This window comes from Blautia sp. AF32-4BH (assembly GCF_003460565.1).
Taxonomy (GTDB): domain Bacteria; phylum Bacillota; class Clostridia; order Lachnospirales; family Lachnospiraceae; genus Fusicatenibacter; species Fusicatenibacter saccharivorans.
Genome location: NZ_QTVL01000002.1, coordinates 300,463 through 415,805, shown reverse-complemented (window position 1 = coordinate 415,805; position 115,343 = coordinate 300,463). Strand labels below are relative to the sequence as shown.

Sequence of the window (115,343 nt, the reverse complement as noted above, 5' to 3'; positions counted from 1 at the left end):
TCCAGGGTAAAGCTGATCTGCCCTGGGTAAGTCGGGGCCTAAGGAGAGGCAGAAATGCGTATCCGATGGACAGCAGGTTGAGATTCCTGCACTATCTTAAAACAGAACTGTGGGGACATTTGTGGAGAGCACAGGCGCGGAACGGAAAGCCGCGTGCAAGCGAAGGAGGAGTCACATAGGAAAAACCGTGTGGCAATCCAAAGGCGTGATGCGGACCGAATTAAAGTAGGGAAGTGTGTGAGCCATGAATCAAGAAAAGCCGCTATTGTTTTTAAGATACCCGTACCGTAAACCGACACAGGTGGATGAGGAGAGAATCCTAAGGCCGGCGGAAGAAGCATTGTTAAGGAACTCGGCAAAATGACCCCGTAACTTCGGGAGAAGGGGTGCCAACGAGAGTTGGCCGCAGAGAATAGGCTCAAGCAACTGTTTAGCAAAAACACAGGTCTATGCAAAACCGTAAGGTGAGGTATATGGGCTGACGCCTGCCCGGTGCTGGAAGGTTAAGAGGAGAGGTTAGCGCAAGCGAAGCTTTGAATTTAAGCCCCAGTAAACGGCGGCCGTAACTATAACGGTCCTAAGGTAGCGAAATTCCTTGTCGGGTAAGTTCCGACCCGCACGAAAGGCGTAATGATTTGAGCGCTGTCTCGACAATGCATCCGGTGAAATTGAAGTACCAGTGAAGATGCTGGTTACCCGCGCCAGGACGGAAAGACCCCATGGAGCTTTACTCCAGTTTGGTACTGGGGTCCGGCAGTGCATGTACAGGATAGGTGGGAGGCTGTGAACCTGGAACGCCAGTTTCAGGGGAGCCATTGTTGGGATACCACCCTTGTGCTGCTGGGCTTCTAACCAGCGGCCTTTATCAGGCCGGGGGACAATGCCAGACGGGGAGTTTGACTGGGGCGGTCGCCTCCGAAAGGGTATCGGAGGCGCTCAAAGGTTCCCTCAGAATGGTCGGAAACCATTCGAAGAGTGCAAAGGCAGAAGGGAGCTTGACTGCGACACCGACGGGTGGAGCAGGTACGAAAGTAGGACTTAGTGATCCGGTGGTATTAAGTGGGAATGCCATCGCTCAACGGATAAAAGCTACCCTGGGGATAACAGGCTTATCACTCCCAAGAGTTCACATCGACGGAGTGGTTTGGCACCTCGATGTCGGCTCATCGCATCCTGGGGCTGTAGTAGGTCCCAAGGGTTGGGCTGTTCGCCCATTAAAGCGGTACGCGAGCTGGGTTCAGAACGTCGTGAGACAGTTCGGTCCCTATCCGGCGTGGGCGTAGGATATTTGAGAGGAGCTGTCCTTAGTACGAGAGGACCGGGATGGACTGACCTCTGGTGTACCGGTTGAACCGCCAGGTTCACGGCCGGGTAGCCAAGTCGGGAAGGGATAAACGCTGAAGGCATCTAAGCGTGAAGCCCCCCTCAAGATGAGATATCCCATTCGAAAGAAGTAAGACCCCTTGAAGACGACGAGGTAGATAGGGCAGAGGTGGAAGTGCCGTAAGGCATGGAGCTGACTGTTACTAATCGGTCGAGGGCTTGACCTGAAATGCAAAACAAAAGTTTTGCAGAAAATGGTTGTGTTCGGAAAGAAAGTATGGTATGATGTATAGATGTTAAGTGTATGCGGTTTTGAAGGTATATCTAGCGTAGGGGATTGGTCAAATGGTATGATAGGGGTCTCCAAAACCTTTGGTGGGAGTTCGATTCTCTCATCCCCTGTATTAGGAAAGAGTGAAGATACAAAATCTTCACTCTTTTTTCGTATTGTTTAAAAGAAAAGTCTAACAGAACAGGATTTACAGAATTTTAAGATATTTTTGTAAAGCAGGACTGTTTTTTATGGTGTAAATAAGGTACAATAGAGCCACAGAACATATTCAAAAATAATGAAAAATGAAACATGAGAAGGGAGTGGGTGTAACGTGAGCAGAGAAAAGAATGGAAGCCGCGGCACGGTAAAAGCTGTCATTTATCTTCTGATCGTAGTAATCCTTGCTGGAATGGTTGTTTATCTGACGCAGTCGTTGCGGCGGGACCGGGAGCCGGAGATTACGGGGACGTTTATTGACAGCAAGCTGGAGGCGGCGGGGGAGCTGACGTCGGCGAAGATGATTTATAACGGGCTGATTCATTACTCGGACGGGTCGATTCCGTTTCTGACGCAGAAGGCGTTTAATATGACATACCGTGCAGAGGTACGTGCGGGCGTGGATCTCTCGAAGGCGAATACGGAGGTGACGGATTCAGAAGTAACAGTTACACTTCCGGCAGTGGAGATTTTTGATATTTCCATCGACAATGATTCCATCCAGTATTACGATGAGAAGGCAGCGCTTCTGAACTGGGAGCGGAAGGAAGATGCGATGGATGCAATCGCGAGTGCGAAGGAGGATGTAGAGCAGCAGACGAAAGAAATGGATGACCTGGAAACGATGGCACAGGAACAGGCGAAAACACTGATTACCGGAATGCTGTCCGAGACGGTCGGGGACAAGACATTGGTTGTAAAATTTGAAGAATAGTACATAGACGGGATGTCGGCACTTCTTTTTGGGGGATAAAAAAAGGAGGGCCGGTATTTCTTCTGGCAGAAACACCGGCATTATGAAAAAGAAAAATCTATATAAATTGGAAAGAATATTAGGTTGGGACAACGGTTGAAAGATAGAGGAAGATGATTTGTTGTCCCTTTGTTTTGATACGTTTAGTATAGTTGTCATATGTGAGGAAAGTGTGAATGGAGTTTGAAGAAACTTTGAAAAGATTTGTGAATGGCGCGGGTGAACATCGGAACATCCCAACGCCCGGATATCGCCGAATTTGCATAGAATTAACTTGAAAGTGAACACTGCTTCATGGTACAATCGTTTGGCATGTGTGAAATATGAGTTACATTTGAGAGGACAAAAACTATGGACTATAAACTGCTGCTGGACACCGCGGTCATGGCGGGAGAAATCCTGCTGGAAAGCGGGGCGGAGACGTGGCGGGTGGAGGATACCATGCTGCGGATGCTGCGCATGTCCGGCCTGAAAACTGCGGATGTACTGGCGCTGACGACCGGCTTTGTGGTAACGCTCGACGACCCGGCGATGGATTCCATGACTGTTATGCGCAGCGTAGAGAGCCGTGCAACGGATCTGAACCGGATCCATGCGGTCAATCAGCTTTCCCGCGATTTCTGCGAAGGAAATATCGACCTGGATGCGCTGTTCCACCGGGTGCGGGATATCTATCGTGCCAAGTCGGAAATTAAAAAAAATCTGCTCGCGATGATGGCGACGACCGCAGGCTTTGCAATCATGTTCGGAGCCGGGTTCTACGAAGTGCTGGCATCTGCACTTGCAGGTTTTATATCAGGAATCGGTGTTTACGGAGGAAAAAAAGCCGGGATGCAGTCGTTTCTTGTGAACTGTATCGGGTCATTTTTGCTGGCGGTCACATCTATTCTCTGTGTTCATTACCTGCCGGGGACCATGGATCTGAACGTCATTATCATTGCATCGATCATGCCCCTCGTACCGGGTGTGGCGATCACGAATGCGGTGTATGATACCCTGCACGGCGACTACATTTCCGGTGCGGCACGGATGCTTGAGGCGTTTGTAACCGCTGCGGCCATCGCAATCGGCGTGGGACTTGGCATGCTGCTGCTCCGTCCACTGGTGCGGTAGAGAAAACCGATACAGAAAAAAGATGAGGTTAAAGCAAAAATATGAGAATAGCAGGTGAAATCATCCTGAAATCCCTTGGAGCCTGGGTTGCAATCTGGGGATTTTCAAGACTGTTGAACGCACCAAAAAAGCTGGAATGCTACACGGCCGGTGTCGGTATGATCGGCTGGGCGGTCTATCTGATCGTGGAAGTATTCAACGACGGCATTCTGATGAAGAACTTTCTTGCCGCCGTTGCCGTCGCCCTGGTTTCCCAGGCAATGGCGCGTCATTTCAAAGCGCCGGTGATCCTTTTCGTGATCCCGGGCATTCTTCCGATGGTGCCGGGAGCCGGTATGTACCGCATCGTCTACTCGATCGTTATGGGGCCGGAAAACATGGTTGGAACGTATCTTTTAGAGACAGCGACCGCGGCAGGCGCAATTGCCCTTGGAATTTTCCTCGGAGAAGCGCTGCAGAAGGTATTTTTTTACGAATTCCATAGGTGATTTACGAAAAAAGTGAGAAATTTGCCAAAACCAAATTTTTTGCTTTTTTTTGTCGAATTTTATGATATACTTAACAGTGTATGTGCCCTTGGACAAAAGAAGAAATCTATAGGGGCATTTTTAACATCAGTAGACAAGAAGTCCCCCGCTTCTAAAGCGGTGGGATGAATTGTTAAAAGAAACATAACGGTAGTGGCGGGCGGAGAGAAATCGGTATCCTCCACTGACATGAGGTAAGTCACAGTCGAACTATTTTCGACATGTCAGACTCCGTGAAAATACCGACTGTGAGTTGAAACAAGGAAAAAAGAAGAGAAGTAAGTAAAGTGCAGACACAGAACTATGAGGAGCAAAAAATATGAAGTTTGAAGATGATGATTTAAAGGACGGTAAACTTTGGGCTGCCCTGCAAAAAGAGATTGACCGTGACCTGGCGGAAAAGGAGAGCGGTGAAACATTCCAGGAAGAACTGGCAGACATCGAAGACTCCATTGAATTTGAAAGCAAAGAAACAAAAAGCGAAGATCACATCCCGGATGAGACTGCAAATTTAAGTAATCTGCGAAGTGTCCTTGAGGCAACTGAGCGTGCAAAAGACGAAGAAGCGAAGCAGAAAATGAAGCAGACCAAAGTGGAGCCTGTGACGCAGGACATCGAGATTCCGGAATTTACAGAAGAGGAAGAAGAAATCGAAGAGACGCCGGCGGAGACAAAAACAGAATCGGAACCGGAAGAAGTGATGGTGGATGATGATCTGATCATCAACGATCCATTCGCAGATGAGGATGATCTGCTGGGAGAAGAGAAGACAGAGACCAAGGGTTCGGAGAAAGAAGTGCTTGGTGATCAGGTGGAAGCCGCAATGGAGCGCCTCGTCAGCGACACGGTAGGCCATATCCCAATGCCGGAAATAGACGATGAGGATGATGACTACGACGATTATGAGGATGACGACGAAGAGTACATTCCGCATGGCGCAAAACCGCAGAAGAAAAAGGGAAAAGGCGGTGCGGTTATCGCCGTTGCAGCCGTTGCTGTTATTGCTGTGGGAGGCTTTTTCTATGGAAGCAAAATGTTCCATTACCAGAATTATTTTTTCAACGGAACAACCATCAACGGAGTAGACTGCTCGGATATGACGGCCAAAGAGGCAGAAACGAAAATCAAAGAGCAGGCTGCAAACTATACCTTAAATGTAAAATTCAAAGACAATGATACGAAGAGTGTCAGCGGAAAAGACATCGACTACACCTACGCCGGAGACGGCAGCGTGGAGAGTGTGTTAAAGAAACAGAACAGTTTCCTCTGGTTCCTGGGAAATGGCGGAAAAGAGAAAGATTCCCAGGTCACCATGCAGTACAGTCAGGAAAAACTGGATGCGGTGATTGATGGATTTGACGAATTCCAGTCCGCAGACGGTGAGAATGCACCGGCCAGCGCCTACATCACCTTCCAGAACAATGAGTTTGAGATTGTGGATGCTGTTATGGGTGAGGGAATGGATCTTACCCTTGCAAAACAGTGCATCGAAAACGCGCTGATCAATGCGGATACCGAAGTGGATCTTGAAAAAGCAGGCGTTTACGACGGAACCTTGGTAACAGCAGATGACGAAACACTGAATGCACAGAAGGATCAGTTAAATGAACTGGTACGCGCAAGCATCACATACAGTATGCCGGATGGAACAACACAGGTTCTTGACGGAAATACCATGAAAGACTGGCTGGCAGTCGATGCGGATGGAAATTATTCCAAAGATGAAAACCAGTGGAATGAAAGAGTAAAAGAATATGTGGCAAATCTTGCGGCAGCGATTGATACCGATGGCAAGGATCACACCTTCCCGGCAACCGGTATCGAAGGCGGCGTGACCATCAGCCAGGAAGGCTACGGATGGAAAGTGGATCAGGAGCAGGAGATAGCAAAGATCGCAGAAGAAGTAGATGCTCACGCAGCAGATGCAAGAGAGCCGCAGTATGCGCAGAGAGAGTTTGCTGCTTCCACAGAGAACAACGGATTCGGCAAGACGTATGTTGAGGTTGATGCCAGCCGTCAGCATATCTGGCTCTACAAAGATGGAAATCTGGTTGTCGACGGTGACTGTGTAACCGGTCTGATGGAGCAGAGCAGCTACACGAAGCCGGGTATCTACACAACCGCAGCAAAAGAAAGCCAGAAAAAACTGCACGGAGAGCTTCAGGCAGACGGCAGCTATTCCTGGGAAAGAGATGTGGATTCCTGGATTCCGTTCAACGGAGAGATCGGTTTCTACGATGCTTTCTGGAGAAGCAGTTTCGGCGGAAACCTGTATCTGACTGCAGGATCGACGACAGGATCTGTTGCACTTCCGACTGCAGTGGCACAGGCATTATATGACAATGTCGATGACGGAACACCGGTTATCATTTATTATTCCGAAGCTTATGAGGTAAGTGAAGACACGCTTACTGTGACACAGGCACCGGAAGCAGATGACGAAAATGTCGATGATACGACGAATACCACGACAGTAACGCCGACGAGAACGCCATCCTACACGTACGATGATTACACGCCGTCAACTCCATCAACCCCATCAACTCCATCAACCCCATCAACTCCATCGACCCCGTCTACGCCGGAACCGACCACAGCACCGACCGAGATCCCGTCTACGCCGGAGCCGACCGTAGCACCGACCGAGACCCCGTCCACACCGGAACCGACCCAGGAGCCGAGCGCACCGGATCAGGGAGACCATACGGGTGACGATGATTACCCAGGTAAGGGCGAGAGCTGAGAAAAGAAGAAATAGAACATAAAAAATACGCATTCCGTTATCAAAACAGGAATGCGTATTTTTTTGAGAAAGAAACTGTTAAAAATTAATTTTCCGGTACGAACAGTGTGACAAGATCCATCGGGGAAGTGATGGTGTAGTCCGGGTTTTCGGTCTGACCAAAACCGTATGCGGCATGCACAAACGGGATTCCGGCCTCGCGTGTCGCCTTGTAGTCGCCGTCGGTATCGCCGACATAGACCGCGTGCTGCAGATGGTTCTGTTCGATGATTGTACGGATGTTGTCTGCCTTTGCCTTTCCGGTATCGCCAGGACAGAGATGGCCTTTGAAATAGTGACCGAGGCCTGTGGCTTCCAGAAAAACTTCGATATAGCCCGCCTGGCAGTTGCTTACGATATAAAGCGGGTAATGTCTGGAAAGAATAGAAAGTGCATCGACAAGTCCCGGATAAACAGGAGCCGGTGTCGCAAGAAGTGCCTCATGCTCTTTGGCACAGCATGCCTCGATCAGTTCTAACTGGCGCTCCTTTGGATATTCGTGGAAAATGACGGCGGCGATATCCGGGAGCAGGCGGCCGAACAGGCCTTTTAACACGGCTCCGGTGAGGTTTGGTGTCATATCAGTTTCTTTTTCCATAATCTGATTCCATGCGTCGGCAACAACGTCTGTGGAGTCCCACAGGGTGCCGTCCACATCAAAAATAATACTGTCGATCAAGAGTTTTTCCTCCATATCTTAAGGGTTTTGGTTATTCTTTTAAAGTATTTATTAATTTTAATCAAAAACACGTGAGAGCGCAATGTTTATTTTGCATTTTGGAGGAAAATGTGGCAAAATAAGAATGATATATTAACAGGAGATTACTATGCAGGACACAATCACAAAGCCATTATTGAAATGGTATGGCGAAAATAAAAGAGTGCTGCCGTGGAGAGAAAAAAAGAACCCGTATGAAATCTGGGTTTCCGAGATTATGCTCCAGCAGACGAGGGTGGAGGCGGTCAAGCCGTTTTATGAGCGGTTTATGCGTGAACTGCCCAATGTCGCAGCACTTGCGGTCTGTCCCGAGGAAAAGCTTTTGAAGCTCTGGGAAGGCCTTGGTTACTATAACCGTGTGCGGAATATGCAGAAGGCCGCACAGAAAATTATGGAAGTGTATGACGGTGTATTTCCGGCAGATTACGAAGCCTTAAAAGGACTTCCGGGAATTGGAAATTACACAGCGGGAGCCGTTGCATCGATCGCGTTTTGCATTCCGGTGCCGGCGGTGGACGGAAATGTGCTTCGTGTGATGGCACGCCTCCGGGAGGACGGTGAGGACATTTTAAAGCAGTCCGTGAAAAACCGCGTGGAAGCGGAATTGACCGAAATCATGCCGGCAGAAGATCCGGGAGCCTTCAATCAGGCGATGATGGATCTCGGTGCAATGGTCTGTCTGCCGAACGGCGCACCAAAATGTGAAGTCTGTCCGCTTTTTGACCAGTGTCTGGCGGGACAGCATCAGACCTGGACGGAATATCCGTTTAAAAAGAGTGCAAAGCCGCGCAGAATCGAAGACAGAACCGTTCTGTTATTTCTGGACGGTGCGCACACAGCAGTGCGGAAACGGCCGAAAAAAGGACTTCTGGCGGGACTTTACGAGTTCCCGAACTTCGATGGCGTGCTCTCCGAACAGGAAGCACTTGAAGAGGCAGAAAAATTCGGCGTGACGCCGCTTCATATTCAGGCATTGCCGCCGTACAAGCATATTTTTTCCCATGTCGAGTGGCATATCACAGGATACGCCATTAAAATTGCAGGAAACGATGTGGAGCAGGAAGGGGAAGAAAAAGCCGGATTGATTTTTGCGGATGCGAAAACCGCGGCTGAAAGATATGCCATTCCGTCTGCGTTTGCGGAATACGCAAAATATACAGATCTGGAACGTGCCTGAAACGGCAGAAGAGCAAAAAAGAGCAGGGAGAAAAAAGATGAAGATTTTATCAATTGCAGTACCATGCTATAATTCAGAAGCATATATGGAGAAATGTATCGATTCGCTGCTGGTCGGCGGAGAAGAAGTAGAAATTCTGATCGTGGACGATGGTTCCAAGGACGGAACCACAGAGATTGCAGACCGCTATCAGGAAAAATATCCGACGATTGTAAAAGCGATTCATCAGGAAAACAAGGGCCACGGCGGAGCAGTCAACACGGGTGTGGAAAATGCGACGGGTCTGTACTTTAAGGTTGTGGACAGTGATGACTGGGTAAACCCAGAGGCATACCAGAAGATTTTAAATGTTCTGGCAGAAGTCGTACGCGGACCGAAAACACTCGACCTTCTGATCAGTAACTATGTGTATGAAAAAGAGGGCGCCAAGAGAAAACGTGTGATGCGCTATGCGAAATCGCTGCCAGAAGGCCGCTTTTTCGGATGGGATGAGGCGAAAGCTCTCGGCAAAACACATTATCTGCTGATGCATTCGCTGATTTACCGGACTTCTCTTTTAAGAGAGTGCGGCATGAAGCTGCCGGAGCACACCTTCTATGTGGATAATCTGGTTGCGTTTATTCCGCTTCCGTACGTCAAAACGATGTATTATCTCGATGTCAATTTCTACCGCTACTTTATCGGGAGAGCCGACCAGTCGGTTAACGAGAAAGTCATGATCGGCAGAATTGACCAGCAGATCCGTGTCAACAAGCTGATGATCGATTACCTTGGTGAACAGAAAGGGCTGTCGAAGCACCTGCGGAAATATATGATCAGCTATCTGACCATTATTATGACGGTTTCTTCCGTGATGATGATGCGCTCTGGAACGGAAGAAAATCTCGAGAAAAAGAACGATCTTTGGAGATACCTGAAACAGGAGGATGCAGCCGATTACTTCCGCATCCGCCACGGCATTTTCGGAACTGTTATGAGCAGCAAATCAAAACCGGGACAGAAAATTGCAGTCTATGCCTACAAGGTAGCGCAGAAGCTGTATGGATTTAACTAGAAAGTAACGAAGCGGAGGAACGAACAATGCGAGTAGGAATGGGTTACGATGTGCATAAACTGGTGGAAAACCGGAAACTGATTCTGGGCGGTGTGGAAATCCCGTATGAATATGGCCTTCTGGGACATTCCGATGCAGATGTGCTGGTCCATGCCATTATGGATGCGCTTCTCGGCGCTGCAGCACTGCGGGACATCGGACGCCATTTTCCGGACAATGATCCGGCGTATGAGGGCGCAGACAGCATCGAACTGCTGAAAAAAGTGGGTGAGATGCTCGAGGAGCGGATGTATCTGATTGAAAATATCGATGCAACCGTTATTGCACAAAAGCCGAAGCTCCTGCCATACATCGACACGATGGTGAAAAATGTGGCGGAGGCGCTTCATCTCGAAGAGGATCAGGTCAATATCAAGGCAACGACCGAGGAAGGACTTGGCTTTACCGGAAAGAAAGAGGGAATTTCCGCACAGGCGATCTGCTGCATTTCCAAGGCACTCGACCTGATGCCGGACGACCGGATCGCAGGCGGATGCAGCGGCTGCCCAGGATGCGCAAAGAACGCAGAAGAATAAAAGAGAAATGCGATTGCACAAGGCCGGAAGATGTGGTAGACTGGAAGAAGAATAAGGGAGTAGTCGGCGGCATACGTGACGCTATAAGGCCAACAACCGAAGAAAAAGCATTTCTTCTGGCTTTGTATGAAATGACAAGACTTATCTGTATCAACAAATATGGTGCGGATAGGTCTTTTTCTATATAGAAAGAGACCAGTGTACCAGTGGGAACTTATCACAGGAACGCAAAAAGCGTTTTCAGAAGAAAGGACGGATGGAAATGAAAGAGTATCTGGAAAAAAGTTCGAAGATTCTTGATGAGTTACAGACAACGGAGCAGGGACTTTCCGAGGCGGAAGCTGCGCGGCGGCTTTCCGAACACGGACCTAACCGGCTGGCGGCGGGAAAAAAGAAGAGCAATCTGCAGCGGTTTTTCGAAGAGCTGAAAGACCCGATGATCCTGATCCTGCTCGCCGCAGCGCTGATTTCCGGCATCACATCGGCGTATGAAGGCGAATCGTACGCTGATGTGGTCATTATTCTCACCGTTGTCATCATTAATGCGGTGCTCGGTGTTCTGCAGGAGAGCAAGGCAGAGAAAGCGATTGAAGCTCTGCAGGAGATCGCGGCAGCCACGTCGAAGGTGATGCGCGGCGGGAAAATGGAAGTGAAAAAGAGCGAGGAGCTCGTACCCGGTGATATTGTAATTCTCGAAGCGGGCGATGCTGTTCCGGCGGATGGCCGTATTTTAGAGAGCGCCAGCATGAAAATCGAGGAAGCAGCGCTGACCGGAGAATCTGTCCCGGTCAATAAAACAGCGGATGTTCTGAACGCCGGCGCAGCCAGCGAGGTTCCGCTCGGGGACCGGAAAAACATGGTCTATATGGGAAGCACCGTTGTCTATGGCCGCGGCCGCGCTGTTATCACCGGAACGGGTATGAAAACCGAGATGGGAAAGATCGCCCATGTTCTGACGCAGTCGGCGGATGAGAGCACACCGCTGCAGAAGCGGCTGAACCAGCTCAGCAAAATCTTAAGCGTGATGGTGCTCGCCATCTGTGCCGTGATTTTCATTGTCGGTATTTTAAAAGAGGGCGTGACGCCGCAGAACATCTTAAATACCTTTATGGTAGCTGTCAGCCTTGCCGTAGCGGCAATTCCGGAAGGACTTGCAGCAGTTGTCACAATCGTGCTTTCCATCGGTGTGACCAAAATGTCAAAGCGGAATGCGGTGATCCGGAAACTGACGGCTGTCGAGACGCTCGGCTGTACGCAGGTGATCTGCTCGGATAAGACAGGAACGCTGACCCAGAATAAGATGACCGTGGTAAAACATGAGGGAAGCGATATAAAACGTCTCGTATCCGTCATGGCACTCTGCTCCGATGCGGAGCCGGACGAAAACGGCGAGGCAGTCGGAGAACCGACGGAATGTGCGTTGGTCAACGATGCGCAGAAAGAGGGATGCCCGAAGAAGAGTCTGTCCGTCCAGTATCCGCGTGTCGGGGAAGCGCCGTTTGATTCGATGCGGAAACGCATGACAACGATCCACCGCGCAAACGACGGAACGTATTTTTCCTGCACAAAAGGCGCACCGGATGAGATTCTGAAGCGGTGCACCTCCGTTTGGCGTGACGGCAGAAAACAGCCGATGACAGAAGCATTCCGGCAGGAAATCCTGTCGCAGAACAAGGCGATGGCAGACCAGGCACTCCGCGTGCTGGCGGCAGCAGGAAGAGCGTGGAACCAGATGCCGTCCTCCCAGGAGCCGGACTTTCTGGAGCAGGATCTCTGCTTTTTAGGACTTTGCGGTATGATTGATCCGGTGCGGCCGGAAGTAGTCGATGCGATCCGGGAATGCCGCGGGGCAGGCATCCGTCCGGTGATGATTACGGGTGACCACAAAGACACAGCGGTTGCTATTGCAAAAGAGCTGGGTATTCTGGAGGCGGGCTGGAAAGCGGTAACGGGAGCCGAGATTGACCAGTTAAGCGATGAGGAGCTTGACCGGAGAATCGAGGAATATGCTGTTTACGCACGCGTCCAGCCGGAGCATAAAGTGCGGATCGTCGATGCGTGGAAGCGGAAAGGCAGAATCACCGCGATGACAGGAGACGGAGTCAACGATGCGCCGTCGATCAAGCGTGCGGATATCGGCATCGGAATGGGCATCACGGGAACGGATGTGACGAAAAACGTGGCAGATATGGTGCTCGCGGACGACAACTTTGCGACGATCATCGCGGCGGTTGAGGAAGGAAGACGAATCTACGATAATATCCGTAAGGCAATTCAGTTCCTTCTGGCATCGAACCTTGCCGAGGTGCTGTCGATTTTCTGCGCGACGCTGATGGGCTTTACGATTTTAAATCCGGTGCATCTGCTCTGGATCAACCTGATTACGGACTGCTTCCCGGCGCTGGCGCTCGGTATGGAGGACGGTGAGGCAGACATCATGAAACGCCCGCCGAGAAATGCGGATGACGGTATTTTTGCGGACGGCCTCGGCTTTGATGTTGCGTTTCAGGGCATCGTGATTACGGTGCTGACGCTGGCGTCCTACTTCATCGGCCATTATCTGGAAGCCGGCCGCTGGGAAATCGTCAACAGCCCGGACGGCATGTCGATGGCGTTTCTGACACTCTCCATGGTGGAAATTTTCCATTCCTTCAATATGAGATCACGGAAAGGTTCTATTTTCCATATGAAGCATCAGAACAAGTATCTGTGGGGCGCGATGGCACTCTCATTTGTCCTCACATCCGCCGTCATTTACATCCCGGTACTGTCGAGTGCGTTCGGTTTTGAGCGGATCAGCGCGTTGGAATATGATGTGGCGATCGGCCTTGGACTGCTTGTCATTCCGGCGGTCGAAATCAGCAAGTGGATCCGGCGGAAATTTGCTTGACAAACGAGAAAAATTTGCATAAACTAGAACAAACGGAAACAGAAAAAGGCTTGGAACGGAAAAAGTAGAAAATCAGAATTGTTTCACAGAGAATGGCAGACAAATGGGGCTGGAAGCTGCCTGAAACGAGGGTTTTTGAAGTGCGTCCGGAAGCTGGCCGGGTGAAGCGGAAAAAGTGGGTAGTCCGGCACGGGTCCTGCACGTTATGCAGAAGAAAAGAAGAGGGCAGGTGTGCCCTTAAAGTAAAGTGGAACCACGGAGCTATTTCGTCTTTATCGGAGATGAAACAGCTCCGTTTTTGAATATTACTGTTATGCAGAATGATGGTAAGAAATAAAAATCCGGAAAAGTCCCAGCAGGAGGCAAGGAGAGGAAAGATGAGTTTTTTCGCGTATTTTAAAGAGGAATTTCAGGTGATTCAGGAGCGGGATCCGGCGATACATTCTCCCATGGAAGTCTTGCTGTATCCTTCATTTCGTGTTATGCTGAAGTACAGACGGGCGCACAAGCTATATCTGAAAGGCCATTACTTTCTGGCCAGGTGGATTTCACAGCGGGCAGCGAGAAAAACCGGTATCGAAATCCATCCGGGTGCGACGATCGGAAAGGGATTGTTTATTGATCATGGTTCTGGTGTGATTATCGGAGAAACAGCCATTATCGGAGACAACGTGACGCTGTATCAGGGCGTGACGCTTGGCGGTAATGGTAAGGAGACCGGGAAACGTCATCCGACGCTGAAGGACAATGTTATGGTCAGCGCCGGTGCGAAGATCATCGGATCGTTTACGATCGGGGAAAACTCCAAAATCGGAGCCGGATCGGTTGTGATCGAGGAGGTTCCGCCGAACTGTACCGTCGTCGGCGTGCCGGGGCACATTGTGAAGCAGAATGATGTGCGGATTCCGAGAAAAAGCATGGATCACATTCATCTGCCGGACCCGATTTTCGAGGATATCAAAGTACTGCAGCAGGAGAATACGGAGCTTACGAACCGTGTGCTCGAGCTGGAGGGCGAGCTGCGTCAGATGAGGAAAAAAGAAAGGACAGAACAGAAGTGACGGAAGTGGGCAAAGAGACAGAAAACGAGGAGCTTTTTCCAGAGGCGGTTTTCGGGGAGAAGGATTATCTTTCGGAGGTATTCGGACTGGAACAGCATGACATCCGCATGTATTCGCCGCTTACGCTGGCCTACATCGGGGATGCTGCGTATGAGATCGTCATCCGCACGATTCTGGTGCGGAAAGCAAATATGCAGGTCAACAAGCTGCACCGCCATGCGGCAGGGCTTGTAAAGGCGGAGAAACAGTCGGCGATGATTGAAATTCTGGAGCCGCTGTTTACCGAAGAGGAAAAACAGATTTATAAAAGAGGCAGAAATGCGAAATCTTATACCAAGGCAAAAAATGCGTCCACGATCGACTACCGCCGGGCAACCGGGTTTGAGGCTGTGATGGGGTATCTGTACCTGAAAGGGGATTACAAGCGGATGATCGACCTGATCCGGGCAGGACTTGGCGAAGTGTGAGAGCAGATAAGATTCAGAAAATAAAAAAGAAGCGGCAGGGCAGTGGGGCTTTTGAAAAAGCAAAAGTTCCCACTGCTTTTGGGACCGCGGAACAGGAATGATATGAGAGAAAACAACAGAAACGACAAGAGAAATTTTGAGAGAAGAGACGGAAAAAAACGTGACTTTAAGGGGAAACGAGATTACCGTGACAGAGACAGAAAACAGGAAGTACAGCAGGCGGATGAGGAGTTTACAGGCGGCATGGTAGAGGGAAGAAACGCTGTCATTGAGGCGTTCCGCTCCGGCAAGACCGTGGACAAGCTGTTCGTCCTTGCAAGCAGCCAGGACGGCCCGATCCGCACGATCATCCGTGAGGCGAAAAAACACGATACCATCATCAATTATGTAGAAAAAGAACGTCTTGACGAGCTGTCCACCACCGGAAAGCATCAGGGTGTCATTGCACAGGTGGCTTCCTACAGTTATGCAACCGTTGAGGACATCCTCGCGCGCGCAGAGGAGAAAGGAGAGCCGCCATTTATCCTTCTGCTGGACGGCATTGAGGATCCGCATAACCTCGGTGCGATCATCCGTACCGCAAACCTGGCAGGCGCACATGGTGTCATCGTGCCGAAGCACCGCGCAGTCGGCCTGACAGCAACCGTTGCCAAAACGTCGGCAGGTGCATTAAATTACACACCGGTGGCAAAGGTGACGAATCTGGTGCAGACCATGGAAATGCTGAAGGAAAAGGGCATCTGGTTTGTCTGCGCGGACATGAACGGACAGAGAATGTATGATCTCGACCTCAAAGGACCGATCGGCCTTGTAATCGGAAATGAGGGAGAGGGTGTCAGCCGTCTGGTGAGAGAAAACTGCGACTTCACAGCCACAATTCCGATGAAAGGCGATATCGACTCTCTGAACGCTTCCGTGGCAGCCGGCGTGCTCGCTTATGAGATTGTAAGACAGAGAAGCTGCTAGAAATTGCGGAAAATCACATTACGCTCCGGCGGAAGAAAGATGAAGGATACAAGAGATATGATGGTGAAAGATTACGATACCTGTACGGATGAGGAGCTGATTGCGCGTCTGCGGGCAGGAGAACGCGAGATTACCGATTATCTGATCGACAAATACAAATCGCTGGTGCGGACCAGGGCGAGGGCGCTGTACCTGGTGGGCGGAGATCACGAGGATCTGATCCAGGAGGGCATGCTCGGACTTTTTAAGGCAGTGCGTGACTACAAACCGGGGAAGGAGGCATCGTTTGCCACCTTCGCCGGCCTGTGCATCGACCGTCAGATGTATTCTGCAGTGGCATCGTCCCAGCGCCAGAAGCATCAGCCGCTGAACAGCTTCGTCTCGTTAAGCGAACCGGTTTCCGAGCAAGAGCTGCGCCTGGTGGACGAGGAGACACCGGAGGAGATTATGATCAGCCGGGAAAACGTAATCGGCATGCATGAGCGGATCAAAGAACGGCTCAGCAAATTTGAGTACCAGGTGCTGGAATTGTATCTGAAAGGGTACGATTATACGCAGATTGCAGAAAAACTTGGAAAGCAGCCGAAGGCAATCGACAATGCACTGCAGAGAATCCGCAGTAAAGTGCGGGAGGTCTGTTCGTGAGATGGGAAAACGACCGAAAAAATTACGGCGAATTGTCAAAAGTGCAGAAAAATCTGTGAACAAATAAAAATTTTCAAATTTGTAGAAAAAACTGTTGACAATTCACTATAGTTTTGATAGAATACCAAATGTAGCAAGGAGCTAACAAAAAAACAAAACAACTTGCGAGTGCTGATGTGGCTCAGTCGGTAGAGCGTCGCCTTGGTAAGGCGGAGGTCACGGGTTCGATTCCCGTCATCAGCTTACTAAGAAAGATCCCGGGAAACCGGGATCTTTTCGTTATATAAAAAACAGCAGGAGATGGGCAGGAAGAAAAAGACACTATTACAAAAGGTACAGTTATGATTGTGAGGGAAAAAGAAGATGCGTCATTCGCTTGGGGGAAAGAAAGCTCGAATATAAGGATTCCAAAGGACAGGACTGTTATTTCTATTATTCGAACATTGCCGGAACCGATCTGGATATGCCGTTCTATGTCTGCAATGCCGAGTGTGTCAGCGGCATGAAAAAGAGAGAATCCAAATCGGAGACATTCAGCGCAAATCCGTTTGAATACGAATTCTTATACGCACCGCTCGGGGACAAGGGCGCTTACGCGTACCAGCAGCCGTGGTATGGATTTTCGGTCAACAAAGACAGCGAAGAGAAAGAGATCGCGGTTGAGTTTCTGCGCTTTATGATGCAGGAAAAAGAGATCGACGAGATGGCCAGTATTAAAGGCCTGCCGTCGGTGGCAGAAAACGGAACCGATGAGCGGTATGCGGGGCTTCGGGATGCAAAAAATATTGAGGCAAGTTTTATCAACGACGGCAGCGTGCCGGATTCCATCCGCGCGGCATTGGAGCAGGTCTGCAATGACTTCGGAGCAGGCGTGTACGGCAATGCAAACGAGGCAGTGCAGGCGTTTGTGGAGCTGTGTGCAGAGAAATAAGATAGGAAAACGAGAAGAGCGACTCATTTGTGAAAACAATTGGGTCGCTTTTTGGTGCCAAAGATGGTAGAATAGGTACAACAGAAAAAATGAGGTGAAGAAAACAATGGAGTCAAAACGTAAGGTACTGCAAAAACTGTTCCTTTCCACGCTGTATCTGAGCGCATTTACGTTCGGCGGCGGTTATGTGATTGTGACGCTGATGAAGAAGAAATTTGTGGATGAGTACCACTGGATTGAGGAGAATGAGATGCTCGATCTGGTGGCGATTGCGCAGTCATCGCCGGGGCCGATTGCGGTGAATGGGGCGATTGTTGTCGGGTATAAACTGGCGGGGATGATTGGTGTGCTGGTTTCGATTATTGGAACGATTATTCCGCCGTTTCTGATTATCTCTGTGATTTCGGTCTGCTATCAGGCGTTCCGGGATAATTTTTTCGTGAGCCAGATGCTCGAAGGAATGCAGGCAGGCGTCGGAGCCGTGATTGCATCCGTGACGTATGAGATGGGAGCCGGGGTTGTGAAAGAAAAAGATCCGCTGTCGCTGGTGATTCTTGTCTGTGCGTTTGCAGCAGCCTGTTTTTTCAAGGTCAACGTGATTTATATTGTACTGGTCTGCGGTGCCATCGGTGCGGTGCGGACGATTCTGGCGAAACGGAGGGGTGCGAAATGATTTATTTTCAGCTATTTTTAAGCTTTTTCCAGATCGGCCTGCTCAGCTTCGGCGGAGGCTATGCGGCCATGCCGCTGATTCAGGGACAGGTGGTGCAGGGACACGGCTGGCTGTCGATGTCGGAGTTTACGGATCTGATTACCATCTCCCAGATGACGCCGGGGCCGATCGCAGTCAATTCGGCTACGTTCGTCGGAATTAAAATCGCTGGTGTTCCGGGCGCACTTGCGGCAACGTTTGGCTGTATTCTGCCGTCGTGTATTCTTGTCACATTGCTTGCGAAACTCTATTTAAAATACCGTGAAATGGCAATGCTCCAGGGCATCCTCCGCTCCCTCCGCCCGGCGGTTGTGGCGATGATCGGTTCCGCAGGGATTTCAATTCTGGTCACGGCGTTTTGGAGCAGTGAAGGAGATACCGTGATCCGGCTGGCGCAGACGAACTGGAGTCTTGTCGTGATCTTTATCATCAGCCTCATCCTGCTGCAGAAAGGCAAAAAGAACCCAATCTTTGTGATGGTACTGGCCGGGGTGATGAAGGTGGCAGTGGCGCTGGTGGAAAAATTTGCGGCATGCTGTGGGACGATTTTTTAAATTCAAAGGTGAATGCTTTTCAGGACGTATTAAACTCAAAAATATATATCGATAAAACAGGATTGCTGGAATACACCAACAGTGTGATTGACACAACATCGAAGTTTATCTGCAACAGCCGCCCCAGAAGATTTGGAAAATCGATCACAGCGGATATGATGACTGCGTACTACAGCAGAGGTCTGGATACAGAAGAAATGTTTGAAAAGCTTAATATTGGTCAGGCGGCAAATCAGAAAATACAGGATGAATATCAAACAGCAGATTCTTAATAGGGAAGGTAAACATAGTGTTATACATTATTTTTGATTTTATAATGGCAGTAATTATGTTTATGTCACTTCCTTTTATTATTGGAATAATGGTAGATATCCGCTATCAGGGAATTGGGTGCTTTGCGGCATGGGTAATATGGGGAGTTATGTTTATCTTATTGTTGAGGCTGTTTAATGCTCTGAAATTAAGATGTCAAAAAAAGCCAGAAAAAAGATAAAAAGGATCTTTCTTTCTAAACATGAATCGTGTATAATAAACATTACTGTTCGGGGCCTGCCTGGAGAAATCCAGAAAGGCTCCGATTTATGTCATTTATTTTATACAGCAAGAAAAGGGGGAAACCATGCAGAAACACAGAAAATTTATTGGGAACAAACGGTTTTACCTGATGGTGCTTGGCGTTGCGATGCCGATTATGATTCAGAACGGTATCACCAACTTTGTCAGCCTTCTCGACAACATCATGGTAGGACAGGTCGGCACCGAGCAGATGTCCGGTGTTGCGATCGTCAATCAGCTTCTTTTTATCTATAACCTCTGTATCTTTGGAGGCGTGTCTGGCGCAGGAATCTTCACTGCGCAGTATTTCGGACAGGGCAACGACGAGGGTGTGCGAAACACCTTCCGCTTCAAGCTCTGGATCGGCGTGATCCTGACGGCAGCGGCAATCACTATTTTCCTTGGTGCGCACGAGCCTCTGATTCGTCTCTACCTGACAGGCGATCAGGGAAGCCAGGACATGAATGCGACATTAGCCTATGGCATTTCTTATATGAAGGTCATGCTGGTAGGACTCCCGCCGTTCCTGTTTGTGCAGCTTTATGCCAGCACGCTGCGCGAATGCGGCGAGACAATGCTTCCGATGAAGGCCGGTATTACCGCTGTCTTCGTTAATCTGGTTTTTAACTACATTTTAATCTACGGAAAATTCGGTGCACCGCAGCTCGGCGTTGTCGGCGCGGCAGCCGCAACGGTGCTGTCCCGTTACGTGGAGATGGCGATTGTGCTGATCCGCACGCATGGAAACAAAGAAAAATATCGTTTTACGAAGCATCTGTACCGCACGATCCGTGTTCCGGCGGCTTTGACGAAACAGATCCTCATCAAAGGAACACCGCTGATGCTGAACGAAACGTTCTGGGCCGGCGGCGTTGCGATCCTGATGCAGTGTTACTCCGTGCGTGGACTGAATGTCGTAGCCGCGATGAATATCTCCAACACGATCTCGAACCTGTTCAACGTCGTTTTCATCGCACTCGGCGATTCCGTTGCCATCATCGTCGGACAGCTCCTCGGAGCCGGAAGGATGGAAGAGGCAAAGGATACCGATACGAAGCTGATCACGTTTTCTGTATTACTCTGTATTGTGATCGGCGCGCTGATGGCGCTCGTGGCTCCGCTCTTCCCACGCCTCTACAACACGACGGACGAAGTACGCCACATGGCGGCAATCTTCATCGTGGAAGTGGCCATGTTCATGCCGGTCAATGCATTCCTGCATGCAAGCTACTTTACCCTGCGCTCCGGTGGAAAAACGATCATCACGTTCCTGTTCGACAGCGTATTCATCTGGGTTGTCAGTGTGCCGGTGGCTTTCTGCCTGAGCCGTTTTACCGGACTTTCGATCTACGCAATCTACTTTATGGTTATGTCGGTTGACCTGATCAAGTGCGTGATTGGATTTGTCCTTGTCAAGAAAGGAGTCTGGCTGCAGAATATTGTGGCGGAGTAAAGAAAAAAATCTGTCTGTTTTCCAGTCTGAAAAGGATGGGAGGCGGGCAGATTTTTTGCTTTATAAAAAACTTTGTTGAATTTTACTGTAAAGCAAAAAAAGCCCTCCGGGCAGGATCGGACTGCGGCTGAGAGAAAGAAAAAGAGTATTTTTGATAAAATTTCGCAAATGAAGCAGCCGTTTTTGGCGGAAAAGTAGAAATTTTTTCATTAATCAAAACACCGGTTGAAATTTAGAGAACGCTTGTTATAATAGGGGTGCAGCGAACAGACATCCCGTGTGACGCGTGAATCTCTCTTCCTATTATTAATGAGACGCAGTCACACATGAAATGGAGGAAAAAAGCGATGGATTACGCAAAAGAATCATTAAAAATGCACTATGAATTACGCGGAAAGCTTGAGGTCACTTCCCGGGCGGCCGTAGATACAAAAGATGCCTTGAGTCTTGCCTATACACCGGGTGTGGCGGCGCCGTGCCTGGAAATTCAGAAAGATGTCAACAAGAGCTACGAGCTGACCAGAAGATGGAACACGGTAGCTGTTGTTACAGATGGAACCGCAGTTCTCGGACTTGGAGATATCGGCCCGGAGGCCGGCATGCCGGTCATGGAAGGAAAATGCGTGCTGTTTAAAGAATTCGGTGGTGTCGATGCAATCCCGCTCTGCGTGCGCAGCAAGGATGTGGATGATATTGTCAATACCGTGCGTCTTCTCGCAGGAAGCTTCGGCGGTGTCAACCTGGAGGACATCTCCGCACCGAGATGTTTTGAGATCGAGAAGAAATTAAAGGAATGCTGTGATATTCCGATTTTCCACGATGATCAGCATGGAACAGCCGTGATCACACTGGCCGGTGTCATCAATGCGCTGAAACTGGTTGGAAAGAAACTGGATGAAGTCAAAATTGTTACCTCAGGAGCCGGTGCAGCCGGAATCGCCATTATCCGCCTGCTGATTTCGATGGGTCTCAAAAACGTCATCATGACAGACCGCAAAGGTGCGATTTACGAGGGACGCGACGGCCTCAACCCGATCAAAGAGGAGATGGCGAAGATCACAAACTACAACCATGAGAAGGGCACGCTTGCAGAGGTAATCAAAGGAGCCGATATTTTTATTGGCGTTTCTGCGCCGGGTACGCTCACTCCCGATATGGTACGTACGATGGCAAAAGATCCGATCATCTTTGCCTGCGCAAATCCGACGCCGGAGATTTTCCCGGACGAGGCGAAAGCAGCAGGAGCAGCCGTTGTCAGCACAGGAAGAAGCGATTACCCGAACCAGGTCAACAACGTACTCTGCTTCCCGGGCATCTTCCGCGGAGCGCTCGATGTGAGAGCATCTGATATCAACGATGAAATGAAGGTCGCAGCAGCTTACGCAATCGCAGGCCTGGTAAGCGATGAAGAGCTGAACGCAGACTACATCCTCCCGGCAGCCTTTGATCCGCGTGTCAAAGATGCGGTGGCAGCAGCCGTTGCAGAGGCAGCAAGAAAGAGCGGCGTAGCGAGAATTTAAACAGAGTTTGATACAAAAGAAAACGACAGAAAAAGGCTTCCCGGACAGCAAGGAAATCCGGGAAGCCTTTTTGCGTATCGTTAAGAAATTATGAAAGAAAGCAGCAGTTACATTCAGCCAGCCAGATCGTCTTCTGCCGGCAGTTCCGGTCCGGTCAGAGCGTACGGATCGAGAATGTCGTCGAGCTGTTTCTGTGTCAGCAGTTCGTCTTTCAGAACCAGAGAAGTAACACTCTCGCCCGTCTTCAGCGATTTCTTTGCAATCGAGGCCGCTTTCTGGTATCCGATATACGGGCAGAGCGCCGTTGTGATGCCGACACTCTTCGAAACGAGATCCTCGCACCGTTTCTCATTTGCGGTAATGCCGAGAATACAGTTCTTCACAAGCGTATTCACAGCGCCTGTCATCGAGGTGATGGAAGAGAACAGGGAGTAGAAGACAACCGGCTCAAACGCGTTCAACTCCATCTGGCCAGCCTCAGCCGCCATCGTGATTGTGGTGTCGTTTCCGATGACATGGAAGGCAACCTGTGTCACAACCTCCGGGATCACCGGGTTGATCTTGCCCGGCATAATCGAGGATCCGTTCTGCATCGGCGGCAGGTTGATCTCGCCGAATCCGGTTCGCGGTCCGCTGGACAGCAGGCGCAGGTCGTTGCACATCTTGGAGAGGTTGACGGCGCAGGTCTTTAACGTGTTGGAGATCGTCACAAATCCGTCGAGGTTCTCCGTCGCGTCAAACAGATCGTCCGCCTGCATCAGCGGATAGCCTGTCACAGCAGCGAGGGTCGGCACGATGTGGTGGAGATAGTAATCGGAAGCATTGATCGTCGTACCGATGGCTGTTCCGCCGAGGTTCAGGGTGAACAGCTCTTTTCTGGCGCGTTCGATCCGGCGGATATCACGCTCGATCATCGTTGCGTAAGCGTGGAAGCTCTGGCCGAGACGCATCGGAACAGCGTCCTCAAGCTGGGTTCTTCCCATCTTTAAAATGTGGTCAAATTCCTGGGACTTATCGAGCAGTGCTGCGTGGAGTGACTCGAGCGCATGCAGAAGATCCGGGAGCAGATCGAGCACGGTCAGTTTTCCTGCACTTGGGATAACGTCGTTTGTGGACTGTGCCATGTTGACGTGGTCATTCGGGTGGACAATGGTATAATCACCCTTGGCGCCGCCCAGGATTTCGATGGCGCGGTTTGCGATGACTTCGTTTGCGTTCATATTAGCACTCGTTCCGGCGCCGCCCTGGATGCCGTCAACGATGAACTGGTCTTTTAATTTGCCGGCAATGATTTCATCACAGGCATAGATAATGGCAGCCGCTTTTTCCTCCGGCAGTCTCTGTGCTTCGCGGTTGGAGATGGCAGCTGCCTTTTTAATTTTCGCCAGATTCTGGATCATGACCGGGTGGATCGGCGTTCCCGTGATGGGGAAATTCCGTTTTGCCCGCAGGGACTGTACCCCGTAGTAGGCGTCGGAGGGGACTTCAAGGGAACCAATGGAATCTGCTTCAATTCTTGTTTTCATAATAATCTCCTTCTTTCTGCACGCATTGAGTTGTGTATATTGTCTGAAACAATTCTTGCTTTGCCTTTCGATACCGGAAGAATAACACCAGGGCAGAAATTTGTAAATACCGCCGCCGAAGAACTGTGGAATTTTATTTATTTTTGCATTTGATTTTAAATACCAAGGGAAAGAGGCACTTTTACTTATTTTTCGAAAGCAGTTTCCGCGAGGACACGTTTTCGTAGACAAAAAACGGCGAACGTGATATGCTGAACAGTATAAAAGTGAAAAAACAGGAGAGCAGCGTATGAAACATGAAAAAAGCAAGAACGATGCGATGCGCCATGAGCTCGATCACATCGATGCAAAAATCCTGAATCTTCTTCGGGAAAACGCCAGGATGCCGCTGAAAGAAATCGCGGAACACGTATTTTTATCCTCCCCGGCAGTTTCCGCCAGAATTGAGCGGCTGGAGAAGGAAGGCTACATTACAGGATATCAGGTCAAATTAAATCCGGCGCTTTTGGGATATCCGATCAAAGCGTTCATCAACCTCGAGGTTGAGCCGGTTCAGAAAAAAGAATTTTATCCCTATATTGAAAAGGTCCACAATGTCGTGGAATGTAATTGCGTTACCGGTGATTACTCCATGCTCATTGAGGGCCTTTTTGTTAGTACCATTGAGCTCGACCAGTTTATCGGCGAGCTGCAGCATTTTGGACGGACGCGGACGCAGATCGTGTTCTCGACCTCCGTGGAGCACCGCCAGGTGACCGCACACGAGGCAGAAGAATAGGCACCGGTCCGCTCCGGCGGCTTTGTGTACCGAAAAAAATGCTTTGCAGGAGAATGCTTTTGTGTTATAGTGATAGAATACACAGAGCATTTTGCGCCCTTTTCGGGGCAGTGCTCCAAACGAAAAGATTCGAGGGAGGCCTGACCTTATTATGGAAGAAAAAGAAGTTGTTTCCAAAAATTTTATCGAGCTTGCGATTGACAAAGATCTGGCAGAGGGCGTTTACGACCATGTCTGCACACGATTCCCGCCGGAGCCAAACGGCTATCTTCATATCGGACATGCAAAATCCATCCTGTTAAACTACGGTTTATCACAGGAGTACAACGGAGAGTTCCACATGCGTTTCGATGATACAAACCCGACGAAAGAGAAAACCGAGTTTGTTGATTCCATCAAAGCCGATATCCAGTGGCTTGGTGCAGACTGGAAAGATCATCTGTACTACGCATCCGATTATTTCCCACAGATGTATGAGGCAGCCGTAAAACTGATCAAAAAAGGAAAAGCATTCGTCTGCGATCTGTCCGCAGAGGAGATCCGTGAGTACCGCGGAACCTTAACCGAGCCTGGAAAAGAGAGCCCGTACCGCAATCGTTCCGTAGAGGAAAACCTGGACCTGTTCGAGCGCATGAAAAACGGCGAATTCGAGGACGGAAGCAAAGTACTCCGTGCGAAAATCGATATGGCATCACCGAACATCAACATGAGAGACCCGGTTATCTACCGTGTAGCCCATATGCATCACCACAGAACCGGCGATACCTGGTGCATCTACCCGATGTACGACTTCGCGCATCCGATCGAGGACGCCATCGAAGGCATTACCCATTCTATCTGTACGCTGGAGTTTGAGGACCACCGTCCGCTGTACGACTGGGTTGTACGCGAGCTGGAATATCCGATGCCGCCGCGCCAGATTGAGTTTGCAAAGCTGTATCTGACCAACGTGGTTACCGGAAAACGTTACATCAAAAAGCTGGTAGAGGACGGCGTGGTAGACGGCTGGGATGACCCGCGTCTCGTATCCATCGCAGCACTCCGCCGCAGAGGCTTTACACCGGAGTCCATCAAGAAATTCGTAGATCTGTGCGGTGTATCAAAAGCAAACAGCTCCGTTGACTATGCGATGCTGGAGTACTGCATCCGCGAGGATCTGAAGCTGAAAAAAGCCCGTACCATGGCAGTCTTAAATCCGGTGAAACTTGTCATCGACAACTATCCGGAAGACCAGATTGAGATGCTGGAAGTACAGAATAACCTCGAGAATCCGGAGCTTGGCAGCCGTCAGGTACCGTTCGGAAGAGAACTGTACATCGAGCGCGAAGACTTCATGGAGGAGCCGGTCCGCAAATACTTCCGTATGTTCCCGGGCAATGAAGTCCGCCTGATGAACGCATACTTCGTCACCTGCACCGGATGCGAGAAAGACGAGAACGGAAATATCACCGTAATCCATGGAACGTACGATCCGGAGTCCAAGGGAGGAAATTCCCCGGACGGAAGAAAAGTAAAAGGAACAATCCACTGGGTAGCAGCAAAGACCGCTGTCAAAGCAGAGTGCCGTCTGTACGAAAACCTGATCGACGAGGAGAAGGGCGTTTACAACGAGGATGGTTCCATGAACTTGAATCCGAATTCCCTGACTGTATTAAAAGAGTGCTATCTGGAGCCGTCTTTAAAAGATGCGAAAGCATATGACAGCTTCCAGTTTGTCAGAAACGGATTCTTCTGTGTAGACGCAAAAGATTCCAAAGAGGATGCGCTGGTGTTCAACCGTATCGTATCTCTGAAGAGCTCTTTCAAGCTGCCGGCAGCGAAATAAATAAGAATTTTGAAATGGAACAGAGCAGCCGCCTGGATGAAACCGACATCCCAAGCGGCTGTTCTTTTTGTCAGGGAGATGGGAAGATGAATGAATTGACGATTTCGCTGGATCCGCATCGGAAGACACCGCTCTATGAGCAGATCTACGGTTTTATCCGCGAGGAAATCCGCGGCGGACGGATCCGTGCAGGGGAGCGGCTGCCGTCGGCGCGGGCGCTTTCGGGCTATCTGTCGGTGAGCCGGAGTACCGTGGATCTGGCGTATGAGCAGCTGGTATCCGAAGGGTATCTGGAGAGTGTGCCGTGCAAAGGCTACTTTGTCTGTGAGATTGAGGGGCTGTACCGCCTCGATGAAAAGAAAGAGGAGACAAAAGAGGATGATGCCGCGGAACAGATGCCGTTCCGCTACGATTTTGCCGTGACCGGTACGGCGCCGGGCGGATTTCCGCAGAACAGCTGGAAGAAGATCTCGAAAGAAGTCCTGCTGGACGCAGATGACAGCCTGTTCCAGCTCGGGGATGCGAAGGGCGAGCACGGTCTTCGGGAGGCAATCCGCGACTATCTGCACCACGCACGCGGCGTGAACTGCCGCACGGAGCAGATCATCGTCGGAGCGGGAAATGATTATCTGCTGATGCTGCTTTCGGTGATCTTAGGGCGTGGCCATAAAGTGGCGATGGAAAATCCGACCTACATCAGTGCCTACCGCTGTTTTGCGAAGCTTGGCTATGCGATGTGTACGATTTCGATGGACGAAGCGGGCATGCGGCCGGCGGAGCTGGAAAAAAGCGGGGCGGATCTGGCGTACATCATGCCGTCGCACCAGTTCCCGATGGGCATGGTCATGCCGATGAAGCGGCGGATGCAGCTCCTTGCGTGGGCATCGAGGGAAAATGGGCGGTATCTGATTGAGGATGATTACGACAGTGAATTCCGCTACAAGGGCCGCCCGATCCCGGCACTGCAGGGCAATGACACAGAGGGAAAAGTGATCTATCTTGGAACGTTTTCGCGGGCGATTGCGCCGTCCATCCGCATCAGCTACATGGTGCTGCCGGAGACGCTGCTGCCTGCCTACGAGGAGAACGGAAGATGCTTTTCCGCGACAGTTTCGAAGACGGACCAGAAGATTCTGGAAGAGTTTATGCGGAGCGGCGCGTTCGAGCGCCATCTGAACCGGATGCGTGCACAGTATAAAGGGAAACACGACCTGCTGATCCGGCTTCTGAAGGAGTTTGGGCGGGAGTACACGGTGTCCGGCGAGAATGCGGGCGTCCATGTGCTGGTCCACCTGCCGAGAGGACTCTCCGAAGCGGAGGCGGTGCAGCGGGCAAAAGAGGATGGTGTGCGCGTGTACGGGCTGGAACGGTACTGCATCGGCGCTGCCGCAGATCCCGCACAGGGCGGCACAGTGCTGCTTGGGTACGCCGGGCTTTCTGAGGAGGAGATTGCAGAGGCAGCTGCGATTCTGAAAAAGTGCTGGAATGCGTGAAAAAAGATATGAAAAAAACGGATTGCTTCGCCAGTAACAAAAACTGACGGAACAATCCGTTTTTACTGTTTGATAGAGAGTTACAATGCGGACAGGATCAGCAGCCCAGCTCTTCGGTCAGCTCGCAGATCTCATCGATGATCGATCCAATCGTCTCGATCGTATCGAGAAGCGGTGCATCCGTCGAGATATCAACGCCGGCCATTTTTGCCAGCTCTTCCGGTGTCTTCGTGCTTCCGGCGGTCAGTACCTTTTTCCAGTCATCGACAGCGGTCTGGCCTTCGGTTTCGATGCGCTTGCAGACCTGTGTGGCAACGGTCAGTCCGGCGCTGTAGGTGTAGGAGTAAAGTCCCATATAGTAATGCGGCTGGCGCATCCAGGTGAGCGCTGCGTCATCGGAAATTTCCACATCATCGCCCCAGAACTTCTGCAGGGTCTCTTTCATAATGCTGCTTAACGTCTCAGCCTGTACGCTGTCGCCGGCATCGATGAGCTTGTAAACCTCGCGCTGGTAAGCAGCCTCCATCAGATGGGTGACGAAGTTATGATAATATGTGTTGCTGATCATACAGCTTAAAACCCAGCGGCGGAACCGTTTGTCCGGGGTCGTTTTCAGCAGATAATGAGCCATAAGAAGCTCGTTCATGGTAGACGGCGCCTCGACAAAATAAGAGGAAACCTCGGTATCGAGAATCGCCTGTGCGCCGTTGCAGAGACGGAAATGGCCGGCGTGGCCGAGTTCATGCGCCAGCGTGAAAACATCTGCCATGCGGTTATTCCAGCTTAAGAGAATAAAGGAACCTTTTCCGTACGGGCTGGCACAGAAGCCGCCGGTGGATTTTCCCTGGTTCTGTGCAAAGTCAACCCAGCGTTTTTTGTAGGCCTCCTGAATCATGGAAACGTAATCATCACCGAGAATGGCAAGACCTTTTTCGATGTACTGTTTTGATTCCTCGATCGTGACAGACGGATCGTACTCCGGGTCGACGGCGATTTTCAGATCGGCGAAGGTCATGCGGTCAAGGTTGTGAACCTTTTTCAGCAGGCGGGCATATTTGCGCATATGCGGAGCCAAGCGGGTGGTGATGAGATCGATCTGGCGGTTGTACAGCTCACGGCTGACCTGCTGCGGGAACAGCAGAGAATCGATGACGGAATTGAAGCCGCGCAGCGTGGCCATGGTCTTTTCTGTCTGCAGCTGGGCATTGTAAGCAGCTGCCGTTACATTTTCGTACTGTCTGATTTTTGCAGAAAAGGCGGAGAATGCACTGCGGCGGATATCGGTGTCTTTTTCGTATTCGTAATTATCTTCAAACAGGGAGTAGCCGAGCGGATATTCTTTTCCGTTTACGGTGAAAGAATCAAATTTCATATCGGCAAGCTTTGCCATGTTGTAGATCTGGTACGGAGCCGAGAAGGTCTGGGACAGAGCGGAAATGGCACGTTCGGTTTCCGGGCTCAGGCGGTGTGCCTTGTTGCGGAGAATCTCGGCGAGATAGCAGCGGTTCGTATCTGACTGCTGCATGGCCTCGTTCAAAACATCCTCGGACTGTTCGGAAAGCTCGCTCTCGATAAAGGTGAGACGGCTGAAAATCTCAGAGATCAGGCTGTTGATGCGGTCGTTGCGCGTCTGGTTTGCGCTGTTGTAATAGTCGACAGAGACGGCGAGATCGCAGTAGTTGGCGGTCAGTGTGATCAGACGGTAGACCTCCTGGTAATCGTCGAGGCAGTGGTTGATCGTGGCTGCATCGGTGAGGTTTCCTTTGTAGGATGCTTCCATAGAAAGACTTAATTCTTTCATTTTCTGCGCATCAGCCAGCATGGCCTCCTCGGTTGGATAAATTAAAGACAGGTCCCAGGTAAGTTCTACAGGAACGTCATCGCGTTTTGCAAGTTCCATAACAATCTCCTTTCCATAAAAAAGGGGAGGTTTCCCTCCCCAGGAATTACTTCCTTATGTTTCTATATTCTGTTTTTGGGTTTTATTCTGTGGTTACTTCGCTTTCTTCCTGTGGAGAAACTTCACGATCCGCACAGCTTTCTTTTTCAGCGTCTTCTTCTTCGGACTCTGCGGTTTCGCTTTCAGCTTCTGTATCAGCTGTTTCGGAACCTTTATTGCAAGCTGCAGATTCCGGATCCGGTGCAGCATCCTCCGCACCTTTCGTTTTCGGAAGGGTCGTATAAGTACGTTCAGCAGGAGCAGGCTCTTCCTCTTCAAATTCGTCTTTAAAATCGTCAAAATCTGTTTCAAGATCTGCTTTTCCTTTCCGGATAAAATAGACTGCCGCACCGCAGGCTGCGCCGACAGCGGCAGAAGCCAGAGTAAGCAGAATACGTTTTGATTTCCGTGACATCTCGATTCAAGTCTCCTTTCAAATGCCGTCCTTTGAAACTATTGTAATACAGTTTCAACAAAAAAGAAAGTAAAATCTTACAGAATTCGGAAAAAGTGCCAAAGAAAACAAGAAAGAGAAGGTTTTCTGACACAGAAACAGAATCAGGCAAGGATAAACTTACGAAGAATCTCCGCCACGCCGCTGTGATTGCAGTCGTTTTCCGTGATATAATCGGCACTCGCCTTTACGGCATCGGTCGCATTTTTCATGGCGGCACCGACGGCAGCGGCCTCGATCATCGAAATATCATTTTCCTGATCTCCGGCAGCCACGGTGTTGGCAAGCGGAATCTGAAGAAGCTCGCAGAGTTTTTTCACGGCATGGCCCTTGGAAACGTGTTCCGGGACATGCTCGAGATAATGCGGGCTGGAGTAGAACATCGAAATTTTTCCTTTTGCCCACGGCTCCATGGCAGCGCGGTAAGCGTCCATTTTTGCACGGTCGTGGAGATCAATCACGATCATCTTGCACGGCTCCTTGGCGAGGTGTTCCGGCAGAAGCGGATCCTCCACAACGGGAATGTGGATTGCCTGCGTGTAAATACGCGTTTCCTCGCCCGCATGGCGGCAGAGAAGAGAGGTGTCGGAGTAGGTGTGGCAGTAGAGGCCTGCCTCCTGCGTTTTTTCGAAAATCACGCGTGCATATTCGAGCGGAATCGTGCGGCGGTGCAGCGTTTTTTGCGCAGCACAGTCGTAAATCAGTCCGCCGTTGAAAGCGATGGCATAGCAGCCTTCGCGGTCAAGTCCGAGCTCTTTTAAGATCGGCAGAAAGCCGGAGAGCGGGCGGCCGGTGTTGAACACAATTTTGTGGCCGGCGGCAAGTGCCTCTGAAATGGCATCCATGTTTTCTTTTGTCACCTGCTTTTCGGAATTCAGCAGGGTATCGTCCATATCGGTAAAAAATATTTTCACAGTCTGATTCATATTCTCTTTTTTTCCTTTCCAAGAATCTGAAAAACAGCTTCATTTTATCACAAAGTGCAGGAAAAGAAAATATGGTTGCGCAGGGAGAAAATACAGGATATAATGATTGCGGACAAGAAGAGAGAGAAGAAAGAAAATCGAAGAACAAAAGAGACAATGAAGGGAAGTCAGAATATGATAAAAGCTTGTATCTTTGACCTGGATGGCACCATCGCAGACACTGTAGAGTCGATTGCGCACGCAGTCAACCGCGTTCTGGAACATTTTGGACTTGTGCCGCGCCCGGTAGAAGCCTTCAACTTTTACGCTGGAGACGGTTTCGATCTGGCAGTGGAGCGCGCTTTAAAAGACGCCGGAGATGCAGAGCTCAACTATCTGCAGGAGGGCATCCGCCTTGGCCGCGCGTGGTTCAACGAGGACCCGCTGTATCACGTAAAACCGTATCCTAATATGCGGGAAACCCTGACCGCGCTGCGGGAAGAAGTTCCGATTGCCGTATGTTCCAACAAGCCGCACGAGGCGGCCATCCACGTCGTGGAGAGCGTGTACGGACCGGGCTTTTTCAACCGGATTCAGGGGCAGACCGCAGAAATCCCGAGAAAGCCGTCTCCGATCGGTGCGCTCGCGATTGCAGACGCACTCGGCGCCAGACCGGAAGAGTGCCTGTACTTTGGCGATACCAATACGGATATGCAGACCGGAAACGCCGCAGGCATGTTTACCGTTGGTGTGACGTGGGGATTCCGCCCGCGCCAGGAGCTGATCGACAACCATGCGATGGAGCTGCTCGACCGGCCGGAGGAAATCTTAACGCTTTTTCACAGAAAGAATCAGGAAAAATAAAACGAACAGAGGAGAAAACCAGAATGGGAGAATATACTGAAGAATGCATCAACACATTTTTAATGAATCAGGGCCAGTTATTCGACGAGCCGGTGGCTGAAAATTACGATGAGGCAGAGGCCTTTCTGGAGGACTGCCTTGCAGTCGTTGCCGACAATCTGGACGACGTGCGCGCCTACATGGAAGAAGAGGGCATGGACGTGGAAGAAATGTCGGATGCAGAATTAGAAGAGCAGAGCGAAGTCTTTGCCCTGCCGGACGGCCAGTATCTGATCGTGATGGGATAAAAAACGAGAGGAAATTAAAAAAGAATGAAATATGATGTCATTATTATCGGCGCAGGCCCGTCAGGTATTTTCTGTGCCTATGAACTGCTGAAAGAAAAACCGGATCTGAAGGTGCTGATGATCGAAAAAGGACGTTCGATCGAGAGCCGTCAGTGTCCAAAGAGAAAAACGAAAAAATGCGTGAACTGCAAACCGTGCTCAATCACAACGGGATTTGCCGGAGCAGGCGCATTCTCCGACGGAAAGCTTTCTCTTTCCCCGGATGTCGGTGGAAATCTGCCGGAGATTTTAGGATATGAAAAGACGGTTGAGCTGATCCATGAGTCCGACCAGATCTATCTGGATTTCGGCGCAGACAAGAATGTTTACGGTGTCGATAAAGAAAAAGAGATCCGTGAGATCCGCCGCAGAGCGATCAACGCCAACCTGAAGCTGATCGAATGTCCAATCCGCCATCTCGGAACTGAGGAGGGCTACAAGATTTACAGCCGCCTCGAGGATCACTTAAAAGAGATCGGCGTGGAAATGAAATTCAACACGATGGTCAATGATATTACGATCGAGGACGGCCGTGCGACAGCTGTAACACTTGAGGACGGAACGGTTTACGAGGCAGATGAGATTGTCTCCGCAGTAGGCCGCGAGGGAGCCGACTGGTTCTCACATATCTGCAACGGCCACGGCATCGAGACCGAGGTCGGAACCGTCGATATCGGTGTCCGCGTGGAAGTCCGCGACGAGGTCATGGAGTTCCTGAACAAGAACCTGTACGAGGCAAAACTCGTTTACTATACCCCGACTTTTGACGACAAAGTGCGTACCTTCTGTACGAACCCGTCCGGTGAGGTGGCAACTGAGTATTATGAAAACGGTCTGGCAGTTGTAAACGGTCACGCCTACAAATCCCAGGAGTTCAAGACAAACAACACGAACTTTGCCCTCCTGGTATCCAAGAACTTTACGAAACCATTTAAAACCCCGATCGAGTACGGCAAACAGATCGCACAGCTTTCCAACATGCTCTGCGACGGCAAGATCCTCGTTCAGACGTACGGCGATTTCAAACGCGGAAGAAGAACGACAGAAGAGCGTCTCTGCCGCAATAACCTGATCCCGACCTTAAAAGATGCCGTTCCGGGCGACCTTTCCCTGGTATTCCCGCACCGTATCATGGTCGACATTGCCGAGATGATCGAAGCCCTCGACAAAGTAACACCGGGTATCGCCAGCGATGAGACACTGCTGTACGGCGTAGAAGTCAAATTCTATTCCAACAAAGTTGTCGTAGACAAAGACTTCTGCACCAGTGTCAAAGGCCTCCGCGCCATCGGCGACGGCGCATCTGTAACCCGCGGCCTCCAGCAGGCAAGCGCAAACGGACTGTCGGTTGCGAGAAGCATTCTGAAAAGCATGAAATAAGAGAGAACGAAAAAAGATCCTTCGTCTGTGAAATGAGACGGAGGATCTTTTTTGGCGCCGGAAAGAGGGGTGTTTCAGATTATATGCCGTACAGCTTCCGGAACTGCTTCGGCGTTGTCCCGGTCTGCTGGCGGAAAACCGAGATAAAGTAGCTGACATCGCGGTAGCCGCAGAGGGCGGCGATGCCGTCGAGCGTAGTGTAGGGACGGCTGATGAGAAGCTCCTTGGCGCGGCTGATGCGCAGAACGCTGATGTACGAGCGGACAGAGCTGCCGACAAAACGCTGGAACAGGCGTGTCAGATACTGCGGCGTGATATGGAGCTGTTCCGCGAGAGCATCCACATTGAGCGGGTCGGAAAGATGACTTTCGATTTCCTGCATTGCCGGGCGGACATACTGGAGATACAGCGGATGCTCCGTCCGGGAAAGGCCGGTGCGGAGCTGGGAAAGGCGTGTCAGGAACTCAAAGCATCCGACGGAGAGCGCAGCATCGTCGATGTCATTTTTCAGAAAGTGTGAGTCGATTATGCGGTCAATCCATTCCTGAAACCACGCGCCCTCTGAGGCCGGAACGAAAAGATACGGCGAGACGGCACAGATTTTATAGAGATCATCGGAGAGCTTTCCGTCAAAGGTCAGAAAGGATGTAAACCACATCCCGCTGCCGTCGTTTTCGCGGTATTCATGCGGCACATGCGGAGCAATCAGAACACCGTCACCTGGTTTCAGCAAAAGTTCCTGACCTTCGAGGGTCAGCAGCCCTTCGCCGCGTTCCGTCTGAATCCAGTGATATAAGGGGAATCCGTTCGGGCGCACAACGGGCTCCTGCAGCCAGCGGTTGCCGATGCTGTCAGCGGAGAGGGAAAAATCAGAGGCGGATGGTTTAAAGAAAATAGGCATAACAGTCAGTTCCTTTCTGAAAGAAAAGTCTAAAATAAGATTCCGGAATGAGTTTCGAAAATTCATACTTTTTAGACAAGCATATCATACTTTTCTCACAAAGACCAGTATATAATAGAGCCATCAAAACGAGATATCCAAACACAGGAGGAATCAAAAAAATGCAGCCAAAATTCAAAAAAATGTTATACGGAGGAGACTACAACCCAAACCAGTGGCCAAAAGAGATCTGGGATGAGGATATGAAACTTTTCCATCAGGCCGGCATCAACAGCACCACGATCAACGTATTTTCCTGGGCAAAAATCCAGCCGTCCGAGAATGAGTACGACTTTACAGAGCTCGATGAGATCGTAGACACCCTGACAAAAGAGGACGTCCAGATCGTCATGGCAACATCCACCGGCGCACTCCCGGCATGGATGGTACACCGTTATCCGGAAGTGGCAAGAACCGATTTCGAAGGACGCCATCACAAATTCGGTCATCGCCACAATGCCTGCCCGAACAGCCCGGTTTTCCAGAAATATGCAAAGCGCCTGGCAGAAAAACTGGCAGAGCGTTACGGCGACAACAAAAACATCGTCTGCTGGCACATCAGCAATGAGTACGGCGGCGAGTGCTACTGCGAGAACTGTGCAAAAGCGTTCCGCGTATGGCTGAAAGACAAATACAAAACACTCGATGAAGTCAACAAGGCATGGAACATGGAGTTCTGGGGCCACACCATCTACGACTGGGACGAGATTGTACCGCCGAACGATCTGGGAGACGGAATGCCATGGGGAAGCGGCACTGCATTTGCAGGAATGTCCCTCGACTACATGCGTTTCAACTCCGACGGCATGCTGAACAACTACAAAATGGAGCGTGACGCGATCCGCAAATACGACAAAGAAACACCGATCACCACAAACCTGATGGGAACGTACAAAGGTCTCGACTACTTCAAGTGGGCAAAAGAAATGGATATCGTATCCTGGGACAACTACCCGAGCTACAATACACCATGGAGCCACGTAGCTATGACCCACGACCTGATGCACGGCCTCAAAGACGCACCGTTCATGCTGATGGAGCAGACTCCGAGCCAGCAGAACTGGCAGCCGTACAACTCCTTAAAGAAACCGGGCCAGATGCGCGCACAGAGCTATCAGACCGTTGCACACGGCGCAGACACGATTCAGTTCTTCCAGCTGAGAAGAAGCGTCGGCGGATGCGAGAAATTCCATGGTGCTGTTATCGCACACGCAGGAACCGCAGATACCCGTGTCTTTTGTGAGGTAACCCAGCTCGGAAAAGAACTGGAGAAAATCGGAAGCCGTGTGATGGGCTCCGAGAACCACGCAAAAGTCGGCATCATCTTCGACTGGGAAAACTACTGGGCACTGGAGTACACCAGCGGACCGAACCGCGATTTACGTTACGTAGACCAGATCGAGCAGATGTACAATTACTTCTATAACAAGAACATCGCTGTCGATATGATCCCGATCGACGCGGACTTCTCCAAATATGACCTCGTTGCAGCACCGGTTCTCTACATGGTAAAAGACGGTGTGGCAGAGAGACTGGAGGCTTATGTACAGGCAGGCGGAACCCTCATCACCACCTACATGAGCGGTATCGTCGGACAGTCGGACAACGTTCATCTCGGCGGATACCCGGGACCGCTCAGAAAAATGGCAGGCGTATGGGTAGAAGAGATCGACGCTCTTGCACCGGAGCAGAGAAACAAGATCCGTTTCGCAGACGGAACCGAGGAAGAGTGCCGTCTCGTATGTGACCTGATGCACCTCGAAGGAGCTGAAGAAATCGCACAGTATGAGAGCGATTTCTATGCAGGCATGACTGCTGTTGCAAAAAATCAGTTCGGAAAAGGAACCGTATATTATGTCGGAACCGACCTTTCTGAGAGCGGCCTTGCAAAAGTTCTTGCTATGGCAGCAGACAGCGCAGCCATCCAGCCGGTGATTGGAGAAGCAACAGCACTCGAGATCACAAAACGCCAGGCAGACGGCGAGGATCTGTACTTTATCATCAACTTCAAAGATGAGGAGATTCCGCTTCCGGCAGTCTTCGACGGAAAAGAAGATATCCTGACCGGCGAGAAAGTACAGGGCGGCGAGATGCTGAAGAAATACGATCTGCGGATTGTCAGCGTTCCGAGAGCATAATATAAAACATATTGTATAGTAGAAAGATAACAAAAAAGACACAGCAGGAGGCAGAAAGATACTTCCAGCTGTGTCTTTTGGATGCTGTGAATTTATGCGGGTGCTTAGTGGGAAAACGAAGCCCGTGCGACGATGTTCTCCATCTCGCCCCATTTCTCCTCCATATCCGCTACAAGCGCGATCTGTGTCCGCGCCCGTACGAGGTTGTGCTCCGGGTAAGCGGTTTTGAAGTAGGTATCGCCCATCAGGTAATCGGTGAGAAAACGGATGCCGCATTCGAGGGTCATTAATTTTGCACCCATCGGCAGCATTTCGACTTCCGCGCGGGTCAAAGAGCCTGCGCAGCCTGCGAGAAAGCCCTTTGTATAGCTCTCAAAGAGAGGAAGGGAAAGAGACACCTTCGAGACATCCTGTTCGTCCTCAGCGGCCGTATTCGCGCCGAAGCGGATCGAATCGCCGAAGTCAAAGATCGACAGTCCCGGCATAATGGTGTCTAGGTCGATGACGCAGATGCCCTCGCCGGTTTTGTCATCAATCATAATGTTGTTCAGCTTCGTATCGTTGTGCGTTACGCGGAGCGGCAGCTCGCCCGAGGCCTTCATGCGCTCGGCTACGCCGTAATCGTCTGCGTGGTCGAGGAAAAACGCCATCTCATCCGAAACGTTTTTCAGCCGTCCTTTCGGATCCGCCTGTACCGCCTGTAAAAGCGCCTGGTAGCGGAGTGGTGTGTTGTGGAAATCCGGGATCGTCTCGAAAAGAGAGGCGGACGGAAAATCGGAGAGCATCTGCTGGAAGCGGCCGAAAGCATTACCGGTCTCGTAAAACAGCTTTGGATCTGTCACGGCATCATAGCAGGACGCATCGGAAATAAAGAGAAATGCGCGCCAGAATTCTCCGCGCTCATCGACGAAAAACCAAGCATCGTCTGTCGTCGGAATCAGGTTCAGCGTCTCGCGGAATGGATCTCCTCCTGCGGCTGTGATTTTTTTCCGCAGAAATGATGTTACCTGTGCAATATTCTGCATCAGCTCCGTTGGATTGTGGAAAACGGTGCGGTTCATGCGCTGCAGAATCGATTTGCGGAGGACGCCGTTTTCGGTGGAGCGCACCAGAAACGTATCGTTGATATGGCCGTTCCCATGCGGCGTCCAGTCTGTAATCGTTCCCGGGAAAGCAAATGCGTGAACAATGGAAGAGAGTTCTTCCTGTGTGTATGTAATCATTATGGGTATAAACTCCTTATTTTAATTAGACAAACCTGATTAAGTAAAGCACACGCAGGGCGAAAAGTCAAGAAAAGGGCGCGAAACGATTGACAACGAGCGGCATTTCCGACTATAATAGACAGTAATTTAAGAAAAAACAAAACCTAAAATGCAGTGACAGGGAGGAGTACCTGGCGGCGCAAAGCAAAGAGAGGAGATGGCTGGTGAGAATCTCCGTGAGCGTGCCTGCGGAAGTAGCCCTCGAGCAGTGGACTGAACAGAAAAAGCGGACAGCAATGTTTTCCAAGTAGGCTCCAACGTAGTTCCCACGTTACCGGGATGCCGTATCGGATGAAAAAAGTTAAATCCTGTACGGAATGAGCAGAAGTGTATTCTTCTGGAATTCAGGTGGTACCGTGGATGGAAACATTCTCCCTGAACGTAAGGCACAGAAAAGGTGTTTTATGTTCGGGGATTTTTTATGCAGCAAATTTAGAACAGGAGGTTTTCATATGAAACAGATTACAGGAAACAAACTTCTGGTAAAGGCTCTGAAGGAGGAGGGTGTCGAGTATCTCTTCGGTTATCCGGGAGCCTGCACCATTGACATCAGCGATGAGCTTTACAAACAGGATGAAATCAAAATCGTTCTACCGCGCCACGAGCAGGCGCTGGTGCATGAGGCGGATGCCTATGCGAGAACGACAGGAAAAGTCGGCGTATGCCTCGTTACCAGTGGCCCTGGTGCAACCAACCTGGTCACCGGTCTTGCAACGGCAAACTACGACAGCGTTCCGCTTGTCTGCTTCACCGGACAGGTAGCCCGCCACCTCATCGGAAACGATGCATTCCAGGAGGTTGATATCGTCGGCATCACCCGCAGCATCACGAAATACGGCGTGACGGTAAGAAACCGTGAAGATCTCGGACGCATCATCAAAGAGGCATTCTACATCGCACGCACCGGAAAACCGGGCCCGGTTCTCATTGACCTTCCAAAAGATGTCATGGCAGAGTTCGGCAGCGCAGAGTATCCGAAAAACGTCAACATCCGCGGCTACAAACCGAACACCAGCGTTCATATCGGCCAGTTAAAACGTGCGTTAAAGATGCTTTCGAAAGCAAAACGCCCGCTGTTCCTTGCCGGCGGCGGCGTCAACATCGCACATGCGCAGGAAGTGTTCCGCGAAGTGGTCGAGAAAACACAGGTGCCGGTTGTCACAACCGTTATGGGACGCGGCGCGATCTCCACGAAACATCCGCTGTTCATCGGAAACCTTGGCATGCACGGCGCGTATGCGGCGAATATGGCAGTCAGCGAGTGCGATCTGCTGTTCTCGATCGGAACACGTTTCAATGACCGTATCACCGGAAAGCTGCATGAATTTGCCCCGCACGCGCAGATCGTCCACATCGACATAGACACCGCTTCGATCTCTCGAAACATCCATGTCGATATCCCGATCGTAGCCGATGCAAAAGAGGCGATCACGAAGATGGCAGAGTACGTAGAGCCATGCTCCACATCGAAATGGCTTGCCCAGATCGATGCCTGGAAGAACGAGCATCCGCTGACGATGCGCCAGAACGGCGTGATGGGACCGCTCGATATTTTCAACGCGATCAACGAGCAGTTTGACGATGCGATTATCGTCACCGACGTCGGACAGCACCAGATGCTGACAAGTCAGTACGTCGACATTACCGAAAACCGCCAGATCATCATGTCCGGCGGCCTTGGAACGATGGGATACGGCCTTCCGGGCGCGATCGGAGCAAAAATCGGCAACCCGGACAAACCGGTCATCGCGATTTCCGGTGACGGCGGTATGCAGATGAATATTCAGGAGCTGGCGACTGCCGTTCTCGAGGAGCTGCCGGTCATCCTGTGTATCTTCAATAATGAATACCTCGGCATGGTACGCCAGTGGCAGAAACTGTTTTACGGCAAACGGTACAGCATGACAAACCTGCGCGCCGGTGCACTTTCCCGCAGAACAGACGGAGAAGAGTACCCGGAATACACGCCGAATTTTATCAAATTGGCTGAGAGTTACGGCGCAAAAGGCATCCGTGTCATGAAGAAAGAGGATATCGCGGCTGCGTTTGAAGAGGCGAAGAAAAACACCAAGACTCCGACAATCATCGAATTTATCATCGATCCGGAGGAGATGGTTTACCCGATGATCAAGCCGGGCGGAACGCTCGAAGATATGATTATGGACTGTTAGGAGGAGAGCGCGATGAATAAGGGAATGAAAAAAAGATGGATTTCACTGTACGTAGAAAACCAGGTTGGTGTCCTTTCCAAGATTTCCGGGCTTTTTTCCGCAAAAAGCTATAACCTGGACAGCCTGACCGTCGGAACGACCGAGGACCCGACCGTATCGCGTATGACGATCGCCACGGTCAGTGACGATGAGACGTTTGAGCAGATCAAAAAACAGCTGAACCGCATGGTCGAGGTCATCAAAGTCATCGACTTCACCGACGTGTTTGTGCGCATGAAAGAGATTCTGTATATCAAGGTATTCAACTGCAGCGCAGCTGACAAAGTCGAGCTGTTCCAGATCGCTGAGACGTTCAAGGCGAAGGTCATCGACTACGGAAAAGACAGCCTGCTGCTCGAGTTTGTCCAGACGGCGACGAAAAACGATGCAGTTGTGAAGCTGATGAAAGAGGAATTCAGCAAGATCGAAGTCGTGCGCGGCGGAAGCGTCGGTATCGAGTCGATCAATGTGATGGAGCGGTAAAAGAGAGGACGTTTTTGCGTGAACGAAAAGAGTATTACCACAATTACGTTAAAAAGATTAATAAGAAAAGTGTGTATCAGTACATCTATGAGCACCGCCAGATGGCGAAGCAGCAGATTGTGCAGGATCTGACGATGGAGCTTTCGATGCACAGCGGAACGCTCGAGCATATCTGCATCGACCCGGAAGGGCCGGAGTGCTACTGCGCTTCTTTTTATTGAAGAGTTTCTGCAGTCGGAATTTTAATTTTTAGTTATAGAATTTCAGGGATAGAAAATCCGGGAACGGAAAGTTTTACATTGCTTTCCATTCCCGGATTTTTTCTGTTTTTTATCAGTGTTCGTTTTTAGATAAACATCGCATAAATCGACGCTCCGACCACAGTCAGAATACCTGCAACTGCAATCGAAAGGCTGCTCATCGCGCCCTCGACATCGCCCATCTCCATGGCCTTCGCCGTACCGATCGCATGGGAGGCCGATCCGATACTGATGCCCTTTGCAATCGGCTCCTCAATGTGAAACAGCTTGCAGAGCGTCTCCGCCAGCATATTTCCCAGCACACCCGTGATGATGATAACGGCAACCGTGATCGTCACCGCACCGCCGAGTTCTTCCGAAACACCCATGCCGATGGCCGTTGTGATGGATTTCGGCAGCAGTGTTACATACATTTTATGATTCAGATTGAAGATCAGCGCCAGCGCGAGAACCACGGTAAGGCTCGTCAGCACGCCGGAGAGAATACCGGCGAGGATGGCTTTGATATTCTTTTTCAATGCCTCCATCTGCTCATACAGCGGAATCGCAAGGCAGACCGTTGCAGGAGTCAGCAGATAGCTCAAGTATTTTGCACCGTCATTATAATTCTGATAATCGATATCGAAAACAGCAAGGAATACAATGACGACTGCAATGGAAATCAGCAGCGGATTGAAAATCGGAAGCCCAAATTTTTTCTTTAACAGCATGCCGAGCTCATACGCCAGAAGGCTGATGACAACGCCGAAAAATGCAGATTCACAGAGCATATTTGTCATTTTGCGTCCCCTCCTTTGTGTTTCTTTTCCAGCCGGATGACCGCCTGTGTCACGCGTCCGGACACAATCATAACGACGATGGTGCTGACGAGCGTAATCACGAGAACCGGAACGAGAACGGCTTTTAATTCACCCCAGGATTCCATCAGGCCGACGCCCGCCGGAATGAACATGACCGGCATGATCTCAATCATAAACTTGCCTGCGTCCTCGACGGCATCAAGTTTTAATGCCCCCGTCATCAGAAGCGCCAGCATCAGCACAAGGCCGTAGATACTTGCCGGAATCGGAAGCGGCAGCACGGCGTGCAGGATTTCTCCGACGAACGAAACCGCCATAATTACAAGGAACTGTCTTAATAATTTCACTTTTTCTGTTGTCCTTTCTCCCCATAACCCACATAACATCACTTCTTCTCAATGTCACGACCCCGATTATACTACCCGCGTAAAAGAATTTCAACCGTAAATGTTACTGCAATTTTGGCTATTTTTGCCAAAAAAGGCAAAAAAATGCCCGCCAATCAAACGAAAAAGTGAAATCGGTGGGCATTTTAACATAATTTTTTGAGTTGATCCGATACGGAACTTTTTAAGCATTGCTTTCGGCATTTTTCCGATCCGGCAGAACGAAGATAAAGATCAGCGAACTGACAAGCAGCATGCCCGGATAGAAGAGGTTTGCCATGATTTCAAAGGCGGAGAGCTCATATCCCAGTTCATGCACCGCGGAAATCGCCACGAGCATCTGCGCGCCGTACGGCAGGATGCCCTGTGAGATGCAGGAGAAGGTATCGAGGAGCGATGCCGTTTTCCGTGGGGTGATGCCGTAGTCCTCGGACATCTGCTTTGCGATCGGGTTTGCCATGACGATCGCGACGGTGTTGTTTGCGGTCGCAATGTCGAGCAGCGCGACGAGAATGCCGACACCGAGCTGGCCGCCCTTTTTTCCGCGGAAGATTTTGTGAATGGCACGAAGCAGGACAGTAAAGCCGCCGTTTTCCCGGATCAGCGCGCACATCGCAGCGACAAGAATCGCAACCATACATGTCTCAAACATACCCGAAGTGCCGCTTCCCATGCTGGAGAGCATATCCAAGAGCGTCGTCTGTCCCGTACCGAGCATGATAACGGCACCGGAAGCAATACCGATAAGGAGTACGACAAACACCTGAATGCCCGCGATGCCGCCGATCAGCACGAGCAGGTACGGAACCATCTGCAGCAGATGGTATTCGTGGACGACCGGTGTGCCCGGCGCCTGTCGGAAGGAGATTACAAGGATCAGCGCCAGCGCGGCAAGAGCAGCCGGGAGAGCGATCCAGAAGTTTTCACGGAACTTGTCTTTCATCTCGCAGCCCTGTCCGTTGCAGGCGGCGATTGTCGTGTCGGAGATGAAGGAGAGGTTGTCGCCGAACATGGATCCGCCCATGACGGAGGCGACGCAGAGCGCCAGCGAAAAGCCGGAGGTCTCGGCAACAGCAGCGGCGATCGGCACGAGAAGCGTGATCGTTCCGACGGAGGTTCCCATGGCCGTGGAGACGAAGCAGGCAACGACAAAGAGCACAGCGACGGCATACTTTGCCGGAATCCAGGAGAGCATGAAATAGGCAATGCTCTCTGCACTGCTCCTTCCGACAACGCCGACAAACGTGCCTGCGGCGAGGAAGATCAGCAGCATTGTGATGATGTTTTTGTCCCCGATGCCCTGTCCCATGAGGGCGAGCTTTTCTTCAAACGGGACACTGCGGTTCTGCAGACAGGCGACGAGGATCGCTGCCAGAAACGCGACGACGATGGGGATGTTGTAGAAGCCCATCGGAATTTTTAAAATATACTCGGAATAAATGCCGAGCCCCAGATAAAACACCAGAAAAACGGCGATCGGGAGCAGGGCGGATGGCTTTCCTTTTTTCATAGAAATAAATACCAGACCTTTCGTGTGATTTTCCTTATTTTTCAATAGGGCGAATAGAATTATTCTATCATCTGGATCAGAAATCGTAAAGTAAAAAAGCAGGAAAAAACACGCCGGACATCTGGTAAATTCCAGAAATCCGGCGTGTTTTATAAGAGGTGCGTTTTGCTGTGCCTGTGCTTTATCATTTTGCAAGGAGCATCATAATCTGATTGCTTCTGCTTACGAATTTTGTCATCTCGTCCGGAGAGAGCGGTTTGTGGCTGATCATTGCCAGATCATACAGCTGCTCGCAGAACAGGGATGTGTTGTCGTTCTCGCCATTCTTCAGAATGTACTGAACGAGCGGATGTTTTGCATTCAGGATCAGGGTTTCCTGTCCGCCGAACATGGACGGATCCATGCCGGTCATGCCATACATCTTCATCATATCCTGCATCCGGCGGCTCTCCTCGGAAAGCGTTACCATGGAGGATACATTTTCGTCTTTCAGGTTCTCAACTTTGACGGTCAGGTCTTTCTTGTCGAGGACTTTGCGGAAGAGATCGGTCAGAGCATTTGTAGCGTCGGTCAGATCCTCACCGGACTCGTCTTTCATATCGTTGGTCAGATCTGCATCGATGCGCTGGAAGGTTACATGCTCGTTGTAACGCTCTGCATGGGTGATGAAAGCGGAGTCGATGTTGTGTTTCAGGATGACAGCATCCATGCCCTGGCTGCGGAACATGTTGATGTACTGGCTCTGCTGAACTTCGTCGGTGACGTAGTAAACAGTCGTTTTTTCCGGCTCTTTCTTCTCGTCAGCGTTTTCCGTATTTTCGGTATTCTCCGTAGTTTCAGCCTTCTCCTCGGTGTTCTCTGCAGGAGCTTCTTCTTTCTTATTCTCGTTGATGCAGTCCTCAAGAGTCAGATATTTTCCGTCGATGTTCTTGAACAGAATATAGTCCATCATCTTTTTGGAGAATTTCTCGTCCTTGATGCATCCGTATTTGATGAATGGGTTGATATCATCCCAGTATTTCTCGTAATTCTCACGGTCGGTTTTGCACATGCCAGAGAGCTTGTCAGCGAATTTCTTGGAGATGTACTCGGAGATCTTCTTGACAAATCCGTCGTTCTGCAGTGCGCTTCGGGATACATTCAGCGGCAGATCCGGGCAGTCGATGACGCCTTTTAAGAGCATCAGGTATTCCGGAATGACTTCTTTGATGTTGTCGGCAATAAATACCTGGTTGTTGTACAGCTTGATGGTTCCCTCGATGGAATCGTACTCGGTGTTGATACGCGGGAAGTAGAGGATACCTTTGAGGTTGAACGGATAGTCCATGTTCAGGTGGATCCAGAACAGCGGCTCGCGGTAGTCGTTGAAGACTTTGCGGTAGAATTCTTTATAATCCTCATCGCTGCACTCGTTTGGATGTTTGGTCCACAGCGGGTGGATATCACTGATGGAAACCGGGCGTTTGTTGATTTTTACTTTCTCTTTGGCCGGGGAAACTTCAACCTGCTCTTTCGTTCCGTCTTCTTTTTCTTTCTCTTCGTATTTTGCGTCCTCGTGGATGTGCTCTACGACAACGTCGTCGTCTTTTAATTCGCTTTCATCGATGGTCTCGTATTCCTGCGGCGCATTTGCTTTGGACAGGAAAATTTCAACCGGCATGAAGGAGCAGTATTTTTCCAGAACTTCGCGGACACGGTATTCGTTTGCGAATTCCAGGCAGTCCTCGTTCAGGAACAGAGTGATTTCGGTACCAACAGTTGTCTTGCTGCCCTCGGACATATCGTACTCGGTGCTTCCGTCACAGGTCCAGTGTACCGGGGTGGATCCTTCTTTATAAGAAAGAGAATCGATGTGAACTTCATCTGCTACCATGAAAGCAGAGTAGAAACCAAGACCGAAGTGGCCGATCATCTGATCTGAATTCGTTTTGTCTTTGTATTTCTCCAGAAATTCGGTAGCGCCGGAGAAGGCGATCTGGGTAATATATTCTTCGACTTCGTCTGCGGTCATACCGATACCGTTATCGATGAATTTTAAGGTTTTCTCATCCGGGTTTACAATCACCTGAATGGCTGCTTTGTAGTCATCCGGCAGAGTATATTCGCCCATGCCGTCGAGTTTTTTCAGTTTGGTGATGGCATCGCAGCCGTTGGAAACGAGCTCGCGGACGAAGATATCGTGGTCGGAATACATCCATTTTTTGATAATCGGGAAAATATTGTCGCTGTTGATTGAAAGATTTCCATGTTTCGCACTCATGAGAAACACACTCCTTTTCTTATAAAAATATTTTGATCCAGCAAAGCGGGGATATCATGCTTTTTTAGATGTCTGCAGCTTTTTTACTGCTCTGATAGTTATAGTAATACTGGCACAGGGAAAAGTCAAGGGGAAATTAGCACTCGAGAAAAAAGAGTGCTAACAGAACGACGGAAAGTATTGAATTTACTGGTATTACGGTACTTTCTAAACTTTTTGTAAAGTCTGATCAGAAGGGCTGCGCAGTTGTTTCTGGAGAATGGATATGCTACAATGAAAAAGCATAGAAGCGTTTCGAACAGAAAGATTCCGAGGGTACATAAAAGAAAAATGGAGGAAATACATGACAAATGCGACAAAGGCGGCGCTGGAAGCGTCATTAAAAAAGCTGCTTTTGAAAAAGCCGCTGGACAAAATTACGATCAACGATCTGACGACAGACTGCGGCATCAGCCGGATGGCGTTTTATTATCATTTTAAGGATATCTATGATCTTGTCGAATGGTCGTGCCTGGAGGATGCGACGCAGGCGCTGCAGGGAAAGAAAACGTATGAGACATGGCAGGAAGGCCTGCAGCAGATTTTTGAGGCAGTGCTCGAGAATAAACCATTTATTATGAATGTCTATCACTCTGTAAGCCGGGAGCAGATCGAAACATATCTCTTTCATCTGACGCACGATCTGCTGTACGGTGTCGTACAGGAAAAAGCAAAGGGAACCGGCATCTCCGAGGCGGATCAGAGTTTTATCGCAGATTTCTATAAGTATAGCTTTACCGGTGTCATGCTCGACTGGATCAAAGACGGAATGAAAGTGGATTACCATATGATTGCGGAAAAAATGCACCGCACGATGGAAGGAAATGTCGTCAATTCCATCCGAAATTTTGAAAAAAGAAATAAAATATAGTTACACTTTACAAAACAGGGCGGATGATAAAAATTTAATCATCCGCCCTGTTTTGTAAATGGAAAAGCGGGGAAAAATGAAGTAAGATTCAAATTGTCAACAGACAATGGCAACACAAATAGAAACTTGTAAAACAAAGAAAGCAGCATAACCTATACGAACCGGAAATTCGAAAAAACATTCCGGCAGTCGTATTTAGAAAAGAAAGGATGAACGTCTATGTCAAAAAAAGGATTAAAAGTCGGAATCGCATCAGCAGCAGTCATCGGAGCTGGAGCAGCAGTGCTGCAGGCAAAAAACAAGAGTGAAGCAAAAAAAGCAGCGGAGAAAACCACTGTAACATCAGAACCAAAGAATGATTACCGCAACACCGAGCGCGGAAAAGATAGGAAAAACAGCAAAGGCATTTATTACACCAACGGAAACTACGAAGCCTTCGCAAGACCGGAAAAACCGGAAGGCGTCGATGAGAAGAGCGCATACCTCGTAGGAAGCGGCCTCGCAGCCCTCGCAGCAGCGTGCTTCCTTGTAAGAGACGGCCAGATGAAAGGCGATCACATCCACATTCTGGAAGCCATGGACATCGCCGGCGGTGCCTGCGACGGTATCTACGATCCGACCCGCGGCTACATCATGAGAGGCGGCCGTGAGATGGAAAACCACTTCGAGTGCCTGTGGGATCTGTTCCACAGCATCCCGTCAATTGAGACACCTGGTGTATCCGTTCTTGATGAGTATTACTGGCTGAACAAAAAAGACCCGAACTACTCCCTGTGCCGTGCAACGAAGAACCGCGGCGAGGATGCCCATACCGACGGCAAGTTCAACCTGAGCCAGAAAGGCTGCATGGAGATCATGAAACTCTTCATGACAAGAGACGAGGATCTGTACGACAAGACGATCGAGGATGTTTTCGATGATGAAGTCTTCAATTCCACCTTCTGGCTGTACTGGAGAACGATGTTTGCATTTGAAAACTGGCATAGTGCACTGGAGATGAAGCTGTACTTCCAGCGGTTCATTCACCACATCGGCGGACTGCCGGACTTCTCCGCACTGAAATTCACGAAGTACAACCAGTATGAATCCCTGATTCTTCCGATGAAGAAATACCTCGAGGATGCCGGCGTAGACTTCCAGTTCAATACCGAAGTAACCAACGTTATCTTTGAAATCAACGATGGAAAGAAAGTAGCAAAAGCCATCGAGTGCAAGGTAAACGGCGTCGAGAAAGGCATCGTTCTCACCGAGAATGACCTCGTCTTCGTTACCAACGGAAGCTGCACCGAAGGCACGATCTACGGCGATCAGAACCATGCACCGAACGGTGATGCAGAGGTCCGCACGAGCGGCTGCTGGAGCCTGTGGAAAAACATTGCAAAACAGGATCCGTCCTTTGGACATCCAGAGAAATTCTGCTCCGATATTGCAAAGACAAACTGGGAATCCGCAACAATTACCACTCTCGACAATAAGATCATTCCGTATATCACCAATATCTGCAAACGTGATCCGAGAACCGGAAAGGTTGTTACCGGCGGTATCGTAAGCTGCCAGGATTCCAAGTGGCTTTTAAGCTGGACCATCAACCGTCAGGGACAGTTCAAAGAGCAGGATAAAGATAAGGTATGCGTATGGGTTTACAGCCTGTTCACCGATGTACCTGGCGACTATGTGAAGAAACCGATGAAAGAGTGCACTGGTAAAGAGATCACCGAAGAGTGGCTGTACCACCTCGGCGTGCCGGTTGACCAGATTCCGGAGCTGGCAGAGAACAGCGCTGTCTGCGTACCGACCATGATGCCGTACATCACCGCATTCTTTATGCCAAGAAGAAAGGGCGACCGCCCGGATGTCATCCCGGATGGCTGCGTCAACTTCGCATTCCTCGGACAGTTCGCTGAGACACCAAGAGATACCATCTTCACGACAGAGTATTCCGTTCGTACCGCAATGGAAGCTGTTTACGGACTCCTCGGCGTAGACCGCGGCGTGCCGGAAGTATGGGGCAGCGTTTACGATATCCGCGACCTGCTGGACAGCTCCGTGAAACTGATGGATGGAAAATCCCCGCTGGAAATCGAGCTTCCTGGACCGCTCAACCTGCTGAAAAAACCTCTGCTGAAACTGGTAGATGGAAATGTAGTTGGAGATCTCTTAAAAGAGCATGGAATTATCAAAGAGGATATGGTGAAATAAGAAATAGAAAATAAGTAAGAAATGCAATAAGACCTGCGCTTTCAAACGGCGCAGGTCTTATTGCGTTGCTATGTATGCTCTCAAACAATTAAGCAGATTTCTTCGTGAAAAACAGCGCGGCACAGACGGCGGCGATGCCTCCAGCGAGCTTTGCAACGAGAAGCGGCACGACAAAATCAGGATCGGTGCCGAACGTAAATCCCATATGTGCGGCGATGGTCGATGCGGCGGAGACGAGGAAAGCTGCGTTTACAATCTTTCCGCGCTCGTCCATTTTTTCCATCATTGTGATCGCCGGAACAGGGCTGACAATGCCCATCAGAAGACCGGCGGCACTGCTGTCGTTCATGCCGGTTTTTCTTCCAATAAAAGAGAGCGGCTTTTTGAGCACTCGCTGTAAAAGCTCCGCCGTCGGAAGGCTGCCGAGTAGTACAATGCCGATGGACGAGACGACCGCCATCGCGTCCTCCAGCGGCGCAAGGTCCGGGAGCAGCGAAAAGCCGGTCATATAGCAGAACGCGCCCGCGATGAGGCCGATCGTCGTCAGAAGCCGGATCACATCTGCAAATACCGTGAACGCGCGCACGGTCTGCTCCGGAAAACGCCAGATGCCGAACATCAGCAGAAAGCAGAAGAGGAGCACCGGGAGCGACTGAAGTACGATCTGCAGAAAAGAGAGTCCTGAGAGCAGTCCGCCGACGATCATCGTGACGGGAAGTGTGCCCGTGCCGATCAGCATGCCGCGGGAGAAAAGGAGGCGGTCGCCGCTTTTCAGCATTCCCATGCCGACCGGAATCGTAAAGGTGATGGTACAGCCAAGCGTCGCCGCAATCACAAGTCCTGCGTAGCGCACCATCTCCTGCGATGCCGAAAGCTCTCCGGCGAGCTGGTAGCCGCCCATGTCAATGGCGAGAATGCCGGCGAGAAGTCCCGCATCCAGACCAAAAAAGTTCCAGATGGGAACGAGGGCGAAACGGAGAAAGCGGGAGAGCAGCGGGGTGAGGCAGATGATGCCCGACATGGAAAGTGCCGTCGGTCCAAGCAGCATAAAGCCCTCCTCAAACCGTTTTCCAAATCCGAAGCGATTGCCAGCGATCCGGTCGACACCGCCGAGTACCGCGCCGACTGCCATGATCCACATAATAATCTGATTCATAAAAAGAGAACCTTTCTAAATAAGTATTTTGTCTTTATATCTGTTCTTCAAATGCAATTTCATTTTTCAGCAGAAACTGGCGGACTTCCTCATCGAAGACGCGGTCGAGCGACTTGTCCATCGTAAAGATTTTGAGGGAAGTTCCGGTGGTAAGTAAGAGTTTTCCGTCCTTATACTGAAAATTCAGAAAGCATCCAAACACGTTCTCTATTTCCAGCGGCAGCGCATGGTCCGCGATCATTTTTTCGCACGCCGCCTGCGGAAGCTGAAACACAAATTTGAACTGCAGGGGTGTCCGTTTTCCTTTGATGACGGAATAGCAGAACGATTTCACATCTTTCCAGAGAAGCCGCGTCCGCCCTTTTTCTTTTAAGAGCTGCGCGTCATCGGGATCGAAAAAGTCCGTGTGAAGACTGCCGTCGATGGAGAACGTCGTAAACGTTGTGATCGACGCCTCGGAGACGGGAAAGCGGTCAAATGTCTCGAGACGGAGCAGAGTGTTCATAAAATTCTTTAACTGTGTAATCTGCAGGATAATCATCCGTAGTTAAAACCAGCCTTTCTTTTTAAAATACCAAATTTCAACAGCAACAATGAGAATACAGACGCCGATCAGGATGAAGTACGCATACGGGGCAGAAAGCTCAGGCATATGCGTAAAATTCATGCCGTACCAGCCGGCGATCAGGGAAAGCGGGAAAAAGATCGTCGAGACGACCGTCAGAATCCGCATCGTATCGTTCTGACGCAGGTCGATCTGCGCCTGCTGCATCTCGCGGATCTGCAGGGCGTACTCCCGCAGCATCTGGGTGTGGTCGTACAAACGGTCCACGCGGTTTCCAAGGCGCGAAAACTGACGGGCGCATTCCGGGGGAAGAAAGTGATTTTCGTCCTCGGAGAGTATTTCGCACATGTCGAGAAGCTGCTGGTAATAGGCATGGAACACGAGCAGCTCCCGACGAATCGTGATCAGGGTCCGCTGCAGCTCTTTTGGCAGAGTGTCGAGAAGAGACTCCTCGATTGTCGCGAGGCGCTTCTCAAAATTCTGCAGATAGAGCATATCCTCCTGGATCAGCGATTCCAGAAACGAGAAAAACAGGTGGAAGACATCGGAAGTATCGAGCGGTTCTTCCGGGAAGAGGAGGCTCTGCAAAGCCGGAAGTGTCTGTTCGTCGGCTGCCAGAATAAGCTGCCCCCGGTCGAGATAAAACGCAAGCGAGAATGCAAGGTGAAGCGGATGCGTCTTGTCCGGGACGGCAAGCGATCCGACCAGGCAGTCAGGCAGCAGCTCTGCGCGGCAGTATTCGATGCGCTCCGGCTGCAGACTGCGCCGGAAAAGAGAAAATCCGGGCAGCGCCGCGCAGGCTTTGGAAGCTTCCGAAAACGAAAGCAGGGAAAGCCGGACCGAATCCGAAAAAGTCCATTCCATACGTACCACCTCCTGAAAATAAGCAATGGAAAAATATCCATAAACAAAAAAGCCGTATGACCGTAGTATACCGCAAAAAGGGGAGTGCGACAAGAAAAGGAAAAAACTTTTAACGGAAAAACTTTTATTGGGAAAAAACTTTTTGCAATGGAGCACTAAGTGTGTTATGATAAAATGTAGTTATCAAAACTACATGACAAAATATCAAAAAATTCACTGTGTCGAATTCGTCCCTAGTTCAGGAAGGTTTGAAAAAGAGCGGTGATTGGAAATACGAAACATCCGCAGTGAGAAAAAGCGGAATCAAGTTTGGAGGGACAAAATATATGAGTTTTCACATTGTTGCAGACAGCTGCTGTGAACTGACAGCAGATATGAAAAAAAGAGGAAATATTGAAATTGCACCGCTGACCCTGGAAGTCGGCGGAGAATCCATTCTGGATGACGAGACATTCGACCAGAAATATTTTTTAAAGAGAGTAGCGGAATGTCCGGAGTGCCCGAAATCCGCCTGCCCGTCGCCGGATTATTTCCGGAAATCTTTTCTGAACGGAGCAGAACGGTGCTACGCGGTCACACTTTCCGCACAGCTCAGCGGTTCCTATAACAGCGCAGTGCTCGGTGCAAACCTGGCGCAGGAGGAGAACGAGGATCTGAAGATTCACGTATTCAATTCCAGAAGCGCATCGATAGGAGAGACCCTGATCGTGAAAAAAATCGTGGAGTGCGAGGAAGCCGGCATGAGCTTTGAGCGCGTCGTAGAGACAGTAGAACTCTATATCAGCACACAGAACACCTATTTCGTGCTGGAAAATCTCGAAACTCTGCGGAAAAACGGCCGTCTTTCCAAGGCGAAAGCACTCGTTGCATCCGCCCTTAAAATCAAACCGGTCATGGGCGCCACACCGGAGGGCGATATCGTTCAGCTCGATCAGGCGCGCGGCATCAACAAAGCACTGATGAAAATGGTCGATGCCATTGTAAATGACGCACAGCATGTAGAAAACAAAACGCTTGCCATCTCTCATTGCAACTGCCCGGAGCGCGCCGAGATGGTAAAAGAAGCCCTTCTGGAGCGCCTTGCGGTACAGGATGTCTTCGTACTCGATACCCAGGGCGTCAGCAGTATGTATGCAAATGACGGCGGAATTATCATTGCATTATAACTTTTCTCTTCCCTTTTTGTTGAAAATGTAGTATAATTTTCAACATGTTTGAAAGTGCCGCCGAGCACTTTTTAGAAATCAAAGGAGAAGTAGAACCATGAGTCAGGAAAAAGTTGACCGCTATAAAAAGGAAAAAGCGAACCGTGAGAAAATCATGAGACGTGAAAGATGGATCACGAGACTGGAAGTTACCGCTTTCGTCGTTGTGCTGGCTACCCTGATCGGCTGGTTCTCCGTTGCTGTTTACCAGAACTCGGTAGCAGAGAAAAAGGCGAACCGCACGACAGAAACCACAACGATGAACGTGACGGATATTCAGAATTATCTGAGCGAGACCAACACATCCAGCGACAGCAGTGCAGATGACACCAGCGACAGCTCTGATGCTTCCGATACATCTTCGGACAGCACAGCAGATACGGCAAGTGACAGCACAGCAGATTCCATCAGCGAAAGTACAGCGGAATAAGCAGAATTGTTAAAGAAAGTAAAAGCGCTTACCACAGACGGGAAAATCCCGGAGTGATAAGCGCTTTTGTTATAGAGATTTATAGCAATCCCCGAAAATAATGCAAAAAATTCAGCACCGCAGAGCGTGAATTACTGCGTCACAGATTTTCGTCGTACCCCGGTACGCCTTCAAATCTGTTCCTTGCAATTCGCGCTGTGCAGCACTGCCTTTTTTGCATTATTTTCGGGTCTTGCTATAGAAAAAACTATGAGAAACACGCTCCGCGAGTTTCTCAAGTTATCGCGGCAGTCGCCAAGGTCTCGTGCAGGCATGGACTTTGGCTCGTTGCCCGCGTAAATTAAAAAACCGGAGGACATACATCCCCCGGCCTTTCGCTTATGGTTAATTAGCATTTAACAACGTTGGAAGCCTGCATTCCGCGAGCACCCTCGGTAAGATCGTAAGTAACCGCCTGACCTTCGTCAAGAGTTTTGAATCCTTCACCCTGGATAGCGGAGAAATGTACGAATACATCGTTTCCGTCTTCGCCTGTGATGAAGCCATAGCCCTTCTCTGCGTTAAACCATTTCACTGTTCCCTTGTTCATTGTGAGTTACCTCCATAAAATTAAAAAATAAGCATGATGTGGGAATGCATATGTTCCCCCATAAGCGAGTGAACTTTTGATAAAAAAATTCACTAGCTATTACAGATTATATTGAAGGTGAATGCTAATATAATCTCTAATAGCTAGTGACCACGTATTACATCTCAACATCTTCTCGATTGAGACCATTATAATCTTGCAAATCAAAAAAGTCAAGAAAAAACTCTTTATTTCAGGAAAGATTTCGTGTATTATAAAAAGGAATAAATGGTCGGACGACGGCCAGAAGAAAAGAAAGGATCAGAGAACGTAAGATGAGTATCTTAATCAAAAATGGACAGGTCATCGACCCGGCCACCCAAAAAGACGAAATCAGTGATGTTCTGATCGAAAACGGCGTTATTACACGGGTTGAAAAAGGAATCCGCGTAAAAGATGCGCAGGTAATAGATGCAAAAGGCTGCTATGTAATGCCTGGCATCATCGATATGCATGTACATCTCCGCGACCCGGGGCAGACATATAAAGAAGATATTGAAAGCGGTTCGAAAGCAGCAGCAAAAGGAGGCGTGACAACGCTGGTAGCGATGCCGAATACAAAACCGGTCATCGACAGCCCGGACCGCGTCAACTATGTAACGATCAAAGCAGACCGTTTTTCTCCGATTAATGTACTGCAGGCAGGCGCCATCACAGTAGGACAGAAGGGTGAAGAGCTCGCCGATATCGAGGGCATGGTAAAAGCCGGCATCCCGGCGATCAGCGAGGACGGAAAATCCGTTATGAACGCGCTGCTCTACAAAGAGGCAATGGAGATTGCCGCAGAGAAAAACATTCCGGTGCTGGCTCACTGCGAGGACAAGAACCTCGTAAACGGCGGCTGCATGAATGAGGATGCAAACTCGAGAGAGTGGCATCTGCCGGGCATCACAAACTCCGTAGAGAACACGATTGTTGCAAGAGATATCGTACTTGCCGCAGAGACAGGTGCACACCTGCATCTGTGTCACTGCTCGACCAAAGAGAGCGTGGATATGGTGCGTGAGGCGAGAAAGGCCGGCGTTTCGATTTCCGCCGAGGTCTGCCCGCATCACTTTACCCTCTGCAGCGACGACATCGTAAAGGGCGACACCAACTACAAGATGAATCCGCCGCTCCGTACGAAAGAGGATCTCGAGGCACTGCGCCAGGGTCTGAAAGACGATGTCTTCGATGTCATCAGCACCGATCATGCACCGCATGCGCTGACCGAGAAACAGGAGTCCTTCAAGAAAGCTCCGTTCGGCATCGTCGGACTGGAGACGAGCGTGGCTCTTACCATCACCGAACTTGTGGATACCGAGATCATCACCCCGATGCAGATGGCGGAGAAGATGAGCTACAATCCGGCAAAAATCCTGCACCTGGACAAGAAAGGTTCTCTTGCACCTGGCATGGACGCCGATGTGGTTGTCATCGATCCGGAAGCAGAGTATGTGATCGATCCGAAGGAGTTTGTTTCCAAGGGCAAAAACACTCCGTTCGGCGGTAAGAAAGTCAAAGGAAAAGTTATGGCTACCGTATGCGGCGGCAAGATTGTATACGAAGCTGAGTAATTTCTATAAGAAAAGACAGAAGAGGGAGAGTAAGCAGATGATTAACAAACTGATTGCAAACATTAAAAAAACAAATGCACCGATCGTCGTAGGTCTGGACCCGATGCTGAACTATGTGCCGGAGCACGTACAGAAAAAGGCATTTGCCGAGTACGGAGAGACACTCGAAGGAGCTGCAGAGGCCGTTTGGCAGTTCAATAAAGCGATTGTCGACGCAACATACGATTTGATTCCGGCTGTAAAACCGCAGGTTGCCATGTATGAGCAGTTCGGCGTTCCGGGAATGGCAGCGTATGAGAAGACCGTTTCCTACTGCCAGGAAAAGGGTCTCGTTGTCATCGGCGATATCAAACGAGGCGATATCGGTTCTACTTCTGAGGCGTATGCAGTCGGCCACCTCGGCCACGTGCAGGTGGGAAGCAAATCCTATGCCGGATTCCATGAGGATTTTGCAACTGTCAATCCGTATCTTGGATCTGACGGCGTAAAACCGTTCATCAAGGTCTGCAAAGAGGAGAAAAAAGGTATCTTTGTTCTGGTAAAAACCTCGAACCCGTCCAGCGGCGAGTTCCAGGACCGCATCATCGACGGACGTCCGCTGTATGAGTGGGTCGGCGAGCAGGTTGCCGCGTGGGGCGAGGAGCACATGGGCGATGATTACAGCTATGTGGGAGCTGTTGTCGGCGCTACGTACCCGGAGATGGGCAAGGTGCTGCGTAAGGTAATGCCGAAATCCTACATCCTGGTACCGGGCTACGGTGCACAGGGCGGAAAAGGAAAAGACCTCGTTCACTTCTTCAATGAGGACGGACTGGGTGCAATCGTAAACTCTTCGAGAGGTATTATCGCTGCTTACAAACAGGAAAAATATGCCGAGTTTGGCACTGAGAACTTTGCGGATGCTTCGAGAGCAGCTGTAAAGGATATGGTTGAGGATATCAGCGGGGCGCTTGCTGCTGCAAAATAAGAATACAGGGTGAAAAGCTCAGAAGGTCTGCCGGGTAGATGTTATGTCCGCCGGAGGATATTTTGGGCTTTTCGCCGATTCAAGAAAATAAAAGGAGTGTTCAGCTTATGAAAATCAAGGAATGCTGTACTGTGGAAAGTCAGGAGTGCATTGCAAAAGGAATTTACAGCATGTGGATTTCCACGAAAGTGATTGCGAAAGAGGCGAAGGCCGGCCAGTTTATTTCTCTGTTTTCGAAGGACGGCAGCCGTCTTCTGCCGCGTCCGATTTCTCTTTGTGAGATCGACCGAGAGGGAGGAAGACTTCGGATTGTCTACCGTGTGGCAGGTGCAGGAACGGAGGAGTTTTCGCATCTGAAAGCGGGGGATGAGGTTGATATTTTAGGGCCGCTTGGAAATGGATTCCCGATCGAGGAAGGTAAGGGAAAACGTGTGATGCTGATGGGCGGCGGTATCGGTGTTCCGCCGATGCTGCAGACGGCGAAGGATCTTGGAACGGACACGATCATCTGCTGTGGTTACCGCGATGAGTTGTTCTTAAATGAGGAGTTTGCTGCGGCAGGCGATCTTCATATTGCAACGGAGGACGGAAGTGCCGGTGTGAAGGGCAATGTGATGGATGCGGTGCGCGAGGATCATCTGGAAGCAGATGTAATTTTTGCCTGCGGTCCGGCTCCGATGCTGCGTGCGATTAAGGCGTACGGTCTGGAAAAGGGAATTCCATGCTGGATTTCGATGGAAGAGAAGATGGCGTGCGGCGTTGGCGCATGTCTTGCGTGTGTCTGCCAGTCGACTGAGGTGGATGGTCATTCACATGTGCACAACAAGCGGATCTGCAAGGACGGACCTGTCTTTTTAAGTACGGAAATTGAGCTGTAAGTGACGCGAGGAGGAGAAAAAGCGATGAAGACAAGTGTGAATCTGGCGGGTGTGGAACTGAAGAATCCGGTTATGACGGCATCTGGTACGTTTGGCTCCGGCGCGGAGTACAGTGAGTTTGTGGATTTGAAGGAGCTTGGCGCGGTTGTGACGAAGGGTGTTGCGAATGTGCCGTGGCCGGGGAATCCGACGCCGCGTATTGCGGAGGTTTACGGCGGAATGCTGAATGCGATCGGGCTGCAGAATCCTGGTGTTGATGTGTTCTGTGAGAGGGATATTCCGTTTTTGAAACAGTTTGACACGAAGATTGTGGTGAATGTGTGTGGACGGACGACGGAGGATTACTGTGAGGTTGTGGAGCGATTGACTTCGGAGCCGGTGGATCTGCTGGAGATTAATATTTCGTGCCCGAATGTGAAGGAGGGCGGTATTGCGTTTGGACAGGATCCGAAGGCGGTGGAGGCGATCACCAGAGAAGTTAAAAAATATGCGAAGCAGCCGATTATTATGAAATTGAGCCCGAATGTGACGGATATTACGGAGATGGCGCGGGCTGCGGAAGCCGGCGGGGCGGATGTGCTGTCGCTGATCAATACGCTTACTGGGATGAAGATTGATATTGAACGGCAGAAGTTTGCGATTGCGAATAAGACTGGCGGTATGTCGGGGCCGGCGGTGAAGCCGATTGCGGTGCGGATGGTGTATCAGGTGGCGCAGGCAGTGAAAGTGCCGATTATTGGTATGGGCGGTATTGCGTCGGCGGAGGATGCGCTGGAGTTTATTCTGGCGGGGGCTACGGCGGTTTCGATTGGGACGGCGAATTTCTTTAATCCGTATGCGACTGTTGAAACGGTTCGCGGTATCGAAGAGTATATGAGAAGGCATAAGGTTGACGATATTAATTCGCTGATCGGGGCGGTGAGATAAGACGGACGGCCTCGAGCGGCTTCGCATCTGCGGTGCGGCGGGCGAGAAAAAGAGGGCGGAACTGTGGCTCAGAATGGGTACAGGGAAACGGGAACCATCCCATTTTCCTGCACCTGTTCCGGGCTCATAGTTTCTGCCCTCTTTTTCTATGCCCGCCACACGGCAGGCGCAAATTCCAGTGAGGTCTGGTTGTGTGGAGCTGAAACGAAGTAGGTCTGGATCCGCCGGGGGCGGATCGGCGTGAGAGTGTTGTGGTGGGTGCATAGTATATAGAAAATGGAAGGTGGTATGTGAGATGAAGTATGGGATCATTAAAGTGAAGCGGGCGTTTTTGTATGAGGAGAATGGGGTTGATGTGGTGGATGAGGTGTTTTTTGGATGGAGCGTGATGTGGGAAGATGAGGGGGAGTGGATTGAGGTTTGGACGCATTATGGGTATCGGGGGTGGATGGAGAGGAATTTGATTGAAGAGAAAAGCCGGGAGTGGATGGAGGGGAGGGAAAAGGCAGGGAATACGTATGTGGTGACACGCGGGTTTGCGGATGTGATGAGGGGAGCGCGGGTGCAGGCGCGGATGTTGGAGACGCTGGGACGGGGGTGTTTTGTGGAGAAAATGGAGGAGACGGAGAATGGGTATTGCAGGGTGAAACTGGCGAATGGGATCAGTGGGTTTGTGCCGGAGGTGGCATTAAGAAAAAGACTGGATTCGGATCGGTTTTTGTGGGGAAAATCGGAAGAGAGGTTTTTTGTGGAGCAGGGGATTCCGGAGGGGTGGTCGGAAGAGAAGTTTCGGAGGAAGGTTGTGGAGTGTGCGAAGGGGTATCTTGGATGCCAGTACCGGTGGGGCGGGAAGGCGGCGGATGGGATTGACTGTTCGGGTGTGGTGTTTATGGTGTATTTGATGAATGGGGTTTTGATTTGGCGGGATGCGGATATCAGGGAAGGGTATCCGCTGAAAGCGATCTGGAGAGAAGGGGAGGAGATGTGTCTGGTGGAGGAACGGGCGAAGGCCGGGGATCTGCTGTTCTGGAGGGGGCATGTGGGGATGTATCTGGGGGACGGCAGGTATCTGCACTGTACGGGGCATGAGAGGGTGTTTGGGTGCAGGGTGAATAGTCTGCGGAGAGGGGATGAGGATTTTCGGGAGGATCTGGCGGAGGCGCTGAAAGTGGTTGGGAGTGTTTTTCGTGAAATATCTGGAAGCGGAAAGCTGGAGGAAAAGAGCGATGTACCGTGAAAAACAGGCATCGCGGGCGGCACGGGAGTAAATAAGACATATATAATTGACATCAGGAAATATCATTTTTGTATTGGAAATCCCTGAAAAAGTTTGTTATAATAATAACAAAGTCGAAAACAAAAGACAAAAGGCGGCTCAAACAGAGAGTAGGAAAAACAGAAATTCTGCTGATCTGATCTGCCGGAGCTGTCCATCAGAAGCAAAACAAGAAAGGGGTTCTGAACAATGGCAAGATTTACATTACCAAGAGATTTATACCACGGAAAGGGCGCTTTAGAGGCACTGAAAACATTCGAAGGAAAACGTGCAATCGTCTGTGTAGGCGGCGGCTCCATGAAACGTTTCGGTTTCCTGGATCGCGCAGTAGACTACCTGAAAGAAGCCGGCATGGAAGTACAGCTTTTTGAGGGAATCGAGTCTGACCCGTCAGTCGAGACTGTTATGCGCGGAGCAAAAGCGATGGAAGAGTTCCAGCCGGACTGGATCGTAGCAATGGGCGGCGGATCTCCGATCGACGCAGCAAAAGCAATGTGGATCAAATACGAGTATCCAGACATCACCTTCGAAGAAATGTGCAAGGTATTCGGAATGCCGAAACTCCGCAGAAAAGCTCATTTCTGTGCAATTTCTTCTACATCCGGAACAGCAACCGAGGTAACCGCGTTCGCAGTTATCACAGACTATGAAAAAGGTATCAAATACCCGCTGGCAGACTTCGAAATCACGCCGGACGTTGCAATCGTAGATCCGGATCTGGCAGAGACGATGCCGCAAAAGTTAGTTGCTCACACCGGTATGGACGCTATGACCCATGCAATCGAGGCATACGTTTCCACCGCGAACTGTGACTTCACCGATCCGCTGGCACTGTATGCAATCAAGATGATTCAGGCAGACCTGGTAGATTCTTACAACGGAGATATGGCAAAACGTGACAGCATGCACAACGCACAGTGCCTCGCTGGTATGGCATTCTCCAATGCACTTCTTGGTATTGTTCACTCCATGGCACATAAAACAGGCGCAGCATTCGCTGATTACGGCGCTCACCTGATCCACGGCGCAGCAAACGCTATGTACCTGCCGAAGGTTATCGCGTTCAACGCAAAAGACGAGACTGCAGCAAAACGTTATGCAGTGATCGCTGACGAGATGAAACTTGGCGGCGAGACAACGGAAGAGAAAGTAAAACTCCTCATTGACTATCTGCGCGGCATGAACGACAAACTGAACATTCCGCACTGCATCAAGAACTACGGAAAAGACAGCTATCCGACCGAGCAGGGCTTCGTTCCGGAAGACGTATTCCTGGAGAGACTGCACGACATCGCTGTAAATGCCATCGCCGATGCCTGCACCGGATCCAACCCGAGACAGCCATCTGTTGAAGAGATGGAAAAACTGCTGAAATGCTGCTACTATGATACAGAAGTAGATTTCTAAAAAGAAAACATATCAAAATCCCTCCGTTCTCTGGGCGGAGGGATTTTTTGCGTCAGAGAATGAAATTTATTTGTGTGGATTTTATGTTTTTTATGCGAAATCCTGTGTCTGGACTGGAAAAACAGAGGCGTTTATGGTAGTATAGAACAGAATAGAAGTAGAAACGGGCGGCATGCGAGAACCGATGCCTTCCCCTGAAAATATGGAGGAAAATAAAATGGAACAGTATAAGAAAGAGTTCATTGAATTCATGGTCGAGAGCCAGGTATTAAAATTTGGAGAGTTCACCCTGAAAAGCGGAAGAAAATCCCCGTTCTTTATGAATGCAGGCGCTTACGTAACCGGCAGCCAGTTAAAACGTCTCGGCGAGTATTACGCAAAAGCAATCCATGACAACTACGGGCTGGATTTTGACGTTCTGTTCGGACCGGCATACAAAGGAATTCCGCTCAGTGTTGTAACAGCAATTGCGATTCATGATCTCTACGGTGTAGAAGTACGCTACTGCTCCAACCGGAAGGAAGCCAAAGACCACGGTGGAGATGCAGGACTGCTGCTTGGAAGCAAGATCAAAGACGGTGACCGCGTTGTCATTATTGAGGATGTAACCACTTCCGGAAAATCCATCGAGGAGACCTTCCCGATCATCCAGGCACAGGGCAATGTGGAGATCAAAGGACTGATGGTATCCTTAAATCGCATGGAGCGCGGAAAAGGCGATAAGAGCGCACTCGAGGAAATCCAGGAAACCTATGGCTTCCCGGCAAATGCCATTGTAACCATGGAGGACGTTATCACGTATCTGTACAACCGTCCATGCCAGGGCAAAATTCAGATCGATGACAAGATGAAGGCTGCCATTGATGCATATTATGAGGAGTACGGCGTGAAATAAGATGCGGTACACCGGGAAAGGGAGTTTTGCGCTATGAATGAAAAGATTTATAAAACCATGGGACGTGTCGGCGGCGGAAATATCGCTATGGGCGCCGTACTGGTTGTTGTTGGCGTGGCAACCGGTGTTCTGATGATCGTAAGCGGGGCAGGCCTGCTGAAACGACGCGGGGAAATCATGTTCTAAAAGCGCCTTTCAAAAAGAAAAAATGCCGGGATATTTCGGAAGCGCGTGCGCCGATGAGGTATGCCGGCGTTTCTGATAGCAGAGGGGAGAACAACGCAGAAAGGGGAAACGAAGATGAAGCAGGAGACGAAAGCCAGAATCCGCGTTGTGGGACGGATTTTATTTCTGGTGTATCTTCTTGCGCTCGTTTATTTTCTGCTTTTTGCAGAAGAATACGGGAGAAGAAACTTTTTTGAACTGGATTACCGTTACAATCTGGTGCCGTTTCAGGAAATCAGACGGTTCTGGATTTACCGCGAAAAGGTGGGATTCCTTGCCGCATTTTTAAATCTGGCGGGCAATGTGATCGGTTTTCTGCCGTTCGGCTTTATCGTTCCGGTGATGCACAAAAAAATGGAGAGTTTCTGGAAAGTATCGCTTCTTGGTTTTATGTTCAGCCTCTGCGTGGAGACGATTCAGCTCATCACGAAGGTGGGCTGCTTTGATGTAGATGATCTGATGCTGAATACGCTTGGAGCCATGATCGGCTGCGGCGCATTCCTGATCTGCAATAAATTCAGGAGATGGAAATATGGCGAGGAAGAAGTATAATTACAATTTTGTCCGGAAGCCGTCGGAAGGCGGAAAGGAAGCTCTCTATATGGCAGGTGCTTCGGTCTTTCTGTTTCTGCTGGCTTCGGTCGTATCGTTTGCATTCCGCGGAAACGGAGGCATTTTTCTCGGAGCAGCGGGACTGTTCTCATTCCTTCTGTCGGGATACGGCTTCTATGTGGGAATGAAGAGCTTTAAAGAAGAACAGGTCAGCCACAGAATGTCGGTTCTCGGCTCGATTACGAGCGGCGGCATGCTGGTCGCATGGCTGGCACTGTTTCTGATCGGTGTGAGATAAATGTACTCTCGTAAAATCAAGCACAGAAAGACTCCGGGAGTACATATAAAAGAAAAGGGGAAAAAGATGGATCGCGAACGTTTTGAAAAACAGCTGAATTTTATTCTGGAGATTGATAAAGAAAAACAGATCCTGCGCCAGACGCACATCCGCGGCTATTCGCGCCAGGAGGACGACGCGGAGCACGCATGGCACATGGCGGTGATGGCATTTCTGCTGCAGGAATATTCGAATGAGAAAATCGACATCGGCAGAACAATGCTCATGCTGCTGATCCACGACCTCGTGGAGATTGATGCAGGCGACACGTATGCGTACGACGCGGAGGCAAACAAAACAAAAGACGAGAGAGAACACAAAGCGGCCGAGCGCATCTACGGCCTGCTGCCGGAGGATCAGGGAAAAATGCTGATGGATCTCTGGCTCGAGTTCGAAGCGTATGAGACACCGGAAGCGCGCTTTGCTCATGTGATGGACAATTTCCAGCCGCTGCTTTTAAATCATGAGAACGATGGAAAAGACTGGACCAGCCACAATGTGCGGATTTCCCAGCCGTTAAAACGAAACGAGAAGACGGCGACCGGCTCCGAGGAGATCTGGAGTTATATGGAAGAGATTCTCGAACAGAGTATCCGGGATGGAAAAATTATTGACGACCGGGAAGAAAAACAGGAATAAGTTAAGAAGAATGAGGGGCAGATCTGCCCCTCGTAACAGTTAAAGAGAAACAGAAAGGGATTTTTTATGACGGATGAATTATTAAACGAGCGGTATGCGCTTGCAATTGAGCGGATCCGCCAGATTCCGGCGGAAAAAAGCGTTCCGCAGCCGTACCGCGATTTTTTTGCACAGATGGCACAGTACCTCTGCAAAATGGACCAGATCCGGAGCAGAATCGCAGAAGGATATCTAAAAACAGCATCCGAGGAAGAGCTGGCTGTTTTTAACCGCGAGCCGTATGAAGATGTGATCGGGGAGCGGTATGAGACCTCCTACGGAAACCCGGCGTTTGCCGTGCGGGCACTTGGTGAAACGCATGGAAGGAGCCTCTGCTGCCTGTACCGGGAGCTGGGAAATGCTGTTGTCTGGGTCTATGAGGACCGCCTGCTGGAGCTGACTGCGGCGATGGAGCTGTATCTCGAGTTGTATGCGATGTTCGAGGAGGAGACGCTGCCGTCCGCTCAGTATGTAAAAGAGAGCATTTACTGGTATGTGAGCGATTATGCCGAGGAGCGCCAGGAATACCAGGTGCGCGAAATCGTTGACCCGTCGCTGCACTTTGTGAAGGATATTGTGATGGAATCTGATCTGACGGATCTGCGGTATCTGTACCAGTACGGCGAATATATCACCGAAAATGAGAAGGGTACAGCCCGCTTTTTAAATACGTACAGCCAGGAAGAAATCGACGCGATGGCACGCACCTACACAGAAGGCTTCCGCAAGTGCTTTCTCGTGGCGCGAAAAGATCTGTCGAAAAAGAAGACAGTCAGCATCCGCTTCCACATCGGTTTTGAGCGCATGATCCGTGCGGCAATATTACAGTTCCGCGAGATGGGACTCGAGCCGGTGATTTCCCGCGGCGCGCGGAGAACGTGGGTTGCCGGTGCGTCTGCGAATAAGCAGTATGACTACGATCACCGGAACGATGAGGCGCTGTATCTCAACGAGGATCTCGTGAAGAGACGGCTCCGCGCGATGCAGGTGAAATACGACGAGTACAAAGAACTGGCGGATGGCTATGCCGGCCCTGCCGTGGTGGAAACCTTCGGCGAAGTTCCGTTTGAGCCAGTAAATAAAAAACAGGCACTGCACTTAAATGAGCGCCAGCAAAAGCTCCGTGTCGGTTTCCAGAACGAGGCGGGCCAGATTGTAAACCGCTATATCAAGGATGATGAGTACGGCTACACGATCATCGCCTACCCGATGCCGGAGATCGATCCGCGCTACGAAAAAATTTTCCGTGAGATCGTAAAGATCAACACGCTCGATTACGAAAAATACCAGCGCATCCAGCAGTACCTGATCGATGCGCTCGACGAGGGTGTTTCCGTGCATGTGCTTGGAAAAGGAGAGAACAGAACGGATCTGCGCGTGATGCTGCATCATCTGAACGATCCTGCGAAAGAGACGAATTTCGAGAACTGTGTTGCCGACTGCAATATTCCGGTCGGAGAGGTCTTTACTTCCCCGAGTCTTACCGGCACGACAGGCGTGCTCCATGTGACGGGAGTCTACCTGAACGAGCTGTATTACCGCGATCTCTGCCTGACGCTGACTGACGGCATGATCACCGCGTATGACTGCGCAAACTTCGAAAAAGAAGAGGACAATCGTACTTATATAGAAGAAAACCTGCTGTATCACCACAGGACGCTGCCGATCGGTGAGTTTGCCATCGGAACGAACACGACGGCGTACGTGATGGCAGAGCAGTACGGCATCGCCGGAAAACTGCCGATCCTGATCGCAGAGAAGATGGGCCCGCATTTTGCGATGGGCGACACCTGCTACGCCTGGGCGGAGGACAGCCCGATGTACAACCCGGACGGAAAAGAAGTAATCGCGCGCGAGAACGAGGTTTCGGCAAAACGGAAAGAAGATCCGTCGAAAGCATACTTCGGATGCCACACGGACATCACGATTCCGTACCGCGAACTGCAGTCGGTTGCGGTCGAAAAAGCAGACGGAACGACGATCCCTCTCATTGAGGACGGACGCTTCGTCCTGCCGGGAACGGAAGAATTAAATGAACCTTTTGGCTGATTATGGGTTGACATTTCTGCGCCTGCTTAGTATATTATAAGCAGAACTGAATGATTAAAACATAAATATAAGCATAACTAATGAATAACGCTTAGAACAGTTAATCAGAAAAGGAGAACAACATGGCTAAAGTAGGAATTGTGATGGGCAGCGACTCTGATATGCCGGTAATGAGCAAAGCAGCCGACATGCTGGAAAAATTTGGAATTGAGTACGAGATGAAAATCATCTCTGCACACCGCGAGCCGGATGTATTTTTCGAATATGCAAAAACCGCAGAGGAGAAAGGCTTCAAGGTTATCATTGCAGGCGCAGGTATGGCAGCTCATCTGCCGGGTATGTGCGCAGCTATTTTCCCAATGCCGGTCATCGGAATTCCGATGCATACCACATCGCTTGGAGGTCGTGATTCCCTGTACTCCATCGTACAGATGCCGAGCGGCATTCCGGTAGCAACCGTTGCCATCAATGGCGGTGCCAATGCCGGAATCCTGGCAGCAAAGATTCTTGCAACTTCCGATCCGGAACTGCTTGCAAAACTGAAAGCATATACACAGGAAATGAAAGAGCAGGTTGAGGCAAAAGACGCAAAACTGCAGGAAACAGGATACCGTAACTACAGTAAATAAAAACAAAGGACAAGGGAGGTTCACCATGGATTACAAGAACGCAGGAGTAGATATTGAAGCTGGATACAAATCAGTAGAATTAATGAAAGAGCATGTAAAGAAAACCATGCGCCCGGAGGTATTAGGCGGCCTTGGCGGTTTTTCAGGCGCTTTTTCCCTGGCAAAAATCAAAGAAATGGAAGAGCCGGTGCTGCTTTCCGGTACAGACGGATGCGGAACCAAGGTGAAGCTCGCCATGATTCTTGATAAACACGACACCATCGGCATTGATGCCGTTGCCATGTGTGTGAACGATATCGCATGTGCCGGCGGAGAACCGCTGTTCTTCCTCGACTACATCGCATGCGGAAAGAACTATCCGGAGAAGATAGCTTCGATCGTAAAAGGCGTTGCAGAAGGCTGTCTGCAGTCCGATGCGGCACTGATCGGCGGTGAGACCGCAGAGCATCCGGGCCTGATGCCGGAGGATGAGTACGATCTGGCAGGTTTTGCTGTCGGCGTATGTGACAAGAAAGACATGATTACCGGTGAAAATCTGGCAGCCGGAGACGTACTGATCGGCATGGCTTCCACCGGCGTTCACAGCAACGGATTTTCTCTTGTCCGCAAAGTTTTCGATATGACAAAAGATTCTTTAAATACATACTATGATGAGCTCGGCGCAACCCTCGGCGAGACCCTGCTTGCACCGACCCGTATCTACGTAAAAGCACTCCGCGCCATCAAAGATGCCGGTGTAACCGTAAAAGCATGCAGCCACATCACCGGAGGCGGCTTCTACGAGAATATTCCGCGTATGCTCAAAGACAACACCGTAGCCGTTGTACAGAAAGACAGCTACACCGTACCGCCGATCTTTGATCTGATGGCAAAGAAAGGCAATATCGACGAGCAGATGATGTACAACACCTTCAACATGGGTATCGGTATGGTACTGGCTGTTGATCCGGAAGATGTAGACGCAGCGATGAAAGCCATCCGTTCCACAGGAGATACGCCATATGTGATCGGCCACATTGAAAACGGAGAAAAAGGAGTACAGTTATGCTAAGATTAGCAGTTCTCGTCTCCGGCGGCGGCACGAACCTGCAGGCGATTCTGGATGCGATTGACGAGGGAACCATCACAAACGCGGAGGTTTCCGTTGTCATCAGCAACAATGCAGGAGCGTATGCGCTGGAGCGTGCGAAAAAGAAGGAGATTGATGCGGTATGCCTTTCCCCGAAGACCTTTGCATCGAGAGAAGCATTCAACGAGGCACTGCTGGCGAAACTGCAGTCGTACAACGTCGATCTCGTTGTGCTCGCAGGATGCCTGGTTGTGATCCCGCAGAGCATTGTGGATGCTTATCCGAATAAGATCATCAACATTCATCCGTCCCTCATTCCGTCGTTCTGCGGAACGGGCTATTACGGACTGAAAGTGCACGAGGGCGTATTATCCCGCGGCGTCAAAGTGACGGGAGCGACGGTTCATTTTGTGGACGGCGGAACAGACACCGGCCCGATTATTCTGCAGAAGGCAGTCGAAGTGCACGAGGGCGATACACCGAAGGCACTGCAGCAGCGCGTCATGGAAGAGGCCGAGTGGGTCATCATGCCGCGTGCGATTGATCTGATTGCAAATGGAAAGGTAACGGTAGAAGACGGACACGTAAAGATAAAGGAGTAAGAGCGATGAAAGTACTGATTGTAGGAAGCGGCGGAAGAGAGCATGCGATTGCCTGGAAGGTGGCACAGAGCCCGAAGGTAGACAAGATTTACTGCGCTCCTGGAAACGCAGGAATTGCGGAGTACGCAGAGTGTGTCGATATTGCAGCGATGGAGTTTGACAAGCTCGTTGCTTTTGCGAAAGAAAAAGAGATTGACCTGACCGTCATCGGCATGGATGATCCGCTGGTCGGCGGTGTTGTCGATGCGTTTGAGGCAGAGGGACTGCGCGTATTCGGACCAAGAAAGAATGCGGCAATACTGGAAGGATCGAAAGCGTTCTCCAAAGACCTGATGAAAAAATACCATATCCCGACGGCGGCATACGAGACATTCTCCGATCCGGAGGCGGCAGAGAAGTATCTGGAAACCGCAAAATTCCCGATCGTACTGAAAGCCGACGGTCTGGCGCTTGGAAAAGGCGTTCTGATCTGCAACACCTTAGAGGAAGCAAAAGAGGGCGTCAAGACGATCATGCTCGACAAGAAATTCGGCAGTGCCGGAAACGAGATGGTCATCGAGGAGTTTATGACGGGGCGTGAGGTTTCCGTTCTCTCCTTTGTGGATGGAAAGACGATCAAGACGATGAGTTCCGCACAGGATCACAAGAGAGCAGGAGACGGCGACACCGGCCTGAACACCGGCGGTATGGGCAACTTCTCCCCGAGTCCGTTTTATACCGAAGAAGTGGATAAGTTCTGTAAGAAATATATCTATCAGCCGACCGTAGATGCGATGGCAGCCGAGGGAAGACCGTTTAAGGGAGTTATCTTCTTCGGACTGATGCTGACACCGGACGGACCGAAGGTGCTCGAGTACAATGCCCGCTTCGGCGATCCGGAGGCACAGGTTGTGCTTCCTCGTATGAAGACAGACATCATTGATGTATTTGAAGCCTGCATCGACGGAACTCTCGACCAGATCGACCTGCAGTTTGCAGATAATGCGTGTGTCTGCATCGTACTGGCTTCGAACGGTTATCCGGTTTCCTACGAAAAAGGATTCCCGATCCGCGGACTCGAGACGTTCAAAGAGCATGAGGGCTACTACTGCTTCCACGCCGGAACGAAGTTCAAGGACGGCGAGATCGTGACGAACGGAGGCCGTGTACTCGGCGTGACAGCACTTGGCGATACCCTGAAAGAGGCACGTGCGAATGCATATAAGGCTGTTGAATGGGTTGACTTTGACAATAAATATTACCGCCATGATATTGGAAAAGCGATTGACGAAGCGTAACGTGAATGTGAATTTTAATTTTGAGTAAAATGGAGCCGCCAGAATCCCGGTGAAAGGGAAATCTGGCGGCTTTGTCTTTTTATTCAGAAAAGGGAATAAAGCGCCGCCGTTCCGGATACAATAGTAAGGAGATCCTTTGCTTTTTAGCAGAATCAGAACAGGAAAGGCGGTCGGAAAAGATGGGAATCGTTTGTCTGGCGGGGATTTTTGCCGTATTTCTTCTGCTTGCATGGACGCTCTGCCGGGCGGCAGGATGGGAGAAAGAACGGGAAGATCTGGAACAGGAGCAGTACCTGAAAGAGTGGCGGGAGAAAAAGTTGAAAAAATCGAAAAAATTTGAAAATTAGTGTTGACATTTGGCGGGTGGAATGCTATACTAACGAAGTCGGTTGGTGATACAGATAAAAAGCCAACAGATAAAACACTGATGTGGGGTCTTAGCTCAGCTGGGAGAGCATCTGCCTTACAAGCAGAGGGTCATAGGTTCGAGCCCTATAGGCCCCATATTTTATGAAAAACGGTGTTGAAAATGAATATGGCGAGATAGCTCAGTTGGCTAGAGCACGCGGTTCATACCCGCGGTGTCGAGGGTTCGAATCCCCCTCTCGCTACTTATGGAACCCTTGAGAAATCAAGGGTTCTTTTGGCTTTATGGACAGTATGATGATATGGCTGTCATGTCAAAATCGTGTCTTGAAATCCACAGGGATTTGTGAGAAAATAAGACTACCTAAGAGCTTGTTTTGGGCTCTGAAAGTAAATAAAACAGTAATGGATAGAAGAAAGATAAGGAAAAAACAATGATAGAGTTTAATAAACCACCTTTTATTGGAACAGAACTGGAATACATCCGCCAGGCGGCAGAGGAAAACAACAAGCTGTGCGGCGACGGTCCTTTTACGAAGAAATGTTCTGCCTGGATGCAGGACAATTTCAACGTAAAACATGCGATGCTTACGACATCCTGCACCCATGCACTGGAAATGGCAGCTTACCTGTCTGAGATTCAGCCGGGCGACGAAGTGATCATGCCGTCCTACACGTTTGTTTCCACTGCAGATGCCTTCGTTCTGCGCGGAGCAAAAATCGTCTACGTGGATATCCGTCCGGATACGATGAACATCGACGAGACCAAGATTGAGGATGCTATCACCGAAAAAACAAAAGCGATTGTTCCGGTTCACTATGCGGGCGTTGCCTGTGAAATGGATACCATCATGGATATTGCAAAACGCCATAACCTGAAGGTTGTAGAGGATGCGGCACAGGGCGTGAGCGCGTACTACAAGGGAAAAGCCCTTGGAACGATCGGCGATTTTGGCTGCTACAGCTTCCATGAGACGAAAAACTATACGATGGGAGAGGGCGGCGCGCTGCTGTTCCAGGATGAGAATTATCTGGAAAAAGCAGAGATCCTTCGTGAAAAGGGAACGAACCGCAGCAAGTTTTTCCGCGGACAGATCGACAAATATACCTGGATCGACTACGGTTCCTCCTATCTGCCGAGTGATATGAATGCGGCTTACCTGCTTGCAGAACTCGAGGAACATGAGAAAATCGACAGAAAGCGGATGGCCATCTACAACTATTACCATGAGCAGCTCCGTCCGCTGGCTGAGGCTGGAAAGATCGAGCAGCCGGTTGTGCCGGAAGGCTGTGTACATAATGCACATATGTACTTCATCAAGGCAAGAAATCTGGAAGTGCGTACAAAACTGATCAACTATATGAAAGAGCGCGGTGTGATGTGTGTCTTCCATTACGTTCCGCTCCATACCTCCCCGGCCGGACAGAAGTTCGGTGTTTTCCACGGAGAGGACAAATACACAACAAAAGAGAGCGAGCGCCTGATGCGTCTGCCGATGTTCTACAGCCTGTCTGAACAGGATATGGCATATGTCGTAGAGTGCCTCATGGGCTTTAAAGAGTGGTAACATTTCATGTATGAGAAGTTTTTAAACTACTTTACGGACTATATTTTCGTGAAGGATGAGCCGCAGAAAGCCGATGTGATTTTTGTGCCGGGAAACGGATATCCGCAGATGGCGGCGCACGCGGCAGAACTCTGGAAAGAAGGATTTGCGCCGTATGTGCTTCCGTCGGGAAGATACAGTACTGTGCTCGGGCATTTCGCCGGTGTACAGGATCTTGCGGAGCAGTACGGCGGGAACTATGAAACCGAGTGGGAGTTTCTGCGGACGGTACTGCAGAAAAACGGCGTGCCGGAGAAAGCGATTCTGCGCGAAGACCAGGCGACGTATACGTATGAAAATGCACTGCGGTCACGGGAAGTGACAGATGCGGCGGGCATCAAGGTAAAAAAAGCGATCCTCTGCTGCCGGAATCTCCATGCGAGACGGTGTATTCTGTATTACCAGCTTGTCTACCCGGAGACAGAGTTTTTTGTCTGTCCTTCGGATATTGAGTTCACCAGAGAAAACTGGCATACAAAGGGTGAATGGATCGACCAGGTGTTAGGAGAAATGGAGCGCTGCGGCGGTCAGTTCCACAAGATTCTGCGGGAACTGCCGGCGGATTCTGAATTTTAACACCAGTAGACAAGAAGTCCCCCGCTTCTAAAGCGGTGGGATGAATTGTTAAAAGAAACATAACGGCAGTGGTAGGCGGAGAGAAATCGGTATCCTCCACTGACATGAGGAAAGTCACAGTCGAACTATTCTCGACATGTCAGACTCCGTGAAAATACCGATTGTGAGTTGAAACGAAAAGATTTATAAAAAAGAGCGGAAATTGTGGTAAAATTGCGGCTCGTATGGTATACTATCGTTAAGTTAAGTTTCTAATCTAAAGCAAAGGTTGGTGGACAGTATGAATAAGATTGATGAAGTATTAGAGCTTTTAAAACAGAGAGAACGTGAGAACGAAAAACCGAAAAACGTGATTTTATGGGTTCTTGCCATTGTCGGAGCGGTAGCGGCAGTTGCAGGAATCGCATACGCAGTATACCGGTTTGTAACTCCGGATTATCTGGAAGACTTCGAAGATGATTTCGATGACGATTTCGACGATTACTTCGAGGATGAAGACGAAGATAAGTAGGATGGAAAAAAGAAACTCCGGTGCCGGAACGTGGTACCGGAGTTTTTCTGTCCGGAAATCAGTTTGACATAGAAGGAGAAGAGAATGAAAAAAGGAGAAATTTACGAGGGAGTCGTGGAAAGAATCGATTTCCCGAATAAAGGACGTGTACATGTGGAGGGCGAGACGGTTACCGTGAAAAATGCAATTCCGGGACAGAAGATCCGCTTTCAGATCAACAAAAAAAGAAAGAACCGCATGGAGGGCCGCCTGCTCGAAGTAACAGAAAAATCCCCGATGGAAAAGCGCGATCCGGTCTGCAGTATTTTCCCGTCCTGCGGCGGATGCATGTACCAGACGATGAGTTATGAGGATCAGCTTGCAATGAAGGCCGGTCAGGTGAAAAAACTGCTCGACGATGCCCTCGTGGAGGCCGGCCAGGTCAATGAGGCGGGGGAGGCCGATTATCCGTTCCTTGGAATCAAGGGAAGTCCGAAGGAGTTTGCATACCGGAATAAAATGGAGTTTTCCTTCGGCGATGAATACAAGGACGGCCCGTTGTCTCTCGGACTTCATAAAAAGGGAAGCACCTACGATGTCCTGACCGCGTGCGACTGCAAAATCGTGCATGAGGATTTCACAAAGATTCTGACCTGCGTGCTGGCGTACTTTAAAGAGCGGAACGCAAGTTACTACCACAAGATAAGCCACGAGGGTTACCTGCGCCACCTGCTGGTGCGAAGAGCCGAGAATACCGGAGAAATCCTGGTAAATCTCGTCACCACAAGCCAGGAAGAGTGGGATCTGATGCCGCTCGTGCAGGAAGTGCTTGGTCTGCCGCTGGAAGGAAAGGTTGTCGGATTCCTCCATATCATAAATGATTCCCTGGCAGATATTGTAAAGAGCGATGAGACAAAAGTGCTCTACGGACAGGACTACTTCTATGAAGAACTCCTCGGACTGAAATTCAAGATCACCCCGTTCTCCTTCTTCCAGACCAATTCCCTTGGCGCGGAAGTTCTCTACAGCACCGCCCGCGAGTTCGTCGGCGAGACGAAAGACCGCACGATCTTCGACCTCTACAGCGGAACCGGAACCATCGCCCAGATCCTTGCACCGGTCGCAAAAGAAGTGATCGGCGTGGAAATCGTGGAAGAAGCTGTTACAGCTGCAAAAGAGAACGCAGAGGCAAACGGCCTTACCAACTGCAGTTTCCTCGCCGGAGACGTGCTGAAGGTGATCGATGAAATCGAAGAAAAACCGGACTTCATCGTTCTTGATCCACCGCGCGAAGGAATCCATCCGAAGGCTCTGCCGAAGATAGTTGATTTATATAGGTGTGAAAAAATGCTTTACATCTCCTGCAAGCCGACTTCTCTTGCGCGGGATCTGGTAGAGTTTGCAAAATATGGATACCGTGTAGAAAAGGTCTGCTGTGTTGATATGTTTCCGGGAACGGTGCATGTGGAGACTGTGGTGGGACTACATCGCAAAGATATGTAGAAATCCTTGAATTTACGCACTTTGTGGAGTTTTTCAGTTTCAATGAAATTGGTGAAAATCATAAGGAAAAGGTACTTGTAAATAAAGTAACGGTGATTGTAGCCTTAGACCTCGGTACGGGGAACACAAAAAATCCTGAGATATGAAAGTGAATATTTGGCTATCAGATAAATGATAGATTATAGGGATACCTGTTAAATACGGGTGTCCTTATTTTTTATATTTGAACATTTGTGAATGAATGTTCTTTTAAAAATTAAAAATCAGGAGGAATGAAACATGAGAAGCACAGCGGTAAGAGCAAATCAGAAAACAACTTGCACAATTACTTTCAAGAACAAGGAACATGAAAAATTTTATCAAAAGTACCTGTCAAAATGCCGGTATCAGGATGTGTACCATAAAGCATTGGTCTATTGCCTTGGAATTGACCGTGACACCAGAGATCATGTGAAGCAGATTTATGATTTTCAGACAGGATGTGTGAAACCAGAGTGTCTGCAGGAAGGCTGGCAGACCAGCGGCAGTGTAAAAATTATCCGGATGGCATTTAATCTTTACTGCAACGGAACACCCAGTATTTATAATTTTGAAGATTCTGATCTGGAAGGACAATTACAGGAGTGCAGTCTTTATACGGTAGAGGAATTATTCTGCTGTGGTTACGCTCGGTATTTTTGGGAAGCGGTCAAAATACGCTATCCGGAGTATTGCTTTTATGTGGATTGGGAGGATAGTTATGTTGAAAATTAGGATGCAGGGAACCTTAAAGGATATTCGCTGGTTCAAGGGACTCATGGAACGGCACGGGGAGATTAAAGTGAAGGATGTGTCGAAGCCGTTTAAAAACAAGGGAACAGATCAATATGTCCGTGTTTATGCGGAAATAGAAAAAGAAGAGAAATAAAAGACGGAGGAAAGTAATATGTGCAGAGTTATCGCAATCGCAAACCAGAAAGGCGGAGTGGGAAAAACCACCACATGTGTAAATTTAGGGATTGGACTGGCAAGAGCAGGAAAGAGAGTGCTATTAATCGAAGCAGATGCACAGGGAAGCATGGCTGCAAGCCTGGGAGTACAGGAGCCGGATGAACTGGAGGTCACACTTGCAAATATCATGGAAAAAGTAATCAATGACGAAGAGCTGGAACCACAGGAGGGAATGATCCGGCATGAAGAAGGGATTGATTTTATCCCTGCAAATATTGAATTGGCAGGGGTGGAAACTGCCCTGGTGAATGTAATGAGTCGGGAAATGGTATTACGCCAGTATCTTGCCGCCCAGAAAAAGGATTACGATTATATCCTGATCGACTGTATGCCATCCCTTGGTATGATAACGATTAATGCCCTTGTAGCGGCAGACAGTGTTCTGATACCCGTTGAAGCAACATATCTTCCGGTCAAAGGGCTTCAGCAGCTTATTAAAACCATAGGAAGAGTACGCAGGAAACTGAATCCAGAGCTTTCCATTATGGGAATCTTATTTACAAAGGTAGACCGCCGTACAAATTTTGCAAGGGATATTGCCCGGAAGATATGGGAGGTTTATGGAAACCAGATACATATTTTTACGAACTGCATCCCCATGTCTATCAGAGCCGCAGAAACACCTGCAGAGGGAAAGAGCATTTACCGTCATGATCCGAAAGGAATCGTAGCAGAGGGATACCGTTATCTGACGGAGGAGGTACTGGACAATGAATAAAAGTGCAGAGAAAGTAAAGCTGACTTCTTTTGATGATCTGTTTGGCACAGCTTCTTTAGATTCAGGGGAAAGGGTGACAACCGTTCCCCTCTCCCAGTTACATACTTTTAAAGACCATCCGTTTCGTGTTGCGGATGATGAAAAAATGCAGGAGACGGTAGAAAGTATTAAACAATATGGGGTGTTGATGCCGGGAATTGTCCGTCCATATCCGGCAGGAGGATATGAAGTAATAGCCGGACATCGTAGATGGAGGGCCTGTGAGCTGGCAGGTCTTTCTGAAATGCCAGTGATCATCCGGGAAATGGATGATGATACAGCCACAGTAATCATGGTGGATACGAACATCCAGAGGGAAGATATACTGCCCAGTGAAAAAGCCTATGCTTATAAAATGAAGTATGAAGCATTGAAACACCAGGGAAGCAAAGGAAAAAATACGGCAGTCCTTGTGGGGGAAACTGCTGGTGACAGCGGAAGAACCGTACAGAGGTATATCCGTCTGGCGGAACTTGTAAAAGAACTTCTGGATGCAGTAGATAGCGGGAAAATACCCATGATGGCAGGGGAGAAGCTGTCTTATCTGACAAAGGAAGCACAAGGTTGGGTAGCAGGTGCGGTTGCGGATTGCGGTGTATACCCGTCAAAGGCACAGGCAGAGCAGATAAAGACCATGCAGGAGAGCGGAGAGCTGACAGAAGGAAGAGTGTTTGCAGTCCTTATCAGAAAAGAAAAGGGCAGCCAGGGCGTTACAATCCCGGCAAAGAAGGTTCGTGATTATTTTCCACCTTCATACACAAAAACAGAGATGGAAGAAGTGATCTACAGGCTGTTGGAGCAGTGGAAAAAAGAAATGGGAGAGGAGGAACCGGTAAATGGAAAAGATACAGTTTGAGTATTTTCGGGGCATGGAAGCGGAACAGTATAGTTTTTACCGTGTTCCCAAAGTCCTGTTTACGGCAGAGTGCTTTAAAGAACTGTCCTGTGAAGCAAAGGTATTATACGGTCTGATGCTGGATCGTATGAGCCTCAGTATTAAAAACAGATGGTTTGATGAAAAGGACAGGGTATATATTATTTTTACCATAGAGGAGATCATGGAACTACTGGGATGCGGAAGACAGAAAGCAGTCAAGAACCTTGCAGAGCTTGATTCTGAAAAAGGGATTGGTCTGATTGAGAAAAAAAGGCTGGGACTTGGCAGAGCGAATGTAATTTATGTGAAGAATTTCATGCTGAAAGAAACGGTAGAAACAGAAGAAAAAAGCCAGGAAAGCCTTGAAAATACACAGAAGTATGAAAATCAAACTTCAAGAAGTTCCAGAATCAAACTTCAAGAAGTTCCAAAATCAAACTTCAAGAAGTGTGAAAACCAAACTTCAAGAAGTATGAAAATCAAACTTCAAGAAGTTCCAGAATCAAACTTCAAGAAGTGTGAAAATCAAACTTCAGGAAGTATGAAAATCGAACTTCCAGAAGTTCCAAAATCATACTCTAATAATACTGATAATAATAACACTGAATATAGTGATACTGATTTTAGCAAGACGGATATTAGTGATACTGAGGATTATCTATCTTATCCATCTTATGCTGCAGGTAAAACGAAAGAGGAGACGATGGATGAGATAGAGAGGATGAATGCTTACCGCACATTGATCCGTGAAAATATTTCTTACGAAGCTTTTGAACACAGGGGATATGGAACAAAGGAAGAGGTTGATGAACTGGTAGAACTGATGGTAGAAGCCATGATGCTCCCGAAAGGGCAAATGGTACGGATCGCCGGAGCAGACAGGCCGGCTGAGATTGTAAAGAGCCGCTTTATGCAGCTTCGGTATCCGCATATCGAATATGTTACGGAATGCCTGAAAAACAACACAACAAAGGTCGGAAATATTAAAGCATATTTGTTGACCACACTTTATAATTCCGTAATGACAATGGATCACTATTATCACGCAGAGGTCAACCATGACCTGTATGGAGGTGGATGAAAATGACCGCACATAAATTTGCTGGCAAAGTGGTATATCCGGTATTGGCAGCAATACTCCTGTTTTTTCTACTGCGTCCGTTCTGTATGGAGCAGGGGAAATGTGATTATCGGTTGCTGGTTCTGCTGATGGGGATTCCCTTTGGAATAGGGAAAATGCTGGTATGGATTGTACCGGGACGAACCGATCTGGGAGGGACACTGGGATTTCTGGTATTCCAAATTTTGATTGGAGGTGTTGTCGGAAGTATGGTCATGCTGTGGAAACTGGCGGAAGCAGCTGTCTATTTGATATGGGGAATATATGCAGGTATTGTGTGGGTATGCAGGATAAGAAAATCAGGAATGGAGGAATGAGGATGGGATGGACAATGGAACAGTTATTCCGGGACGGAATCATGCCCAGGGAAATGTGCTGTCCAAAGAAGCAGGAATACAAAGATACTATGCACCTGTTGGATGAACTGGAAAGTGATATGAAAAAAGAGCTTACAAAAGAGCAGGCAGACCTGTTGGAAAACTACAAGGAGTATTTCAGTTTGTTGGCAACTCTGGAGAATGAGGAATGTTTTATACAGGGAATGGCACTGGGAACACGGCTGACGGCGGAAGCCTTTCTGACCGGGAAGGATAAAACAGAATAGGGGATTAAAAAAAGGCAGCTAAATGAGAATTTGGTTGCTTTTTTGATTCGAGAAATTTATCTCAGGAGGATGGAAGATGCTTGTATTTGAAATTGCATTTTTAGTGGTGGCAGCATTGATGCTGGCAGTAGATATTATTTTTCTTCTTTCTACCCTTTTTTCAGGACCATGGAAAAGTGAAGAGTGGAGAAGAAAGGAACGGGAATATAGGAAGAAACAGAAAGGAACAAAGAATACATGATTTTTTTTAAAATATTTTTGGTTGTGCAGGTACTAGGAGGATTGGTGCTATATCCAATGGTCATTGCAGGAAAAAGGGCGGATGAGAAAATGACAGGGATTATGCATCAAGAACAAGAGAAAACAAAGAAAATAAAATAAACTTTGCGTCACAGTGTCGCAAAGTTGGAACATGTTGCAGGAGGGTATTGTGTTGGGAAACCGTGTTAAATCCAGAGAACTGATGGAACTGGGAATACGTATCCGCAGCAGACGTATAGAACTGAAACTATCACAGGAGGAACTGGCAGAACGGGCGGGAATCAATTCCAACACAGTGAGCAGGATTGAAGGAGGACAGATGGCAATGTCTGTGGAGACGTTCCGAAAGCTGGTGGAAGTTTTATGCATGGGTGCAGATACTTTATTAGATACTGTTGGACAGTCACCGCAGGAAAGCCATCAGATACAAAATGTGTGCCGTAGAATATGGAAGCTGCAGGAAAAAGAACAGGAGATTGTAGTCAAGACAATGGAAACGCTGATTGATGGATTAGAGAGAAGATAAGGAATTTCTGCGTATTGTGTGTTTAAATAATTTGTTTTCCACTTATCGGTTGAGGAAAACAGGGCTGTTTTTTTCTAAAATAAATACATGAGAACGGACGACGTACAGGCTGTAGAAGAAGATTCCGGCTCCCATTAAAAAAAACGGGTGAGCTGGAATTGTTTTTTTCTGCCTGTGCGGTACAGTTCCAGCCATCCGGGAAAAGGATGGTAGATATGGTAACACTGCAGGAATTAAAACAACTCATTGGCTGCCCGGTTCCGGAGCAGAGAATCCCAACAGCAAATTATCTGAAAAATAATGAAAGGAGCATTATGGAAAGAAAAATCAATGAAACAGCAGCAATCACGGTTTATCCCAATGGGTATGCCCTTTATGAAGCGGATGGATCTGCGACTGTTTTCCCGGTACATCCGTGTGGGGATTATTGTTATGGATTCCCACCTTATGTCTGTACCGTGTCTGCAAGGCTTTTTGAAAAAGAGGCATGGTATATCCGTCTGGTATTGGAAGGGGAGGACCGTCTGTTCCGGAATCTGGAAACAAAGGAACAGAACCATACCGTATCCTACCATTTCGCTGCGGAGGACTGGCAGGAATTGGCTGATGCAGAGGATTCTGTTTTTGACTGTGTGATACAAAGAGAAATGATCAGAAAGGTATTGGGCTGTCTGACAGGACGCCAGAGAAGGGTTATGGAAGCTTATGCTGTAGAAGGAAAAACCATGAAAGAGGTTGCAAAAGAGATGGGGATTACAGTTCCGGCAGTGTCGTGGCTTCTGATCAGGGGAAGGCAGAGGATACTTAGAGAATACCCTTCCTTGGATAGGAAGGGGGCAGCAAAAGGGAGGAATGCCTGATGCGTGGGAAAAAACCAAAAGAACGGGAACGGTATGTGCTTTATTCCAATGGTCTTTTGGTGGAAGTAACAAAGGAGGTTTACCTGGAATGGTATCAATCCAGACGCAGAGAGAAATACCAGATAGAAAAGCAGAAAAAACATGGTGTATGCAGTCTGGAGGCAATAGGGCAGCTTGTACAGGAAAGAATAAACATATGGGATAATAGCCCGGAAGAAGCCTGTATCGAAAAAGAAAAGAAAGAATGGCTGAGACAGGGGGTTCTGGCTTTGTCAGAAGAAGAACGGCTTTTGATTTTTTTGTTGTTCTATGAAGAAAAAACAGTAAAAGAAACAGCGGCACAGCTTGGATACAGTAGAAAAACGATTACAAACAGAAAAAAAGCAGTGCTGCAGAAACTTAGGGAAATATTAGAAAAAGTATAAAAGGGAAAAGGCAGAGCCAGCAAAAAATAGCTCTGCCTGTCTTTTCGGTTTATTTGGTGTCGGTATCATTTGGCTGGATGAGCAATAAGGAATCATCCAGGGTGACTTCTTCAGATGGTTTCAGAAGTTCCGTCAGATCATGCTGCCGGCCCACATTTGTTACATCAATTTTATTGACACAAAGTCCAATCCATGGGAGTTGCTGGCTGAGATCATCCATCAAATCATAAATATCTGCCGTTGTTAATTTTTCATCAGATATGTACCCGGAACCCTGCCTGTGGGAAAAATGATGCCGTTTAAAGAAACGGCGTAAATCATCATAAGCCTGCCGATAATTGGCTCCGGGGTAGTGTTCCTGTAACTGGTGCGTATCTAAGTCAAAATTCAATGCCTTAAAATATTTTCTTTCCAAAGATCAAGCCCCCATTGCCTGTTTTTTCCGGTAATGCGTAAGCAGATCTTCTTCATTGAAATCGTCTGGATTATCAGAATCATCGCTGTCGTACAGCCGCCAGACAGATACATTGTCCATAAACCATGCCTGTTTTTTCAGGAGGTTTACAATTTTCCCAAACAGACTGAAGTCTTTTGCACGTCCGCAGTCACGGTACACCAATGCCCCTGAGTTATCTTCCATGCGGAGAAGCCCGGCGTTATGGAATGTGTTATTGAGTGTATTATAAATGCTTTCCAAATGGTATTTTTGTTCAGCAGCTATCTTTTCATTGTCCATACAAATCATCATCTTTAACATGAAAACAGCCTCCTTTCCGGTTGCTTTTATTATAGCATCAGAAAGGCAGTTTCACAATCTCTCAAAAATTATTTTCAAAAAATTTCATATCCCCGTTTAATTTTACCCCTTTCACTATGCAGTTAGTGAAGGGGTTTTCTTTTGACCTTTCCTGAACCTTGAAAATTTCATACCCTGCCCGGATAGATACCTAGCATTGTGTGTGCATTTTGCGTGCCTTGCCAGTGGTGGGAAACCATGACGCTGCGGAAACATCAGGAACCGGAGCAGGAACGTGTCCGGGAAGAACACAGGAAAACGCTCAAACCTAAAAATAACAGTAGATTGATATGGCGGTGGCTGGTCTGAAAAGAAGCAGTTACCGCCATATATATGTGCTGTTATACAGCAAAAATAAAAAGGAAGGGGGACGCTATGAAGATAGGACTTATTGATTGTGACAGTTACCATTTTCCAAATCTTCCATTGATGAAACTTTCGGCTTATTACAAGGCGAAAGGGAATAATGTAGAGTTTGCCAAAAAAGATGGGGAATATGAGGTACTGTTCGTGAGCAAGATTTTTACGGAAACAAAAGAGCCGGAACTTCCAAAAGCCGGAATTATTTTCCGGGGAGGGAGTGGTTATGATCTGGAAAATACACTTCCAGACCAGATTGAGCATATTTATCCGGATTACAGTTTGTATCCTCAATTTACAAAAGACACAGCATATGGATTCCTGACCAGGGGATGTCCCAGGAAGAATCATGGATTTTGTATCACACCGAAAAAGGATGGATGTATCAGCAGGAAAGCGGCAGATCTTGCAGAGTTTTGGCACAACCAGAGAAAAATCCTTCTCCTCGATCAGAACCTGCTTGCCTGCAAAGAACGGATGGAGCTTTTGGAGCAGTTAGCAGCATCCGGTGCGGAGGTGGAGTTTAACGGTGGGATGGATGTCCGGTTTTTGAATGAAGAAATTATTGAGGTATTAAGAAAAATAAGAGTAAAGGATTATCATTTTGCATGGGATGATCCACGGGAACTGTTAGAAGAAAAATTTCGTTTCTTCAAAGAATCCGGTCTGAAAATAAAAAATCAGTGCAGGGTATATGTGCTGACAAATTACTGGAGTAGTATGGAGGAGGATCTTTACCGGATTTATACACTACGGGCGATGGGATATATGCCATTTGTAATGATCTATGATAAACAGAAATTTGTGGACAGAAACGGACGCTGGTTGCCGGATGCTGCAAAAAGATATTCAAAGAGAGAATTACAGGCATTTAAGGTCTGCCAGCATATGCAGCGGTGGTGCGGACAGATACAGATTTTAACAAAATGTCCACGTTTTGAAGAGTACGAGCCATATAGAAGGTGGATTGAAAAGGGAAAACCGGTACCGGGAGATATTAGGAATAACAATAGATAGATGTGGCGGTAATGCTTTTGAAAAACGTGAGCTTACCGCTGTATTTATGTACTGTTATCGGGACATTTAAGGATAAAACGATACAAATTTATAAAAGAGCGAGAGGAGAGGGTGCCAGTGAAAACATAGCATGGAATCATGAAAAAACAGTAACGAAAAAAATGAAAGAGAGGTTTAAGGATGAAAGGAAGAATGAAGCGGGCTGTATCTGGCTTTCTTACGGCAGTTACACTTATTTCTACCGTATTTCAGCCAGTAAATATTTATGCGGCTGAAAGAGATGCAGCAAAGGAAAAACCACCTCTTTATGAAGAGGTAAAGGATCAGTTGGATGAGGATGAAGTAGTGACTGCCCATGACCTGGAAATCGGGGTAGGGTATTCCCTTGATGTAAAAGCGGATTTTTCCGGCATTAAGATTGCAGACAGAAAAAAGGTAAAAGTGACTTTTGAAGAAGCGTTCAATGAACAGGGAGAAACATTTACTACAGACCATGAGGATACTTATACGGCAGTTTACTATGTGGAGCCGCAGAAAACAGACCATCCAAAATATCAGATCAGCAGAAAACTGATTGTAAAAGAAGGGGCTGCTGTAGTACAGACAAAAGAAAGTGCGGAAGCGGCATCAGGAGAAAACTCTGGCGATGCGGAAGAAGAAAGTGAGGATGCAGATCCAGATCATGCAGAGATGACAGAAAATATCCAGATGGAAACAGGCTTGCCGGAAGAAAACAGCACAGAACCAGAAACGGAGATTCATTCTGAGGAAGAGCTGGATCAGGAGCTGGAAGAAGCAGAAACACAGGAAACAGTAGACTCAGAAACAGGGCTGTCTCTTGGATCTGTCATGCTGCAGGCAGTAGAGCAGGGAGTCAACCTTCTGGAGTTAGAAGAGGGGGAGAGCCTTCAGTTTACTGCCAGAAGTGTAAACCTGTTTTCTGCAAAAGCCTCACAACAGGTAACGGTAACAGCAGGGGAATGGTATCATTATGCAGATTATGGTCTTGGAAGTTATCTGACCTGTCATTATACTGTTTCCTTTGGGAATGTCAAGGCAACAGCATATTGTGTACAGCCATCCAAACCGGGACCAGGAAATGGAACTTATACCATTACAAGGCTGCAAGATGGAAAAACGCTTGCAAAAGTATGTTATTACGGAACGAAAGCAAGTGGAAATGAAGGTTTCTTTGCAGAGAAATATCCGGAGTTTTCAGCAGGAAAAAGATTTATCATTACCCATCTTGCAGCGGCTTATGCAAATGGGAGCAGTGATGCTTTTTCCGGTGCCAATGCAACAGGAAAGGCATTGGCTATGGAACTTTATGATTACTGTGTCAAGCAATCGGATATTCCAGATGTAGAAATGTCTTTTTCCAATGGAAATGTGAAAGCGTATATCGAGGGAAACAGACAGAGGACAGAAGAGGTTACATTCCGTGCAGATGCACAGCAGACGATCACCATGAAACTTCCGTCAGGTGTGAAATTCCACAATGTGACAACCGGGAAGACAAGTAAGGAAGGAGAAAGCGTGGAAGTGTCCGGTGGTACGAAGTTTTATCTGAGTGCGCCGCTGACACAGGCAGAAGATGTGAAAGGATCATGGTCTGCAACTATGAAGGGCAGTATCACAAAAGACTATTCGGCTTATAAGATCACAACCGGTTCGGGGACACAGGATCTGGCACTGGTATTTGGAGAAGGTGTGGATGATGAAAAATATGTAGATTTTAAAGTGGAATGGGTAAAGATGGCAACCGTCAGTATTGTAAAGAAAGACCGTAGAAGCAATGCACTGATAAAGGGGGCAGTTTATGGAATCTACAGGGATGAGGCAGGGAAAAACCTGATCACTGCAATGCCTGCAACAGATGAAAAAGGTGCATCCTCTATCACGATTGAAAAGACACAGGAAACCGTTTACTTAAAAGAGATTTCTGTCCCGGCTGGTTATGTTCTGGATGGAACTTCATATGGGATAAATCTGGTGATTGGAAAGCCTACAAATAAGGTTGTGACAGATAAAGAGCAGCTTGCAGATCTTACTGTCTATAAAGAAGGTGAGGTGCTGACAGGGGCTTCTGTTACGGAAAACGGAGTGGTGTTTACTTATACAAAGCAGAGACAAAAAGGTGCTGTTTACAACGTCTATGCTGGAGCAGATATAAAAGCGGCAGACGGTACGCTTATTTATAAAAAAGGGGAACTTGTAAAAGAAAACCTTACAACCGGGGAGGATGGCAGTGCAGTCCTGAAAAACCTGCATCTTGGAACATATGAGGTTACGGAAGTAAAGGCACCGGAAAACTTTGTCTGTAAAGGAGAATCGAAAACCGTTACATTAAGCTATTCAGGACAAAATGTAGAAGTGGCAGTTGGAAGTGTCTCCTTTGTCAATGAACGACAAAGAGCAAATGTTTCTGTCAGAAAGCAGGATGGTCTGACGAAAAATCCGCTTTCCGGAGGAATTTATGGTCTGTATGCCGGGGAGGATATTCAGGATGTATCTGGAAAAACGGTAGTCCCAAAAGATACGCTGATTGAAAAGGTTACAACAGGGGCAGATGGAAATGGGGCATATCAGTCAGAACTGCCGATCAATCATTCCTACTATGTGAAAGAACTTCAAGCACCTGAAAAATATTATAGGAACAGCGAAGAAGTATTTACATTCAGGTTTGATTATACCAATGACAGGGAGGAAACGATTTCCTTTACCCATATTTTTGAAAACGAACGTGTAAATGCCCGGATTTCTCTGGTAAAGAAAGACAAAGAGACTGGCAGTACACCACAGGGGGATGCTGTTTTTGAAGGTGCTGTCTATGGTTTGTATGCAAGAGAGGATATTGTGCATCCGGATGGAAGCACCGGTGTCCTTCATAAAGCCGGAACACAGGTGGCAGCATTTAACGTAGACAAAGAGGGAAAGGCAGAGATTGGGGAATTGTATCTAGGAAAGTATTTTGTGAAAGAGATCACTCCCCCGGCAGGCTATCTTCTGGATGAAACAGAGTATGAAGTGGACTGCAGCTATGAAGGCGACACGGTAAAAACAGTTGAGCGTAACGTGGAATCGGAAGAACAGGTTATGAAGCAGCCGTTCCAGATCATCAAAGCAGCGAATAACGGGGATACGGATGCAGCACTGTTAAAGGGAGCAGGCTTTACGGCTTACTTAAAAAGCAGTCTGAAAGAGAAACCGGATGGAAGTTATGACTTTGATTCGGCAGAACCTGTTGTGATCGGTGCAGATGGGGCAACAGAAATGTTTACGGATGAAAAGGGTTATGCCTGCAGCATTCCGCTTCCATATGGAACTTATATTGTGAGGGAGACTACCACACCACATAATTATACGCCGGTTCAGGATTTTACGGTGACGATCCATGAAAACCATCCGGACGAGCCGCAGGTATGGAGAGTGCTTCTGGATAAGGAATTTGCAGCAAAGCTGAAGATCATCAAAAAAGACGATGAAACGAAGAAGCCCGTACTGGTTGCCGGTGCAGAATTTAAAATTTATGACATGGATCATAAAAAGTATGTGGAACAGGTAACGACTTATCCGGTTACAACCATCCATAAATCCTATTTCACTGACAGTCAGGGCTACCTGATCCTTCCTCAGAATCTTAAAATTGGAAATTACCGTATTGAGGAAGTGACAGCCCCGGACGGTTATACCATAAATGAAAACTTTGTGGAGATCAAAGTGGATTCCAATACTGCTTACCAGATGGATGCAGTCAGCGGCGATGCAGTGATTGAAGTTTCTTATGAAAACCATCCGGTAAAAGGAAAACTCACAGTATATAAAAAAGGAGAGATGCTTGCTGGATATGACAAGGATTTCCTGTATGAAGAAAAATATCTTGCAGATGTAGAATTTGAAGTATATGCGGCAGAAGATATTTTTACGCCGGATTTCCAGAAAGATTCCGATGGAAACCGTATCCTTGTTTATGCAAAGGATTCTCTTGTAGGTGTAATGAAAACAGGGGAAGATGGAAAAGCAACTTTGGATAATCTTCCGCTGGGTTCTTATTATGTAATGGAGAAAACAGCCCCGGACGGATTCGTGACGGACAAAGAACCTTCAGAAGTTGCATTTGTTTATGTGGATCAGGATACGCCGGTAGTTGAGCAGGAAGTGACCATTAAAAATGAACGGCAGAAAGTTGAAATTACAGTGGAAAAACAGGATGCTGAAAATGAAGCGGTCTTATCTGGGGCGGTTTTCGGAATTTATAACAAAAATGATATTCTGGCGGATGATAAGGTAATCGTGGAGGCAGGAACACTTCTGCAGGAAATGACCTCTGATGAAAAAGGTCTTGCACGTTGTACTCTGGATCTTCCGCTTGGAAAGTATTTTGTAAAAGAATTGGAATCTCCGGTTGGGTATGTCACTTCTGATGAAATTCTGGAGTTTGATGCTTCTTATCAGGGACAGGAGATTGCAACAGTTACTTTAAAAGCAGTAAAGAAAAATGAACCGACAGCCTTTGCGTTTACAAAATCAGATATTACCACAGGAGAAGAACTGGATGGAGCAAGCCTGAAAGTAATTGATAAAGATGGAAATATTGTGGATGAGTGGACTTCGGAAAAAGGGAAACCCCACAGTATCAAACGTCTTGTTGTGGGGGAAAACTATATACTTCGGGAAGAATTTGCACCATACGGGTATCTGAAAGCTGAAGAAATAACTTTTACGGTGGATGATACTGCTCAAATTCAGAAAGTGGAAATGAAAGACAAAGTGCCTACGGGACTTCTGATCGTCAACAAAAAAGGGGAGTTTCTTGATAAAATTACGCTTCTGGATCAGGTAAAAGGAGCTGTGGAACATCTTTTTGAATATATTTCCGGAAACTTAAGCAAAGTAACATTTGAGGTTTATGCGGCAGAGGATATTCATGCGGCAGATGGTGTCAGCGAGGATTACTTTAAAGCAGATGAACTGGTAGGAAAAATTGTTACAGGCGATAATGGGATTGCACAGATGGAAAATCTCCCGGCAGGCAGATATTATGTGAAAGAAGTAGAAACTGCACATGGTTTTGTACTGGATAAAGAACCGAGATATGTGGATTTAAGTTATCGGGATCAGGATACGCCGGTAATTACATTTCAGGAAGAGTGGCAGAACAGACGCCAGAAGGTTCAGGTATCTATCCTCAAGAAAGAAAAAGACGGGGAACGTGTCCTTGCAGGAGCAGTTTTCGGACTTTATACCAGAGATGACATCAAAAATAAAGATGGCAATGTGCTGATGGAAGCAGAGAGCCTGATCGAGCAGAAGACAACGGATGAAAAAGGTCAGATCGTATTCAGGGCAGACTTGCCGGTAGATGGAAGATATTATGTAAAAGAACTTTCTGCCCCAGAGGGATTTGTGGCAACAGAGGAAGAACAGGATTTTACTTTTACATATGCAGGAGCCGGACAGGAAGAGGTCAGCTATGAATTTACGTTTGAGAATGAGCCGACCACAATGGAGTTTACAAAGACGGACCTTACTACAGGAAAAGAGCTTCCAGGGGCACATCTTTGTGTGAAGGATAAAGATGGAAACATGGTAGACGAGTGGGTTTCAGGAGAAGAAGCACATGTGATCAAAGGGCTGGCAGTTGGGAAATCTTATACCATGACAGAGACAAAACCGGCAGATGGATATGTCACTGCTGAGAGCATTACATTTACTGTTGAAAATACAGCAAAAGTGCAGAAACAGGAAATGAAGGATGATGTGACAAAGGTAGAGATTTCAAAACAGGACATTGCAACTGGAAAAGAACTTCCGGGAGCAAAGCTGACTATCCTGGATAAGAATGGGAAAACCGTAAAAAGCTGGACATCCGGTGAGAAGGCTTATTATATGGAAAAACTTCCAATCGGTGAATACACACTGCATGAGGAAGCGGCACCAGAGGGCTATCTTGTAGCAGAGGATGTGAGATTTACGGTGGAAGATACAGGAGAAATCCAGAAAGTTGTTATGAAAGACAAGAAGGAAGCGTCACCGGAAAAACCAAATGAGGAAAAACCGGAAAAACCAGTCCCGGATACTCCAAAGACAGGAGACGACAGACACCCCCTTGTCTGGATGTTCCTGTTGCTGCTGGCAGGTGCGGGGACAGGAAGTTCCCTTTGGTATCTGAAACGTAAGAAAAAATAAGAAAACTGAATGATCGGGAAGGGCGTATATAGGCAGGAGAAGTCTGTATGCGCCTTTTTTTAATGGAGGTGCTGGATGAGCAGAAAGGATAAGTGGAAAGATGGGTAGCCCGCAGTATGCAAATGATAAGCCGGAAGATTGCGAATGGTGTTACTGGTGGGGCGGAAAGAAAGGCGGATGTATCAGAAAAGAATGCTTTTATTTGCTTCCAGAAGGACAAAAAGATATAAAAGAGCAGAAAACCGGGAATTGCGATTTCTGCCCATACGGGAAACATTTTCCGTGTATCGGTTATTGCATGGTAAAACTTTTGATGGAAATGAAAAAGCAGTGACATACCTGTCTGGATATAGCTGCGAGAAAGGAGGGAGCCGGAAAATCCGGCAGATAAGATGCAGGAAGAAGTGAATCAGAAAACGATTGCCTTATGTACCAGATGTGCGAAAATGACGGCGGATGTTTTAAAAGGGTTGATGCGGAAGTATCTTTCAGACAGGGAAAAGCATAAACAGGAGGTAAAACATAAGAAAGCAGAGAAGGCAGCACAGGAGAAGGCTGAAAAAAATGCCCCGGTAAGAGGAAAGCAGACTTTAAAAAAGCTGATGGATCAGGGAAGCCAGCTTACTAATATTGAAGTGACGGACAATAATATCAAATCTTTTGATAAAGTTGCCCGGAAATACGGGATTGATTACAGCCTGAGGAAAGATAAGTCTGTTGAACCGCCAAAGTATATGGTCTTTTTTAAGGCGAAAGATGTGGATGTTATGACAAAAGCATTCCAGGAATACAGCGGCGTGGTACTGAATAAGAACAAACGGGTTTCCATCCGCAAAAGATTGTCTCTTGCGAAAGAGAAAGCAGCAAAACAGCGTGAGAGAGAAAAAACAAAACAGAAAGACAGGGGGCAGAGCCTATAAGATGAGAAAACAGCAGTTAAAAAGAAAGAACGGAGAGGGGAAGGCAGCAAAGAGAAAGCTGCCTTCGGAAAAGACCGGTGGAAGTGCGTGGCTTGCCATGGTTCAGGGAAAAGTAAAAGAGCAGTTTGGAAGGCTTGATATGAAAACGCTGCTCATAAGGAATTTTCCCTATTTTATCATTTTTTATCTGGTAGAAAAGGAAGCCTGGTTATACCGTTACTGCACAGGGGACAGTATGGTAAGGAAGCTTATGAATTTGTTTCTGAATTTTTCCCTTGCATTTCAGAATCCTTTTCCGAGCCTGCATCTGCAGGATATTACAGTAGGTATCATAGGAGCATCAGCGTTCCGTCTGGTTGTGTATTTTAAAGGGAAAAATGCAAAGAAGTTCCGGCAGGGAGAGGAATACGGTTCTGCCCGTTGGGGAACGGCAAAGGACATAGAACCGTTTATTGATCCTGTTTTTGAAAACAACGTACTTCTTACACAGACAGAGAGGCTTACCATGAACAGCCGTCCGAAACATCCGAAGTATGCGAGAAATAAAAATGTGATTGTGATCGGCGGCTCCGGCAGTGGTAAGACACGCTTTTATGTGAAACCGAATCTGATGCAGATGTCACCAAACGTCAGCTATGTGGTCACTGATCCGAAGGGCACGATCCTGGTAGAGTGTGGGAAAATGCTCAAGAAAGGTTCCCCCAAAATGAAAGATGGGAAGCCTGTCCGGGACAGTAAGGGGAATGTAGTGTATGAACCCTATAAAATCAAGGTACTGAACACGATCAATTTCAAAAAAAGTATGCACTATAACCCGTTTATGTATATCCGTTCCGAAAAGGATATTCTGAAACTGGTAAATACAATCATTGCAAATACCAAAGGAGAAGGGGAAAAATCTTCGGAAGATTTCTGGATAAAAGCCGAAAGGCTTTTGTATTGTGCCCTGATCGGCTACATTTACTATGAAGCACCGGAGGAAGAACAGAATTTTTCTACTTTACTGGAATTTATCAATGCTTCCGAAGCAAGGGAGGATGATGAAGAATTTAAAAATGCAGTGGATGAACTTTTTGAGGAACTGGAGAGGGAAAAGCCGGAGCATTTTGCAGTACGCCAATATAAAAAATACAAACTGGCGGCAGGAAAAACAGCAAAAAGTATTTTGATTTCCTGCGGTGCAAGACTTGCTCCCTTTGATATTGCAGAACTGCGAGAGCTGACTTCTTATGATGAGATGGAATTGGATATGATGGGGGATCAGCGTACTGCGATGTTCGTAATCATTTCTGATACGGATGATACCTTTAACTTTATCGTAGCAATCATGTACACTCAGTTATTTAATTTATTATGTGACCGGGCGGATGATGTGCATGGGGGAAGGCTTCCCTATCACGTCAGGCTTCTGCTTGACGAGTTTGCTAATATCGGTCAGATTCCAAAATTTGATAAGTTGATTGCCACAATCAGAAGCCGTGAAATATCGGCTTCTATTATTTTGCAGTCACAAAGCCAGTTAAAGACAATTTATAAGGATGCTGCAGAAACCATTCTGGGGAATTGTGATACGATGCTGTTCCTGGGAGGAAAGGAAGGTTCTACTTTAAAGGAAATTTCGGAAACGCTGGGGAAGGAAACCATTGATCTGTACAATACTTCCGATACCCGTGGGCAAAGCCGATCTTATGGTCTGAATTACCAAAAAACAGGAAAAGAACTGATGAGCCGGGATGAACTGGCGGTAATGGACGGAAATAAATGTATCCTGCAACTTCGTGGTGTGCGTCCGTTTTTTAGTGATAAATTTGACATAACCAAACATAAGCAGTACCGGGAACTGGCAGATTTTGACAAGAGGAATACCTATGATGTGGAAAAAGATTTAAAGCACGAGCTTGTAATGACGGTCAATGATGAATTTGAGATGTGGGAGGATGATGGGGAAGATTAAGTACAGAACATGTCAGCATTTTCGTCCGCCAGTCAGGGCGGAGCCTGTAAGAAAAAATAAAAACATAAGCACAGGAATTACAAAAAATAAGAAAGGAAAAGAAATCCAGAGACAGAGTCGCTGCAGAGTACAGCGGCTTTTTTAATCCTGTGCAATAACCATGAATAATCTGGATTTCAGGTAACGATATGCAATTTTTTAGTTCAGCAATTACCATTCTGCAGACGCTTGTTGTGGCGATTGGTGCAGGTTTAGGTGTATGGGGTGTTATTAACTTGATGGAAGGTTACGGCAACGATAATCCGGGTGCAAAATCACAGGGAATCAAGCAGCTTATGAGTGGAGGCGGGGTTATCCTTATCGGAACTCAGTTGATTCCGCTGCTTTCCGGGCTATTCGGATAAATCTGAAAGGAAAGGAGTACATCCATGTTCGATAGTATTTTTGAAGCAATCGAGGAGTGGATGAGGGAATTACTGACTGGTATGGTACAGTCCAACCTGACCACCATGTTTACGGATGTAAATGATAAAACGGGACAGATAGCGGCTCAGGTTGGACAGACACCGCAGGGGTGGAACAGCAGCATTTTTAACATGATACAGGGGCTTTCAAATTCTGTGATCATTCCTATTGCCGGGATGATCATTACATTTGTCCTTTGTTATGAACTGATCTCCATGCTGACAGAACGCAACAATATGCACGAAATTGATACCTGGATGTTCTTCAAGTATTTTGTGAAAATGTGGATCGCTGTGTATCTGGTAAGCAATACGTTTACTATTACAATGGCTGTTTTTGACGTAGGGCAGTCGGTGGTCAACTCAGCCGCCGGGGTGATCAGCGGGGATACAGCCATTGACATCAGTGAAGCGATTGCGGATATAGAGACAACAATGGAAGCGATGGAGATTGGGGATCTTGTTGTGTTGGCACTGGAAACGCTGATTGTCAGTTTTGGTATGAAGATTATGTCTGTTGTGATTACGGTCATCATGTATGGGCGTATGATTGAAATTTACCTCTACACTTCCGTTGCACCAATCCCGTTTGCAACTATGTCCAATAAGGAATGGGGGCAGATCGGGTTAAATTATTTCCGGGGGCTGTTTGCACTTGCATTCCAGGCATTTCTGATGATGGTTTGTGTTGGAATTTATGCGGTACTGGTATCTGGTCTGCAAATGTCTGGTGACCTAAGCTCGGCACTTTTTGGGGTGGCAGCATATACAGTAATTTTATGTTTCAGCCTGATGAAAACAGGAAGCCTGAGTAAGAGTATTTTTAACAGCCATTAAAAAATGAATGGCAAAGGATAGTTGTATGGAAGGAAGTGATTGAAAATGGCTTATGTGCAGGTTCCAAAGGACTTGACAAAAGTAAAAAATAAAGTGGCGTTCAACCTTACAAAACGCCAGATTATCTGCATCCTGCTGGGGGCAGCACTGGGCATCCCTTTTTATTTTCTTACAAGAAACACACTTGGGACAAGCAATGCCGCCACAGGCATGGTGATTTTGATGCTCCCGGCATTTTTGTTTGCCATGTACGAAAAGGATGGGATGCACCTGGAACAGATCTTATCCAATATCATCCGGGTAAAAATTTTGCGGCCGTCAGTCCGCAGGTACGAAACCGTGAATCTATTTGAAGGGGGAATGCCGGACCATATGGAAGAAAACAGGAAAACGAAGGGAGGGACGAAGCATGACAAGACGGGAGAAGCATCTCCGAAAAAGAGAAAAAAGACTTAAAAAAGAAGAGAAACTCCGTAGAAAAGAGGATTTAAAGTGGGAGAAGATCAATAAGAAAGAGCAGAGAAAAAGGGAGAAACGTAAGGCAAAGGAAGAAGCAAAACAACTGAAACGGCAGAAAAAGAGAGGCGGAAGAAACTATCCCTTGGAACAGAAAAAGCCGGCAGGCAAAAAAACAGCGGGAAATACAAAATCCTCCCAAAAAAGGGAAAGAGAGAAGAGCCTGTCTGTCCAGAAAACTATTGCATATAAAGAAATGGGGAAGGATGGAATCTGCCGGGTTCAGGACAGGGTTTATTCCAAATGTATCCGTTTCTACGACTTGAATTATCAGTTGGCACAGAATGAGGATAAAAATGCAATCTTTGAGAATTGGTGTGACTTCCTTAATTATTTTGACAGCACAATCCATTTCCAGCTTTCTTTTATCAACCATAAAAGCAGTATGAAGGAATTTGAACAGGTGATCCGTATCCAGCCACAGAATGACCAGTTTGATGAAGTGCGTATGGAATATGCACAGATGTTAAAGAACCAGTTGGCAAAAGGGAATAATGGTCTGGTCAAGACGAAGTATATCACGTTTTCTATTGAAGCAGAGAATATCCGTGAAGCAAAGCCAAAGCTGGAGCGTATCGAAGCAGATATTCTGAATAACTTCAAGGTGCTTGGCGTGACTGCTTATCCTTTAAATGGAGAGGAACGGCTGCAAATTCTCTATGAAACCTTTAATCCGGAGAATAATGTACCGTTCCGGTTTGATTACAGCCAGCTCGTAAAAACTGGGCTTGGGACAAAGGACTTTATCGCACCTACCAGTTTTGTGTTTAAGGATGGAAAGACATTCCAGATGGGGAACACCATCGGGGCGGTATCTTATCTTCAGATCCTTGCACCGGAGCTGACTGATAAAATGCTTGCAGAATTTCTGGATATGGATAAAAACCTGATCGTTAATCTCCATGTGCAGTCTGTAGACCAGATGAAGGCAATCAAGCTGGTGAAAAGTAAGGTTACAGATATTAACCGTATGAAAATTGAAGAACAGAAAAAGGCAGTACGTTCCGGGTATGATATGGACATCATCCCCTCCGACCTCAATACCTATGGAGGGGAAGCAAAACGGCTGCTTGAAGATCTCCAGTCCAGAAATGAGCGTATGTTCCTTGTAACAGCGCTCTTTTTTAATACAGCGAAAACAAAGCAGGAGCTTGAAAATGCTGTATTTCAGACTGCGGGAATTGCACAGAAATTTAACTGCGTGTTAAGGAGGCTGGATTATCTGCAGGAGGAAGGGCTGATGAGCAGCCTTCCCCTTGGTGTGAACCATGTTCCGATCAAACGGGCACTCACGACAACTTCTACGGCAATCTTCGTTCCATTTACTACACAGGAGCTTTTTATGGCAGGGGAATCCCTGTATTATGGATTGAATGCACTCAGCAATAACATGATCATGGTGGACAGAAAGAAACTTAAAAATCCGAATGGACTGATCCTTGGTACGCCGGGTTCCGGAAAGTCATTTTCTGCAAAACGTGAGATTACAAATGCGTTCTTTGTTACGCAGGATGACATTATTATCGGAGATCCGGAGGGTGAGTATTATCCACTTGTCCATGCACTGGGAGGGCAGGTAATCCATATTTCTTCTACCAGTCACGATTACATCAACCCTATGGACATCAATATGGATTATTCGGATGATGATAACCCATTAGGGGTAAAAAGTGATTTTATCCTCTCCCTGTGCGAGCTGATCATGGGAAGCAGGAACGGGATCGAAGCAGAAGAAAAGTCTGTCATTGACCGTTGCCTGCCCATTGTCTATCAGAAATATTTTGAAAATCCGATTCCGGAAAATATGCCGGTATTGGGAGACTTGTACCGTTGTCTGCGTGAACAGGAAGAAGTGCAGGCACAGAGGATTGCGACTGCATTGGAGATTTACGTCAATGGTTCCTTAAAGGTATTTAACCATCAGACGAATGTGGAATTGAATAACCGGATTGTCTGTTTTGACATCAAGGATTTGGGCAAGCAGCTTAAAAAGCTGGGGATGCTCATTGTACAGGATCAGGTCTGGAACAGGGTAACGATCAACCGTTGTGCCCATAAGTCCACCAGATATTATATAGATGAGTTCCATTTGCTTCTGAAAGAAGAACAGACTGCAGCATATAGCGTGGAAATCTGGAAGCGCTTCAGAAAGTGGGGAGGTATCCCGACTGGGATCACGCAGAATATTAAAGACCTGCTGGCAAGCCGGGAAATTGAAAATATTTTTGAAAACAGTGACTTTATCTATATGCTCAATCAGGCTGCAGGGGACAGACAGATTCTTGCAAAACAGCTTAATATTTCCCCACATCAGCTTTCCTATGTGACAAACAGCGGAGAGGGCGAAGGCTTGATTTTTTATGGCAATGTAATCATTCCATTTATTGACCGTTTCGACAAGTCATTGAAGCTGTACAGCTATATGACAACCAGACCGTCTGACCTTGAAAAGCAGGAGAAAACAGAAGAAGTCAAAGCGGAGGATACAGAATGAAAAAGTGGCTGGCTGGTTTGCTTCTTTTTTCTTCCATTGTGCTGCTTACACTTAGTATTTATTCCCTGATGGGGATGTATATGGAAGAGAAAAAGGACAACCAGATTTATGAAACGATACGGAATATTTATGAAAAGCCGACAAGGACAGAGCCTTTTCAGGAAGAAAAGGGCAATCCTATAGAAGCGGTGGATGAAGGACTGCTTGCCCTGCACGGAGAAAATCCCGATTGTGTTGCGTGGCTTGCGGTAGAGGGAACGGTTATTGATTATCCGGTTATGTACCGCCCACAGGATAAGAACTACTATCTCAAGCGTGATTTTTATGGAGAATGGTCAGCAAATGGTTCCTTATTTGTAGCAGAGCATTGTGATCCGGATGCCTGTGACAATCTGATCATATATGGTCATCACATGAACAGTGGGAAAATGTTTGCGGCGTTGGAGGATTATAAATCAGAAACTTTCTATCAGGAACATAAATATATTTCCCTGAAAACACTTCATGGGAACGAGAAATATGAAATCATGGCGGCATTTTCTACATCGGTTTATACCGAAAGTGGCTTTGCCTACTATACATTTGCCGCAGCGGATGAAAAGCAGGAATATGATACTTTTGTTTCAGAATGTAAGGAACGTTCTCTTTATGAGACAGGCTGCCAGGCGGGGTATGGCGAGAAGCTTCTGACGTTATCAACCTGTGAGTATTCACAGAAAAATGGAAGGATGGTGGTTGTAGCGAAGCAGATCAACGACAGCAGGAGAGGGGGAAATACAGATGGCAGGGAAGGAATATAGAGCCAGGGAGAAAAAGGTTCAGAAAATGAGCAGGGATGGACTTATGGAAGAAAATCTGTCAGATGGGAGCCAGACATCAATCAGCCATAAGGCAGAAGCACCCCCGAAAATACGCTCCCCGGAGGAAAAATCGGATACCGGGGACGAAAAAGAAGTTTCCCCAAATAGAAAAAGGAGACTTTACAGAGAAAAGGAAACAAACGGACAGAAGCCAGAGGAACATGAAACGCAAAAACTGGATATGGAAAAAGAGTGCGAACCGCCTGAAAGGGCGGTTTCTTCTTTGCCCAAAATGAGACATAGAAAGCCTGTATCGGATCAAAAGATAAAGGAAAAGAAAGAATCCATAAGAGAAAGCTCCAGACGGATGGAACAGTTTCAGGAAACAGAAGAAATTTCTGATGATGAATATAAGGAGAAAAAGGAAGCGGTTATTCATAACCGGAAAAAACGTCTGGTTCAGGAATATGCAGGAAAGAAAGCGGCTTCTGATAAAGGAAAGAATTTTTCGGATGATGGAGAGGAAGCAAAAAAATTCCATGAACATCCAGGACAAGATGGGAAGAAAAAAGGCAGCCGTCTTTCCTTTGATGATGAAGATACAGGTTTTGTAAAAGGTGCAGGAACGGGGTTCGGAAAAAAAGCCGTCAGTGTGACTGCAATGGCGGCAAAGGCACAGCTCCGTGGAAAAATCAAAGAAGACGCTTCTGATAATGCAGCAATAGAGGGTGTGCTGGAAAGTGAACTTGCAGCGGAGCAGGCAGCAAAAGTGCTGAAAAATGTCCAGGAAAGGAGAAAAAAGCATTCGTCTTATGCAGGGCGTCTCAAGGAAAAACAGATGCCGGAGAGCAGACCGAAGACTCTTCATTTTGGAATGTCAGAGGGCGGAAAAGAAGCAGAAAGGATGTCCGGGAAAGCAGCACAGAGTGAAGCAAAGAAGAAAGCACAGATAAAACGATTCTGGCAGAAGCGGCGTATTACAGAAGCCTATGAAGCTGCAAAAGATGGAAAGAAGTCCGCACATACAGTAAAAGCAGTACAAAGTATGACAGTAAAGGCAAGACAGGTAGCGAAAGAGATTTTCCAAAGGAACAGCGGTCTGCTTGTGGGACTGGGTATTTTTGCTCTTCTATTTGCCCTGATGTCTACTTCTCTTGCAAGCTGCGGGGCAGGGATACAGGGATTTGGAACTACTTTTGTAGGGACAACTTATGCCAGCACGGATGCTGATATTTATGCAGTGGAAAATGCTTATGCGGAATTGGAAGCGGCATTGAATGAACAGATCAACAGCATGGAGAACCGCCATGAGGGACACGATGAATACCGTTACAATATTGATGAGATCAGCCATAACCCATATCATTTGATTTCCTATTTTACAGTGAAATATGGTGAATTTACCTATGCTCAGGTGGCAGAGGAGCTGCAGGAGATATTTGAAGAACAATATTCCATCCGTACACAGTCGCACAGGGAAACTGTGACAGAAACAAGGACAGTGCGGGTGGGAGAATCCCTTGGAAATGTAGTGACCAGCGGCTATTGTAATTGTTCCATCTGCTGTGGTCAGTGGTCAGGCGGACCAACTGCAAGCGGTGTTTATCCTACAGCAAACCATACGATTGCAGTGGATGCATCCAATCCATTTGTACCTATGGGGACAAAAGTTGTGATGAATGGAGTGGAGTACACCGTAGAGGATACAGGAGCTTTCGATCAGTACGGTGTTCAGTTCGATGTTTATTATGGCAATCATGCAACGGCGTCTGCACATGGACACCAGACATGGGAAGCCTTTATTGCAGACGATAATGGAAACCGGGAGGTGGAAGTGACGCAGACACATGAAATTAACCGTATGGATGTTACCCTTACCAACCATGATCTGGATACAGTGCTGAGAAAACGTATGACAGATGCCGAAGAAGAGCGATATGACCTCTACAATCACACCTATGGAAACCGTTCTTATCTTTTTGATATTCAGTCCCTTCCATCTGGCGGAGGTGGCTTTGGTTATGAAATACCGCCGGAGGCATTATCGGATGAAAAATTTGCAAATATGATTCGTGAAGCAGAAAAATATCTCGGTTACCCGTATGTATGGGGAGGTGCATCACCGAGTACCAGTTTTGACTGTTCCGGTTTTGTAAGCTGGGTGATCAACAATTGCGGGAATGGATGGAATGTAGGGCGGCAGACTGCAGACGGACTGCGGGGGTGCTGTGCACAGGTTCCTTCCTCACAGGCAAAGCCCGGAGACTTGATCTTTTTCCAGGGTACATACAATACGCCGGGAGCGAGCCATGTGGGAATTTATGTAGGAAACGGCATGATGATCCATTGTGGCGATCCTATTAAATATACCAGTATTGAAACGTCTTACTGGCAACAGCATTTCATGGCGTTCGGACGTTTGCCATGATGGAAAGGAGAAAGGGTACAGTGAACAAAAAATTAAAACGCTATCTGGATGAAACAGAGAAAACAAAAGAAAAGATTGCACAGCTTCAGGAGCATCTGAGGAATGTGCAGGCAATGCAGAAACAGGATGAAGATATGGAGATCATCAAAAGTATCCGTGGGATGAAACTTCCGCCCAGGGAATTATTTGAACTGCTCTGCGGACTGCAGGAGGGTTCCTTTGTGATCGCAAAAGGGAAGGAGCCGGAGGATACATTGGCTCTGGATAAAGAGGATGAAGAAATGGTGCAGGAAGCATCAGAAAGTGAGGATTTAGGATATGAAATGGAAGAAAATTCGTAAGATACTGGTTCTTATGGCAGTAACGGCTGTGTGCCTGTTTGGGGCAAACGGAGTGACCGCATATGCGAATGTGGATGAAAATGCAGTCGCAGAGGCAGAAAAGCAGGCACAACAGACGGAAGCGCCGCCGGCAGAAGAGAAACCGGTTGTGGAAGAAGAGGAAGTTACACCAGAAGATGCTTTTTCTGTACCCGGAAATGGAGAAGTCGTAGACCATATCACAAAGGATTCCAGCAAAGAATTTTATACAATCCGTACAGCTAATAACAACACCTTTTATCTGGTGGTAGACAAGGCGCAGAACACGCAGAATGTCTATATGCTTTCTACGATTGATGAAAATGACCTGCAGGAATTTTTAGACGAATCTGAGAAAAAGGAACCAGAAACAGAGCCGAGTGTAGTGATTCCGGAAACAGAACAGCCGCCAGAGGAAAAGCCGAAGGAAGAAGAGCCGCAGAAGGATGGCAGTAAAAACATGATGGGTGTGATCGGTCTTGTGGCGCTCCTGGGACTTGGTGGTTTTTATTTTCTGAAGATACGTTCCAAAAAGGAAACAGAGGAAGCACCCAGTGAAAACCTTGAAATAGGGGATGGTCTGGAAACGGTCAATGAAGATGAGGATGAATAAGGATATGGAATGACAGGAAACGGGCAGTCCAATAAGGCTGCCCTTATTTTAGTGAAGGAGGATATGTTATGTATTTGGTAATTGGAGAAAAGCCGAGTGTTTCACAGGCTTTGGCAAAGGTGATCGGAGCTTATCAGAAGAAGGATGGATTCCTTTTGGGAAGAGACTGCATCGTAAGCTGGTGTGTCGGGCATCTTGCAGAATATGCACCGCCGGAAGTTTACGGGGAAACGTATAAAAAGTGGAGGTTTGAGGACCTTCCGATTCTGCCGGAAAATTGGAAAATTCTGGTATCACAAAGTACCAGGAAACAGTTCGAGGTATTAAAAATGCTTTTGAACCGGAAAGATCTGGAATATGTAGTAAATGCCTGTGATGCAGGAAGGGAAGGAGAACTGATCTTCCGGAGAGTCTATGAATTGTCAGGCAGTAAGCTTCCTGTCAAAAGGTTGTGGATCAGTTCTATGGAAGATGCTGCCATTTCAGAGGGCTTTGCTCATTTGAAAAACGGGACAGAATATCAAAATCTGGCAGAGGCGGCTGTCTGCCGTGCAAAAGCAGACTGGCTGGTAGGTATGAATGCAACCAGGGCTTTTACTACGACTTATGGCAAAACTTTCCGGGTTGGAAGAGTGCAGACGCCGACACTTGCCATGTTGGTGGAACGCCAGGAAAAGATCGAGCATTTTGTAAAGGAAACCTATTATAAGGTCAGGCTGATGGCTGGAGATATGATATTTGTTTCGGAAAGTATCAAAGACCGGACAGAAGCAGAACAGCTTGCTGCATTATGCAGTGGAAAATCCGCAGAGGTCATAGAGGTAAATCGTGAAAAAAAGAGAGGTTTGCCACCGAAATTATATGACCTGACAACGCTCCAAAGAGAAGCAAACCGTCTGTTTGGTTATACGGCAAAAGAAACACTGGACACACTGCAGGAATTGTACGAAGAAAAGCTGCTTACTTATCCGAGGACAGACAGCCGGTATGTGACCAGTGATATGGAGGAAACACTTCTGGAACTTGCAGGGGATATGATGGAAGAATTTCTTGATTTTTCCTTTTATGCGGATGTAAAGCGTGTGGTCAATCCGGCAAAAGTTACAGACCACCATGCGATACTGCCGACAAAGCAGGCAATGAAAGCAGAGTGGACAGGACTTTCGGAAAAGAAGAGGAGTCTTTTATATCTGACTTCCATGCAGGTGTTAAAAGCTGTGGCAGAAGATTTCCAGTATGAGCAGGCAGAAATTACGGTTACCTGTGCCGGACATGAGTTTTATGCAAAGGGAAAAAGAACAGAGCAGATGGGATATAAAGAGGTAGAAGCAGCTTTTCAGAAAAAAGTATCAGCAGGGGCAGAAAAAGAGGATGAAGAGGAAGAAGGAATATTCCCGGAATATCTGAAAAAAGGTCATGTGTTCCCGGAGATACAGGCAGCATGTAAGGAGTGCTTTACAGCACCGCCGAAGCCATTTTGTGAAGATACACTTCTTGCTGCAATGGAGACTGCTGGAAATAAAGAGTTTGAAAAAGAAACGGAGAAAAAAGGTCTGGGCACACCGGCAACCAGGGCTTCAATCATCGAAAAACTGGTATCTTCCCATTATGCTGTCCGAAAAGGAAAGCAGATTCTTCCTACTACGGAAGGGAGGGAACTGGTATCTATCCTGCCGGAACAACTGAAATCAGCAGCCATGACAGCACAGTGGGAAAATGAGCTGCTTGCGGTTGAAAGAGGAAAGGCAGACAGTGAAAGATTTATGGAGGGGATCATAAAGCTGCTGGAAGAAATTCTTGCGGATTGCAGGAGCATATCTTCAGAAGAACGCAGACAGTTTCAGGACAAAGAAGCAATCGGTATTTGCCCGGTATGCCAGAGTCCGGTTTATGAAGGAAAACATAATTTTTACTGTGACAGTCGGGATTGTTCCTTTGCACTTTGGAAAGAAAACCGTTTTCTTGCCGGAATGAGGAAAAACATGGATAAACGTATGGCAGCGGAACTTCTGAAAGAAGGCAGGGTATTTGTGAAAGATCTGTATTCTGTCAAAAAGGACAGATACTTTAATGCGTATCTGATTATGGGAACGAAGGATGGAAAGGCAGAGTTCAACCTGGAATTTCCCAAAGGAAAAAGTAAAAGGGAATAAAAATCTCCGCCGGTCAGGGCGGAGACATTTGTTTTGTCTTATTGTAATGGGAATCCTGTTTTGAGGATGGATGCCCAGTTACTTTTGGCATACAAAAAACGGACAACAGTTACCTGTTTCTCTATTTCTGAAATGCGGTAAAAAGCGAGATAGTTATTCACGATGGTAAAACGAATCCCCCAGGAAGAAAGGATGCGGTCATCGACCAATGGGAATTTCTGCGGAAACTGGGAAAGGGCATTGATCTTTTCCTCTGCAGTATCCAGCAGATGGTCAGCGGCTTCTGGATTTTTGAGTGTAAATTCAATATAATCGGCAGCACTTATCATATCCCGTTCTGCTGTCTGTGTGATGTGAATGTGATAATTCACCTTTTCCTGCGGCTCCTTATATCAGACATGGCTTCGGAAAACGGGCGGGTTTTACCTTCTGCAATATCGGTAAGACCTTCCTGGATAAGCCCGTATAACTCAAACTTACCGACCAGATTTTCATAGGCTTCGATGCTCATGACTGCAAGATCACCTTTTCCATTTTTGGTGATGAATACCGGTTCGGAATAATTATGACAAAATGTGGAAATTTCATTGTAGCTGTTCCGTAGATCAGCACTGGAACGAATGGTTGGCATATCCTGCACCTCCTTTTCTTTATAACAAAATTATAACTAAATTTCTTTATATAGTCAACGGGTGCAGGAGAAAAAACAAAAAGAAAGAAGGGAATATATGGCAAAAATAAATGATATAAGGGTTTTAGCAGAAGAAACCGCTTCGGATGTGGCAAGTTCTCCAAGAGACTGGATGGCGTATCTGGATACAGCGGCAAAATTGTACCGCTATCCTTTTGCAGATAATCTTTTGATCCACGCACAGCATCCACAGGCTACTGCCTGTGCGGAATTGGAAACATGGAATGAGAAAATGGGACGGTGGGTAAACCGTGGGGCGAAGGGGATAGCTCTGATTGACGATACTGGTCCGAGACAGAGACTCCGCTATGTATTTGATATAGAAGATACCCATATGGTAAGGGGAGGAAGGACACCATATCTATGGAAAATGGAAGAACGGTATGAAGGCAGACTGCTGGAATATCTCACCGACGCTTATGGGGTGGCAGGATATGATACAACAGGGCTTGGAGATGCCCTGCTTGCAGTAGCTTCTGAAATGACAGAGGAAAATCTGGAGGAAGCTATGGACGGACTTTTTTATGAGGTGAAAGGCAGTTTTCTGGAGGAGATGGATGCGGATTCTATCCGTGTGAATTTCCGAAACCTGATGGTGGACAGTCTTTTTTATACATTGGCAAGGCGGTGTGGTCTTGATCCGATGGACTATCTGGAAGCAGAGGATTTTGTAGGGATTACAGACTTTAATGATTTGCGGGTACTGGCATTCCTTGGAAATGCTGTCTGTGAGTCGGCAGAAACCGTGCTGAGGGATATAGGAAGGACAGTCAGAAAATTTTATCAGGAAGAATTGTCCCAACAGCTTGCTTTTTCGCAAAATCCTGTGTATAATAACAATAAGAAATTTAACACGTTAATTCGTGAAAGCGAAGAGAAAGGAGAACTAGAGAATGGAACTGACATATCATCGCAAAGGAGATTATCTGTTTCCGAACCTGACCATAGAGGAAGAACCGACGACCATCGGGAAATACGGGATGCTTCGGAGGACTTATCTGAAGGAACACAAGAAGAACTGGTATCAGAGTATGCTGCTGAGCGGGAAGCTGAACAGTCATCTGATGGAGATCGAGAAAACAGCACAGGAGAGGATGGAAGTCCTGATGGAAAATCTCCTGAAGACTTATCCGGCACCGGACAAAGAACTGGATCAGATGAGGTGGGCAGCCCACATGAACAATCTGACAGCGATGGCAGAAGAGAGCATCTTGAAGGAATTGGTGTACAGTTAATCGAAGAAACAACAGAACGGGATTTGAGTGAAGCAGAGGAAGAAATTGCCTCTGCTTTATCTTTGCCTGAACTGCCTACAGTAAAACAGCAGATACGATCTATCGAAGAACGGCAGGCAGCTCTATATGCCGGAGAAATTTCCGTTCCTTCTGATGTGGTGGATGAAGTTTTGAGAAAGGGCGGTAACAAAGATAGAAGCCATCTTCGTATGATTTATAATTTTATGATAGAACAGACACCGGAAGAATACACAGAATTTGTCCGGCGGGAATACGGTGAGGGCGGTATTGGCCTTGTGATAGGCGGGAAAGAATATTCTGTCTGGTATGATGAACTGGGGATGCAGATTGCAGTTGGACACACCATACACGACCAGATCTTGGATAAGGCTTTTTTATCATGGGAGGAAGTTTCCGGACGGATTCACCAGCTTTTACGCCAGGGTGAATATGCACCACAGTCTGTTTTGGAAGCTGCCAGGGCAAATGCAGTCAAAGAACATGCAGAGGTACTGGCGTATATGCAGCGTGATATGGCAGAAGGCGTATCAGAACTTGTGTTTGAAGATAACCAGATATTTTATGGCGGTTTTCCAGAGATGGTTGAGCGTATCGGAAATTTGTTGGAGCAGCCGGAATTTCTTACAGACCTTAATGAACGTTTGGAAGGACTTGCAGAAGCATATGAAATGGATAAAGAAATTATGCGTTTCCATTATTACCGTCCGGACAGAGTATCTGCACAATTTCAGAAATTTGCGAAAGAAGCGGTTCCCTATCAGGCAAGGGAAGGGTTTCAATGGCAGGAACATGAAATTTTTATCACGCAGGATGAAATAGATGCTTTCCTTTCCCGTGGCGGGACTTATTCGGATGGAAGGCTGACAACCTATGCCTTTTTTATTCAGGATAAATCAGAAAAAGAAAAGGCGGAGTTTATTAAGGAGCAATATGGGATTGGAGGACAGAGCCATGCACTCAGCGGTGCGGATCATTCCCATGCAGAATACAACGGAAAAGGGGTGAAACTGGAACGGGGGGATTATGGAAATCCAGATGTGAGCATTCTATTAAAGTGGCCTGCGGTTGCAAAACGTGTCCAGTATTTGATCGATCATGACAGCTATTTAAAAGTGGGGGATTATACAAGGATGCCCTCCTATGAACGGGAACGGATGGCAAACCGTGTGATCAGTTTTTATGCCCGCCTGCCAGAAGAGATAGAGCGTCCCTTTGAAGAAGATTTTTTTTATGAGAAGGCAAGAGAAGAACTTCCGGGGATATTGGAAGATCCAGATTCAGCAGAACAGCTTGTTGCAGGCATGGATGACGCACTTGCCGAGCTTCCGTTGGATTTTGATGGATATGAGAACCGTGTGCAGATTTTATCAGAAATTCATCAGTACATAGAAGGAACTTATACGATTTTTCCACAGAAGAAGCAGGAGATAGAAATAGAAGGAACCGGCAGGCAGATGAACTTGTTTGATTTTATGAAATCAGAACCGGAACCTGAAATAACGCCGAAAGTTCAACCAGAGATGCAACAAAAACTAAACGGAGAACAAGGGCTGGAAGAAGCAGATAGAACAGAGGATACCGATGCGGGATTTTATGAAAGCGTGGAGGAACAAATAGATGTACATGTTTTAGAGGCTATGGAAAAGGCAGGGACTTCCTTTGATGAGTTTTCTCCTGAGCAGATGGATGTAATCTATTCTTCGGCAGAAAATGGGATGGATATTACGCTGTTACTGAATCCGGAGTTTTCGCCGGCACAGATGCAGCTTATCGCAGATGTGATGGAACGCATATCAGCAAATGAACGCTACCGTTTTGAATCGGAAATTGAAAAATTGACTTCTGTAGTAATGACACCAGAGGAGATCAATGCACAAAGACAGGAAAGTCATCTTCCGTTGGAGGACTTTTCAGATGGTTCAGAAATCGTTCCGGGGGAAACGGAAGTAAAAGGGAATGCTGTAGAATGGAAGCCAGAAAAACAGGAAGGGAAAGCGGAACGGGTAAATTTCCGTATTACCGATGATGATCTCGGTGCAGGCGGTCCGAAAGCAAAATTTAAAGCAAATATGGAAGCAATCCATCTGTTGAAAAAATTGGAGGAAGAAAACCGACTTGCAACGCCCAAGGAACAGGAAGTGTTGTCAAGATATGTTGGCTGGGGAGGTATCCCTAACGCCTTTGATAAAGAAAATTCAGATTGGGCAGAAGAATACAGGGAATTATACGATACATTGACCAAAGAAGAATATGAGGCGGCAAGGGCATCTACGTTAAACGCTTTTTATACTTCCCCGACAGTCATTCATGCAATGTATGAAGCACTTGAAAATATGGGGCTGAAGAATGGGAATATCCTGGAACCCTCCTGTGGAGTGGGAAACTTTATGGGGCTTCTTCCGGAGAGCATGGCAGGCTCAAAGATGTATGGTGTGGAGCTGGACAGTATTTCAGGAAGAATGGCAAAGCAGTTATACCAGAAGAATGAAATCGCAGTCCAGGGGTTTGAGACGACGGAGTACCCAGAGAGTTTTTTTGACTGCGTGATCGGGAATGTGCCATTTGGTGCGTATAAAGTCACTGACCGGAAATATGACCGTTATAATTTCATGATCCACGATTATTTTCTGGCTAAATCCATCGACCTGGTGCGTCCGGGCGGAGTTGTTGCAGTCGTGACGTCAAGCGGGACTATGGATAAACAGAATCCGGCAGTCCGGGAATATCTTGCAAACAGGGCAGAGCTTCTAGGTGCGATCCGTTTGCCAAATAATGCGTTTATGAGAAATGCGAACACAGGAGTTGTTGCAGACATTCTGTTTTTTCAGAAACGTGACCGTATATCATTGGAAAAACCGGGGTGGGTGGAACTTGGAACGACACCGGAAGGTTATACGGTCAATTCTTATTTTGCAGAGCATCCGGAAATGGTGTTGGGAGAATTTGCAACAGAAAGTACCCAGTATGGAAAACAGGAGGTTACAGTAAAAGCTCTCCCTGACAGGAAGCTGAAAGACCAGTTGAAAGAGGCAGTCTGTCATATCCAGGGAAACATTGAGGAAAGGGAATTGGAAGATTCGGAACTGGAGGATGCGGCAGTTTCTGTCCCTGCTGATCCTAACGTAAAGAATTTCAGCTTTACAAATATAGAAGGAAAAGTCTATTACCGGGAAAATTCAAAAATGAATCTGGTGGAGCTGCCGAAAGTGACTGCAGAGCGTGTCCTTGGAATGATAGAGATTCGGAACATCACACAGAAATTGATTGAGCTGCAGATGGACGGAGAAGGGACAGAGAAAATCCAGAAGGCACAAGAAGAACTGAACAAAGCATATGACAGCTTTACCTCCCAGTATGGACTGATCAGCAGTAATGCCAACCGAAGGGCATTTAACCAGGACAGCAGCTATTGCCTTTTATCTTCTTTGGAGATATTGGATGAGAATGGGGAATTAAAACGAAAAGCAGATATATTTACCAAAAGGACGATCAAACGTGCGGAACCTGTTACCTCTGTAGATACTGCAAGTGAAGCACTGGCTGTATGTATCGGGGAGAGAGCAAAAGTTGATATTCCTTTTATGGCACAGCTTATGGATTCTTCAGAAGAAACAGTGATAGAAGAACTGGCAGGTGTAATCTTTAAAAATCCTTTAGATGGGAAATGGGAGACTTCGGATGAATACCTTTCCGGGAATGTCCGTGAAAAACTGCGGATGGCGGAAGCATCTGCAGAACATGATCCATCTTTCCAGATCAATGCAGAAGCATTGAGAAGGGTGCAGCCTAAAGAACTGGATGCGTCGGAGATAGAGGTTCGTCTGGGTGCTCCATGGATCAAGGCAGAATACATCAATCGGTTTATGGCTGAGATTTTCCATACGCCAGCATACCGGTTGGGAAAATCTATCAATGTCACTTATGCAAAGATCAATGGACAATGGAATATTTCGGGGAAAACACAGGATTTTGGAAATCCTTTGATTACGGCAACCTATGGAACCGGCAGGGCGAATGCGTATCGTTTATTGGAAGATGCCCTGAATCTGAAAGATACAAAAATCTATGATACGGTCATGGAGGATGGCGTAGAAAAACGTATCCTGAATAAAAAGGAGACTATGCTGGTTCAGCAGAAGCAGGAAATGATAAAATCAGCATTTAAAGACTGGATTTTTAAAGACATACGGCGCCGGGAGGATATTTGCAGGACATACAACGAACTGTTTAATAGCACCCGGCCCCGTGAATATGACGGAAGCCATATTCAGTTTGCCGGCATGACACCGGAGATTACCTTGATGCCCCACCAGAAAAATGCCATTGCTCACGTTCTTTATGGAGGGAATACCTTGCTCGCCCATTGTGTCGGGGCAGGGAAAACCTTTGAAATGATTGCTGCTGGTATGGAGAGTAAACGTCTGGGGCTTGCACAAAAAAATCTGTATGTTGTGCCAAACCATCTGACAGAACAGTGGGGCAATGATTTTTTAAGGCTTTATCCAGGGGCAAATATCCTTGTGGCAACGAAAAAGGATTTTGAGCCGGCAAACCGAAAAAAGTTCTGCTCCAGAATCGCAACCGGGGAATATGACGCAGTAATTATCGGGCACAGCCAGTTTGAAAAAATCCCTCTTTCAAAAGAACGGCAGATTGAGACAATCAACCGTCAGATCGCAGATATTACCTTTGCGATTGAAGATATGGCAAGGGAAGAGGGGACTCGGTTTACTGTTAAGCAGATGGAAAAAACGAAAAAAACGCTGCAGGAAAAATTGAAAAAACTAAATGACCAGACAAGAAAGGATGATGTTGTTACTTTTGAGCAGTTAGGTGTGGATCGTCTGTTTGTAGACGAGTCACATTACTATAAGAACCTTTTTTTATATACAAAAATGCGGAACGTGGCAGGTATTTCACAGACGGACGCACAGAAATCTTCGGATATGTTTATGAAATGCCAGTATTTGGATGAAATTACAGGAGGTAAGGGTGTGACGTTTGCAACAGGAACCCCGATCTCAAATAGTATGACGGAGTTATATACCATCATGCGTTACCTGCAGTATGATACGATCCAGAAGATGGGATTGGGACATTTTGATGCATGGGCAGCTTCTTTCGGGGAGACTGTTACGGCGATTGAATTATCTCCAGAGGGAACGGGCTACCGGGCAAAAACTCGGTTCGCCCGTTTTTATAATCTTCCGGAACTTATTTCACTATTTAAAGAAGCTGCAGATGTACAAACTGCGGATATGTTAAACCTTCCAGTGCCGGAAGCAGAATATATCAATGAAGTATTAAAACCCAGTGAAATTCAGAAGGAAATGGTAAGCAGCTTTGCAGACCGTGCAGAATTGGTAAGGGGCGGTGTGGTAGATGCAAAAGACGATAACATGCTGAAGATTACGAACGATGGAAGAAAATGTGCGTTGGATCAGCGACTGATCAACGATATGCTGCCGGATGAAGAGGATAGTAAGGTAAACCGCTGTGTAAAAAATGTATTTGACATATGGAAGGAGACTTCAGAGAGGAAGTTAACACAGCTTGTTTTCTGTGATCTTTCGACACCAAAAAATGATGGTTCTTTTAATGTATATGATGATGTCCGTGAGAAACTGGTGGAAAAAGGCATCCCACGGGAGGAGATACGGTTTATCCATGAAGCAGGGACAGAGGCACAAAAAGCAGAATTGTTTGCAAAGGTACGGGCAGGGGATGTGCGTGTACTTCTTGGTTCTACACCGAAGCTGGGTGCTGGTACAAATATACAGGACAGGCTCATTGCTCTTCATCATTTAGACTGCCCTTGGAAGCCATCTGATCTGGAACAGCAGGAAGGTCGTATTCTCCGCCAGGGAAACCAAAATGAGAAAGTTAAGATCTTCCGTTATGTCACGGAAAATACATTTGATTCATACATGTGGGTGCGACACGAAGTCGCTTAATTTAACTGTTTGGCGGTAATTCCGACCAAACCATCCATTCCGTTGGATGAAGCCAATATCCCCGGCTTTGCCAGTAATGGCATTGTTCGGAAGCGGATATAAATGGAACCCTATTTGGAGCAAATCCCGTGAGGGAGAAGCAAAACTGCCAGCTACAAGGCGGTTAGGGTGCAGGCTTTCTGATAGCATGGTTAATTAACTGAATCACCGTAAGCTTCGTTAAGGCTGAACAAGCCAAAGTAGCTGACAGGCTTGAACCAAAAGGTGTGCAGTTGGATATTCCTCTCCACGATAGGAATACACGGACATAAGACTGCCGGAGTAGAGGTGGAACCTAAACTATCAATAATTGTTGATTAAGTGGAACGTGTCAAGCCCGTATTCTCGCCTGCAAAGGCAAGCGGACCGTAAGGGAAGCCGTTGGGAATGCGGGTAAAGGATTGCGGAGGAAGCGAATGCCGACCTTGTAATGAGGACGGATAGGGGTTCAAAATTTGCCCCCCCGAAAGGGGAGCAGAATTCCGCATGGTGCTTAATTACGAGAGAGTTTATAGAATTTTTGAAAGGAGTAAGGCAAATGAACATGAAAATGTGTGCGACTTCTGACGTTGCAAAGGCATGGGACAGCATCGACTGGAACAAAGCGAATGCATACGTTAAAAAACTGCAAATGCGTATCGTAAAGGCTCATCAACAGGGCAGAACCGGCAAAGTAAAGTCTTTGCAATGGCTGCTTACACACTCTTTCTACGGACGTGCTTTAGCTGTAAAAAGAGTAACGAGTAATAAAGGCAAAAAGACAGCAGGTGTAGACAAAATCTTATGGTCTACTCCCAAACTGAAATATGAAGCAATTCTCAGCTTAAAACGCAGAGGCTATAAACCATTACCGTTAAAGAGGGTATATATCCCGAAAAAGAACGGAAAAATGAGGCCGCTCAGTATCCCATGTATGAAGGATAGAGCGATGCAGACATTGTACAAATTTGCACTGGAACCGATTGCGGAAATCACTGCTGACCCTAACTCCTATGGATTTAGAGCAAAGAGATGTGTACAGGATGCAATCGAACAGTGCTTTACCTGTCTGAATAAAGCAAAATCCCCTAAATGGGTGCTGGAAGGAGACATTAAGGGCTGTTTTGATAACATCAGTCACGAATGGATACTGAACCATATCCCAATGGACAGAGATATTCTGCGAAAATGGTTAAAAAGCGGGTATGTCGAGACCGGAAGATTATTTCCAACAGACCTCGGCAGCCCACAGGGTTCGGCTATCTCACCAACTATCTGCAACATGGTGTTGGATGGTCTGGAAGTCCAGATTAGGAAGAAATACCACAAAACTAAAAGGGATGGAAAAGCATATTTTCCAAAAGTGAACTTTATACGTTATGCTGACGATTTCATCGTCACAGGCGAAAGCAGAGAGCTTTTGGAAGCAGGTGTTCTCCCGATTATCCGGGAATTTTTATCAGAGAGAGGATTGGAACTGTCAGAAGAAAAGACAGTGATTACCCATATCGAAGATGGTTTTGATTTTCTCGGATGTAATATACGGTGGTATAAAGACAAGCTTCTTACAAAACCATCCAAAAAGAACTATAAAGCCATTGTGAATAAGATACGGGGGATTATAAAGCAAAATCCATCTATGAAGCAGGAAGATTTGATAAGAAAGTTAAATCCGGTCATCAGAGGATGGGTAAATTTCCAAAAGTATAATGTCTCCTCGCAGGCGTTTGACAGGTTTGATTTCGATGTATGGAGATGTCTGTGGAGATGGTGTAAACGTAGGCATCCGAAGAAAAGCCACAAATGGATAGCAAAGAAATATTTCAGGAGAGTCGGCACAAGGAACTGGACATTCAGTGTAAATATGGCAGACTCATTTGAATTACATCTGATATATGCTACTGATACTAAAATAGTAAGGTGGCTGAAAACAAAATCAGAAGCGACACCATTTGACGAGCGTTTCACAGAATATTTTGAGGACAGAGACACAAAGAGAATGCTTCGAGAAATCAATGGAAGGAAAAAATTAAATGCACTGTACAAAATGCAGAAAGGCATTTGTCCGCATTGTGGTGAACCTATCACAGTGGAACGGGGATTCCGAATCCATACGGAAGTGGGAGCAGATTTTAAAGAAACGAATGTCTTATTACATGCTGATTGCCACAGAGAACTTCATTACTCGAAAAATGTTGATGAACTGGTTCTGCTAACGCAGGGCTTATAAGTGCTTGAGCCGTGTGAGGGGAAACTCTCACGCACGGTTCTTAGAGGGGAAAGCGGTAGTAATACCGCTGACCTACTCGACCAGATTTTAGAGAATAAGCAGAAATTTATTTCACAGATCATGACCAGTAAATCCCCGGTACGTGCCTGTGAGGATGTGGATGATGCAGCGCTTTCTTATGCGGAGATTAAAGCTCTTGCCACAGGAAACCCTTACATAAAAGAAAAAATGGATCTGGATATTCAGGTCAGTAAACTGAAGCTGATGAAGGCAAACCACACAAGTCAGATCTATCGGCTGGAGACAGATATTGCAAACCGGTATCCGATGCAGATTACATCCATGAAAGAACGTATTTCCGGACTGGCTGCCGATCTGGAAACTGCAAAGCCGATTTTAGAACAGGAGAAAAATGCTTTTTCCATGGTCATAGGGGGAAAGACTTTTGTTGACAAAAAAGAAGCAGGAACGGCACTGATTGCTGCCTGTGCGGGCTTAAAGGCAGTCCATACAGAAGGGATTGTCGGGGAATATCAGGGATTCTCCCTGTATTCCAGTTATGATGTGTTTAACCAGCAGTTTAAACTGACGATCAAGGGGAAATGCAGTTATCCCATTGAGATGGGAAAAGATGCCATGGGAAATGTCCAAAGGATTCAAAATGTTCTTGGAAATATTGAAAAGCATCTTGCGGAATCGAAGCAAAAATTAGAAACACTACAGGAACAGCTTGCCACTGCAAAGGAAGAAGTTACCCATCCTTTTGCTCAGGAAGAAGAACTGGCTATGAAACTGGAACGGCTGTCAGAGTTAAATATTTTGCTGGATATGGATGGAAAAGGCTCATCGGATACCCTGGGGATGGATGAAGAAGTTGCGGATGTTCCGAGACGATATTCCAATCTGGCAGGGAGAGTATCAGATGCGTCCCGCATGACGGAGGAAGAAAGAAAACCATCTGTCTTGCAGAAACTTAGATCAAAGCAGGTGGAAGCTGCACAGAAAGAAAAGAAAATGTCCAAAACCCAAAGAAGAGGACAGGAATTGTAAAACAACCATATATCCCGTCGCAGGTTACATGTGGCGGGATGATTTTATAACTTTAGAAGGAGGATGTAATCATGGCAAACAAACGTGAAGAACAGCTGAAAGAAATTACAGAACGGCTGGAACAGGGTGTTCAGGAACTTTTTACATCTGAGCGTTACAGGGAATATTTAAACACGATGGCAAAATTCCATAATTACAGTTTTAACAATACACTTTTGATCACAATGCAAAGACCGGATGCTACTCTGGTGGCTGGGTATCAGGCATGGCAGAAGAAATTCAACCGACATGTGCTGCGTGGGGAGAAAGGGATTCAGATTATCTCTCCCGCCCCGATAAGGGAAAAGGAAGAAGTAGAAAAGATTAATCCAGAAACAAATGAACCAATATTAAAAGCGAATGGACAACCGGAAACAGAGATTATTGAGCATGTGATTCCCAGATTTAAAGTGGCTACTGTATTTGATGTTTCACAGACAGAGGGGGAGCCTTTACCTGATCTGGGAGGGGCGGATCTGACAGGGCAAGTTGCAGATTTTACGGTATTTATGGAAGCAATCCGAAATGTTTCTCCGGTACCGATCCGGTTTGCAGAAATTGAGGGGACATCCCATGGATATTATCACAATACGGATAAGGAGATTGTGATTAAAAGCGGGATGAGTGAAAGCCAGACCATGAAAACAGCTATCCATGAAGTTACCCATGCCCTTTTGCATGACAGGGATCTGATGGAGGAACAGGGCATTGAAAAAGATAAGATGACGAAAGAAGTGGAAGCGGAAAGTGTTGCATATATTGTATGTCAACATTTTGGACTGGATTCTTCGGAATATTCTTTTCCGTATATTGCCGGTTGGAGCAGTGACAGGGATATGAAAGAACTTCGTACATCCATGGATTTGATCAGAAAAACAGCGGGAGATTTTATCGAAAATATGACGGAGCAGCTTCACATTTTACAGAAGGAACATTCGTTAGAAAAAACATTTTCAGAACAGGAAACATCAGGGTTATCTTTTGAAGAATACCAAAGAGTGGAATTATTTGATGTACCGGCACTATTTGTAAATGAGCGTGTGGATTTGGAAACACTTCCAGAGGGGATTTATCGCTATGAGCTGCGTGGAGCTGATTATGATCCGGGCTATCCTCTTACCATTGAAAAGAATGTAACGGTCAATCATGCAGCAACAATCCTGACTGTTGTCCCGCTGAACATCCCAGAACAGGGGTATTTGAGGATTGGGGAAGAATTGAATATGACAGGAGGGATGCAGAGTATCCCTGAGTATCAGTCGGAAATATCCGAGCATGATCTGACTGTGGAACGTAAAAAAACTGAAAATGCCATAGGCAGAGCAAATGAATCCCTCTATCTTTCCGGTACAGATAACCGCTATGCCATTTATCAGATTGCCGGCAATACGAAAGGAAGAGAGTATGCGTTTATGGGAATGGATTTTGTGACTTCTCACGGTATGACTGTACAGGGGGCAGATTATGCGTACATTTATGGCGGATTGTTATCAGAGAATGATACGTTGGACAGCCTGTATCAGACTTTTAACATCAATCATCCGGAAAATTATACCGGACATTCTCTTTCTGTCAGCGATGTGGTTGTGGTACAAAGAAATGGAGAAGCAAAAGCATATTATGTGGACAGTTTTGGTTTTAAGGAGCTGCCAGATTTTGTACAGCAGAGAATCCAGGAGGCAGAAATGAACCGCAAAAGGGAAGATTCTATGATTACACTTGATACAACCGGTGTGGAAATAGAACAGCATGAGGGTTTATGGCATACGGTTGATAAGATGGAAATTGAAAATGAAATATTTTATTTGATGCGTCACAATGAATATGGAGATTCTGTGGCGGCGGTTATTTTAAATGCAGATGGAGAGCTGGTAGCACAGGATTTAGAGAATGGATTTGATCAGGGTGCTATGGAAGCAATCAGAGAGTTTTTTAAAGAAAAAGGCATTGACT

General features: G+C 47.6%; 101 protein-coding genes, 4 tRNA genes, 1 rRNA gene and 2 other annotated features (2 of these 108 only partly in view). Of the genes, 87 read left to right on the top strand and 19 right to left on the bottom strand.

Annotated features, from left to right (window positions below; genetic code table 11):
- The 6 genes from DWZ44_RS04745 to DWZ44_RS04720 all read left to right on the top strand — a co-directional run.
- Positions 1–1,551, top strand: a 23S ribosomal RNA gene (locus DWZ44_RS04745); it begins 1,336 nt to the left of the window's first position.
- 103 nt (positions 1,552–1,654) lie between these two features.
- Positions 1,655–1,725: transfer RNA gene (locus tag DWZ44_RS04740), tRNA-Trp, on the top strand.
- A 203-nt stretch (positions 1,726–1,928) separates the two neighbouring features.
- Positions 1,929–2,528, top strand: a complete 600-nt coding sequence (locus DWZ44_RS04735) for a DUF4230 domain-containing protein (RefSeq protein ID WP_055221314.1) — start codon at positions 1,929–1,931, stop codon at positions 2,526–2,528.
- Between the two features lie 390 nt (positions 2,529–2,918).
- Complete coding sequence (locus DWZ44_RS04730) at positions 2,919–3,680, top strand: threonine/serine exporter family protein (protein WP_055221312.1); 762 nt, start codon at positions 2,919–2,921, stop codon at positions 3,678–3,680.
- 41 nt (positions 3,681–3,721) lie between these two features.
- Positions 3,722–4,168, top strand: a complete 447-nt coding sequence (locus DWZ44_RS04725) for a threonine/serine exporter family protein (protein ID WP_022463061.1) — start codon at positions 3,722–3,724, stop codon at positions 4,166–4,168.
- 358 nt (positions 4,169–4,526) lie between these two features.
- Positions 4,527–6,950 (top strand): L,D-transpeptidase family protein, encoded by a 2,424-nt coding sequence (locus tag DWZ44_RS04720; RefSeq protein ID WP_117804331.1) that lies wholly within the window; start codon positions 4,527–4,529, stop codon positions 6,948–6,950.
- An 85-nt stretch (positions 6,951–7,035) separates the two neighbouring features.
- Here DWZ44_RS04720 and DWZ44_RS04715 read toward each other — a convergent pair whose 3' ends face one another.
- On the bottom strand, positions 7,036–7,668 hold the full coding sequence (locus tag DWZ44_RS04715; RefSeq protein WP_242998370.1) for an HAD family hydrolase: 633 nt from the start codon (positions 7,666–7,668) through the stop codon (positions 7,036–7,038).
- Positions 7,669–7,816: 148 nt separating this feature from the next.
- Between DWZ44_RS04715 and mutY the strand changes: the two genes are divergently transcribed.
- The 15 genes from mutY (at position 7,817) to DWZ44_RS04630 (ending at position 22,267) form a co-directional block, all read left to right on the top strand.
- A complete protein-coding gene (gene mutY / locus DWZ44_RS04710) occupies positions 7,817–8,884 on the top strand; it encodes an A/G-specific adenine glycosylase (protein WP_055227140.1) in 1,068 nt (355 codons plus the stop codon).
- Positions 8,885–8,921: 37 nt separating this feature from the next.
- Positions 8,922–9,938, top strand: a complete 1,017-nt coding sequence (locus tag DWZ44_RS04705) for a glycosyltransferase family 2 protein (protein WP_055267469.1) — start codon at positions 8,922–8,924, stop codon at positions 9,936–9,938.
- Positions 9,939–9,964: 26 nt separating this feature from the next.
- A complete protein-coding gene (gene ispF / locus DWZ44_RS04700) occupies positions 9,965–10,513 on the top strand; it encodes a 2-C-methyl-D-erythritol 2,4-cyclodiphosphate synthase (protein ID WP_022463066.1) in 549 nt (182 codons plus the stop codon).
- 262 nt (positions 10,514–10,775) lie between these two features.
- Entirely contained in the window at positions 10,776–13,403 is a 2,628-nt protein-coding gene (locus tag DWZ44_RS04695; RefSeq protein ID WP_055267546.1) for a cation-translocating P-type ATPase, read from the top strand.
- Positions 13,404–13,445: 42 nt separating this feature from the next.
- Positions 13,446–13,680: a binding site (T-box leader), on the top strand.
- A 100-nt stretch (positions 13,681–13,780) separates the two neighbouring features.
- Positions 13,781–14,464 (top strand): serine O-acetyltransferase EpsC, encoded by a 684-nt coding sequence (gene epsC / locus DWZ44_RS04685; RefSeq protein ID WP_055227154.1) that lies wholly within the window; start codon positions 13,781–13,783, stop codon positions 14,462–14,464.
- Positions 14,465–14,571: 107 nt separating this feature from the next.
- Positions 14,572–14,931, top strand: coding sequence for a Mini-ribonuclease 3 (locus DWZ44_RS04680; protein ID WP_055221333.1), 360 nt, complete (start codon positions 14,572–14,574; stop codon positions 14,929–14,931).
- Between the two features lie 243 nt (positions 14,932–15,174).
- Positions 15,175–15,897: a 23S rRNA (guanosine(2251)-2'-O)-methyltransferase RlmB gene (rlmB, locus tag DWZ44_RS04675; RefSeq protein WP_055221331.1), complete on the top strand. Its 723-nt coding sequence runs from the start codon at positions 15,175–15,177 to the stop codon at positions 15,895–15,897.
- 39 nt (positions 15,898–15,936) lie between these two features.
- Entirely contained in the window at positions 15,937–16,542 is a 606-nt protein-coding gene (sigH, locus tag DWZ44_RS04670) for an RNA polymerase sporulation sigma factor SigH (RefSeq protein WP_226906387.1), read from the top strand.
- Positions 16,543–16,712: 170 nt separating this feature from the next.
- Positions 16,713–16,785, top strand: a tRNA-Thr gene (locus DWZ44_RS04665).
- 133 nt (positions 16,786–16,918) lie between these two features.
- Positions 16,919–17,473 (top strand): hypothetical protein, encoded by a 555-nt coding sequence (locus DWZ44_RS04660; protein WP_117804330.1) that lies wholly within the window; start codon positions 16,919–16,921, stop codon positions 17,471–17,473.
- A 106-nt stretch (positions 17,474–17,579) separates the two neighbouring features.
- Complete coding sequence (locus tag DWZ44_RS04655) at positions 17,580–18,146, top strand: chromate transporter (RefSeq protein WP_117804329.1); 567 nt, start codon at positions 17,580–17,582, stop codon at positions 18,144–18,146.
- Positions 18,143–18,739 carry a chromate transporter gene (locus DWZ44_RS04650; RefSeq protein WP_117804328.1) on the top strand — a complete coding sequence of 199 codons (597 nt, stop codon included), beginning with the start codon at positions 18,143–18,145 and terminating at the stop codon, positions 18,737–18,739. Before DWZ44_RS04655 ends, DWZ44_RS04650 begins: the two co-directional genes overlap by 4 nt.
- Entirely contained in the window at positions 18,718–19,011 is a 294-nt protein-coding gene (locus DWZ44_RS04645; RefSeq protein ID WP_117804327.1) for an AAA family ATPase, read from the top strand. Before DWZ44_RS04650 ends, DWZ44_RS04645 begins: the two co-directional genes overlap by 22 nt.
- A 347-nt stretch (positions 19,012–19,358) precedes the next feature.
- Positions 19,359–20,747, top strand: a complete 1,389-nt coding sequence (locus DWZ44_RS04635) for an MATE family efflux transporter (protein WP_117804325.1) — start codon at positions 19,359–19,361, stop codon at positions 20,745–20,747.
- Between the two features lie 347 nt (positions 20,748–21,094).
- Positions 21,095–22,267: an NAD(P)-dependent malic enzyme gene (locus DWZ44_RS04630; protein WP_055267479.1), complete on the top strand. Its 1,173-nt coding sequence runs from the start codon at positions 21,095–21,097 to the stop codon at positions 22,265–22,267.
- A 113-nt stretch (positions 22,268–22,380) separates the two neighbouring features.
- Here DWZ44_RS04630 and DWZ44_RS04625 read toward each other — a convergent pair whose 3' ends face one another.
- On the bottom strand, positions 22,381–23,793 hold the full coding sequence (locus tag DWZ44_RS04625) for an aspartate ammonia-lyase (protein WP_117760561.1): 1,413 nt from the start codon (positions 23,791–23,793) through the stop codon (positions 22,381–22,383).
- 289 nt (positions 23,794–24,082) lie between these two features.
- On the opposite strand from DWZ44_RS04625, the gene DWZ44_RS04620 reads away from it, so the two are divergent.
- The 3 genes from DWZ44_RS04620 (at position 24,083) to pdxR (ending at position 27,889) form a co-directional block, all read left to right on the top strand.
- Positions 24,083–24,571: an Lrp/AsnC family transcriptional regulator gene (locus tag DWZ44_RS04620; protein WP_022463079.1), complete on the top strand. Its 489-nt coding sequence runs from the start codon at positions 24,083–24,085 to the stop codon at positions 24,569–24,571.
- Between the two features lie 151 nt (positions 24,572–24,722).
- On the top strand, positions 24,723–26,396 hold the full coding sequence (locus tag DWZ44_RS04615) for a glutamine--tRNA ligase/YqeY domain fusion protein (RefSeq protein WP_022463080.1): 1,674 nt from the start codon (positions 24,723–24,725) through the stop codon (positions 26,394–26,396).
- 86 nt (positions 26,397–26,482) lie between these two features.
- Positions 26,483–27,889: a MocR-like pyridoxine biosynthesis transcription factor PdxR gene (gene pdxR, locus DWZ44_RS04610; RefSeq protein WP_055267548.1), complete on the top strand. Its 1,407-nt coding sequence runs from the start codon at positions 26,483–26,485 to the stop codon at positions 27,887–27,889.
- A gap of 97 nt (positions 27,890–27,986) precedes the next feature.
- Here pdxR and pepF read toward each other — a convergent pair whose 3' ends face one another.
- The 3 genes from pepF to DWZ44_RS04595 form a co-directional block, all read right to left on the bottom strand.
- On the bottom strand, positions 27,987–29,789 hold the full coding sequence (gene pepF / locus DWZ44_RS04605) for an oligoendopeptidase F (protein WP_173827511.1): 1,803 nt from the start codon (positions 29,787–29,789) through the stop codon (positions 27,987–27,989).
- Positions 29,790–29,871: 82 nt separating this feature from the next.
- Entirely contained in the window at positions 29,872–30,243 is a 372-nt protein-coding gene (locus DWZ44_RS04600) for a hypothetical protein (protein WP_055267483.1), read from the bottom strand.
- A gap of 143 nt (positions 30,244–30,386) precedes the next feature.
- Positions 30,387–31,208: a Cof-type HAD-IIB family hydrolase gene (locus DWZ44_RS04595; protein ID WP_117804323.1), complete on the bottom strand. Its 822-nt coding sequence runs from the start codon at positions 31,206–31,208 to the stop codon at positions 30,387–30,389.
- A 174-nt stretch (positions 31,209–31,382) separates the two neighbouring features.
- Here DWZ44_RS04595 and DWZ44_RS04590 point away from each other — a divergent pair, with 174 nt between their 5' ends.
- Genes DWZ44_RS04590 through DWZ44_RS04580 form a run of 3 tightly spaced genes read left to right on the top strand, consistent with a single transcriptional unit; the run spans position 31,383 to position 33,757 of the window.
- Positions 31,383–32,051, top strand: a complete 669-nt coding sequence (locus DWZ44_RS04590) for an HAD family hydrolase (protein WP_055221324.1) — start codon at positions 31,383–31,385, stop codon at positions 32,049–32,051.
- A 23-nt stretch (positions 32,052–32,074) separates the two neighbouring features.
- Complete coding sequence (locus DWZ44_RS04585) at positions 32,075–32,338, top strand: hypothetical protein (RefSeq protein WP_055221292.1); 264 nt, start codon at positions 32,075–32,077, stop codon at positions 32,336–32,338.
- A gap of 24 nt (positions 32,339–32,362) precedes the next feature.
- Entirely contained in the window at positions 32,363–33,757 is a 1,395-nt protein-coding gene (locus DWZ44_RS04580; RefSeq protein WP_022463087.1) for an NAD(P)/FAD-dependent oxidoreductase, read from the top strand.
- A 79-nt stretch (positions 33,758–33,836) separates the two neighbouring features.
- On the opposite strand, the gene DWZ44_RS04575 is transcribed toward DWZ44_RS04580, so the two are convergent.
- Complete coding sequence (locus DWZ44_RS04575) at positions 33,837–34,658, bottom strand: helix-turn-helix transcriptional regulator (RefSeq protein ID WP_117804322.1); 822 nt, start codon at positions 34,656–34,658, stop codon at positions 33,837–33,839.
- Positions 34,659–34,819: 161 nt separating this feature from the next.
- Between DWZ44_RS04575 and DWZ44_RS04570 the strand changes: the two genes are divergently transcribed.
- Positions 34,820–36,835, top strand: coding sequence for a beta-galactosidase (locus tag DWZ44_RS04570; protein WP_117804321.1), 2,016 nt, complete (start codon positions 34,820–34,822; stop codon positions 36,833–36,835).
- 104 nt (positions 36,836–36,939) lie between these two features.
- Here the strand turns inward: DWZ44_RS04570 and DWZ44_RS04565 are convergent, their stop codons facing one another.
- On the bottom strand, positions 36,940–38,058 hold the full coding sequence (locus DWZ44_RS04565; protein ID WP_117804320.1) for a phosphotransferase enzyme family protein: 1,119 nt from the start codon (positions 38,056–38,058) through the stop codon (positions 36,940–36,942).
- A gap of 147 nt (positions 38,059–38,205) precedes the next feature.
- Positions 38,206–38,481 (top strand) — a binding site (T-box leader).
- Positions 38,482–38,552: 71 nt separating this feature from the next.
- Here DWZ44_RS04565 and ilvB point away from each other — a divergent pair.
- From ilvB to DWZ44_RS04550, 3 genes are read left to right on the top strand one after another with little or no spacing between them, the layout of a single operon-like run.
- Positions 38,553–40,271 (top strand): biosynthetic-type acetolactate synthase large subunit, encoded by a 1,719-nt coding sequence (gene ilvB, locus DWZ44_RS04560; protein ID WP_022463091.1) that lies wholly within the window; start codon positions 38,553–38,555, stop codon positions 40,269–40,271.
- A gap of 12 nt (positions 40,272–40,283) precedes the next feature.
- Positions 40,284–40,793 (top strand): acetolactate synthase small subunit, encoded by a 510-nt coding sequence (ilvN, locus tag DWZ44_RS04555; protein ID WP_117509738.1) that lies wholly within the window; start codon positions 40,284–40,286, stop codon positions 40,791–40,793.
- Between the two features lie 14 nt (positions 40,794–40,807).
- Positions 40,808–41,014, top strand: coding sequence for a hypothetical protein (locus tag DWZ44_RS04550; RefSeq protein WP_117804319.1), 207 nt, complete (start codon positions 40,808–40,810; stop codon positions 41,012–41,014).
- Positions 41,015–41,139: 125 nt separating this feature from the next.
- Here the strand turns inward: DWZ44_RS04550 and DWZ44_RS04545 are convergent, their stop codons facing one another.
- The 4 genes from DWZ44_RS04545 to htpG all read right to left on the bottom strand — a co-directional run bounded on the left by DWZ44_RS04545 (position 41,140) and on the right by htpG (position 46,009).
- Positions 41,140–41,832 carry an LrgB family protein gene (locus tag DWZ44_RS04545; RefSeq protein WP_055267500.1) on the bottom strand — a complete coding sequence of 231 codons (693 nt, stop codon included), beginning with the start codon at positions 41,830–41,832 and terminating at the stop codon, positions 41,140–41,142.
- A complete protein-coding gene (locus tag DWZ44_RS04540) occupies positions 41,829–42,200 on the bottom strand; it encodes a CidA/LrgA family protein (RefSeq protein WP_117804340.1) in 372 nt (123 codons plus the stop codon). Before DWZ44_RS04540 ends, DWZ44_RS04545 begins: the two co-directional genes overlap by 4 nt.
- Before the next feature lie 223 nt (positions 42,201–42,423).
- On the bottom strand, positions 42,424–43,749 hold the full coding sequence (locus DWZ44_RS04535) for a Na+/H+ antiporter NhaC family protein (RefSeq protein ID WP_173816124.1): 1,326 nt from the start codon (positions 43,747–43,749) through the stop codon (positions 42,424–42,426).
- Between the two features lie 184 nt (positions 43,750–43,933).
- Positions 43,934–46,009, bottom strand: coding sequence for a molecular chaperone HtpG (gene htpG, locus DWZ44_RS04530; RefSeq protein ID WP_117804318.1), 2,076 nt, complete (start codon positions 46,007–46,009; stop codon positions 43,934–43,936).
- A 343-nt stretch (positions 46,010–46,352) separates the two neighbouring features.
- On the opposite strand from htpG, the gene DWZ44_RS04525 reads away from it, so the two are divergent.
- Both DWZ44_RS04525 and DWZ44_RS04520 read left to right on the top strand, forming a co-directional pair.
- Positions 46,353–46,919: a TetR-like C-terminal domain-containing protein gene (locus tag DWZ44_RS04525; RefSeq protein ID WP_022461989.1), complete on the top strand. Its 567-nt coding sequence runs from the start codon at positions 46,353–46,355 to the stop codon at positions 46,917–46,919.
- A gap of 219 nt (positions 46,920–47,138) precedes the next feature.
- Positions 47,139–49,118 carry an oleate hydratase gene (locus DWZ44_RS04520; RefSeq protein WP_117804317.1) on the top strand — a complete coding sequence of 660 codons (1,980 nt, stop codon included), beginning with the start codon at positions 47,139–47,141 and terminating at the stop codon, positions 49,116–49,118.
- An 88-nt stretch (positions 49,119–49,206) separates the two neighbouring features.
- Here DWZ44_RS04520 and DWZ44_RS04515 read toward each other — a convergent pair whose 3' ends face one another.
- The 3 genes from DWZ44_RS04515 to DWZ44_RS04505 are packed head-to-tail and all read right to left on the bottom strand — an operon-like array spanning position 49,207 to position 51,703.
- On the bottom strand, positions 49,207–50,274 hold the full coding sequence (locus tag DWZ44_RS04515) for an ethanolamine utilization protein EutH (protein ID WP_117509735.1): 1,068 nt from the start codon (positions 50,272–50,274) through the stop codon (positions 49,207–49,209).
- Between the two features lie 34 nt (positions 50,275–50,308).
- Positions 50,309–50,815: a DUF5721 family protein gene (locus DWZ44_RS04510; RefSeq protein WP_055221274.1), complete on the bottom strand. Its 507-nt coding sequence runs from the start codon at positions 50,813–50,815 to the stop codon at positions 50,309–50,311.
- A 6-nt stretch (positions 50,816–50,821) separates the two neighbouring features.
- A complete protein-coding gene (locus DWZ44_RS04505) occupies positions 50,822–51,703 on the bottom strand; it encodes a magnesium transporter CorA family protein (protein ID WP_022461993.1) in 882 nt (293 codons plus the stop codon).
- A 326-nt stretch (positions 51,704–52,029) separates the two neighbouring features.
- On the opposite strand from DWZ44_RS04505, the gene DWZ44_RS04500 reads away from it, so the two are divergent.
- Complete coding sequence (locus DWZ44_RS04500) at positions 52,030–52,869, top strand: DegV family protein (RefSeq protein WP_117804339.1); 840 nt, start codon at positions 52,030–52,032, stop codon at positions 52,867–52,869.
- A gap of 97 nt (positions 52,870–52,966) precedes the next feature.
- Positions 52,967–53,338, top strand: coding sequence for a hypothetical protein (locus DWZ44_RS04495; protein ID WP_117509733.1), 372 nt, complete (start codon positions 52,967–52,969; stop codon positions 53,336–53,338).
- Between the two features lie 388 nt (positions 53,339–53,726).
- On the opposite strand, the gene DWZ44_RS04490 is transcribed toward DWZ44_RS04495, so the two are convergent.
- On the bottom strand, positions 53,727–53,927 hold the full coding sequence (locus DWZ44_RS04490) for a cold-shock protein (protein WP_022461996.1): 201 nt from the start codon (positions 53,925–53,927) through the stop codon (positions 53,727–53,729).
- 314 nt (positions 53,928–54,241) lie between these two features.
- Between DWZ44_RS04490 and DWZ44_RS04485 the strand changes: the two genes are divergently transcribed.
- The 35 genes from DWZ44_RS04485 (at position 54,242) to DWZ44_RS04335 (ending at position 80,252) form a co-directional block, all read left to right on the top strand.
- On the top strand, positions 54,242–55,522 hold the full coding sequence (locus tag DWZ44_RS04485) for a dihydroorotase (RefSeq protein WP_022461997.1): 1,281 nt from the start codon (positions 54,242–54,244) through the stop codon (positions 55,520–55,522).
- A gap of 37 nt (positions 55,523–55,559) precedes the next feature.
- Positions 55,560–56,489, top strand: a complete 930-nt coding sequence (pyrF, locus tag DWZ44_RS04480) for an orotidine-5'-phosphate decarboxylase (protein ID WP_022461998.1) — start codon at positions 55,560–55,562, stop codon at positions 56,487–56,489.
- Between the two features lie 107 nt (positions 56,490–56,596).
- On the top strand, positions 56,597–57,367 hold the full coding sequence (locus DWZ44_RS04475; RefSeq protein WP_022461999.1) for a dihydroorotate dehydrogenase electron transfer subunit: 771 nt from the start codon (positions 56,597–56,599) through the stop codon (positions 57,365–57,367).
- A 24-nt stretch (positions 57,368–57,391) separates the two neighbouring features.
- A complete protein-coding gene (locus DWZ44_RS04470; RefSeq protein ID WP_117804316.1) occupies positions 57,392–58,294 on the top strand; it encodes a dihydroorotate dehydrogenase in 903 nt (300 codons plus the stop codon).
- A 295-nt stretch (positions 58,295–58,589) separates the two neighbouring features.
- Entirely contained in the window at positions 58,590–59,531 is a 942-nt protein-coding gene (locus DWZ44_RS04465) for a C40 family peptidase (protein ID WP_117804315.1), read from the top strand.
- Between the two features lie 228 nt (positions 59,532–59,759).
- Positions 59,760–60,977: an iron-containing alcohol dehydrogenase gene (locus tag DWZ44_RS04460; RefSeq protein ID WP_055227104.1), complete on the top strand. Its 1,218-nt coding sequence runs from the start codon at positions 59,760–59,762 to the stop codon at positions 60,975–60,977.
- Between the two features lie 217 nt (positions 60,978–61,194).
- Complete coding sequence (gene pyrE / locus DWZ44_RS04455) at positions 61,195–61,872, top strand: orotate phosphoribosyltransferase (RefSeq protein WP_117802627.1); 678 nt, start codon at positions 61,195–61,197, stop codon at positions 61,870–61,872.
- A 33-nt stretch (positions 61,873–61,905) separates the two neighbouring features.
- Positions 61,906–62,058: a hypothetical protein gene (locus DWZ44_RS18385; RefSeq protein ID WP_055221261.1), complete on the top strand. Its 153-nt coding sequence runs from the start codon at positions 61,906–61,908 to the stop codon at positions 62,056–62,058.
- A 114-nt stretch (positions 62,059–62,172) separates the two neighbouring features.
- Positions 62,173–62,649 (top strand): VanZ family protein, encoded by a 477-nt coding sequence (locus tag DWZ44_RS04450; RefSeq protein WP_117802648.1) that lies wholly within the window; start codon positions 62,173–62,175, stop codon positions 62,647–62,649.
- Positions 62,630–62,947: a hypothetical protein gene (locus tag DWZ44_RS04445; protein WP_022462010.1), complete on the top strand. Its 318-nt coding sequence runs from the start codon at positions 62,630–62,632 to the stop codon at positions 62,945–62,947. The genes DWZ44_RS04450 and DWZ44_RS04445 overlap by 20 nt, the downstream gene beginning before the upstream one ends.
- A 66-nt stretch (positions 62,948–63,013) precedes the next feature.
- Positions 63,014–63,625, top strand: a complete 612-nt coding sequence (locus tag DWZ44_RS04440) for an HD domain-containing protein (RefSeq protein ID WP_117760545.1) — start codon at positions 63,014–63,016, stop codon at positions 63,623–63,625.
- Between the two features lie 66 nt (positions 63,626–63,691).
- Positions 63,692–65,713, top strand: coding sequence for an aminopeptidase (locus DWZ44_RS04435; RefSeq protein WP_117802626.1), 2,022 nt, complete (start codon positions 63,692–63,694; stop codon positions 65,711–65,713).
- 122 nt (positions 65,714–65,835) lie between these two features.
- On the top strand, positions 65,836–66,342 hold the full coding sequence (gene purE / locus DWZ44_RS04430; RefSeq protein WP_022462013.1) for a 5-(carboxyamino)imidazole ribonucleotide mutase: 507 nt from the start codon (positions 65,836–65,838) through the stop codon (positions 66,340–66,342).
- Positions 66,343–66,367: 25 nt separating this feature from the next.
- Positions 66,368–67,393, top strand: a complete 1,026-nt coding sequence (gene purM / locus DWZ44_RS04425; RefSeq protein WP_055221253.1) for a phosphoribosylformylglycinamidine cyclo-ligase — start codon at positions 66,368–66,370, stop codon at positions 67,391–67,393.
- On the top strand, positions 67,387–68,013 hold the full coding sequence (gene purN, locus DWZ44_RS04420; RefSeq protein WP_022462015.1) for a phosphoribosylglycinamide formyltransferase: 627 nt from the start codon (positions 67,387–67,389) through the stop codon (positions 68,011–68,013). The genes purM and purN overlap by 7 nt, the downstream gene beginning before the upstream one ends.
- 5 nt (positions 68,014–68,018) lie before the next feature.
- Positions 68,019–69,290 (top strand): phosphoribosylamine--glycine ligase, encoded by a 1,272-nt coding sequence (gene purD, locus DWZ44_RS04415; protein ID WP_117509727.1) that lies wholly within the window; start codon positions 68,019–68,021, stop codon positions 69,288–69,290.
- Positions 69,291–69,469: 179 nt separating this feature from the next.
- Entirely contained in the window at positions 69,470–69,637 is a 168-nt protein-coding gene (locus DWZ44_RS18140; RefSeq protein ID WP_158554991.1) for a hypothetical protein, read from the top strand.
- An 84-nt stretch (positions 69,638–69,721) separates the two neighbouring features.
- Positions 69,722–69,794: transfer RNA gene (locus tag DWZ44_RS04405), tRNA-Val, on the top strand.
- 33 nt (positions 69,795–69,827) lie between these two features.
- Positions 69,828–69,901 (top strand) — tRNA-Met (locus DWZ44_RS04400).
- A 189-nt stretch (positions 69,902–70,090) separates the two neighbouring features.
- A complete protein-coding gene (rffA, locus tag DWZ44_RS04395) occupies positions 70,091–71,224 on the top strand; it encodes a dTDP-4-amino-4,6-dideoxygalactose transaminase (RefSeq protein ID WP_117804314.1) in 1,134 nt (377 codons plus the stop codon).
- Positions 71,225–71,230: 6 nt separating this feature from the next.
- Positions 71,231–71,839 carry a YdcF family protein gene (locus DWZ44_RS04390; RefSeq protein WP_117804313.1) on the top strand — a complete coding sequence of 203 codons (609 nt, stop codon included), beginning with the start codon at positions 71,231–71,233 and terminating at the stop codon, positions 71,837–71,839.
- Positions 71,840–72,119: 280 nt separating this feature from the next.
- Complete coding sequence (locus DWZ44_RS04385; protein ID WP_055221244.1) at positions 72,120–72,350, top strand: hypothetical protein; 231 nt, start codon at positions 72,120–72,122, stop codon at positions 72,348–72,350.
- 84 nt (positions 72,351–72,434) lie between these two features.
- On the top strand, positions 72,435–73,832 hold the full coding sequence (gene rlmD, locus DWZ44_RS04380; protein ID WP_117804312.1) for a 23S rRNA (uracil(1939)-C(5))-methyltransferase RlmD: 1,398 nt from the start codon (positions 72,435–72,437) through the stop codon (positions 73,830–73,832).
- Positions 73,833–74,111: 279 nt separating this feature from the next.
- The gene (locus DWZ44_RS04375) at positions 74,112–74,585 is read left to right on the top strand and encodes a DUF6075 family protein (protein ID WP_117804311.1); all 474 of its coding nucleotides are present in this window, start codon (positions 74,112–74,114) and stop codon (positions 74,583–74,585) included.
- Entirely contained in the window at positions 74,572–74,739 is a 168-nt protein-coding gene (locus tag DWZ44_RS18380; RefSeq protein ID WP_181988432.1) for a hypothetical protein, read from the top strand. The genes DWZ44_RS04375 and DWZ44_RS18380 overlap by 14 nt, the downstream gene beginning before the upstream one ends.
- Before the next feature lie 18 nt (positions 74,740–74,757).
- Entirely contained in the window at positions 74,758–75,540 is a 783-nt protein-coding gene (locus DWZ44_RS04370) for a ParA family protein (RefSeq protein WP_117804310.1), read from the top strand.
- Positions 75,533–76,435 carry a ParB/RepB/Spo0J family partition protein gene (locus tag DWZ44_RS04365; protein WP_117804309.1) on the top strand — a complete coding sequence of 301 codons (903 nt, stop codon included), beginning with the start codon at positions 75,533–75,535 and terminating at the stop codon, positions 76,433–76,435. The genes DWZ44_RS04370 and DWZ44_RS04365 overlap by 8 nt, the downstream gene beginning before the upstream one ends.
- Positions 76,416–77,537 carry a DUF6017 domain-containing protein gene (locus DWZ44_RS04360; RefSeq protein ID WP_117804308.1) on the top strand — a complete coding sequence of 374 codons (1,122 nt, stop codon included), beginning with the start codon at positions 76,416–76,418 and terminating at the stop codon, positions 77,535–77,537. The genes DWZ44_RS04365 and DWZ44_RS04360 overlap by 20 nt, the downstream gene beginning before the upstream one ends.
- Before the next feature lie 2 nt (positions 77,538–77,539).
- Complete coding sequence (locus DWZ44_RS04355; RefSeq protein WP_117804307.1) at positions 77,540–77,893, top strand: DUF6050 family protein; 354 nt, start codon at positions 77,540–77,542, stop codon at positions 77,891–77,893.
- A 2-nt stretch (positions 77,894–77,895) separates the two neighbouring features.
- On the top strand, positions 77,896–78,180 hold the full coding sequence (locus tag DWZ44_RS04350; RefSeq protein WP_117804306.1) for a DUF6809 family protein: 285 nt from the start codon (positions 77,896–77,898) through the stop codon (positions 78,178–78,180).
- A gap of 76 nt (positions 78,181–78,256) precedes the next feature.
- Positions 78,257–78,421, top strand: a complete 165-nt coding sequence (locus DWZ44_RS18135) for a hypothetical protein (RefSeq protein ID WP_158565828.1) — start codon at positions 78,257–78,259, stop codon at positions 78,419–78,421.
- On the top strand, positions 78,418–78,561 hold the full coding sequence (locus tag DWZ44_RS18130) for a hypothetical protein (protein ID WP_158565827.1): 144 nt from the start codon (positions 78,418–78,420) through the stop codon (positions 78,559–78,561). The genes DWZ44_RS18135 and DWZ44_RS18130 overlap by 4 nt, the downstream gene beginning before the upstream one ends.
- A gap of 52 nt (positions 78,562–78,613) precedes the next feature.
- Entirely contained in the window at positions 78,614–78,967 is a 354-nt protein-coding gene (locus DWZ44_RS04345) for a helix-turn-helix domain-containing protein (protein WP_181988433.1), read from the top strand.
- A 215-nt stretch (positions 78,968–79,182) separates the two neighbouring features.
- A complete protein-coding gene (locus DWZ44_RS04340) occupies positions 79,183–79,827 on the top strand; it encodes a sigma-70 family RNA polymerase sigma factor (protein ID WP_158565826.1) in 645 nt (214 codons plus the stop codon).
- Positions 79,827–80,252 carry a sigma-70 family RNA polymerase sigma factor gene (locus DWZ44_RS04335; RefSeq protein WP_117804303.1) on the top strand — a complete coding sequence of 142 codons (426 nt, stop codon included), beginning with the start codon at positions 79,827–79,829 and terminating at the stop codon, positions 80,250–80,252. The genes DWZ44_RS04340 and DWZ44_RS04335 overlap by 1 nt, the downstream gene beginning before the upstream one ends.
- A gap of 49 nt (positions 80,253–80,301) precedes the next feature.
- Here the strand turns inward: DWZ44_RS04335 and vapD are convergent, their stop codons facing one another.
- Entirely contained in the window at positions 80,302–80,667 is a 366-nt protein-coding gene (gene vapD / locus DWZ44_RS04330; protein WP_117804302.1) for a VapD family protein, read from the bottom strand.
- Between the two features lie 3 nt (positions 80,668–80,670).
- The gene (locus DWZ44_RS04325) at positions 80,671–81,009 is read right to left on the bottom strand and encodes a hypothetical protein (protein WP_117804301.1); all 339 of its coding nucleotides are present in this window, start codon (positions 81,007–81,009) and stop codon (positions 80,671–80,673) included.
- A gap of 414 nt (positions 81,010–81,423) precedes the next feature.
- On the opposite strand from DWZ44_RS04325, the gene DWZ44_RS04320 reads away from it, so the two are divergent.
- The 13 genes from DWZ44_RS04320 (at position 81,424) to DWZ44_RS04255 (ending at position 102,152) form a co-directional block, all read left to right on the top strand.
- Positions 81,424–82,425, top strand: coding sequence for a radical SAM protein (locus DWZ44_RS04320; RefSeq protein WP_117804300.1), 1,002 nt, complete (start codon positions 81,424–81,426; stop codon positions 82,423–82,425).
- A gap of 180 nt (positions 82,426–82,605) precedes the next feature.
- Positions 82,606–88,614 carry a SpaA isopeptide-forming pilin-related protein gene (locus tag DWZ44_RS04315; protein WP_117804299.1) on the top strand — a complete coding sequence of 2,003 codons (6,009 nt, stop codon included), beginning with the start codon at positions 82,606–82,608 and terminating at the stop codon, positions 88,612–88,614.
- A 392-nt stretch (positions 88,615–89,006) separates the two neighbouring features.
- Positions 89,007–89,534 (top strand): PcfB family protein, encoded by a 528-nt coding sequence (locus DWZ44_RS04305; RefSeq protein ID WP_117804297.1) that lies wholly within the window; start codon positions 89,007–89,009, stop codon positions 89,532–89,534.
- A 139-nt stretch (positions 89,535–89,673) separates the two neighbouring features.
- Positions 89,674–91,488, top strand: a complete 1,815-nt coding sequence (locus DWZ44_RS04300; protein ID WP_370810286.1) for a VirD4-like conjugal transfer protein, CD1115 family — start codon at positions 89,674–89,676, stop codon at positions 91,486–91,488.
- Positions 91,489–91,676: 188 nt separating this feature from the next.
- Positions 91,677–91,892 carry a Maff2 family mobile element protein gene (locus DWZ44_RS04295; RefSeq protein WP_117804296.1) on the top strand — a complete coding sequence of 72 codons (216 nt, stop codon included), beginning with the start codon at positions 91,677–91,679 and terminating at the stop codon, positions 91,890–91,892.
- A gap of 24 nt (positions 91,893–91,916) precedes the next feature.
- Positions 91,917–92,789 (top strand): VirB6/TrbL-like conjugal transfer protein, CD1112 family, encoded by an 873-nt coding sequence (locus DWZ44_RS04290; RefSeq protein ID WP_117804295.1) that lies wholly within the window; start codon positions 91,917–91,919, stop codon positions 92,787–92,789.
- A gap of 45 nt (positions 92,790–92,834) precedes the next feature.
- The gene (locus tag DWZ44_RS04285; RefSeq protein WP_117804294.1) at positions 92,835–93,245 is read left to right on the top strand and encodes a PrgI family protein; all 411 of its coding nucleotides are present in this window, start codon (positions 92,835–92,837) and stop codon (positions 93,243–93,245) included.
- Positions 93,199–95,799 (top strand): VirB4-like conjugal transfer ATPase, CD1110 family, encoded by a 2,601-nt coding sequence (locus tag DWZ44_RS04280; RefSeq protein ID WP_117804293.1) that lies wholly within the window; start codon positions 93,199–93,201, stop codon positions 95,797–95,799. The genes DWZ44_RS04285 and DWZ44_RS04280 overlap by 47 nt, the downstream gene beginning before the upstream one ends.
- Positions 95,796–96,599, top strand: a complete 804-nt coding sequence (srtB, locus tag DWZ44_RS04275) for a class B sortase (RefSeq protein WP_117804292.1) — start codon at positions 95,796–95,798, stop codon at positions 96,597–96,599. The genes DWZ44_RS04280 and srtB overlap by 4 nt, the downstream gene beginning before the upstream one ends.
- Entirely contained in the window at positions 96,580–99,027 is a 2,448-nt protein-coding gene (locus DWZ44_RS04270) for a C40 family peptidase (protein WP_117804291.1), read from the top strand. Before srtB ends, DWZ44_RS04270 begins: the two co-directional genes overlap by 20 nt.
- Positions 99,028–99,047: 20 nt before the next feature.
- Positions 99,048–99,368 (top strand): DUF4315 family protein, encoded by a 321-nt coding sequence (locus DWZ44_RS04265; protein WP_158565825.1) that lies wholly within the window; start codon positions 99,048–99,050, stop codon positions 99,366–99,368.
- On the top strand, positions 99,346–99,999 hold the full coding sequence (locus DWZ44_RS04260; protein ID WP_117804289.1) for a CD1107 family mobile element protein: 654 nt from the start codon (positions 99,346–99,348) through the stop codon (positions 99,997–99,999). The genes DWZ44_RS04265 and DWZ44_RS04260 overlap by 23 nt, the downstream gene beginning before the upstream one ends.
- Positions 100,000–100,067: 68 nt before the next feature.
- Complete coding sequence (locus tag DWZ44_RS04255; protein ID WP_117804288.1) at positions 100,068–102,152, top strand: DNA topoisomerase 3; 2,085 nt, start codon at positions 100,068–100,070, stop codon at positions 102,150–102,152.
- Positions 102,153–102,190: 38 nt separating this feature from the next.
- Here DWZ44_RS04255 and DWZ44_RS04250 read toward each other — a convergent pair whose 3' ends face one another.
- Both DWZ44_RS04250 and DWZ44_RS04245 read right to left on the bottom strand, forming a co-directional pair.
- The gene (locus tag DWZ44_RS04250; protein WP_117804287.1) at positions 102,191–102,523 is read right to left on the bottom strand and encodes a type II toxin-antitoxin system RelE/ParE family toxin; all 333 of its coding nucleotides are present in this window, start codon (positions 102,521–102,523) and stop codon (positions 102,191–102,193) included.
- Positions 102,520–102,783 (bottom strand): type II toxin-antitoxin system prevent-host-death family antitoxin, encoded by a 264-nt coding sequence (locus DWZ44_RS04245; RefSeq protein WP_117804286.1) that lies wholly within the window; start codon positions 102,781–102,783, stop codon positions 102,520–102,522. Before DWZ44_RS04245 ends, DWZ44_RS04250 begins: the two co-directional genes overlap by 4 nt.
- A gap of 97 nt (positions 102,784–102,880) precedes the next feature.
- Between DWZ44_RS04245 and DWZ44_RS19085 the strand changes: the two genes are divergently transcribed.
- From DWZ44_RS19085 to DWZ44_RS04225, 4 genes are all read left to right on the top strand, one after another.
- The gene (locus DWZ44_RS19085; RefSeq protein WP_117804285.1) at positions 102,881–110,053 is read left to right on the top strand and encodes an Eco57I restriction-modification methylase domain-containing protein; all 7,173 of its coding nucleotides are present in this window, start codon (positions 102,881–102,883) and stop codon (positions 110,051–110,053) included.
- A gap of 469 nt (positions 110,054–110,522) precedes the next feature.
- On the top strand, positions 110,523–112,301 hold the full coding sequence (ltrA, locus tag DWZ44_RS04235; RefSeq protein WP_442857708.1) for a group II intron reverse transcriptase/maturase: 1,779 nt from the start codon (positions 110,523–110,525) through the stop codon (positions 112,299–112,301).
- Positions 112,302–113,351 (top strand): helicase, encoded by a 1,050-nt coding sequence (locus DWZ44_RS04230; RefSeq protein ID WP_243002025.1) that lies wholly within the window; start codon positions 112,302–112,304, stop codon positions 113,349–113,351. It begins immediately after the preceding gene.
- Positions 113,352–113,422: 71 nt separating this feature from the next.
- A protein-coding gene (locus tag DWZ44_RS04225; RefSeq protein ID WP_117804284.1) for a DUF3849 domain-containing protein crosses the window boundary here: on the top strand, positions 113,423–115,343 show its 5' portion. 2,822 nt of this gene lie beyond the right edge of the window; only the first 1,921 of its 4,743 coding nucleotides appear in the window; it begins with the start codon at positions 113,423–113,425; its stop codon lies off the right edge, out of view.

Coding starts and splice junctions, on each gene's coding strand:
- DWZ44_RS04245 (WP_117804286.1), bottom strand. CDS start 102,783: ATGCCAACCATTCGTTCCAGTGCTGATCTACGGAACAGCTACAATGAA.
- DWZ44_RS04305 (WP_117804297.1), top strand. CDS start 89,007: ATGCAGGAAGAAGTGAATCAGAAAACGATTGCCTTATGTACCAGATGT.
- DWZ44_RS04350 (WP_117804306.1), top strand. CDS start 77,896: ATGGGATGGACAATGGAACAGTTATTCCGGGACGGAATCATGCCCAGG.
- DWZ44_RS04650 (WP_117804328.1), top strand. CDS start 18,143: ATGATTTATTTTCAGCTATTTTTAAGCTTTTTCCAGATCGGCCTGCTC.
- rlmB (WP_055221331.1), top strand. CDS start 15,175: ATGGTAGAGGGAAGAAACGCTGTCATTGAGGCGTTCCGCTCCGGCAAG.
- DWZ44_RS04280 (WP_117804293.1), top strand. CDS start 93,199: ATGACAAGACGGGAGAAGCATCTCCGAAAAAGAGAAAAAAGACTTAAA.
- DWZ44_RS04600 (WP_055267483.1), bottom strand. CDS start 30,243: ATGTCACGGAAATCAAAACGTATTCTGCTTACTCTGGCTTCTGCCGCT.
- DWZ44_RS04535 (WP_173816124.1), bottom strand. CDS start 43,749: ATGAAAAAAGGAAAGCCATCCGCCCTGCTCCCGATCGCCGTTTTTCTG.
- DWZ44_RS04695 (WP_055267546.1), top strand. CDS start 10,776: ATGAAAGAGTATCTGGAAAAAAGTTCGAAGATTCTTGATGAGTTACAG.
- DWZ44_RS04725 (WP_022463061.1), top strand. CDS start 3,722: ATGAGAATAGCAGGTGAAATCATCCTGAAATCCCTTGGAGCCTGGGTT.
- DWZ44_RS04720 (WP_117804331.1), top strand. CDS start 4,527: ATGAAGTTTGAAGATGATGATTTAAAGGACGGTAAACTTTGGGCTGCC.
- DWZ44_RS04375 (WP_117804311.1), top strand. CDS start 74,112: ATGAGAAGCACAGCGGTAAGAGCAAATCAGAAAACAACTTGCACAATT.
- DWZ44_RS04515 (WP_117509735.1), bottom strand. CDS start 50,274: ATGAATCAGATTATTATGTGGATCATGGCAGTCGGCGCGGTACTCGGC.
- DWZ44_RS18135 (WP_158565828.1), top strand. CDS start 78,257: ATGCTTGTATTTGAAATTGCATTTTTAGTGGTGGCAGCATTGATGCTG.
- DWZ44_RS18380 (WP_181988432.1), top strand. CDS start 74,572: ATGTTGAAAATTAGGATGCAGGGAACCTTAAAGGATATTCGCTGGTTC.
- DWZ44_RS18130 (WP_158565827.1), top strand. CDS start 78,418: ATGATTTTTTTTAAAATATTTTTGGTTGTGCAGGTACTAGGAGGATTG.
- DWZ44_RS04390 (WP_117804313.1), top strand. CDS start 71,231: ATGTATGAGAAGTTTTTAAACTACTTTACGGACTATATTTTCGTGAAG.
- ilvB (WP_022463091.1), top strand. CDS start 38,553: ATGAAACAGATTACAGGAAACAAACTTCTGGTAAAGGCTCTGAAGGAG.
- DWZ44_RS04645 (WP_117804327.1), top strand. CDS start 18,718: ATGCTGTGGGACGATTTTTTAAATTCAAAGGTGAATGCTTTTCAGGAC.
- DWZ44_RS04255 (WP_117804288.1), top strand. CDS start 100,068: ATGTATTTGGTAATTGGAGAAAAGCCGAGTGTTTCACAGGCTTTGGCA.
- htpG (WP_117804318.1), bottom strand. CDS start 46,009: ATGAGTGCGAAACATGGAAATCTTTCAATCAACAGCGACAATATTTTC.
- pyrE (WP_117802627.1), top strand. CDS start 61,195: ATGGAACAGTATAAGAAAGAGTTCATTGAATTCATGGTCGAGAGCCAG.
- DWZ44_RS04615 (WP_022463080.1), top strand. CDS start 24,723: ATGGAAGAAAAAGAAGTTGTTTCCAAAAATTTTATCGAGCTTGCGATT.
- DWZ44_RS04680 (WP_055221333.1), top strand. CDS start 14,572: ATGTATTCGCCGCTTACGCTGGCCTACATCGGGGATGCTGCGTATGAG.
- DWZ44_RS18140 (WP_158554991.1), top strand. CDS start 69,470: ATGGGAATCGTTTGTCTGGCGGGGATTTTTGCCGTATTTCTTCTGCTT.
- DWZ44_RS18385 (WP_055221261.1), top strand. CDS start 61,906: ATGAATGAAAAGATTTATAAAACCATGGGACGTGTCGGCGGCGGAAAT.
- rlmD (WP_117804312.1), top strand. CDS start 72,435: ATGAAAAAAGGAGAAATTTACGAGGGAGTCGTGGAAAGAATCGATTTC.
- DWZ44_RS04595 (WP_117804323.1), bottom strand. CDS start 31,208: ATGAATCAGACTGTGAAAATATTTTTTACCGATATGGACGATACCCTG.
- DWZ44_RS04440 (WP_117760545.1), top strand. CDS start 63,014: ATGGATCGCGAACGTTTTGAAAAACAGCTGAATTTTATTCTGGAGATT.
- purE (WP_022462013.1), top strand. CDS start 65,836: ATGGCTAAAGTAGGAATTGTGATGGGCAGCGACTCTGATATGCCGGTA.
- DWZ44_RS04510 (WP_055221274.1), bottom strand. CDS start 50,815: ATGATTATCCTGCAGATTACACAGTTAAAGAATTTTATGAACACTCTG.
- DWZ44_RS04625 (WP_117760561.1), bottom strand. CDS start 23,793: ATGAAAACAAGAATTGAAGCAGATTCCATTGGTTCCCTTGAAGTCCCC.
- DWZ44_RS04295 (WP_117804296.1), top strand. CDS start 91,677: ATGCAATTTTTTAGTTCAGCAATTACCATTCTGCAGACGCTTGTTGTG.
- mutY (WP_055227140.1), top strand. CDS start 7,817: ATGCAGGACACAATCACAAAGCCATTATTGAAATGGTATGGCGAAAAT.
- DWZ44_RS04730 (WP_055221312.1), top strand. CDS start 2,919: ATGGACTATAAACTGCTGCTGGACACCGCGGTCATGGCGGGAGAAATC.
- pdxR (WP_055267548.1), top strand. CDS start 26,483: ATGAATGAATTGACGATTTCGCTGGATCCGCATCGGAAGACACCGCTC.
- DWZ44_RS04590 (WP_055221324.1), top strand. CDS start 31,383: ATGATAAAAGCTTGTATCTTTGACCTGGATGGCACCATCGCAGACACT.
- epsC (WP_055227154.1), top strand. CDS start 13,781: ATGAGTTTTTTCGCGTATTTTAAAGAGGAATTTCAGGTGATTCAGGAG.
- DWZ44_RS04335 (WP_117804303.1), top strand. CDS start 79,827: ATGCGTGGGAAAAAACCAAAAGAACGGGAACGGTATGTGCTTTATTCC.
- DWZ44_RS04270 (WP_117804291.1), top strand. CDS start 96,580: ATGGCAGGGAAGGAATATAGAGCCAGGGAGAAAAAGGTTCAGAAAATG.
- pyrF (WP_022461998.1), top strand. CDS start 55,560: ATGATTAACAAACTGATTGCAAACATTAAAAAAACAAATGCACCGATC.
- DWZ44_RS04450 (WP_117802648.1), top strand. CDS start 62,173: ATGAAGCAGGAGACGAAAGCCAGAATCCGCGTTGTGGGACGGATTTTA.
- DWZ44_RS04630 (WP_055267479.1), top strand. CDS start 21,095: ATGGATTACGCAAAAGAATCATTAAAAATGCACTATGAATTACGCGGA.
- rffA (WP_117804314.1), top strand. CDS start 70,091: ATGATAGAGTTTAATAAACCACCTTTTATTGGAACAGAACTGGAATAC.
- DWZ44_RS04525 (WP_022461989.1), top strand. CDS start 46,353: ATGACAAATGCGACAAAGGCGGCGCTGGAAGCGTCATTAAAAAAGCTG.
- srtB (WP_117804292.1), top strand. CDS start 95,796: ATGAAAAAGTGGCTGGCTGGTTTGCTTCTTTTTTCTTCCATTGTGCTG.
- DWZ44_RS04355 (WP_117804307.1), top strand. CDS start 77,540: ATGACCGCACATAAATTTGCTGGCAAAGTGGTATATCCGGTATTGGCA.
- DWZ44_RS04475 (WP_022461999.1), top strand. CDS start 56,597: ATGAAAATCAAGGAATGCTGTACTGTGGAAAGTCAGGAGTGCATTGCA.
- DWZ44_RS04300 (WP_370810286.1), top strand. CDS start 89,674: ATGAAAACGCTGCTCATAAGGAATTTTCCCTATTTTATCATTTTTTAT.
- pepF (WP_173827511.1), bottom strand. CDS start 29,789: ATGGAACTTGCAAAACGCGATGACGTTCCTGTAGAACTTACCTGGGAC.
- DWZ44_RS19085 (WP_117804285.1), top strand. CDS start 102,881: ATGGCAAAAATAAATGATATAAGGGTTTTAGCAGAAGAAACCGCTTCG.
- purD (WP_117509727.1), top strand. CDS start 68,019: ATGAAAGTACTGATTGTAGGAAGCGGCGGAAGAGAGCATGCGATTGCC.
- DWZ44_RS04495 (WP_117509733.1), top strand. CDS start 52,967: ATGAGTCAGGAAAAAGTTGACCGCTATAAAAAGGAAAAAGCGAACCGT.
- DWZ44_RS04655 (WP_117804329.1), top strand. CDS start 17,580: ATGGAGTCAAAACGTAAGGTACTGCAAAAACTGTTCCTTTCCACGCTG.
- DWZ44_RS04320 (WP_117804300.1), top strand. CDS start 81,424: ATGAAGATAGGACTTATTGATTGTGACAGTTACCATTTTCCAAATCTT.
- DWZ44_RS04370 (WP_117804310.1), top strand. CDS start 74,758: ATGTGCAGAGTTATCGCAATCGCAAACCAGAAAGGCGGAGTGGGAAAA.
- DWZ44_RS04620 (WP_022463079.1), top strand. CDS start 24,083: ATGAAACATGAAAAAAGCAAGAACGATGCGATGCGCCATGAGCTCGAT.
- DWZ44_RS04635 (WP_117804325.1), top strand. CDS start 19,359: ATGCAGAAACACAGAAAATTTATTGGGAACAAACGGTTTTACCTGATG.
- ispF (WP_022463066.1), top strand. CDS start 9,965: ATGCGAGTAGGAATGGGTTACGATGTGCATAAACTGGTGGAAAACCGG.
- DWZ44_RS04500 (WP_117804339.1), top strand. CDS start 52,030: ATGAGTTTTCACATTGTTGCAGACAGCTGCTGTGAACTGACAGCAGAT.
- DWZ44_RS04520 (WP_117804317.1), top strand. CDS start 47,139: ATGTCAAAAAAAGGATTAAAAGTCGGAATCGCATCAGCAGCAGTCATC.
- DWZ44_RS04570 (WP_117804321.1), top strand. CDS start 34,820: ATGCAGCCAAAATTCAAAAAAATGTTATACGGAGGAGACTACAACCCA.
- ilvN (WP_117509738.1), top strand. CDS start 40,284: ATGAATAAGGGAATGAAAAAAAGATGGATTTCACTGTACGTAGAAAAC.
- DWZ44_RS04435 (WP_117802626.1), top strand. CDS start 63,692: ATGACGGATGAATTATTAAACGAGCGGTATGCGCTTGCAATTGAGCGG.
- ltrA (WP_442857708.1), top strand. CDS start 110,523: ATGAGGACGGATAGGGGTTCAAAATTTGCCCCCCCGAAAGGGGAGCAG.
- DWZ44_RS04360 (WP_117804308.1), top strand. CDS start 76,416: ATGGAAAAGATACAGTTTGAGTATTTTCGGGGCATGGAAGCGGAACAG.
- DWZ44_RS04340 (WP_158565826.1), top strand. CDS start 79,183: ATGGTAACACTGCAGGAATTAAAACAACTCATTGGCTGCCCGGTTCCG.
- DWZ44_RS04290 (WP_117804295.1), top strand. CDS start 91,917: ATGTTCGATAGTATTTTTGAAGCAATCGAGGAGTGGATGAGGGAATTA.
- DWZ44_RS04365 (WP_117804309.1), top strand. CDS start 75,533: ATGAATAAAAGTGCAGAGAAAGTAAAGCTGACTTCTTTTGATGATCTG.
- sigH (WP_226906387.1), top strand. CDS start 15,937: ATGAAGGATACAAGAGATATGATGGTGAAAGATTACGATACCTGTACG.
- DWZ44_RS04575 (WP_117804322.1), bottom strand. CDS start 34,658: ATGCCTATTTTCTTTAAACCATCCGCCTCTGATTTTTCCCTCTCCGCT.
- DWZ44_RS04545 (WP_055267500.1), bottom strand. CDS start 41,832: ATGACAAATATGCTCTGTGAATCTGCATTTTTCGGCGTTGTCATCAGC.
- DWZ44_RS04505 (WP_022461993.1), bottom strand. CDS start 51,703: ATGGAATGGACTTTTTCGGATTCGGTCCGGCTTTCCCTGCTTTCGTTT.
- DWZ44_RS04325 (WP_117804301.1), bottom strand. CDS start 81,009: ATGTTAAAGATGATGATTTGTATGGACAATGAAAAGATAGCTGCTGAA.
- DWZ44_RS04285 (WP_117804294.1), top strand. CDS start 92,835: ATGGCTTATGTGCAGGTTCCAAAGGACTTGACAAAAGTAAAAAATAAA.
- DWZ44_RS04490 (WP_022461996.1), bottom strand. CDS start 53,927: ATGAACAAGGGAACAGTGAAATGGTTTAACGCAGAGAAGGGCTATGGC.
- DWZ44_RS04465 (WP_117804315.1), top strand. CDS start 58,590: ATGAAGTATGGGATCATTAAAGTGAAGCGGGCGTTTTTGTATGAGGAG.
- DWZ44_RS04460 (WP_055227104.1), top strand. CDS start 59,760: ATGGCAAGATTTACATTACCAAGAGATTTATACCACGGAAAGGGCGCT.
- DWZ44_RS04315 (WP_117804299.1), top strand. CDS start 82,606: ATGAAAGGAAGAATGAAGCGGGCTGTATCTGGCTTTCTTACGGCAGTT.
- purM (WP_055221253.1), top strand. CDS start 66,368: ATGGATTACAAGAACGCAGGAGTAGATATTGAAGCTGGATACAAATCA.
- purN (WP_022462015.1), top strand. CDS start 67,387: ATGCTAAGATTAGCAGTTCTCGTCTCCGGCGGCGGCACGAACCTGCAG.
- DWZ44_RS04385 (WP_055221244.1), top strand. CDS start 72,120: ATGAATAAGATTGATGAAGTATTAGAGCTTTTAAAACAGAGAGAACGT.
- DWZ44_RS04580 (WP_022463087.1), top strand. CDS start 32,363: ATGAAATATGATGTCATTATTATCGGCGCAGGCCCGTCAGGTATTTTC.
- DWZ44_RS04565 (WP_117804320.1), bottom strand. CDS start 38,058: ATGATTACATACACACAGGAAGAACTCTCTTCCATTGTTCACGCATTT.
- DWZ44_RS04470 (WP_117804316.1), top strand. CDS start 57,392: ATGAAGACAAGTGTGAATCTGGCGGGTGTGGAACTGAAGAATCCGGTT.
- DWZ44_RS04585 (WP_055221292.1), top strand. CDS start 32,075: ATGGGAGAATATACTGAAGAATGCATCAACACATTTTTAATGAATCAG.
- DWZ44_RS04445 (WP_022462010.1), top strand. CDS start 62,630: ATGGCGAGGAAGAAGTATAATTACAATTTTGTCCGGAAGCCGTCGGAA.
- DWZ44_RS04705 (WP_055267469.1), top strand. CDS start 8,922: ATGAAGATTTTATCAATTGCAGTACCATGCTATAATTCAGAAGCATAT.
- DWZ44_RS04485 (WP_022461997.1), top strand. CDS start 54,242: ATGAGTATCTTAATCAAAAATGGACAGGTCATCGACCCGGCCACCCAA.
- DWZ44_RS04260 (WP_117804289.1), top strand. CDS start 99,346: ATGAAATGGAAGAAAATTCGTAAGATACTGGTTCTTATGGCAGTAACG.